Here is an 86,047-nt window from a genome sequence, read left to right as displayed (position 1 = left end):
GCATGTCGAAGAATCTTACGAGTAGTAAGTTCCGTATTTCGAACTTCGAATTTCGTTAAGCATAAAGCTTAAAGCATAAAATTTTAAGTAGTGAGTAATGAGTTCAGAGAAAACTTAGAACTTGTTACTCATAACTTAAAACTTATTTTAATATCCGTGTAAATTCACATTATCAGTTGGAAGTAAATCAACTTTTTTACCCATTTTTTTCTGAATGATTTTGAAATGATGCAAATCTTCTTCTGTAATCAAACTAATTGCTTTTCCATTTGCATTTGCACGACCTGTACGTCCAATTCGGTGCACATAATCTAAAGGTGAACGAGGTAATTCGTAATTAATTACAGTTGGCAAACCTTCGATATGAATTCCGCGTCCAATCAAATCTGTTGCAACCAAAACTTTAATATCACCTAGTTTAAAATCTTCCAAATTATCCATTCTAGCGCCTTGGGATTTTTTACTGTGAATCGCCATTGCAGAGATTTTATTCTTTTTTAATTTTTCGACCAAATTATCTGCAGTTCGTGTCGAAGAAACAAAAACCAAAACTTGTTCTAAGTTTTCAGATTTAATTAAATAACGTAAAAAAGGACCTTTTGTTTCGGCATCAACTTTATAAGCAACTTGTTCGATTTGTTCCAAATCAATTTCTTGTTTTTTGATTTCAACAACAATTGGATCAATACTTAATGTAGATTTTATTTCATCAATTTTATCATTCAAAGTTGCAGAAAATAGAATTGATTGTTTCTTTTTCGGAACACTTTTCAAAATTCGGTTCATCTCATCTCCAAATCCTAATTGGAACATTTTGTCTGCTTCGTCAATCACCAAATATTGCAATTGATCCAATGATAACGCATTATGATCCATTAAATCCAATAAACGACCAGGAGTTGCAATCAAAATTTCTGTTCCATACAAATTTTTCATCTGTGGATTAATCGAAGTTCCTCCATACACCGCTTGCGTTTGTACCTCACGGCGTAAAGCAGTTCGCAATCCTGCAAAAGTTTGTTCAATCTGAACCGCTAGTTCACGTGTTGGAACTAAAATTAACGCTTTTATGTTACGAGATTTTTCGTACGATTGATGTTGAATTTTTTGTAGCAAAGGCGCAACAAAACACAAGGTTTTTCCAGAACCAGTTTTTGCAATTCCCATCACATCTTTTCCTTTTAAAATAGATGGAATTGTTTCGGTCTGAATTTCAAAAGGTTTTAAAAATCCAAGTTTTGTAATTGCTTTTGATAAATATGGTGATAATCCTAAATTTTCGAATGACATAAATTGATATAAGACTGCAAAGGTAGAGATTAAATTTGAATGATATTTTAGGAATAATTACTCGTTTAATCATTTTTAATCGTGATGAAAATGAAAGTTTTAAAATCGTTTCTGAAATATTTCTAAAAATCTTTTTAGAAACAGTCAAATTATCGAAACAACGATTGAAAACAGAAATAATTTCGGTTTAAAACTTTATTAAAAGCTTTTTGCTTAATAAAACTATCGTTAACTTTGATTCTTATGAAAAAAGATCAGTCTAAGATAATTCGTGAGCAAGCGCCAAGATCTGCTACTCGCGAGCATTCGGTTCCATTATATTTAACATCAAGTTTTATTTTTGATAGCGCAGAGCAAGGACGTGCAATTTTTGCAGAAGAAGAGCAAGGTATGGTTTATTCACGTTATGCAAATCCAAATACAACAGAGTTTATTAATCGCGTTTGTGCTTTGGAAAAAGCAGATGCAGGTTTAGCTTTTGCTTCGGGAATGGCTGCTGTTTTTGCATCTTTTGCTTCGTATATAAAAAGTGGAGATCATATTGTATCGAGTCGTGCAATTTTTGGTTCTACACATCAATTAATTACGCAATTATTTCCGCGTTGGGGCGTAACTTATACATATGTAGAAACGCCAAATATCGAGGATTGGGAAAAAGCAATTCAATCAAATACAAAAATTGTTTTCTTAGAATCGCCTTCAAATCCTGGATTAGAATTATTTGATTTAGAAGCTTTGGCAAAATTGAAAGAAAAACATCCGAATGTTATTTTTGCAATTGACAATTGTTTCGCAACGCCATATTTACAACAACCTTTGCAATTTGGATTTGATTTATCTATTCATTCTGCAACAAAATATATGGACGGACAAGGTCGAGTTTTGGGTGGAGTAGTTGTAGGAAAAGAAGAATTAATCAATGAAATGATGTTTTTTATTCGTCATACAGGTCCGGCGATGTCGGCTTTTAATGCGTGGACAATTTCTAAAAGTTTAGAAACGTTGCCACTTCGTATGGATCGTCATTGCGAAAATGCGTTGGCGTTGGCAGAAGCTTTGGAAAATCATGCTGAAATTGCAGATGTGAAATATCCATTTTTACCATCGCATCCGCAATATGAGTTGGCGAAAAAACAAATGAAAGGCGGGGGTGGAATCGTAACATTTGAAGTGAAAGGAGGAAAAGAACGTGCTTTCAGATTTATTGATGCATTAGAAATGATTTTATATACGTCTAATTTAGGGGATTCGAGATCGATTGCAACGCATCCAGCAACTACAACTCACGCAAAATTATCAGATGCAGAACGTGCAGATTTGGGAATTATGCCAGGCTCTATTCGTTTATCAGTCGGTTTGGAGGATAAAGTGGATATTATCGAAGATATTTTGCAAGCGTTAGAAAAAACTAAGGTTTAATTAATTGATTAGTTGTTGATTAAATATAAATTTTAATAATTTATTCATTTCAGCACGGACTTTGCTTATTCTAAACGAAAGTTTAGAATATGAAGAAGTTTTTAATTTTTGGTTTTGCGTTGTTTACAATGTCAAGTTATGCGCAAAATAGACCAAATGATGGAAATAATAGAAATGTCGATGTTTTAATTGAAAGATCTGATTATTACGGAATATCAAGTAGTCAAAAAAATAAAATAATTGCTTAAAAAAAACAAGCAAGTAAAGATTTCGAAAGAGTTGGAAGAGATCGTAATTTATCTGGTTACGAAAAAGGTAGAAGAAAAAGAGAGATTTCTTACAATTTACAACGTGATATTGATAAAATCTTAAACGATAATCAACGTTATAAATGGTCAAATTCTCATCGTGACGATTATTACAAAGACCGAATTGATGATCGATTAGAGCGTTTAGAAGACGAATACGAAAGAGATATCAAGCGAATAGAACGTAATTATTCTCACGATAAAAATTTGATGAAACGTAAAAAAGAAATCAGAAAAGCAGAATATAAACGCGCGAAAGAGCGTTTGAAAAATGTGAAAGATTATTATTAAAATAAAAGGATCCAATAATTTATGGATCCTTTTATTTTTTATATTGATTTGATAAAATTTTCTACTTGTTCCTCTGGTGTTGTCCAAGAAGTGACTAATCTAATTGCAGAATTTTGTTCATCAATTTTTTGCCAAATATAAAACTCAAAATCTTGTTGTAGTTTTTCGATAATTGAATTTGGTAAAATAGGGAAAATTTGATTGGAAGATGGTTCTGTCAAAAAGTTGTGACCTTTTGCTGAAATAGCATTTGCTAATTTTTCTCCCATTTGATTGGCGTGTTTTCCCATCTCGAAAAATAAATCATCTCGAAACATTTCCGAAAATTGAATTCCTATCAAACGTCCTTTCGCTAACATTCCGCCTTTTTGCTTAATATGATAACGAAAATCTTCGTCCAATTTTAAATTATTTATCACAATTGCTTCACCTAAAAGTGCACCATTTTTAGTTCCACCAATGTAAAAAACATCTGCAAAATTTGCCATATCTTCTAAGTTTAAATCACATTTAGAAGAAGTTAAAGCAGAAGCTAAACGTGCGCCATCAACAAAAAGGTATAAATTATTTTCTTGGCAAAAATGATAAAGCTTTTGCAATTCCTTTTTTGAATAAACACTTCCAACTTCCGTAGAATTAGAAATATAAACCAATTTTGGCTTTACCATATGCTCGTCCGTATGTGTGGCAAGAATAATCGAAATTTGCTCAGGAGTTATTTTTCCATTATCCGTCGCAATGGTATTTATTTTATGTCCTGTTGCTTCTATCGCGCCCGTTTCGTGAACGGCAATATGCCCGCTTTCGGCTGCAACTACAGATTCGTGTGGTTTTAGAATAGAAGAAATTACAATTAAATTGGCTTGTGTTCCACCAGAAACAAAATGAATTGCTGAATCTTTTTTCAGTCTTTTTTTGATGAACTCTCTTGCTTCATTGCAAAATTCGTCTTCGCCGTAACCAATTGTTTGTTCTAAATTTGTATCGATTAATCGTTGCAAAATTGCTGGGTGAGCACCTTCGCTATAATCATTTTTAAAGCTATATTTTTTCAAAATTGAAATCTTAAATTTTGAGAATAAAAGTAGGAGTTTTCCTAATTCTTTCCTATTTTACTATCTATTTTTACCAATTATTTAAACTGAAGTTATGAAGATTTTAGTCGTAGAAGATGAAATAAAATTGCAAGAAACAATTGTTGAGTTTTTAGAAAAGGAAAAGATGATTGTCGAAACAGCAGATAATTATCAGCAAGCTTTGGATAAAATAATTTCGTTCGATTATGATTGCATTTTATTGGATATGATGTTACCAGACGGTGATGGAATGTCTTTGTTGAAGGAATTGAAGAATCTTCATAAAGAAACTTCGGTGATTATTTTGTCGGCGAAAGATTCGGTTGATGATAAAGTAGAAGGATTATTGGTTGGCGCGGATGATTATTTAGCGAAACCATTTCATTTTGCTGAATTATTGGCTCGAATTAAAGTTGCTTTGCGCAAAAATCTACAAAAAGGAGAGGATGTTTTGAGTTATAAAAATATTCAAATTTTTCCCGAAGATCGTTTGGTAAAAGTAAATAATATCGAACTGAAATTAAACAGAAAGGAATATGATTTGCTGTATTATTTTATGTTGAGACCCGAACGTGTTTTTCAGAAAACAACTTTAGCAGAAAGTGTTTGGGGAGATCATATTGAGCTATCTGATAATTTAGATTTTATTTATTCGCAAATAAAAAATCTAAGAAAAAAAATGAAAGAAGCAAATTCTGAAGCCGATTTACAAGCGGTTTATGGGATTGGTTATAAGTTGATTTAACATGAAAATATCACTAAAAAATTATACATTTCGTTACCTCACATTTTGGTTGCTTATCGTTATTGCGATTTGGGCATTTCTTTTTCATTCCTTGATTTTGGATGAAGTTTATGACAATGTAGATGACGGATTAAAGAATCAAAAAATTGAAATTATTCGAGAAGCTTATCGCGATCCGAATTTATTAAATACAACCGAATTTGGATTAAGTCAATTCAAAATTTCCAAAGTTGATCCAAGTAAATATGATGAAAGAAATCACTTTTCGAATGAGTTGGTTTACATGGGATACGATGATGATATGGAACCTTATCGTATATTGAGAACTGGTTTTTATGACAAAGAAAATCATCCGTATTCATTAGAAATAAGAACCTCAACAGTCGAAGAAGATGAATTGATTTATGATTTATCGATTTCTTTGATTGCGTTGTATGTTTTTATTTTGATTAGTATTTTATTGATTAATCATTTTGGATTGAAAAAAGCCTTCAAACCTTTTGGGCAAATTATTTCTCAATTAAGAAAATATGAAGTAGGAAATAACGAAAAACCAAAACTTGTCGAAACGAATGTGAAAGAATTTTCTTATTTGCAAAAAGAAATTGAGCGAATGATTAATCGAAATGATGAGGTTTTTAATTCACAAAAATTGTTCATCGAAAATGCTTCCCACGAATTGCAAACACCTTTGACAATTGCGCTAAACAAACTTGATTTGCTAATAGAAAATTCAGATTTAAAAGAAAAAGAGGTGATGAGTTTGGTAGAAACCAAGCAAACACTTTGGCGAATGGTGAATCTTAATAAATCGTTGTTAATGTTATCTCGAATCGAGAATAATCAATACAAAAATAATGTTGAAGTTAATTTTACAGCTTTGACAAAAGATTTGATCGAAGATTATGAAGAAATTTTAGAAGCAGAAGAAATTAAATTAGAAACGAATTTTAAGGCAGATTTTATTCTTGATTTTAATATCGATTTAGCGCGAATTTTAATTTCAAATTTGATTCGAAATGCGATCAAACATAATAATGATGAGAAAATTATTAAGATAGAAAGTGATTCAAATCAATTTATAATTTCGAATACAGGGAAAAACGCAACATTGGATTCGAATCTTATTTTTAGTCGTTTTTATAAACAAGGAACAAGTGATGGAAATAATGGCTTGGGGCTTTCGATTGTGGACACGATTATCAAAAATCAACAAAATTTGACGTTACGTTACAATTATGAGTTTCCTTTTCATCAATTTATTTTGAAAAAATAAATTATTCCCAAATCTTTCCTAATTCACTTTGCAACTTTGTCTTAATAATTATAAAATCAAACAAAATGAAAAAGTTTTTAAGTGTTATCATGTTAAGTGCAACGTTGATTTCTTTTGCTCAAGATAAAGCAATAAAATATAACCAAGTTCCAAAAATGGGACAGCAATTTATCAACAAATATTTTGGTGTAAAACAAGTTGGTTCTGTGATGTTGGACGACGATTATTTTTCGAAAGAATATAAAGTGTATTTGGCAAATGGAACAAAAGTAGAATTTGATGGAGACGGAGCTTGGAAAGAAGTCGATGGAAAACGAAATGCTATTCCAACAGGATTTATTCCAGCTAAAATTTCGAATTATGTGAAAAGAAGTTTTCCGAATACTACAATAACAAAAATTGAAAGAGACCGAAAAGAAATTGAAGTGAAATTGAACAATGGACTTGAATTAAAATTTGATAAAAACGGAAATTTTAAGAAAATTGATGATTAATAAATAAAATAAAAAACTCCAACTAAACTTTAGTTGGAGTTTTTTATTCTATTTATCTCGACTTTCTAACATTGGCACAAATTTGAAATCACCAAATTCGTAATGTTCAAATTGATCTTCTGATAATCTCATAATGACAATCATTCGTTGCGATTGTTCACCAACTGGAATCACCATTATTCCTCCAATATTCAATTGTTTTTTTAATTCTTCTGGAATTTCTGGCGCACCAGCCGTTACAATAATTTTATCAAAAGGAGCAAAAGAAGGTAAACCTTTGTAACCATCTCCATACGTTTGATAACGTGGCTCGAAATTGATTTTTTTCAACATGATTTTCGAGAAATCAAACAAATCTTTTTGTCTTTCAATCGTAAAAACTTCAACACCCAAAGCAACCAAAACAGCAGTTTGATAACCAGAACCAGTTCCGATTTCTAAGACTTTTTCATTAGGCTGAATGTCTAATAATTGTGTCTGAAAAGCAACTGTAAACGGATGCGAAATCGTTTGTCCAGCAGCAATCGGAAAAGCTTCGTCGCGATATGCGAATTCCGTAAATGCGCTGTCTAAAAATAAATGTCGTGGCACTAAATTAATAGCTTCCAATACGTTTTCATCTTCAATTCCTTTCGAGCGCAACAAATCAACCAACATTTTGCGTCGTCCTCTGTGTTTAAAATCGTCTACAGACATATTCCAAAATTTTTACAAAAATGCATTAAATACAACTTATTCTCATTAATTTTAACGGCAAAATCTACCAAATGTTAAAAGTAGGAGTGATCGGTGCTGGGCACCTTGGAAAAATCCATTTAAAGTTATTAAATCAATCGGAAAGATACGAATTAATTGGCTTCTTTGATTCTTTTGAAGAAAATGGAAAAAAAGTTGAAGCTGAATTTGGGTATAAATATTTTAGTTCGATGGACGAATTGATTGATGCTGTTGATGTTGTCGATATTGTGACACCAACGTTATCACATTATGAAGTGGCATTGAAAGTGATCGAAAAAAATAAACATTTTTTCATCGAAAAACCAGTTACGCATACCTTAGAAGAGGCAGATCATTTGTTGAAATTGACAAATGAAAAAGGTTTGAAAGCGCAAGTTGGACACGTAGAGCGTTTCAATCCTGCATTTACAGCGGCTGCACCTTTTATCGAAGAACCATTGTTTATTGAAACGCATCGTTTGGCAGAATTTAATCCGCGCGGTACAGATGTTCCTGTAGTTTTAGATTTGATGATTCATGATTTAGATGTGATTTTATCGATTGTAAAATCAGAAATTAAATCAATTCATTCGTCTGGAGTTTCGGTAATTAGTGATACACCTGATATTGCAAATGCTCGAATTGAGTTTGAAAATGGTTGTGTGGTGAATGTTTCGACAAGTAGAATGTCAATGAAAAATATGCGAAAAATGCGTGTTTTTCAACGAAATGCGTATATTTCAATTGATTTCTTGACGAAAAAGACTGAAATTATTAAAATGCACAAAGCGCCAGAAAATCCAAGTGAATTTGCGATGATTTTGGAAAACGATAAAGGAGATCGTAGAGAAATTTGTTTTGAACATCCAGAAATTTTACCAAATAATGCAATTTTGGATGAATTAGAAAGCTTTGCAGATTCTATTGTTAATAATTCACCAATTAAAGTTTCGTTACAAGATGGACGAAATGCATTGAAAGTTGCATTGGAGATTATTGCTTATTTTGAAAAAGAACAGCAAGTCATCAAAAATCAAACAATCGAGAAAGAATAAATCGATGTTAGATTTTAGAAGTTCGAATTTCGCTAAACGCATGAATATGATGTGATTTTGAAACAAGTTCAGAATGACGAAAATTTGTCAAGCTGAATTCATTTCAGCTTCTCATTCTGAAAAATCAAATTTCGCTAAACGCATTTCGAACTTCGAATCTCGAAAAAAAATAAATAATAAAAACAAACATACAAAAAGATGAAAAACATTACAGTTATTGGAGCTGGAACGATGGGTAACGGAATTGCTCACGTTTTCGCACAATCAGGATTTACAGTGAATTTGGTTGACGTTTCTCAAGATAGTTTGGAGCGTGGATTGAAAACAATCGCTGGAAATTTGGAGCGCATGATTGCCAAAGAAAAAATTACAGAAGCTGACAAAACAGCAACTTTAAATAATATTACAACATTTACAGATACTGCGGAAGCGGTAAAAAATGCGGATTTAGTTGTAGAAGCTGCAACAGAAAATTTAGATTTGAAATTGAAAATCTTCAAACAAATTGATGAAGCTGCGCCAGCAAATGCAATTTTAGCGTCTAATACTTCTTCTATTTCGATTACAAAAATTGCGTCTGTTACAAGTCGTCCAAAACAAGTGATTGGAATGCATTTCATGAATCCAGTTCCGATGATGAAATTGGTTGAAATTATTCGTGGTTACGATACAACAGACGAAGTAACGAAAGCGATTATGGAAATGTCAGAAAAATTAGGAAAAGTTCCAGTTGAAGTGAATGATTATCCAGGTTTTATCGCCAATCGTATTTTAATGCCAATGATTAACGAAGCAATTTATTCTTTATATGAAGGAGTTGCGGGCGTGAAAGAAATTGACGAAGTAATGAAATTAGGTATGGCTCATCCAATGGGACCATTACAATTAGCAGATTTTATCGGTTTAGACGTTTGTTTATCAATCTTAGAAGTGTTGTACGATGGTTTCAAAAATCCTAAATATGCACCTTGTCCATTGTTAGTTAACATGGTAACTGCTGGTAAAAAAGGAGTAAAATCTGGAGAAGGATTCTATGATTATTCAGAATCTAAAAAAGCAGAAAAATTAGCTGCTCAGTTTGCGAAGTAGTTTATCTTACACAAAATAGTCAAAACAAAAAGCGTTACTTTTCGGGTAACGCTTTTTATTTTGAAAACTATTTTGATTACTTAATTGCTGCTAAAGCATGCGTGTAATCTGGTTCTTGTCCAATTTCAGGAACTTGCTCTGTATAAGCAACCTCTCCATTTGGATTAATTACCACAACTGCACGAGAAAATAATCCATTTAACGGTCCATCAACCATTTTTACACCATAAGCATTTGCAAACTCTTCATTTTTGAAATCAGATAAAGTGACTACATTATCCAAACCTTCGGCAGCACAAAAACGAGATAAAGCGAAAGGTAAATCTTTCGAAATACATAACACAACTGTATTTGCAGCAGAAGAAACTTCTTTGTTAAAAGTTCGTACAGATTGCGCACAAACACCAGTGTCAACACTTGGAAAAATATTTAAAACAACATTTTTTCCAGCATAATCAGCCAATGTTTTGTCGCTTAAATCTCCTGCTGTTAAAGCAAAAATCGGCGCTTTTTCACCAATTATAGGTAAATCTCCGCCTGTATGAATAGGATTTCCTTTGAATGTAATTTCAGCCATAATTTTTTATTTTATTCTTAGATTTTTAATGATTAAAAGTAACAAAATTCTACGGAGAAAAAAGTATCTTCGCAATAATAAATTGTTACATTACAAATAACACACAAATATTATGCAACTTTCAAAGCGTTTACAGAATTTGAAACCATCTGCAACTATTGCAATGTCTGCGAAAGCAAGAGAATTAAAATCACAAGGAATCGATGTGATTAGTTTAAGTATTGGAGAACCAGATTTCAATACACCAGATTTTATCAAGGAGGCAGCTAAAAAAGCTATCGACGAAAATTATTCAGGATATCCTCCAATTGCAGGGTATGCAGATTTGAAGGAAACAATTTGTAAGAAGTTTAAACGTGATAACAATATTGAATATACAGCAAATCAAGTTGTTGTTTCTACTGGAGCAAAACAATCTATTTATAATGTTTTACAAGCAATTGTAGACGAAGGAACTGAAGTAATTATTCCAACACCTTATTGGGTTTCTTATTCAGATATCGTAGAATTATCAGGAGGAACGCCAGTTTTTGTGGAAGGAACTTTAGAAGCTGATTTCAAAATTACACCAGCACAGTTAGAAGCTGCAATTACAGATAAAACTCGTGCTATTATTTATTCATCTCCTTGTAATCCGTCAGGATCAGTTTACACAAGAGAAGAATTGAAAGGTTTGGCTGAGGTTTTAGCAAAATATCCAGATGTGATTATTATTTCGGACGAAATTTATGAGCACATTGTTTACGGAGAAAAAAATGTTTCGATTGCATCTTTCCCAGAAGTTTATAATCAAACAGTAACTGTAAATGGTTTAGCAAAAGCTTTCGCAATGACAGGTTGGAGAATTGGTTTCATTGGAGCGCCAGCTTGGTTAGCAAAAGCATGCGAAACGTTACAAGGACAAGTGACTTCGGGAGCAACGTCTATCGCTCAACGAGCGGCAATTACGGCTTTAGAAGCAGATCCAAGCTCAGTTCAATACATGGTTGATGCGTTTGCAGAACGTCGTGAATTGATGTTAGGTTGGGCAAGAGAAATTCCAACGTTCAAAGTTAACGAACCAAAAGGAGCTTTCTATTTATTCCCAGACGTTACGGCAACTTTCGGAAATACGTACAATGGTGTTACAATTAACAATGCAGATGATTTGGCTTTATATTTATTAGAACATGCTCAAGTTGCGGTTGTTTCTGGTTCGGCTTTCGGATCTAAAAATTGTATTCGTATCTCGTATGCGGCGTCTGTAGAGGAGTTGAAAGAAGCAATGACACGTATCAAAAATGCTTTAGCATAAGTAGAAAAGCAGATAAAATATCAAAATCCTCAAGTTTTGCTTGAGGATTTTTTTGTAGATGATATTTTCTTCAAAAAAATGTGATTTTAATTTTAATGAATTTCAATTGATTAGCCTATTTAAGCGACTTTTTATTGAAAATATTTCAAAAAAGATTTGTTTTAATCGAAAATAACCTCTTATATTTGCACCACTAAAAACAAGGCGAGGTAGCTCAGATGGTTAGAGCGCAGGATTCATAACCCTGAGGTCGGCAGTTCGATTCTGCTCTTCGCTACAAATTCAAAAGACAAATTCATTATTGAATTTGTCTTTTTTATTATCAATAAATATTATTAGACTTCTGATGATAATCATCGATTAATCCTTTCAAATTCATTAAATTTGCATTCAATTTAGTAACGTTCTAAATAAAATTCAAAAAAATGATTCAAACAGATATAGTTATAATCGGAGCTGGACCAACTGGTCTTTTTGCCGTTTTCGAAGCTGGTTTATTAAAAATGAGATGTCATATTATTGATGCACTTCCTCAACCAGGAGGGCAATTGACAGAATTGTATCCAAAAAAACCAATTTTTGATATTCCTGGTTATCCTTCTGTTGGTGCAGGTGAATTGATTGATAACTTAATGGAGCAAATCAAACAATTTGAGCCAGGTTTTACATTGAACGAACAAGCTGCAACAATCGATAAGCAAGAAGACGGAACTTTTATTGTAACAACAAATAAAGGAACGCAAGTGCAAGGAAAAGCGGTTGCGATTGCAGGTGGTCTTGGATCTTTTGAGCCTCGTAAGCCAATTATCGAAAACATCGAAGCGTATGAAGAAAACGGAGTGGAGTATTTTGTAAAAAATCCTGAACTGTTCCGTGATAAAAAAATCGTAATTGCTGGTGGTGGAGATTCTGCTTTGGATTGGTCGATTTTCTTGGCTGATGTGGCTGCGGAAGTTACGTTGGTACACAGAAGAAATGAGTTCCGTGGAGCGTTAGATTCTGTTGATAAAGTAATTGAATTGAAAAAAGCTGGAAAAATTAATTTGGTTACTCCAGCTGAAATTACTGGAATCAAAGGTGAAGGAAAAGTGGAAAGTTTGGTAATTGAAAAAGAAGGTGAAACTTTTGAACTTGAAACAGATTATTTTATTCCATTGTTTGGTCTTTCTCCAAAACTAGGTCCTATTGCAAATTGGGGATTGGAGATTGAGAAAAATGCAATCAAGGTAAATAATGCGTTAGATTATCAAACAAATATCGAAGGAATTTACGCGATTGGAGACGTAAATACTTATCCAGGAAAATTGAAATTGATTTTATGTGGTTTCCATGAAGCAACGTTAATGTGTCAGTCTGTTTACAATAGAATGAATCCTGGGAAAAAATTTGTCTTGAAATACACAACTGTTTCTGGTGTTGATGGTTTCGACGGGACAAGAAAAGAAGCCGAAAAAGCGGTTGTCAAAGCTATTGACTAATTTTAACAAAATAAATAGAAATATTTTTTAAACCTTTTGCGTTTTGCGTAAAAGGTTTTTTTATTCACATTCACAAGGTTCTCTACTTCGTCTTTTGGCTTCATTATCCCAAAAAGGGTAAAATTTTAATCCAAAATAAAAGTTTGCAGAAGTTAATTTTTTCTGTTTGAAAACGATTGGAATTGCATTATCACTGCCCAAAATCAGAGGGCCAATTCTTACATAACCACCAAACGTTACATTTTCATAATCATAGATAGAAAGGGAAGGTCCAATTCCAAATCCATCTTTTTGGATAGTATAAGACGTTTGTAGCACATTGATACGTTTCAAACTATTTTCAAAAACTGGAATTCGTTGCATCCAATTGAAATTTAAGTAATGATTTTCGATAATTTTTTTACTTAGATTAAGATGTAAACTGGTTGGTAAACCGATTGAAAAATTATTTCCCGTTTTAGATTTTGTCTCATCTCCATAAACTTCTTTGCTCAAAAGTCCTAAATATTGATCAACACTTTCAAATTCAACTCCATCTAAATTTGGATTATTACGAAGTTGAATTCTTTGTGAAGGATTGTAGAAATGATGGTTATCGCCTCTGAATTTCACTAATCCAACATCTAATAAATTTGCCGAAAATTTGAAATCATATAATTCATCATTCGCTCTTCTGTTCACAAAAGAAATTCCTAAATCTATTCCAACTCCATTTCCTCTATTTCGAAAAACATATTTATCTCGATCAAAATCATAATTGGTAGAATATCCTGCTTCTATATCATAATTTGAGGCATAAATATCTAGTTTGGAATGATCAAATGTACCTGATAAGCTTGGTTCTGCTTCTAATTTTATCGCGTTTTTACTTTTGATATATGCCCCATCTAAACCCAAAAGATATTTAATATTTGCACCAATAATTACTTCAGAAGTATTAGTTATGTACAAATTTGTTGCAACGTTTAAGCCTAATTCAGCCCAATTCATTGCATTTGTCTTTGTTGGTTCAAACGCATAATTTTTTGGTTCTATTTCATTTTGATTACTAAAACGAAAATAATTATCTAAATCTTTAATAGAACCTTGTGTACGAAGTCGGGTAAAAATTCCAAGACGATAAGTTTGATTATTAATTTTCTTTTTAAAAGAAACGGAAGGTCCCATAAGATCATTTTCCAAATGATAAGAAATCGTATTTTTAGTTGTGAAATCTATAATATTAGAATGCGTTTCACCTCTTATGCCAGCTTTTATATTTGCTGATTTTGTTTCACCTTTTATTAAGCCTAATACGTTTTGATCGGATATATAGACGTAATCATTTCTGAATAAAATATCCTCAGAAATAATATTTACATCCCATTTATTCGGATTAAATATGGAGTTGTCGGAGAAAAAACACTACCGTTAATCCCGCTATATTGATCATTACTAAAAGATAAAATATTTTGTCCAAAAGTAAATCCTGAACAAAAAATAACGGTTAATAGAAGTTTTTTCAAATGATGAAATTTTTATTAAAAATAAGAAAAATCAATCGAAATAAATTACGGTTTTCCGTATAAAAATAAAAAAGTTTCAATTTGAAACTCTTTTTTATTAAATTAAATTTTAATCACCATCAATTAATCTTCCTAAACCTCCTAAAATAGAACCTTCTCCTTGAGAAGAACCACCCGCAGAAGGTGCATGAGCAATAATGCGATCAGCCAATCGGCTAAAAGGTAAAGACTGAATATACACAACTCCTGGACCTCTCAAAGTAGCAAAGAAAACACCTTCTCCTCCGAAAAATGTATTTTTAATTCCGCCTATAAATTCGATGTCGTAATGAACAGATTGTTCGAAACCAACAATGCAACCTGTATCAACTTTTAAGACTTCGCCAGCTTGTAAAACTCGACGATGCAATGTTCCACCAGCATGAATAAAAGCCATTCCATCGCCTTCTAATTTTTGCATAATGAAACCTTCTCCTCCAAAAAGTCCAGTGCCTAATTTTCGATTAAATTCAATTCCAACCGAAACTCCTTTTGCAGCACAAAGAAAAGCATCTTTCTGACAAATAAATTTTCCGTTCACTTCTGGTAAATCAATCGGAACAATTTTTCCTGGATATGGAGCAGCAAAAGAAGCTTTCTTTTTTCCTTGCCCGTAATTTGTGTACGAAGTCATAAACAAACCTTCACCTGTTAACATTCGTTTTCCAGCATTTAATAATTTTCCGAAAAGTCCACCGCTTTGTTGAGAACCATCGCCAAAAATCGTTTCCATTTTTATACCATCATCCATCATCATAAAACTTCCTGCTTCTGCTACAACAGTTTCTTGTGGATCTAATTCAATTTCGACAAATTGCATTTCTTCTCCGTAAATTTTATAATCTATTTCGTGTGCATTCATTTTTTAATTTTACCAATTAGTAGACAAAATTCGTAATTCGTAACAGTTCTTATTTAAAATTAGTATTAAATATAATCCAATGAGGCATATTCTTTTTTTGAAAGTAAACAATCCGTATTTTTGTGTAACTTGAAAAAGTGTTATGGCAGATATTAAAATTACAATTATAGATAGAGAAGGTGTTTCGCACGAAGTTGATGCACCTACTGACATGAATATGAATATCATGGAGCTTGTGCGTGCATACGAATTAGCACCAGAAGGAACCATTGGTATTTGTGGTGGAATGGCGATGTGTGCCTCTTGTCAATGTTATGTATTGACACCAGAAATTCAATTACCAGAAATGACGCCTGATGAAGATGCAATGTTAGCAGAGGCTTTTAATGTGAAAGATAATTCTCGTTTAGGTTGTCAGTTACATCTTTCGGATGAAATGGATGGATTGGTTGTTGAATTAGCGCCAGAATATTAAAATAAACGTATTGCGGTTAGCGATTTGTGAGAATTTTCGCTTTACGCTCATCGCTTTTCGCATAACGAAAATCATATGAATCAATTAGATAAAAGACTTTTTTTGTTAGATGCGTATGCCTTAATTTTTAGAGGATATTATGCATTTATCAAAAACCCACGAATCAACTCAAAAGGATTCAATACATCGGCAATTATGGGATTTACAAATTCCTTGTTGGATGTTATTCGCCGTGAACAACCAACGCATTTAGCAGTTGTTTTTGATGTTGGTCAAGCAACAGTTCGTACGGTAGATTTTCCTGAATATAAAGCAAATCGTGATGAAACGCCAGAAGCGATTCGTCAAGGTGTTCCGTATATTCAAGATATTTTACGTGCGTTAAAAATTCCAGTGCTTTTTGCCGAAGGTTATGAAGCAGATGATGTGATTGGAACTTTGGCTCAAAAAGCTGAAAAAGCTGGTTATACAACCTATATGGTAACGCCTGATAAGGATTTTGCGCAATTGGTAACGGACAAAATAAAGATGTATCGTCCTGCTGCAAACGGAAAAGGTGTTGAGATTTGGGGAATTGAAGAAGTCAAAGAAAAATTTGAAATCGATGATCCAATTCAGGTGATAGATTATCTTGGAATGATGGGTGACGCTGTCGACAATATTCCAGGTTTACCAGGTGTTGGAGCGAAAACGGCGAGTAAATATTTAAAAGAATTTGGTTCGATGGAAGGACTTTTAGCGAATACAGATAAGCTGAAAGGTAAAGCCAAAGAAAAGATTGAAGAGAATAAAGAGCTTGGAATTCTTTCGAAAAAATTAGCCACAATTATTACAGATGCGCCAGTTGAATTTGATGAAGAAGATTTAACGGTTTGTCCACCGGATATTGAAAAAGTAACTGAACTTTTCACGGAGTTAGAGTTCCGTAGAATGTTAGAAACGGTTTACAGAATTTATGGTTTGGATGCTTCTGGAATTATCAAAGAAGCGCAAGAAGAAATTTCTGCGGCAAGTCAGATTTCTTCGAATCAAACGCAAACATCTCAACAATCTTTGTTTGATTTTACGTCAGATGAAGAGATTATTCCTCAAAATTCTGTATTTTCAGATATTTCATCAACGAATCATTTATATCAATTAATCGATACAAAAAAAGGTCGTGAAGTTTTATTACGAAATATTCTAAAACAAAAAGAAGTGACGTTCGATACGGAAACAACTTCTTTGGACGCTTTAGAAGCTGAATTGGTTGGAATTTCATTTTCTTGGGAAAAAGGAAAAGGTTATTATGTTCCTTTTTCAGCAGATTTCGATGAAACAAAAGCAATTATCAACGAATTTAAACCATTTTTTGAAGATGAATCAATTTCTAAAATTGGTCAAAATTTAAAATATGATATCAAAGTTTTAAACAAATATGACATTGTTGTATTAGGTCAAAATTTTGATACGATGATTGCTCATTATTTGATTAATCCAGATATGCGTCACAATATGGACGTATTGTCGGAAACTTATTTGAGTTATCAACCCGTTTCAATCGAAAGTTTAATTGGAAAAAAAGGAAAAAATCAAAAGAATTTCCGTGATGTTCCGTTAATGGAGCAAACCGAATATGGAGTAGAAGATTCTGATATTACAAATCAGTTGAAAAATCTTTTCGAACCAGAATTAATCAAAGCAAATACGCACAAATTATTCACTGATCTTGAAATGCCTTTGATGCAGGTTTTGGCTGATATGGAATTGGAAGGTGTTAATTTGGATGTTCCGTTTCTGAAAGAACTTTCAGTAAAACACGAAGCGAAATTAAGAGAATTAGAAGCAAAAATTCAAGAAGATGCTGGCGAAGAATTCAATCTTAATTCGCCAAAACAATTGGGAGAAATCTTGTTTGATAAATTACAATTAGATCCAAAAGCGAAGAAAACCAAAACTGGACAATACGCAACAGGAGAAGAAATTTTATCGAAATTGAAAGATAAACATCCAATTATCAATGATATTTTAGAGTACCGTCAATTACAAAAATTAAAATCGACTTATATTGATGCGTTGCCAGAATTGGTGAATCCAAAAACTGGTCGCGTGCATACAACATACGCGCAAACGGTTGCTGCAACGGGACGTTTGTCTTCTGTAAATCCGAATTTACAAAACATTCCGATTCGTTCAGAAGAAGGTCAGCAGATTCGTAAAGCCTTTGTTGCACGAGATGAAAATCATGTGATTATTTCTGCCGATTATTCGCAAATTGAATTGCGTTTGATTGCGCAAATGTCACAAGATCCTGCAATGGTAGAGGCTTTCAAACATGGAGAAGATATTCATGCTTCTACTGCCGCAAAAGTTTTTAATGTGGCGTTGGATGAGGTGACGCGTGAACAACGTAGTCAGGCAAAAACGGTGAATTTCGGAATTATTTATGGTGTTTCGGCTTTCGGTTTGGCAGATCAAGCGAATATTTCTCGTAAAGAAGCCAAAGCATTGATTGATGCGTATTATGAAACTTACCCAACGTTGAAAGCGTATATCGAAAAACAAGTTGAGGTGGCTCGTGACCAAGGTTTTGTAGAAACGTTAATGGGACGTCGCCGTTATTTGAAAGATATCAATTCGAGAAATGCAGTAGTGCGTTCGCATGCTGAGCGAAATGCTGTAAATGCACCAATACAAGGAACTGCGGCTGATATCGTGAAAATGGCAATGATTCAAATTCAGAAAGAATTGAAGAAAAATTATAAAACCAAAATGATTTTACAAGTGCATGATGAGTTAATTTTTGATGCACCAAAAGATGAGGTTGAAAAAGTTTCTGAATTAATCAAATCGACTATGGAAGCTGCAATGCAAATGGATGTTCCGTTGATTGCAGAAGTCGGAGTAGGAGCGAATTGGTTAGAAGCTCATTAGAAAAATATTATTTACAATAATTATAAAGCGTTACTTTTTAGTAGCGTTTTTTTTTGTTAAAATATCTATAAAATATTCTGATTAACAAATTCTTAACGAGATTAAAATATATCTTTAATTCATTATTGATTTTAAATTATATGAATAAAATATTTTACTTATTTACATTGTTTACGATTTGCTTAAATGCGCAAATTGTAAATTTAAAAATATTAGATCTTTCTGATAATTTTCCATTGGACGATGCCGATGTATATTTCAAAAATTCAACAAAGAATTTTATTTCGGATATGGAAGGAAAAGCTATTGTTGATTTGAGTAATGTTTCGCAAACAGATGAATTAATCGTGTCGAAAAAAGATTACCAAGATGCAGTAATCAAAGTTTCAGATTTGAAATCAGATATGGTCGTTAAACTTGAGAAAGTATCCGAAGTTGAGTTAAAAGAAGCTTTTGTAACGAACCTGAAAACTGAAGATATTTTGAAAAAAGTTTACGATAATTATGACAAAAATTTTAAGGTTGATGAATATTATTTCTTAGTCAATTTTCAACAAAATTTATTATTTAACAATATCTATCAAGATTTTATTGATACAAATTTACAATTCAAATTCAAACGTGGTGATTTGAAAATCAAGTCGAACGGAATTGTGAATAATGAAATAAAAAGTGGTTGGCAACCAAATGCAAATATAAAATTATCAGAATATTTGAAGAGCTATTATTTGAAAGATGTTTATATTCAGTTATTTGTGAATAAACTAAATGATAAGTCTTTATTAGAAAATAATTTAACTATAACAAAATATGCTGATTCTTTTGTTTATGAAATTCACTTGAAAACGAGTTCAACTGATTATTATTTAATTATTGATAAGAAAACATTTGCAGTGATAGAATTTTCTTTAATATCTTATAATCGTGATAAAGAAGTTTCTCCCAATAATTTTTTGCGTGAAGGAAAAGTTTTTTATAAATATCGTCCTCATAAAGGGAATTGGGTTTTGAAGGAAACTTCTGCAATTTGGAATGTGACTTATGAAAAAGAAAATGAAAAAACCGATTTAGACATGAATTTTAGTATAATTGTGAATGATTATAGTTTAAAACCTTTTCCTGAATTCAACAAATCGGTGAATGAGAAAATGGACATTCGTAGAAGTTTTAAATAATCGATTTATGAAGAAGATATTTTACTTATTTACATTGTTTACGATTTGTTTAAATGCGCAAATTGTAAATCTAAAAATATTAGACCTTTCTGATAATTTACCACTTGATGATGCCGATGTATATTTCAAAAATTCAACAAAGAATTTTATTTCGGATATGGAAGGAAAAGCTATTGTTGATTTGAGTAATGTTTCGCAAACAGATGAATTAATCGTGTCGAAAAAAGATTACCAAGATGCGATCATCAACGTTTCTGATTTGAAATCTGAATTAACAATTAAACTTGAAAAAGTATCCGAAGTTGAATTAAAAGAAGCTTTTGTAACGAATTTAAAATCTGAGGATATTTTGAAAAAAGTAATTGAGAATTATGATAAAAACTTTAATACAGAACAGCATTTTTATAAAGTAAACTTTGTACTTGATGCAATAATGGATTCTGTTAATAGAGATATGATTGATGTTGATTTACAGTTCCGTTTCAAAAAAAATAATTTAAAAATACATTCAAATAATGTTGTGAATAGAAGAATTGTTGGAGAAGGAAGGCAATTAACATCATTGTATCATATGAATGAATATTTTAACCATATTTCTTTGTTGGAATTTGTCAAGAAAATGCAAGAAAGAACATCTGAAAATAAATATGACGAAAAAGTTATCATTTCTAAATATGCAGATAAGTACATGTATGAGATAGAATTGAAAAATCCAAAAGTTAATTTTGTTTGTAATTTTCTGATTGATAAAGAATCGTTTGCAATTGTAGAAAGTTTTACGAAAAGAGAAAATGAACATTCTGAGAAATTTGGATATACAATCCATAATAATGAGGTGATGTATAAATACAGACCCTATCAAAATAAATGGATTTTAAAGGAGAGTTTTAGAAATTGGAATTCAACTTTCTTGGAGAAAGATAAAAGTCAACATACAAATGACATGAAAATAAAGCTCGAAGTCAAAGATTTTAGCATACAACCATTTCCTGAATTCAACAAATCGGTGAACGAAAAAATGGATATTCGTAGAAGCTTTAAATAAAAAAAATCCAAGAAAATTATTTCTTGGATTTTATATTTTATTCAGTCTTTGGTTTGCGAACCACAGGTAAAATTTCACCTTTTTCTAAGCAATATTTTTGAACATCTTCCGACGGAATTTGTTTTGTGTAATCTACTTTTTCGACGATAAAACCTACATCTTCCAAACGTCTGTAATAATCTAAACCATAGACACGAACGTGATCGTATTGTCCAAATTTTTCTTTACGTTCTTCTTTTGTTGTAACCGTTGGATCTTCGTACGTTACATCACGTTGATACGAAATCGGAACTTGCAGAATTCCCCAACCTCCTGGTTTCATGACACGAAATAATTCGCTCATCGCTTTGTGATCGTCAGGAATATGTTCCAAAACGTGATTACAAAAAATGATATCAAATGTATCATCACCAAAAGGTAAATCGCAGATATCTGCTTTTACATCTGCCAAAGGCGATTCTATATCACTTGTGATGTATTCTAAATTCTTCATCGCACGAAAACGTTTGATAAAAGATTGCTCTGGAGCAATGTGCAAAACTTTTGCTTTTTCAGTAAAGAAAGACGTTTCATTTTTTAGGTACAACCACATCAAGCGATGTCTTTCTAATGAAAAAGTTCCGGGTGAAAGTACATTATCACGCTGTTTTTCGTAACCATAAGGCAACAAACTATAATAACCTTGTCCATCAATTGGGTCTACGAAGCGATTTCCTTTCATAAACCAAACTAAAACAGGACGAATAATATAACTACCTTGTATTAATAAAGGACGAGGTAGAATATTCATAATTTTTTTTAAAAGCTTTTTCACAAAAGTTTTCTTAAGGTTTGAATAAAAATGGTTTTTCTTCGTCAGATACGATTCCTAAAGCATCGTAAATAAACTGATAAGTTGACAATAATTTTGGTTCGCCATCTACCACACAAACATCGTGTTCGAAGTGAGCCGAATATTTATCATCGCGCGTTGTAACCGTCCAGCCATCTGGATGAAAGAAGACTTTTTCAGTTCCCATATTTACCATTGGTTCAATAGCTAACACCATTCCTTCTTCAATTTTTTTACCAGATCCACGACGTCCATAATTAGGAACTTGCGGTTCTTCGTGCATTTTACGACCTAATCCGTGTCCAACTAATTCACGAACGATTCCGTAACCTTCTTTTTCACAATATTGTTGAATTGCAAAACCGATATCACCTACGCGATTACCTTTTTTCATTTGTTCTATTCCTTTGAACATAGATTCTTTTGTAATGCGTAATAATTTTTCAGTTTCAGCATCTACTTCACCAACTGCAAATGTATAAGCGTGATCTCCGTAAAAATCATTCATATAAACACCACAATCTACCGAAACAATATCTCCTTCGTTAAGTGGTTCATCGTTTGGAATTCCATGAACAACTTGTTGATTTGGAGAAATACAAAGGTTTTTAGGGAAATCGTACATTCCTAAAAATGCGGGATACCCACCATTGTCGCGAATAAATTCGCCTCCTAATTTATCTAAATGATTGGTTGTAACACCAGGCATTACTTCTTTGGCTAACATACCCAAGGTTTTTGAAACCAATTGAGCGCTTAGGTACATTAGTTCTAATTCTTCTTTACTTTTTAAATGTATCATAATCCGAAAAATCCTCTTTTCTTTTTCTTCTCAGGAGCTTTTTGTCCGTTTGCGTGAACACTTAATTCAATCTTTTTTGTAATGATTTGATAAACGTCACTCCAACCTGGGAAACCTCCTAAATTTCTATCGTCGATAAAGATATCGGCATTTATTTTTCGACTTTGCGTATTTTTATCAAAATCCTCTCCGTCAAAACTATTGTTGATGGCATAAAACTCAATTCCATTTTTTTTACAGAATTCTACAGCCTCATCTAAGTATTTACCACTACGATAAGTCCATAAAGTAAGGCGATATCCGTCGTTTTGTAATTGTTTCAATGTTTCGAAAGCGAAGATTTTAGCTTTTCCAATTTCTGGATATTTATCATCTACCACAGTTCCATCAAAGTCAACAGCAATAATTTTATTAATCATGTTTGTAAGTATTTAAAGTTATTTAGGTTATTTTTTTTGAACAATAATGTTTCCGGTCATTTCAGTTGGAATTTCAATTCCCATCAAAGTTAAGATAGTTGGTGCAATATCTCCAAGTTTACCATGCTCAACATTCCATTCTATATTTTTCTGAGCCAAAATAAATGGAACAGGATTCGTTGTATGTTGCGTATTTGGCGATCCGTCTTCGTTTATCATAAAATCTGAATTTCCGTGATCGGCTAAAATTACCACATTGTAACCATGTTCTAAAGCTGCATTTACAATTTTTTCCGCACAAGAATCTACTACTTCGGCAGCTTTTATTGCTGCAGACATTACACCTGTATGACCAACCATATCTGTATTAGCGAAGTTAAGACAAATGAAATCCGCTGATTCTTTTTCGATTTCTGGTACAATTGCATTTGTAATATCATATGCTGCCATTTCTGGTTTCAAATCGTAAGTCGCAACATCTCTTGGCGAAGCACATAAAATACGAGATTCACCAACGAAAGGTTCTTCGCGACCACCATTGAAAAAGAAAGTTACGTGTGGATATTTTTCAGTTTCAGCAATACGAATTTGCTTACGACCAACATTCGCAATAACTTCTCCTAACGTATTTACAATATTTTTCTCGTCAAAAATTACCGCAACTCCAGTATATGTAGCATCATATTCTGTGAGAGTGATATATTTTAGATTTAATTTATGCATTCCAAATTCTGGAAAATCATGTTGCGTTAAAACTTCTGTGATTTCACGTCCACGATCAGTTCTAAAATTGAAACAAATCACTACATCATCATTCTCGATTTTAGCTTTTGGCTGATCATTTTCATCCGTTACAATAATCGGTTTGATGAATTCATCTGTCACGCCTTCATTATAAGATGCACGAATTGCTTCTAATGGATTTGTTGTTGTTTCACCAACTGCATTTACCATTGCATCGTATGCTAATTTCACGCGTTCCCAACGTTTATCACGATCCATTGCATAATAACGACCAGTAATCGAAGCGATTTCTCCTGTTGATTTTGTCATGTGGTTCATCAATTCTGTGATAAATCCTTCGCCAGATTTTGGATCGGTATCACGACCATCTGTGAAAGCATGTACAAAAACATTTTGTTGTAAACCTGATTGATTTGCTGCATCTAACAAACCTTTCAAATGATTGATATGTGAGTGTACACCACCATCAGAAACTAAACCGATGAAATGTACTTTTTTGTTATTCTCTAAAGCATATTGAAAAGCATCTTTTAAGATAGGTTCGTTTTGTAACGTTCCGTTTTCAGCCGCCATATTGATTCGAACTAAGTTTTGGAAAACTACGCGTCCAGCACCCAAGTTCATATGTCCAACTTCCGAATTACCCATTTGTCCTTCTGGTAAACCAACGGCTAAACCAAACGTATCCAACGTAGAATGTGGAAATTTCTCGAAACAGCTATCTATAAAAGGTGTATTTGCTTGCGCGATTGCAGAAACAGCAGGGTTTGGTCCAATTCCCCATCCGTCCAAAATCATTAATATTGCTTTATTGTTCATTTTTCTTGTAATAATTAAGCCCAAAGATAAGCATTCCTTGGGCTGAAAGTTTATTTTTTGTATGGTTTAATTTGCGACTTCACTGATGAATTTGATACGCATCAAACGTAATTCTTCTTCATCATAATCGTCACCAAATTCATCTAACAATGATGACATTGAGTCAGAATCTGCGTCCATCAAGAATTCATAAATTTCCTCTTGTTGATCTTCGTCCAAAACTTCGTCAATGTAATAATTGATATTTAATTTTGTTCCTTGATAAACGATACTTTCCATTTCTGAAAGCAAATCGCTCATCGTCATATTTTTTGCTTCCGCAACATCTTCAAGATTTAACTTTCTGTCTGTCGATTGAATGATATAAACTTTGTGACTCGATTTGTCAGCAACTTGTTTAATCACCATATCTTCAGGTCGAATAATGTCGTTGTCTTTAACATATTGCGCAATAAAATCTACAAATTCTTTCCCGAATTTCTGAGCTTTTCCTTCTCCAACACCAAATACATTTGTTAACTCCTTAACTGTTGTTGGATATTGCATTGTCATATCATCTAAACTCGAATCTTGGAAAACTGCAAAAGGTGGAATTTGATGTTTTTTAGAGATTTTTTTACGTAAATCTTTCAATTGTTTCAATAAAACATCATCAAAAGCAATAGGTGCAGAAGATGTTTCTTCTTTTTCAAAGCTACCTTCTGATAATAATTTTTTGAAATCAATATCTTCGGCAATTTCAAAAGAAGTTGGCTTACTAATGAAATCTTTTCCAGATTTGGTAATTTTTAAAATACCATATGATTCGATTTCTTTCTCTAATAAATTACGTACAATTAATTGGCGTAAAATAGATTTCCAATAATAATCTTCTTTTGCTTTTCCAATTCCGAAGAAATCTTCAGAGCTCAAATTATATGATTTTGTAATAGAAGTTTCTTTACCAACTATAACATTTACAACATCATTTAATTTTAATTTTTGATTTGTTTTCTGAACAACATCTAATGCAATTACTGCATCAACTTTTGCCTCAATCATTTTTTTAGGATTGCGCATATTGTCGTCCATATTTGCCCCTTCGCCGTTTTTGTCGTCGAATTCTTCTCCAAAATAATGTAACAAAAATTTACGACGCGACATCGAAGTTTCGGCATATGCTACAACCTCAGAAAGTAATTGCATTCCAACTTCGCGTTCTGCAACAGGTTTACTTGCTAAGAATTTTTCTAACTTTTCGATATCTTTATAATCATAGAAAGCAATACAAACACCTTCACCACCATCGCGACCTGCACGACCAGTTTCTTGGTAATAACTTTCTAACGATTTTGGCATATCGTAATGCATTACAAAACGTACATCTGGCTTGTCAATTCCCATTCCGAAAGCAATTGTAGCGACAACGACACTTGCATCTTCCATCAAAAACATATCTTGATGTTTGCTACGTGTTTTGGCATCTAAACCTGCGTGATAAGGAATAGCATTGATTCCGTTTACTTGTAAAAGTTGCGTAATTTCTTCAACTTTTTTACGACTCAAGCAATAAATGACACCAGATTTACCATCGTTTTGTTTGATAAATTTGATGATTTGTTTGTCTTGATCAACCTTTGGGCGGATTTCGTAAAATAAATTCGTACGATTAAAAGAATCTTTAAAAACTTTAGCGCTTTGCATTCCCAAAGTTTTCTGAATATCTTCTTGTACTTTTGGTGTTGCTGTTGCAGTTAAAGCAATAATTGGCGCATCACCAATTTTGTTGATAATCGCTTTTAGATTACGATATTCTGGTCGAAAATCGTGTCCCCATTCAGAAATACAGTGCGCTTCATCAATAGCAAAAAAAGAAATTTTTACCGATTTAAAGAAATCGATGTATTCTTCTTTTGTCAAAGATTCGGGTGCAACGTACAACATTTTAGTTACCCCATCTTTAATATCTGTCATAACTGTTTTCGTTTCTGACTTGTTTAAAGATGAGTTTAATACGTGGGCAATTCCATCATTTTCAGAAATTCCACGTATAGCGTCTACTTGATTCTTCATCAGCGCGATTAAAGGGGACACAATAATCGCGACTCCATCTGACATTAATGCCGGTAATTGATAACATAAAGACTTACCTCCTCCAGTTGGCATCAAAACAAATACATCTTCTTTATTTAGTAAGCTTGTAATGATTTCGTGCTGCTGTCCTTTAAATTGGTCGAAACCAAAATATTTTTTTAGGTAAGATGTTAAGTTTTTCGAAGTGGCTTCCATCTACACAAAAGACTAAAATTAATATTATAAATTAAATAGTTCCTATATTTGATAACTCTTAAATATACACATAAATTTTATATGATTTATATATAATTGAGTGTAAATAAAAAAGGAGAGTAAAAGTACGAAAAATTTTAAAAATAGACAATAGAAATTTTATTGTGGAAAATTCAGAATTAATACAAATAGCGCAAGGGGTATTTCGAGAAGAAATTCAAGCGCTGGAAGCAATAGCTTCTCGTATTAGCGAGTCTTTTGTTGATGCGGTAAATGCGATATATAACACGAAAGGAAAGTTGGTAGTTGTTGGAGTAGGAAAGAGTGCACACATTGCAAATAAAATTGTAGCAACCTTAAATTCTACCGGAACTCCAAGTCAATTTTTACATGCGACGGAAGCTATTCATGGCGATTTGGGTCTTGTACGACCAGAAGATGTGGTGATTTGTATTTCGAAAAGTGGAAATACGCCAGAGATTACATATTTGGCTCCGATTCTTAAACAATATGCTTCGGTTTTGATTGGATTGACATCAAATTTGAAATCAGAATTAGCAAAAAATTCAGACATTGTTTTGGATGTTAATATTGATAAAGAAGCTTGTCCCGTAAATTTGGCACCAACAACTTCTACAACGGCTCAATTGGTAATGGGTGATGCATTGGCGGTAGCTTTGATGAAATTGAGAGCGTTTACACAAAACGATTTTGCAAAATATCATCCAGGTGGAGCTTTAGGAAAACGATTATTGTGGACAGTAGAAAATATTGTTGATCCAGAAAGAAAACCTTTTGTGTATCCAGATTCTTCGATTACAGAAGTCATTAATTCATTAACATCAGGTCGTCATGGAATTACAGTTGTGATTGATAATGATAAAATTGTTGGTGTGATAACAGATGGAGATTTGCGCCGAATGTTATTAAATAATGAAACTTTTGCACATTTAACTGCGAAAGATATTGCTTCAATGAATCCGAAAACAATCAAAAAAGCTGAAAAAGCAAGAGAAGCTTTAGCGATTCTTCGTCACAACAGTATTGGACAATTGGTGGTGGTTGATGAAGAAAATCATTATTATGGAATTTTGGATATTCACTCAATTTTAAACGAAGGAATCGAATAAGCGTATGGCAGATAATACAAAATCGAGTATGTCATTTTTGGCTCATATTGGTGAGTTGAGAGGACATTTGGTTCGTTCTATTTTATCAATTGTGATTACATCTATTGCAGTCGCTATTTATTGGGACGAATTGGTGGAACATGTGATTATGGCTCCATTAAAATCAACTTTTCCAACGTTTGATATTTTTAATCAATTTGGTGAATTAACAGGTTTCGGAAAAATTTATACCGAATCATTTGATATTTCGAAAGAATTGACCAATCTTAATCCATCAGGACAGATCACTTCACAATTTTTTGCAGTAATTGTGTGTGGTGTAATTATCGCAATTCCTTATATTATTTTTGAAATTTGGCGATTTGTAAAACCAGCATTAAAAGAAGCTGAACGAAAATATGCAGGATTTACCATTTTCGCTGTTTCGTTTTTCTTTGTAACAGGAGTCTTATTTAGTTACTATATGTTGCTACCATTGTGTACACAATTTTTATTCACTTACGATCCTTTTGGTGTAGGAAATACATGGACGTTGCCAAGTTATATCGATTTATTTGTTCAATTATTATTATCGATGGGAGTTATGTTTTTGATGCCTGTTTTCGTTTACTTCTTAACGAGTATTGGAATCTTAACACCAAAATTTTTGAAAGAATACCGTAAACACGCATTTATTGTTGTATTAGTGATTGCAGCTGCAATTACACCAAACGATGTGTACAGTATGATTTTAGTTACAATTCCTCTTTGGTTATTGTACGAACTAAGTGTATTGGTTTCAAATTCAGTTTATAAAAAACAATTGAAAGCGAAAAGTAACGACTTAGTAAAGAATTAACAATGTTATGCTTGCATAATAAAATAAATTAGTTATTTTTACATAAAAGAAAAAGTAAACACAAAATTATGAAGATATTAGTTTGTATTAGTAGTGTACCAGATACTACAGCAAAAATCAACTTCACAGCTGACGGAAAATCATTTGATAAAAATGGTGTTCAGTTCGTTATTAACCCGCACGACGAATTTAGTTTAAATAAAGCAGTAGAGTTACAAGAAAAACAAGGAGCTACTGTTACAATTTTAACTGTTGGAGATGCAACTGTAGATCCAGTTATGCGTAAAGCTTTAGCGATTGGTGCGAATGATGGAATTCGTATTGATGCTGATGCTCGCGATGATTTCTTTGTTGCTACACAAATCGCAAAAGCTGCTAAAGATGGTGGTTTTGATTTAGTATTGACAGGAAAAGAATCAATTGATTATAATGGAGGTTCTGTACCAGGATTAGTTGCTGCAATGTTAGATTATGGTTTTGTAAACGGATGTATCGGTCTTGATGTAGAAGGTTCTTCTGCAAAAGCTGTTCGTGAAATTGACGGAGGAAAAGAAACTGTAGAAGTTACTTTACCAGCTGTTATCGCAGGACAAAAAGGATTGGTTGACGAGGCTGCATTAAGAATTCCTAATATGCGTGGAATTATGCAAGCGCGTACAAAACAAATCGCAGTTGTTGCACCAGAAGCGACAGAAACTAAAGTTGAAGTTGTTGGTTATGTAAAACCTGCTGAAAGAGGTAATGTAACATTAATCGACAAAGACAATGTAGCAGAATTGGTAAGATTATTACACGAAGAAGCTAAAGTAATCTAATTATTCACCTAAAAAGAAATTAAAAAATGGCAATTTTTGTATACGCAGAGTCACACGACGGAAAATATAAAAAAGCAGGATTAGAAGCAGTTTCTTACGCAAAAGCTACAGCTGATGTTGCTGGAGATACTGTTACAGCAATCGTTTTTGGAAATGCTACTGCTGACGAATTATATAAATATGGAGCATCTAAAGTAGTTAAAGTTGATAATGCAGCTTTAGCAAAATTTGATGCAAATTCTTACGCAAAAGCTTTGGCTGAAGTTGCTCAAGGAGATGTTGTGGTTTTACCATCAACAAACGAAGGAGCGACTATAGCACCAGTTTTAGCATACAAAACAGGAGCATCTTTAGTAACAAATGTAGAAAAATCTCCAACAGCAGTTTCTCCATTCACAGTTGCACGTAAAGCATTCTCTGGAAAAGGAGTAGAAACTGTTGCAGTTTCAGGAAAAGTTGTAGTTACAGTTCTACAAAACGCATTCGGAGCAAAAGAAAATGCAGTTTCAGGTTCAGAAGAATCAGCTTCAGTATCAGTTTCTGATGCAGATGCAAAAGTAAAAGTTGTTTCAACAGAAATGGCTTCTTCTGATAAAATCGATTTGAAAGAAGCGGATATTGTTGTTTCTGCAGGTCGTGGAATGAAAGGTCCTGAAAACTGGGGAATGATCGAAGATTTAGCAAAAGTTTTAGGAGCTGCTACAGCATCATCTAAACCAGTTGCTGATATTGGTTGGAGACCGCATGCTGAGCACGTAGGACAAACAGGAAAAGCAATTGCGCCAAATTTATATATCGCAGTTGGTATTTCAGGAGCTATTCAGCACTTAGCTGGAGTTAATGGATCTAAAACAATTGTTGTCATCAACAATGATCCAGAAGCGCCTTTCTTCAAAGCAGCAGATTACGGAATCGTAGGAGATGCTTTTGAGATTGTTCCTAAATTAACTGAAGAGTTAAAAAAATATAAAGGTCAAGCTTAATCATTTTAAGCTTATAAATTCAATCCGAATCATTTAGGTGGTTCGGATTTTTTTTATTCATTAAAAAAAGATTAAATATTCATCAGTTTTTCATAGATTTACGCCCAAATGGACAATTTAATTAGATTAAATATTAAAGGAATATCTTACAGTCAAACTCAGACTGGCGCATATGCGTTGATTCTAGAGGAAAATGTAGGAGGAAGAAAGTTGCCAATTATTATTGGGAGCTTTGAGGCACAATCAATCGCATTAGCTTTAGAGAAAGATATTAATCCACCTCGTCCATTAACACACGATTTGTTTATTTCATTAGGAAAAGAATTTCAATTGAATGTTGATTCTATTTATATTTATAAATTAGAAGATGGCGTTTTCTATTCGAATATTATTTTTGTAAATAATGATGGACAACGTGCCGAAATTGATTCGAGAACTTCTGATGCAATTGCGTTGGCTGTTCGTTTCAATGCACCTATCTATGCCTATGATAATGTTGTAGAAAAAGCTGGAATTCATTTGGACGTTATTGAAGAAGAAGAAAATATACGTCGCGCAGCAAATAACTTTGAAGATGATTTGGATATCTTGGCTGGTTTGGAAAATGATTTGTCTGATATCAATGAATATGAAGGTTGGACAAAATCTGAACTTGAAACTGAGATGGAAAAAGCTGTGAAGAATGAAGATTACGAATTGGCAGCTCGCCTTCGTGATCAAATCGATAACATGGGAAACTAATAACTATTTCAAATAATTATGTCTGTAAAGCTTAGACTTACAATCATGAGTTTCCTTGAGTTTGCGGTATGGGGAGCATACCTAACCTCTATGGGAAATTACTTAGGATCAGTTGGCTTAGGTCCAAAAATTGGTCTTTTTTACGCGATGCAAGGTATTGTGTCGATTTTTATGCCCGCGATAATGGGTATTGTAGCGGATAGATGGATTCCTGTACAACGTTTGTTGGGATTGAATCATTTATTAGCTGCACTTTTTATGTTTGCAGCAGGTTATTATGGAATGACAGCTGGAAACAATGTAGATTTTACAATAATCTTCGCACTTTATTCGGTTAGTGTGGCGTTCTTTATGCCAACAATAGCCCTTTCTAACTCAACAGCCTACACAATTTTAAAACAAAATAATTTAGACACAATCAAAGCTTTTCCTCCAATCAGAACGTTTGGAACAGTTGGTTTTATTGTAGCGATGTTATTTGTTAATTTCTCTGGATTTAAAGATGGTGTTTTTGGATTTAACTTTTCAAGTGATCCAACATTCGTAAGTTTTCAATCCAATTATTATCAGTTCTTTGTATCTGGATTTTTAGGAGTTATATTGTTTTTATACAGTTTCTTATTACCTAATTGCCCAGTTAACAAAAGTTCTGAAAAACAATCTATTTCTGATGCATTTGGTTTAAAAGCTTTTGCATTATTTAAAGATAGAAAAATGGCAATTTTCTTTATCTTTTCAATGCTTTTAGGCGTTTCTTTGCAAATTACAAATGGATATGCAAATCCATTTATCACAACGTTTAAGGATATTCCAGATTATGCCAATACGTGGGGAGCAAGTAATGCAAATGCTTTAATTTCGTTGTCTCAAGTTTCTGAAACATTGTGTATTTTATTAATTCCTTTCGTGCTAAAACGATTCGGAATCAAAATCGTGATGTTGATGGCAATGGTAGGTTGGGTCTTACGTTTCGGATTATTTGGATTAGGAGATCCAGGATCTGGTGTTTGGATGTTTATCTTATCAATGATTGTTTACGGAATCGCTTTCGATTTTTTCAATGTATCAGGTTCGTTGTATGTAGACAAAGAAACAAACGAAGAAATTCGTTCTTCTGCACAAGGAGTTTTTATGATGATGACCAATGGTTTTGGAGCAACAATCGGAATGTTAATTGCACAATACATCGTGAATCATTTAGTGTATAGTCAAACTGATTTGACATTGCAGCTAGAAGGATGGAGACATTCTTGGTTTATTTTCGCAGGCTACGCATTAGTTGTTACGGTATTGTTCGCAATTGTGTTCAAATACAAACACAATCCAGACGAAGTACAAGATGTAAAACATTAAGGTGTAAAAAATATAAAAGCAAGAATCAAAATTCTTGCTTTTTTTATGCACGAAAGTTTCTAATCTATTCTTTTATACGTCACAAACGAGTAAGCATATGGATGTTTTTCATCTTTTTTGAAATCTTCTCGTTCTACTTCTTCCCATTCGTCCAAGTCTATTTCTGGGAAATAAGTGTCTCCATCAAATTCGTGATGAACTTCTGTGATGTACAAAATATCAGTAAATTCCATCGCTTGTTTGTAAATATTTCCACCACCGATAATGTAAATATCATCGTCAATTTTTTTCGCAACTTCTATTGCTTTTGGTAAAGAAGACGCAATTTCGATACCTTCTGTATTCCAATTCTGATCTCTTGTCACAACAATATTGGTACGATTTGGTAAAGGTCTACCCAATGATTCGAACGTTTTTCGTCCCATAATAATAGGATGCCCAGAAGTTATACTTTTGAAATGTTTCAGATCATTTGGTAAATGCCAAATCAAATCATTTTTTGCACCAATTACGTTGTTGCTTGCTTTTGCTACTACAATGTTTATCATAAGTTATAAGGTAAAAAAAGCTATCCTCTTGCAAGGATAGCTTAACAAATATAATAATTTTAGTGAATTATTTCATTTTATTTATAGCATCTTGTAATTGCTCCACTTGTTTTGCAATAGTTGCTGATTTAATTGTTTTTGCAGCATTCGTTTTTACTTGCAATGCTTTTTCAGCCATCATTTTCACAGCTTGTCCTGCTTGTGGATTTTGTTCATTCAAATATGGATAATAACGCGAATATGTTTTAGCAATTTCAGCCGTTGCATCTGGCGTATCATTATTCATAATCCAATTGAAAGCTTGTTCAGCAATTTTTCCTTTTTCTGGATCTTGGAATTTTACGAATTCATACATCGCAGCAGATTCAGAAATTAAAGCAGCTTTATCCAATTGATTATTTTTAATCCAAGTCGGAACTAATGCCATTGCTAAATCTGGCGAACCTTTAATTACTTCATTATCAAGATTAGTTGTTAAATCATTAATTTTTGAAGGATTATTTTTTAAGATTCCTGTTAATGAGGCTCCTTGAACACTAAATGAAGGGCTTTTTGAAGCTTTCTCGAAAATTGCTACATCATAAATATTGGCATCATTCAAAGCACTTAAAGCAGCCGCTTGAACCAATGTTTTAGGATCATTAGAAGCCAATTGTTTTAATTTTGATGAAGCTTTATCAACAATCGTTTTTGATTTTGTGTCCAATTTATGAATCGCATAAATTCTTAATCCATCAAATGAATCATCTAAAGCATTAACCAAGGCATCAGCCGCTTTTGGATTAGTTGCTTGCGCATTTGCCATTGCTTCAATCGCTAATAAACGTGTCGTGTAATTTCCTTTTCCAGCTTTGTATTGCGCAATAAAATCTTCAACAGGTTTTTTATCGTCGATATCTGCTAATAAAACTTGATCCGCATTTGGAATAACGACATCAGGTTTTTGGTTTGCTGCAAATTCGAAAACAGTTTCGGCTTGTTTTGGAACCCAAACTTGTTGACGCGTTGTTTTTCCATTTTCGACAATATCAATCGCAAAAGGAAATTCAAATAATTTTGAAGCATCTTGACGAACAACAACTTTTATTTTTTTATTTGCTGAAGAATAATCTGAAACAACTGTTAATTTTGGATGACCATTTTCGTAATACCATTGATTGAAAAACCAATTTAAGTCACGACCAGAAACTTCTTCCAAAGCTAAGCGTAATTGTGCAGATTCAGCTTTTCCGTATTCATTATCTTTCAAATATTTGTTCAAACCTTTGAAGAAAGCATCATCTCCTAAGAAGTTTCTCAACATATGTAAGATAATTCCACCTTTGTTGTACGAAACACCATCAAACATATCTTCGCGAGAATTGTAATGAACTCGAACCAAATTTTTCGTTGGTCCATCGCCTTGTTTATAACCAAACATTTCGTTGTAACGATGCTCATCCGCTTTCTCTTTTCCGTATTTATATTCAAACCATAAATATTCAGAATAATTAGCAAACGATTCATTCACTGTTAAATTTCCCCAACTTTCAGCCGTAACTAAATCTCCAAACCAATGGTGAAATAATTCGTGCGCAATAACATATTCAGCAGTGTTTTCATCGACTAATTGACCAGCTTTTTGCTGAACACCATCATGAAATAAAGAAGCTGTTGTATTTTCCATAGCTCCAGAAACATATTCGCGAGCCGTCATTTGTGCATATTTATCCCAAGGATAAGGATAGTTTAATCTATCAGAAAAGAACTGAATCATTTCTGGTGTATTACCAAAAATTTGCTTTGCAACATCTTTATATTCTGGTTCTACGTAATAATCAACATTGATATTTTTCCATTTATCATTGATGACTGCGTAATCTCCAATCCCGAAAAAGAATAAATATGGCGCATGTTTTTTATCAAATTTCCAATAATCAGTTTTTGTTCCGTCCGAATTTTTCTTCGAAGATTTCATTGTTCCATTTGATAATGAAACATATTTATCAGGATATGTTAACGTGATTTCTTGTGAAGTTTTTTGATTCGTTTTATCAATTGTCGGGAACCAACAAGAAGAAGATTCAGTTTCGCCTTGTGTCCAAATTTGAGTTGGATAATTTGGTCGTTCACCTTTTGCATTGATAAAATAAACACCTTTTGCATCGTTTATGGCCGCACTTCCTTCTTGTTTTACTTCGTTTGGACGCGCTGTATACTTGATGTAAAGTGTATATTCTTGATCTTTTTTGTATTCTTTATCCAAATCGATGACTAATTGTAAATCATCGTATTTATAATTTAATTTTTTTTTTGTAGCACCATTTACCAAAGCGACTTCGCTAATCAACATTGCTTTTGCGTCTAATGTAACTTTGTTTGTAGCATAGAAATGTGGTTTCAATGTTACCCAAGCTTCACCTAAAACGTGCTCTTTTGCATAATCAAATTTAAGATCCAATTTGGTATGAACAAGATTATTAATTCGTTCTGCTTCTGCACGATAAATATCTAATTTGTTCGTTTGGTTTTCGTTATAACTCGGCGGTGGCGTCATTACTTGCGCATAAGTAAGACTTGATATAATAAAGGCTGATGAAAGCCAAAGGATTCGTTTTTTCATCGTAAAAATTTATTTCTATTGGTTGATAATTTTCTCGAAAAGTTACAAAAAAAGCCTCCAATTTGGAGACTTTAAGTGTTTTTTTATGATTAAACTGCTACAATTCCTTTGATGTGAGGATGAGCTTGATAATTTTCTAATTCGAAATCTTCGTATGTAAAATCAAAAATATCCTTTACATTCGGATTGATTTTCATTGTTGGAAGAGGAAAAGGTTCGCGTGTTAATTGTAGTTCAACTTGTTCAAAATGATTTTTGTAAATATGTGCATCTCCAAAAGTATGCACAAAATCGCCGACTTCTAAATCACAAACTTGTGCAACCATCATTTGTAATAACGCATATGACGCAATATTGAATGGAACACCTAAGAAAATATCTGCACTACGTTGATACAATTGCAACGATAATTTTCCATCATTCACATAAAACTGAAAAAATGCATGACATGGAGCTAAAGCCATTTGATCTAATTCTCCAACATTCCAAGCAGAAACTATAATTCTACGTGAATCAGGATTATTTTTTATTTGATCAATCGCAACTTTAATTTGGTCAACAACTTCTCCATTTGGTTTCCCCCATGAACGCCATTGATGACCATAAATAGGACCTAAATCACCATTTTCGTCAGCCCATTCGTTCCATATTCTTACACCATTATCTGTTAAATATTTGATATTCGTATCACCTTTCAAAAACCACAACAATTCGTAGATAATCGATTTTAAATGTAATTTTTTAGTCGTCACCAAAGGGAAACCTTTCGACAAATCGAAACGCATTTGGTAACCAAAAATACTTTTAGTTCCTGTTCCCGTTCTGTCTTCTTTAAAAGCGCCTTCTGCTAAAACCTTTTTACATAAATCGTGATATTGTTGCATTTTGAGTATATTTAACCTTTCAAATTTAGTGATTTTTTTTAGAATGAAAATTAGTTTAATTTTTACAATTTTAGTGCTTTTTATGTTTTTTGCTTCGTATAGCAAATCAGATTTTGGACGAAAAATTGCGCAACATTTTTATTTCCAAACTTTATTTAATGTTGTTTTGGTGGTTGTTTTTGTGTCAAAAATTGTTCATATCAAACTAAATTTAATCTCAATGATTTCGCTAATTGTTATTGGTTGCATGTTGTATATGAGCTTTCCAAATTATTTACAACAATTGAAGAGAAGGATAGGTAAATAGTTACGTATAATTTTTTATCTTTGCACTTATGAAAAACGAAGCGGGAATTTTTGGTTTAAGACCAGTAATAGAAGCGATTGAAGCAGGGAAAACAATCGACAAAATTTTTATTCAAAAAGGTTTACAAGGTGAAATTTTTTCTGAATTGAGAAAATTAATCACTGAATATGAAATTCCTGTAAGTTATGTACCTGTAGAAAAACTAAATCGTTTTACAGGAAAAAATCACCAAGGAGTCTATGCATTTATTTCGCCAATCGAATTTGATTCAATCGAAAATGTATTACCTCAAATTTGGGAACAAGGAAAAACACCTTTTATCTTGATTTTAGATCGTGTTTCTGATGTTCGTAATTTTGGTGCAATCGCTCGTACAGCAGAATGTGTTGGTGTTGATGCAATTATTATTCCAGCAAAAGGTTCGGCTTCTGTAAATGCAGATGCGATCAAAACTTCGACAGGGGCGTTGTATAATATTCCGGTTTGTAAAGAAGGAAATTTAGTGAATGTTATTAAATATTTACAATCGGCTGGAATCTCAATTTTTAGTGCTTCTGAAAAATCAGCAGAATTTATTTATGATGCAGATTTCTCTGTTCCTGCAGCTATTGTGATGGGAAGTGAGGAAGATGGTGTTTCGGATTCTATTATTAAAATTTCGGATAAAATTATTAAATTGCCTATGGCTGGACAAACTGCTTCATTGAATGTTTCGGTTGCGGCTGGAGCGATTTTGTACGAAGCTGTTCGCCAAAGAATGTTACAAGATTTATTTTAAAAACATATAACGATGACCTATTCTACTTTTATTGGATTTTTGTTGATTGCGATTAGCGTTGCAATGTACTATTTTACAAATTTAGATATCTCAAGATTATTTGCGGACAAAGAATTTTTAGTCGGAATAACAGGAGGTGCTGGAGTTGGATTTATACTTGGTGGATTCTTAGGTTGGTTGTACAAATACAAAGCAGTGAACAAAGCGAATGCAGAAATTGCAAACGAAGAAAAACGTAAAGTTGCAGAACAAAAAGCACAAGAAGCAGCTGCAAAAGAGCAAGCAAAGTTAGATGCGCAACAAGAAAAAGAAGAATCAGGTTTATTGTAAAATATAAATTAGATAAAATAAAAACGGTCGAAAATTAATTTTCGACCGTTTTTTTATGTTGTATTTCTTGGTAATAAAAACAAGGAACTAAAATTAATAAAAACATGGGCTGAATGAGAAATCTTCTCACATAAAATAAAACCATTTCGCCTGATGAAAAATGTGTTGAAATCAAATAATTATAGATTGGTAAAAGAACGATTAATCCGATAATCATAATAATGATAGAGAATTTAACGTAACTTTTTTTCCAGAAAATAAACCAAACAATTAATACCGTTAATAATGTATTAATTAGATAGCGAACCATCAGACTTGCGTTTAATTTTGGTAAATCAATTTCAGGAAATTTTGAATGTCCAACAAAATGAAAGTATTCTAAGAAAGGATCATAAAATAAAATATCTTCAAATTTTCGGACTAATATTAATCCAAAAACAAGTAAAACTGCAATTGCATAACGTAAATATTTATTTAGCATTTTGCTTATTGTATTTTGTTACAAAAAATTTGATCCAAACAATCCAAAGAATCACGATTGAACCATAAATAATTGCAGGGAATAGATAATCGTGCGCCATTTTACCATATTCTGCGTGGTATCTAAAAATATAATTTAACAACATAATTCTCGAAATATTCATCACAAAAAGAATTGCTAAACCAGACAAAATAAACAAAAAAGTTTGTTTGAAATTCGTGTAAAAAGCAACGATAAACGCTATGAAAATTATCAAAATAGAAATCGCATTACAACCTTCATTTACAATAGACGCGACTTGTCCGTCCATTACCAAACGCATCCAAGGTTGGTTTTCTGCAATATTAGAAAAAGTAAAAAAACCACATTTGTTCAAACCAAAAGCTGTTACATCAGATGTTAATTTTGTAAATGGATCAGGGGTATTGTGCGGTAAATATTGATCCAAATACAATTTATAAGCTAAACTTAAAATAATGTAAGTTCCTAAAAAACGTGCAAGGAATAACAATAAAGGTTTAAATTCTTTCATTTGGTTAAAAAATCTTGAACAAATATAAATGAAAAACGTCAACTTTTGATTAAGTTATGATTAATCAATAAATTTGCTTTTTTAGAAGTAACAAAATGCAAGATTTACATAAACGCGTGGATGTCATAATTGATAGCGCAATTTCTACGGAAGATAGATTACAAAAGATTTGTCAATTGTTGAGTGACGAAGTTGAATACTATAATTGGGTGGGATTTTATTTCAAGAATGGAGATAAAAATGAACTAAAACTTGGACCTTATGTTGGTGCAGCTACCGATCATACAATAATTCCTTATGGTAAAGGAATTTGTGGGCAAGTGGCAGAATCTAACGAAACTTTTGTTGTGCCAGACGTTTATGCACAAGATAATTATTTGGCTTGTTCAATAGAAACGAAAGCTGAAATTGTTGTTCCAATTTTCAAAAATGGAGAAAATATTGGTCAAATTGATATCGATTCGCACAAAATTAATCCGTTTACAGAAGACGATACAAAGTTGTTAGATTACGTTTGTCAGCGAGTTTCAGAAATTATTTAAGCAATGATTGATTTAATTTTAAAATATTTTCCTGATTTAACGGAAAAACAAATCGAACAATTTTCGAAAGTTGGTGATTTGTACAAAGAATGGAACGATCAAATCAATGTTGTTTCTCGAAAAGATATTGATGAAATTTATACGAACCATATTTTACATTCTTTAGCGATTGCAAAAGTGATGGAGTTTGCAGACGGTTCTTCTGTTCTTGATGTAGGAACTGGGGGAGGTTTACCAGGAATTCCGTTGGCAATTTTGTTTCCGAATGTTCAGTTTTATTTGGTAGATTCTATCGGGAAAAAAATCAAGGTTGTAAAAGGTGTGGCTGATGGTTTAGGTTTGACGAATGTAAAAGCTGAACAGAAGCGTGCCGAAGAGTTGACAGATAAATATGATTTTGTTGTTTCTCGTGCGGTAACAGCAATGCCAAGATTTGCGGAATGGATTCGCGGGAAATTCAAAAAAGAAGCGATTAATCCTTTTCCTAATGGCTTATTATATCTAAAAGGAGGTGATTTGACAGAAGAATTAGCAGGTTTTCCAAATGCTGTTTTGTTTGATATTCAAAACTTTTTTGACGAAGATTTCTTCGAAACGAAAAAAGTCGTTTATTTAGAAAAGAAAGATATTTAAATAATTGAAAAATAAGTTGATAATATTTATTAAATCTTTTTATTAGTGAAAAAATATTTTAAAATTATAGTATCAATTTTCATTTTATTTATTTTAAATAGTTGTAGTTATGTGTCGTTTTTCTTCGTTCAGAACTATAAAAATGAGGATGTAAAAATTGATATTAAATTCGATCATATTATTGATGAGAATATATCTAAAAATATGCCTATACTTTTTACGAGTAATGTTAAAAATGTGAAAGATTTTAATAATGATGTCAATAAAATAAAGTTAGAATATACAAAAATTGACGAAAGCACGATTTCTGTTATTCTACCTAAAAATTCAATTACGAAAATTGATAATGCTATTAATAAAAAAACGAATGTCAAAGAAATTGTGTTTTTCTCTAATAATCAATTGATTAAGTTGGGTGAAAATGAAATTTTGAAGAATTCTAAATCTAATAAATGGGGTATTGTATACCATTTAAAATAAATATTGTACAATGTAATGTTTAGAAAAGAAAGATATTTAATTTATAGAAATTATATACTTGAAAACCGAAGTCAATTCGATTTCGGTTTTTTATTTTAACAATTATTGAATTAATCCAAAAAATGAATCTTTAAAACGTTATTTTATCCAATACTTTAAGTTCTTTTTAAGAGGTTTTCTCGTCAAAATTCACTATATTTGTTTGTTTTAAAAAGTTAGAGACATATTATGAGTAATAACACATATACGGCGGATAATATCCAAGCGTTAGAAGGAATGGAGCACGTACGTCTTCGTCCATCGATGTACATTGGTGACGTCGGAGTTAGAGGATTACACCACTTAGTTTACGAGGTTGTTGATAACTCTATTGATGAAGCTTTAGCAGGATACTGTGATACAATCAAGGTAACAATTTTAGAAGGAAACTCGATTCGTGTAGAAGATAACGGACGTGGTATTCCTGTCGACTTACATAAAAAAGAAGGAAAATCTGCATTAGAAGTTGTAATGACGAAAATTGGTGCAGGTGGTAAGTTTGATAAAGATACGTACAAAGTTTCTGGAGGTTTGCACGGTGTTGGAGTTTCGTGTGTTAATGCACTTTCTAACCATTTATCGGCAGAAGTTTTCAAGAACGGAAAACAATATATTCAGGAATATTCGAAAGGGAAACCTTTGTACGATGTAAAAGAAGTTGGAACGACTGATAAAAGTGGTACAACAGTAACTTTTACGCCAGATGATACAATTTTCCAAGAAGTACAAACATATAACTATTCTACTTTAGCAAATCGTTTGCGTGAGTTAGCTTTCTTGAACAAAGGAATCAATATTGTATTGGTTGATGAACGCGAAAAAGATGCTGAAGGAAATCCTGTTACAGAAACTTTTCATTCTGAAGAAGGATTAAAAGAATTTGTTGAGTTTATTGATGGTAGCCGCGAATCTATCATGGACAAAGTAATCTTTATGGAAGGAGAACGTGATGGAATTCCAGTTGAGGTTGCAATGCGATACAATACATCGTATAACGAAAATGTACATTCGTATGTAAATAATATCAATACACATGAAGGTGGAACACATTTATCTGGTTTCCGTCGTGCGTTGACACGTACATTGAAAAAATATGCAGAAGAAAACTTTAATCTTGCAAAAGAAAAAGTTGAAATCGTTGGTGATGATTTCCGTGAAGGATTAACAGCGGTAATTTCGGTAAAAGTAATGGAGCCTCAATTTGAAGGACAAACGAAAACGAAATTAGGAAACTCTGAAGTTTCTCCTGCGGTTGATAAAATCGTAGCAGAAATGTTAACGAATTTCTTAGAAGAAAATCCAACAGAAGCAAAACAAATTGTTGATAAAGTAATTTTAGCAGCAAAAGCTCGTCAGGCAGCGAAGAAAGCTCGTGAAATGGTACAACGCAAAAACCCAATGGGAGGAAGTGGATTGCCAGGAAAATTAGCGGATTGTTCTTCTCGTAAACCAGAAGAGTCTGAGTTATTCTTAGTCGAGGGAGATTCTGCCGGAGGAACGGCAAAACAAGGTCGTGATCGTCATTTTCAAGCAATTTTACCATTACGTGGTAAAATCTTAAATGTTGAAAAAGCGATGGCGCACAAAGTTTTGGATAACGAAGAGATTAAAAATATATATACAGCTTTAGGTGTAACAATTGGAACTGAAGAAGATTCGAAAGCACTTAATATTGCAAAATTACGTTATCATAAGGTTGTAATTATGACCGATGCCGATGTCGACGGTTCTCACATCGCGACATTAATTTTAACATTCTTCTTCCGTTACATGAAAGAATTGATTGAGCAAGGACATATTTACATTGCAACGCCACCTTTATATTTAATCAAAAAAGGTGCGAAAGCAGAATATGCTTGGGACGAAAAAGATCGTGAACGTTTAACTGCAGAATTCTCTACAGATGGTTCTGGTAAAGGAGTTACAATTCAACGATACAAAGGTCTTGGGGAAATGAACGCGGAGCAATTATGGGATACAACACTTAATCCAGAGCACAGAACGTTGCGTAAAGTAACGATTGACAATGCGACAGAAGCAGATCGCGTGTTCTCTATGTTGATGGGTGATGATGTACCGCCTCGTCGTGAGTTTATCGAGAAAAATGCACACTATGCAAAAATTGATGTTTAATCAGTTTTAGAAATTTATAATAACAAAAAATCCAGCTTTTCAGCTGGATTTTTTTTGTTGTATTTTATTTTATCCCAAATTGTTGAACCATCCAATGCTCAGAATGATTTTTAACTAAGTCATTTTTTATTTTCTCATCTTTTGATGATAAGTATTTATAGACTTTTAAAGGTATAGAATTTGGAAAACTTTTAAGACTTGATTCAATTAAATTTGCAGATTCTTTTGATTGGTTATCTAAGCTTAAAGCTTCAATATTATAAATTAATACAATAACAGGAATGTCACTATAGGTGTTTTTAATTTCTTCTTGTAAATCATTTATTAACTCTAATTGAAATTTTGAATCAGGTATACTTCCATTAGCAACAGCATCACTTATATTATTTTGATATGCTATAAACATATCCAAAATTTGTTTGTTCTTTGAATCTTTATTCGCATAAAAATCGGTAATTTTCTTAAGTGTTTCAGGCTTTATACCACCTGCGTCAGATTGTAGCATCTCGTCATAAAAGTTGTTGAGAAGATTGTAAACAGTTTTATCATTCTTATCGATTTTAGAATCCTTTTTTAATTCTTTAATAAAACTATTATATGCTTCAGTTTTTTGTGCAATTAAATTTGATGATATAATTATAAAGAAAATGATAACTATTTTTTTCATGTTTAGTTAAATTTTCAACAAATATATATTCTACTCCGAAATAATCAAAGTTGTTGGAACATTGGAAATCCAAATGCTTTTTGTTTCGATAAGGTTTTTCCAACTTTCCATACTAATCATCATCAAATCCATTTCATCCAAAAACTCTTTATCCAGTTGTTGTTTGTACGAAAGACTAATATGATTTGGAGCAATATTTTCGATACTACGAATAATTTCTTTTACTTCTGAATGACGTTTTGTGTAACCGCTCACGTCTACAATAATAATTTGAGATTCGCTATTCGAGATTAAACGTTGTGCATATTTCAGTAAATCGGCATCTTTATTCCCGAAAAGTGGAAGAAAAACTTTTTCTGCTTTTGTGAAATTTTTGTCCAAAACAATTCCAACAGGAACGGTTGATTTGTTCAATAATTGTTTCGTTCTTTCATTGAAAATTGAATGATCAAACATGTTTTCTTTTCCAGTAACTTGACCAATTAAAATATCTGGATCAATAATTTTAGTTGTAAATCCTAAAATATTTCCTAACAACGAACCCGAATAAATAGAATTTCTTACACCCATCAACATCAAATCGTAATCACCTTTTTGCGCAACATCAACGGTGTCGAAAACCATATCAGTAGACACTTTGAACATGGTTGTTACATCTTGGTGTAACTCTTCGGAAACCTCAATAATCGGTTCGAAAATTTCTGCTTCTCTATCCTCAAGATTGAAATGTTGCACTTCGCTACTTTTCATCACATGAATTGCAGAAACAAGTGAATTTTCGTCTTGTTTTTTGATAAAGCTATTAGCTATTCGCAATAATTCAGCACCTTTTTCGGGTGTTTGAAAATCAATTAAAATTTTATATTTCTGACTTTGACTAATTTCAGAAAGTTCATTTTCTGTTTTTTGTTTGCGGAAAATCCAATTGATTAAATCCAAAGCTGGACCTGTCATAAAAGTTGTGACCAAAGCCATTATCACCATCATAGCGAAAACTTCTGGTGTTAAAACCCCTAAATCATATCCAATGTTTAGCACGACTAATTCCATCAAACCTCGTGTATTCATCAAAGCACCGATAGTCAAACTATCTTTCCAGTTTTGTCCAACAAATTTAGCGGCGACCGCACTTCCGACAAATTTTCCTGTTACAGCTACCAAGATAATCAATCCAGCTGTTTGCCATAAATGTGGACTATCTAATAATCCAATTTGTGTTCTTAAACCTGTAAAAACAAAGAACAGCGGAAGTAATAAAACTAATGAAACATCTTCTATTTTTTCGATGAATAAATTTCTGAATTTTACATTTTCAGGCATAATTGTTCCAGCTAAAAAAGCTCCAAATAATGCATGAATTCCAATGATTTCGCTTAAATATGAAGAAATAATTAAGACCAAGAAAAAGATTCCTATGATAGGTTTTGTAAGCGTTGTTTTGCTCGAATGTACGTCTGCAATGCGCTTTAAAAAAGGGCGAACGAAACGAACCATTGCGATAACGTAAACAATTGCCAGTAAAATAACATATAATGAACTGACGAATGAACCAGCTTTTACGATGGCGATAACCGCAGCTAATAAACACCAAGCCGTGATATCGTCGGCAGCAGCACAAGTAATTACAATAGAGCCTAAACGAGTTTTGCTAATTCCGCGTTCTTGTACAATTCGTGCTAATACGGGAAAAGCTGTAATACTCATCGAAATACCAATAAACAGAGCGAATGATAAAAAGTTGATTCCTTCTGGTGCGAATTCCATATAAATTAATCCAGCCAAAGCTAAACCAAGTGTAAATGGAATAATGATACTTGCGTGACTAATAACTATGGCGTCTTGTGCATTTTTCTTTAGCACTTTCAGGTCTAACTCCATTCCGATGACATACATGAATAGAATCAAACCTATCTGACTGATAAATTCTAAGTTTCCTAACGATTCTTTTGGGAAAAGACCTCCGAAAAACTCTGGGAAATGCATTCCAATAAAAGAAGGACCAAGGAAAATACCTGCAATAATTTCTCCAATTACAGTTGGTTGTCCAATTTTATTAAAAATCCATCCAAAAACCCTTGCGGTAAATATAATGGTCACAATTTGTGCTAATAAAATAGCAAGCGGATGTCCAATATTATGTGTTATACTGTTGATAAAGTCATTGAAGTAATTGCTTCCGTTTGCAGCGTGAACAACATGTTTTCCAGCTTCCATTTCTTCTGCTCTTATCACAATAAAATACATCATGATTGAACAAAGTAGAATGGTTACGATATAAAAAATTGAATTTCTTGTCGATTTTTTCATGGCGTTAATTTTCAACAAAAGTCAGAAATTAATTTACAGAAAAATATCAATATTTTTTAAACTCGAGTAAAATGTAATGAAATGGATTTTTTTTGTAATCAAATTGAAATTTGAGCAATAAAATTAGCTTTGTAAACTTCGCTTAATACCAAATTGATTTCTTTATTCTCTTTTGATAATACATCTAAAGTGACGTTGTCTGAGTGGAAATATTTGATATGATGTAAGCTAATTATTTCTCGTTTATTGATGCGAACAAAATCTTTTTCGGGTAACATTTCTGATAATGCATCGAGTGTGATATTTTTCAAAATCAAGAACGATAAATCTTGATAATAAACCATTTTATCACGGCTGTCAACGGTAGAAGTTGTAATGTACAAAATTTGATTAAACTGCAACAAAATTTTTCCTTTGTCTGAATTTAATTGTACAAAATTATTTTGTGTCGAAAAATTATTTTGTAAACGTTTTTTTACTTTGTCAACAGCTTGTTGTAAACGCTCTTTTTTGATTGGTTTTTGAATATAATCTGTCGCATCTAAATCAAAAGCATCAACAGCATATTCCTTATAAGCAGTGGAAAAAATAAACGGTTTTTCTTTTAATAAATTAGCGATTTGTAAACCATTAATTTTAGGCATTTCGATATCTAAAATACAAAAGTCAAAATCAAGATTTTCGATTTCGTTAATGAATAATTCAGGATCAACATAAGCTTTCACAACTTCGATGTCTTCCATTTGTTCACACAACATTTTCAGGTACTTTAACCCAAGAATTTCGTCGTCAATTAGTATGCATTTTAGTGTAAAACTCATGTAGATTTATTTTTAAGTTGGCTACAAAAATATCTTGTTCAATTGTTTTAGAAAGTGAGAAATCGTCGTCGTAAACCATTTTCAAGCGGTGTTCTAATGATTGACTTCCATGTCCGCCAGTTTCTTTTTTCAAACTATTTTTTGGAGAAATTTTATTCATTACCTGAATTTGAAATGATTTATTATTCAGTTCAAGCATAATTTTTATAAATGAATTGGCTTGTTGAAAATCGGTATGTTTGAAAGCATTTTCAATAAAATCAATACTTAATAAAGGTAAAATAATTTTTTCTTGATAGTAAGGTGAAGTTTCATCAATTTTCGTTTTAACTTGAAAATCAAACAAAGGCGAAACTTTTACTTTATTAATTTCAATAAAGTTTTTAGTGAAATCTATTTCATCTTTTATCGTCACAAAATTGTCTTTGCTTTCGTACAAAATATAATCCAACACATTTGCTAATTTATCAATAGTATAATAGGTTTGGTACGCATTGGATTGAATCGAATTGAGAATATTTTTGAACAAATGTGGATTCAATTTTGCTTCGTAAGATTCTAATTTTAACTCGTCAACTTTTGTAGATAAATTGTCTAAACGCTGCGTTTGTTCATGACTTATTTTTTTCTCAGATTTTAATGAATTGATCAAATATGTAATCATAATGATTAGAAAAATAATCAATGCAATAATGAGATAAAGTAATATGGTAGGAAGTTGAATCATGCGAAAAATTCTAACTCAAAGATAGAATAATTTATGAATAAAAAAATCCAGAAAGTAGAACCTTCTGGATTTTTAGAAATATGGTGAAAGAAATTATTAAGCGTAATATTTTGCTTTTAATTCTTTTACTTTTGGATCATCTAAGAATTCATCATACGTCATATAACGATCGATGATTCCGTTTGGAGTTAACTCGATAATACGGTTACAAGTTGTTTGAATCAATTCGTGGTCATGAGAACCCATTAAAATTGTTCCTTTGAAATTAACCAAAGAATTATTCAATGCTGTAATCGATTCTAAGTCTAAGTGACCTGTTGGCTCGTCTAACAATAATACGTTTGCACGTAATAACATCATGCGAGAGAACATACAACGCATTTTTTCACCTCCTGATAAAACAGAAGATTTTTTAAGAGCTTCGTCTCCAGAGAATAACATTTTCCCTAAGAAACCACGCATAAATTCTTCGTGACGTTCATCGTCTGATTCTGTATATTGACGTAACCAATCAACCAAGTTGATATCTTCTTTGAAGAAATCTGTATTATCTAAAGGTAAATACGCTTGTGTTGTTGTAATTCCCCAAGTAAAATCTCCAGAATCTGGCTGAGCTTTTCCTGAAAGAATTTCGAAAAATTGAGAAACTGCTTTCGAGTTACGAGAGAAAATACCAATTTTATCACCTTTTTTCAAGTTGATGTTCGCATCTTTAAATAAAACTTCTCCATCTACAGAAGCAGATAAATTGTTTACTTCTAAGATTTGATCACCAGCCTCACGCGATTGTTCCCAGATAAGTGCTGGATATCGACGAGAAGAAGGTTTGATATCTTCGATATTTAATTTCTCGATCATTTTTTTACGAGAAGTCGTTTGTTTTGCCTTAGCAACGTTAGAAGAGAAACGAGCAATGAAATCTTGTAATTCCTTTTTCTTTTCTTCAGCTTTTTTGTTTTGTTGCGCACGTTGTTTTGCAGCTAACTGAGAAGACTCGTACCAGAATGTATAGTTACCAGAATATAGGTTTAATTTAGAGAAATCTAAATCACAAATATGCGTACAAACTGCGTCTAAGAAGTGACGGTCGTGCGATACAACGATTACAGTATTCTCGAAATTACCTAAGAAATCCTCTAACCATTGAATTGTATTAACGTCCAATTCGTTGGTAGGCTCATCTAAGATTAACACGTCAGGATTTCCAAATAAAGCTTGCGCAATCAAAATACGAACTTTTGCTTTATTATCTAAATCTCCCATTAACGTATAATGCATATCCGAATCGATTCCTACATTAGATAATAATGTAGCAGCATCAGATTCTGCATTCCATCCGTTCATTTCTTCATAAACGACACCTAATTCTCCTGCTTTGATACCATCTTCTTCAGAAAAATCTGGTTTAGCATATAAAGCATCCATACGTTCTTTAATATCGTATAATACTTTATTTCCACGTAAAACAGTATCCAATACTGTATATTCGTCATATTTGAAGTGATTCTGTTCTAAGACAGACATACGTTTTCCTTTTTCAAGACTAACTTGTCCTGAAGTTGGATCGATTTCACCTGATAATATTTTTAAGAAAGTAGATTTTCCTGCTCCATTGGCACCAATTATCCCGTAACAGTTGCCATTTGTAAATTTTATATTAACTTCGTCGAAAAGTACACGCTTGCCGAATTGAAGCGATAAATTAGAAACATTTAACATAATTTTTGGTATGATGTTTGTTTGACCTTCCGGCAAAGTTACAAATTTTAATTGGAATAAAATAAAGTGCAGAAAGAAGTTACGATTAAGAATAAACGTGCAAGGTTTGAGTATGAATTATTAGATTCTTACGAAGCCGGCATCCAATTATTTGGGACTGAAATAAAATCTATCCGAATGGGAAAAGCTTCGATTACTGAAAGTTTTTGTCAAATGAAGGATGGAGAACTCTATATTGTTAATATGTTTATTGACGAATATGATTGGGGAACATACTTTAATCATAAAACGAGACGAGACAGAAAACTTTTATTACAAAAATCTGAGTTGCGAAAATTGGAACGCAAAACGAAAGAGACAGGATTGACAATTGTAGCAACCACGCTGTTTATAAACAATAAAGGGTTGGCAAAATTGAAGATATATTTGGCAAAAGGGAAGAAACTTTTTGACAAAAGAAACACAATAAAAGGAAAAGATTTGAAAAGAGATTTGGATAGAATGATAAAGAATTCTTAAATTTGTCTTATAATTGTATAAAAATTAAGTAAAATTTAATATATTTAAAACGCTAAATGTTTGATAATGAAAAAGTTTAATCTATTATTATCTGCAGTAGTATTATTCCTAGCGGGTAATTCTTTTGTAGATGCTCAGAATTCTAAGAATCCTTGGGCAATTACAGTTGGTGCTCACGCAGTTGATCACAACTCAGTGACTGGACCATTCAACCAGTATTTCAAAACAGATAATTGGGATATCGTTCCTCCTTTATCTAAATTATCTATCATCCGTAACTTAAACAGATCTTTTGATGTTGATTTAACTGCTTCAGTAGGTGAAGTTGATAACAACAGATTACGTATCAAAGATGAATTATTCATCAATGCTGGTTTAGGTTTACGTTATAAGTTAGCTAATGGTTATATCTTAAAAGAAGATTCTTGGTTTGATCCATATATCCGTGTAGGTGCTGGTTACCACAGATACGACTACACAGGATTACAATTTCCATTAACAGCTTACTATGGTAATGGTGATGGAAATGAAACTTACCAATTAACAGAAGTTGAAGATTTAGAGAAAAATCACTTTGTAGCTTCTTTAGGTGCTGGATTTAACTTATGGTTTACTAAAAACTTCGGTTTAAACGTTGCTTCTGATTATAACTGGTTACCAGCTTACGGAGGAAACAATTATTTCGATTTCTTCCAACACACAGTAGGTGTTACTTTCCGTTTCGGAAGACCAGATAGAGATAAAGATGGTATTCCAGATGACGTAGATGCTTGTCCAGATGTACCAGGTTTAGCAGAATTTAACGGATGTCCAGATACAGACGGTGATGGTATTCCAGATCCAGACGATGCTTGTCCAACTGTACCAGGTTTAGCTGAATTCCAAGGTTGTCCAGATACAGACGGTGATGGTATTCCAGATAACTTAGACGAATGTCCAGAAGTTGCAGGACCAGTAGAAAATAATGGTTGTCCTTGGCCAGATAGAGATGGTGACGGTATTCCTGATAAAGATGATGCTTGTCCAGATGTACCAGGTTTACCTCAATTCCAAGGTTGTCCAGATACAGATGGTGATGGTATTCCAGATCCAGATGATGCTTGTCCAACTGTACCAGGACCAAAAGAAAATAACGGATGTCCATGGACTGAAGTTCACGTAGCAAAACGTTTATCTAATATTTTATTCGAATACAACTCTGATAAAATTGTTCCTTCTTCTTACGAAGATGTACGTGTAGCTGCTCAAATTTTAAATTCTGATGATTTAAAAGAGAAAAGCTTCTACATTGACGGACATGCTGACCAAAGAGGTAAAGATGCTTACAACAAAACATTATCTTTAAAACGTGCTCAAGCATTAGTTAATATTTTAGCTGAAAGAGGTGGAGTTGATAAGTCTCGTTTAACTGCTCGTGGATTAGGAAAATCTCAATTGTTATGTACTGAAAACACTGAAGAGTGTTACCAAAGAAACAGACGTGTTGAGGTATTACCTAGAACAGCTGTAGTAACTGAAACAAAAGTTATCAAAAAAACAGCTACAAAAAAGAAATAATAATTCTTTGAATAGCTTACAATAGAAATAGCCACCTCATTGAGGTGGCTATTTTATTTTTATTAATTTTAATTTTATTATTTCTTTCTAAAAACTAATATAATAATACATCCAGCTGTAAAGATAGATAATAAATAACCAATCCAAGAAAGTAGTGGCATGTCTAGAATCACAGGACGAACAGTTGTATTAGCTAACATACTTGCTCCAATTCCAAAAGCTAAAGTAAGTATCGCTAAAACCAGTTTATTAATGCTGTCTTTTATTAATTTCTGAATATTACCTATTTGATCAATCTTAAAGTTTAAAGCCAATTTATCATTGTTTACTTTTTCGATTAATTTCAAGGTATCTTCTGGTAAATCGTTGATTAAATCCTGAATATCTTTAAAATTATCAATTGCTTTTTTACTCAAATATTTAGGATGAAATTTTTGTCGAGCCAATTTTACTGCATAAGGGCGCATCGAACGTTGCACATTAAGATCAGCGTGTAATTGTTGTCCAATTCCTTCTATAAGCGCAATTCCGCGTAGTAAAATGTAAACATATTCGGGTAATAAAACATGATTTCGCTGTAGAATATTATTGAATTTTTTGATGATGATTTGAACTTCTATCGTATCAACGGTATTGTATTCTAAGTAATCAAAAATATCTGCAATATCACGTTCTAATTGTTTTTCGTTTTCGATATAATGTTTAATTGCCATTTTTTTGAGTGAACGAACAATACGTTTCGGATTTTTTAATCCAAAATCAATTACAACATTTTCTAAAGCCTCTTTTTCGTTGATGGCTAAAATTCCCATCGAACCAAAATCTATAAAAGCAAGTCGTCCATCTTTTAAAATAAAAATATTTCCGGGATGTGGATCGGCATGAAAAAAACCGTCATCAAGTAATTGTTTCAAATAAATATCAAAACCTTTCTGTACGATTTTTTTAGGATCAAGTCCCAAAGCTTCTAATTGCTCAACATCGTTTACCTTGAAGCCTTCGATGAATTCCATGCAAAGAAAATTATTGTTCGAATAATCTTCATATGTTTTCGGAACATAAACATCTTTACTATTCTCAAAGTTTTTTCTGAAACGTTCGATGTTCTGAAATTCATTGGTTAATGAAAGTTCTTTCAGAATTGAATTTTCAAATGATTTTTCGATTTCAGAAATGAATAGTTTTTGAAGTTTTTCGTATTTCTTTTCTAAAAAATGAACAATATCTCGAATCAATGCTAAATCTGATTCAATTATTTTCTGAATATTAGATCGTTTTACTTTGAAAACAACTTTTTCTCCATTCAACAAAGTGGCACGATAAACTTGCGAAATACTTGCAGCAGCAAAAGGTTGTTCTTCTATAAAAAGAAAATGTTCGTCTGGTTCTATTCCAAATTCATCTCTAATTTTTTGTTTGATGTCAATTTCTTCTGGCGGAACATTATCTTGTAATTTTTTTAATTCTTCTACCAAAGATTCAGGAACCAAATCTTTACGATTACTCAATAATTGTCCAAATTTTATATAGGTCGGACCAAGTTCTTCCAAAGCCATTCGGAAACGTTGATTGAAAGAACTGTTGAAAAATTCGGTATTTTGATCAGAATGAAATAAATCGTTTCCACGAGAAAGAATTTCTTCAAAACCATATTTTGAAACGACTTTTACGATTTTTGAGAATCGTTTTATTTTCTTTAAACTATCCATAAAGTTGAGATTCGATTACAAGTTACGAATAAACAAGAGTGTAATTCGTTTATAAAATCTTAAATTTCTTTGAGTTGAATCTAAAATTATTCCAAATATTAAAATATAATTGTTTATCTTTGCACTCGCTAAAATGGTTTAGGAATCAAGCGATTAATTATTAAGTTAAACATCTCTCGGTCATTTATTTGCATTTGAAGATTCCGAAATAAAATAGATTGAGATACAAATTTTTAGAATTATGTCTAAAGAAACAAAACAAGAGGAGGTACAAGAAGTTGTATTAAACACTCCAGTATTAGATGCGTCTGCTAATGCAAACGTAGCGCCAGAATCATTTGATTGGGAATCTTTCGAATCAGGATTAAACGAAGAAGATCGTAAAGAAAAAGCTGAATTAGAGCAAATGTACGATACAACTTTAGAAGACTTACATGAGAATGAAGTATTCAAAGGACAAGTTGTACGTATTACAGATAAAGAAGCTATCGTTGACATCAACTTCAAATCAGAAGGTGTTATTTCATTAAACGAATTCCGTTACAACTCAGACTTGAAAGTTGGGGATATCGTTGAAGTAATGGTTGATCAACGTGAAGATAAAAATGGTCAATTAATTTTATCTCACAAAAAAGCTCGTACATTAAATGCATGGGATGCTGTTAATAAAGCACACGATTCTCAAGAAATCGTTAACGGTTACATCAAAGCTCGTACTAAAGGTGGTATGATCGTTGACGTATTCGGAATTGAAGCTTTCTTACCAGGTTCTCAAATCGATGTTAAACCAATCCGTGATTACGAACAATTCGTAGGAAAAACTATGGAGTTCAAAGTTGTTAAAATCAACCCAGAATTCAAAAACGTAGTAGTTTCTCACAAAGCGTTAATCGAGGCTGATATCGAGGTTCAGAAAAAAGAAATCGTTGCTCAATTAGAGAAAGGACAAGTATTAGAAGGTGAAGTTAAAAACATCACATCTTACGGTGTATTCGTAGACTTAGGAGGTGTTGACGGTTTAATCCACATTACTGACTTATCTTGGTCTCGTATCAACCACCCATCTGAAATCTTAGAAGATGGACAAAAAATCAACGTTGTAATCTTAGATTTCGACGAAGATAAATCTCGTATCCAATTAGGTATTAAACAATTAGAAGCTCATCCATGGGATGCTTTAGATGCTGATATCAAAGTTGGTGATAAAGTTAAAGGAAAAGTAGTTGTTTTAGCTGACTACGGTGCATTCGTTGAGGTTGCTCCAGGTGTAGAAGGTTTAATCCACGTTTCTGAAATGTCATGGTCTACTCACTTACGTTCTGCTCAAGATTTCGTAAAAGTAGGTGATGAGGTTGAAGCAGTAGTTTTAACTTTAGATAGAGAAGAAAGAAAAATGTCTTTAGGTATCAAACAATTAACTCCAGATCCTTGGACAGATATTACAACTAAATACCCAGTAGGTTCTACTCACAAAGGTAAAGTTCGTAACTTCACTAACTTCGGTGTATTCGTAGAATTAGAAGAAGGTGTTGACGGATTAATCTACATCTCTGACTTATCTTGGACTAAGAAAATCAAACACCCATCAGAATTCTGTGCAGTTGATGATATTTTAGACGTAGTAGTTTTAGAATTAGACGTAGAAGCTCGTCGTTTATCTTTAGGTCACAAACAATTAACTGAAAACCCATGGGATCAGTACGAAGCTAAATATGCAGTAGGTACAGTTCACACAGGTAAAGCAGTTGACGTATTTGACAAAGGTGCTACAGTACAATTCGAAGATGCTGACGTTGAAGCTTTCGCTCCAGCTCGTACATTAGAGAAAGAAGACGGATCTCGTATCAAAAAAGGTGAAGAAACATCTTTCAAAGTTATCGAGTTCAACAAAGAATTCCGTCGTGTAGTAGTTTCTCACACAGCAACTTTCCGTGAGGAAGAAGTTAAAGCTGAGAGATCATCTAACAACAATAACAACAACAATTCATCTAATACAATCGAAACTTCTACTTTAGGAGATATCGATTCATTAGCAGAATTGAAAAAGAAAATGGAAGAAGGAGGAAACTAATTCTCTAACTGAAATTTTTAAATAACATAAGCTGTCCAGTAATGGGCAGCTTTTTTTATGAATAATGATTAAATTTATTTAGTATAAAATGAATTTAATTTATGGTTTAAAATCATATCAAGAATAACATACAATTTTTGATATATTTTTTGAATATTATTCAAAATAGTCTTAATTTTGCAGTCGAAATGGAAAAGATAGAATTTAATTTAGATGCTACTGATTTGAAAATCATGCGATTAATGCAAGATAATGCACGTATTAACAATGCGGATATCGCAAGAGAATTGGGAATGGCACCTTCTGGAATATTAGAACGTGTGAAAAAGCTTGAAAATAAACAAGTTATTTTGGCTTATCACGCAAAAATAAATCCAGTGGCAGTTGGACAAAAATTACTTTCGTACATGTTCATCAAAACCGTAGATATTATCGGTGATGAAACAGTAGGAAGACAACTTGCCGAAATTCCAGAAGTTTTAGAGGTTCATGATATTGCTGGAGAAGATGGTTATCTAATCAAAGTGAGAACTTCTGATAACGAAGGTTTGGTGGAATTGATGCGCAAACATTTGAGTAAAATTGGCGGAATCACTTCTACGCGTACAACTATAGTTTTACAAACAATAAAAGAAGAACAAAATATCGTTATACCAACGATTTAAAAAAATATAGATTGAATGAAAGGGAATCAACCAAGTAAGTGGCTGATTATTGCAGCGTATTTCGTGGTTTATGTAGTTTGGGGATCAACTTATTTTTTTATAGATAAGGCTTTGCATGGTTTTAGTCCGTTTATTTTGGGTTCGTTTCGCTTTATTGTGGCGAGCTCAATGTTGATGGGATATTGTAAACTGAAAGGTTACAAGCTGTGGGATAAACAAATTGTGAAACAATGTATGTTTACAGGGTTTATGTTGTTGTTTATTGATATGGCTGGGATTATTTGGTCCGAACAATTTTTACCAAGTGGAATTGTTGCAATTATGGCAGCATCGGCAGCAATTTGGTTTATTGTGTTAGATAAACCGAAATGGAAACAAAATTTTTCAAGTATTCCTACTATTTTAGGTGTTCTGTTAGGTTTTGTTGGCGTTTTGATGTTGTTCTATGAACAAACAACCACTGTGCATGCAGATGCAGATCAACAATTCTTAAATATGATTGGGTTGATTGTTCTTATCTTTTGTTCGATTGCTTGGACGTTAGGTTCTTTGTATTCAAAATATGTAACAGAAAAGCAGAAAAAAGAAGTTACGAAACCAAAAGAAGATTTGAACATCATGGTCAAAACGGCTTGGCAAATGATTACTGCTGGAGTTTTGTTTAATACAGTTGCAATCTTCAATGGAGAATATGCTAATTTTAATTTTGCGAATGTAGCGACAGAAGATTGGATGGCAATGGCTTATTTAACAACTTTTGGCTCTATTCTTGCTTTCGGATCATATGTTTGGTTGTTGCAATACCGACCAGCTGTGGAAGTTTCTACTTATGCATATGTAAACCCTATTGTAGCCGTTGCATTGAGTTATTTTTTTACAGATGATGTCGTAACTCATTTGCAGATTTATGGTTTGGCAGTAATTTTGTTCAGTGTTTTATTAATGAACTGGAATCTTTATAAAAACACAAAATTAGTTCAGAAAATTCTGTATTTTGTTTCTCGTAAACATTATGCGCATTAAATATTATGATGATTATTAATAAGAAAGCTTCTCGATCGCGAGAAGCTTTTTTTGTATTATTAAGTTTTAAAATTAATAATTAATTCATTGTTGTCTAATTTTAATGGGTAGCCATCTTCTGATTTGAAACCATTTGAAATTACAAATTCATATTCTTTAGTTGGAGTTAATTCCATAGTTATTACGAATGTAGTGTTATCATTAGAGAAATTGATTTTTGTAAACTTAGGACTATACTCTTTTCCTTTTTTTGAGAATCTTATTGAATATTCTTTTGGATTCATTGGTTTAGAAAATATAATTTTAAATTCTTTGATAGATGAATCTATATTTGTTGAACCATTTTCGAAAGGCTCAATTTTTATGATATAAGGTTGTTTTTTTTCGTATTCTTTTATTAATTGATCTTTATCAAAACCTTCTTCGTAAAAACCAGATTTTCTTAGAAAATTTTCAACTTCTTTTTCATCTTGATAATTCAGTTCAATAATATCTTTTATCGCTTGTTTTTTATTTTTAGCTTGATTGTAATATGATTTACATATTTCATATCCAATAAAATATCCCAGATCAGCAGCTTCACCCTTTTGTCCTCCATTGTATAACCAATTTGAAAAATCATCTATAAACATCTCTTCTTTAAATTGTTTTTTCAAATCATCGAAGTGCTGTTTTCCATAAAAAATATATTGTTTTTCAATTGGTTCTCCTAAAACAAGCTCTGTAATAAAATCGCACGAACCTTCTTTTAGGGTATGGTGTAATAATGAGTTGTTTTCATTTGGTTTTTGTTGTGTGTGTACATATTCATGAATATTTAGTGAAATAATATTATCAAGTGATTGCTTCGCAAAAACATTTTTTAGCCAATCATTTTCAAATTCTGAAACATCTGTTTTTGGAATTCCTGTAGCGATTTCAGCACCAACTAAAACCATATTTTCATATAAAGTTCCACCTGAACGCAAGCCACCAATTGTAAAATACATTTCTCCTTCTTTTAGCTCAGGATATAGTTTTTTTAGTTTTTTTACAGCTTTAGTTAATTCTTTTGTTTTATTTTTTATGGTAAGTGTATTAGGTCTAATAGAATTCCAAAACTTAGGATAATTATCAATAAGTTTAATATAAAGAGTATCATTATAATCTCTTACTTTCATAAAGGATTTTAAACCTTTTGTCCCTTTATCAATGTATAAAGTATTAATGAATTTTATTTTTTGTGAATAATTATTTGTAGTTTGAATACTATCAAAAGCTATCCAGAAATTATCTATATCAGAAGTGTAAATTTTATTAGCTATTGAATTTTGTCCAAATGAAATACTCGTAAGAATAAAAAATATTAAAGCTAAAGTTTTATTTTGCATATTGTGTTTTTATATGAGATGTCAATTTAATCAAAAAGTTACAAAATGATTCAAAAAAAAAAGCAGCTCTTCTCAGAACTGCTTTTGTATATTGTGATGAATTATTTCTTACAATTTAGTACATTTTACAATTTCCAAACCGTATTGCGTCGTATGTGGTTCTTCTAAAGTGCGTGTAATCAAATTCATTTTTTGGATGCCTAAATCTTTGATGATTTGAGAGCCAATTCCGTGATCTTTTTCATCGGCTGGTAAAACACCTGATTTAGATTTTCCTTCAGAAAAACTTTTGAAAATCTCTAATTTTTGTTCAATCAACTCAGAACTTTGAATGTTATTAATAAAAATTACAACACCTTTTTCTTCTTCATTGATGATGTTCATTGTTTTTTCTAACAATGGTGTTTCGCCGTTTTGTAAAGCGCTAAACAAATCATAGTAGCTATTTGTTGATTTTACACGAACTGGAACTACATCATCTTTTGTCCATTTTCCTTTTTTCAAAGCGAAGTGAACTTGATTATTTGTTGTTTGTTGATAAGCGATTAATTCATATTCTCCGAATCTTGTTTTTGCAGGAAATTGCTCGATACGTTTTACCAAGGATTCATTTTCTAATCGGTAAGCAATCAAATCTTCAATCGAAACAATTTTAAGATCAAATTTCTTCGCAATCTCTAACAATTCTGGCAAACGAGCCATTTCTCCATCTTCTTTCAAGATTTCGACAATACATCCAGCAGGATAATGTCCCGCCATGCGAGCTAAGTCAACAGCAGCTTCTGTATGTCCCATGCGAACCAAAACTCCACCATCTTTTGCTATAAGAGGGAAAATATGTCCTGGTTTTCCTAAATCATCTGGATTTGTATTTTCGTCAATTAAAGCTTGAATAGTTTTAGAACGATCCGAAGCCGAAATTCCTGTCGTACATCCGTGACCTTGTAAATCCACAGAAACCGTAAAATTAGTTTCGTAAATTGCAGTATTGTGTCCAACCATAAGATCTAAACCTAATGCTTTACATCTTTGTTGTGTAAGTGGTGTACAAACCAATCCGCGTCCGTGTGTAACCATAAAGTTGATGACTTCTGGCGTTGCAAATTCGGCGATACATAGGAAATCTCCTTCATTTTCACGATCTTCATCGTCAACTACAATGATAACTTTTCCTTGTTTTAAATCTTCTAAAGCTTCTTCAATTGTGTTTAATTGAGATGATCTATTTTCCATTGTTTTATGTTATTGATAACGAGAATGCTCCTCGTTTTTGTTTGTTTTCTTAAACTTATTAAAGTATTTTACAATTGGATCAACGTAAATACTGATGTCAAATAATCCAGAATCTTGATTGGCTTTGTAACTAAACAAAATAGAGAATGGAAGCGCAATAATATTCGCTGCCCAAGCGGCAAAAGTAGGATCTAATTTTCCGTTTTTAGCCATATTTTCTGCTGAGAAATTAAGGATAAAATAAATAACGAAAATGATAATTGAGATGACAACTGGCATTCCGATTCCTCCTTTTTTTACGATTGCACCTAATGATGATCCAATCAAAAAGAAAATAATACAAGTTACCGCATACGAGAAATTTCGTTGGTAATGAATATTTACTTTTGAATATAATTTTTCTCTGTTTACAATTTCTTGTTCAGAAAACGTCATATTTTCTTGATCACGATTTACCATTTGTACAGCTTGATTAAGAACTTGATCTTGTTCTTGACGATTTCGCTCTTTCAAGTCAAAAATCATATTTGTATTTACCGTATCAATATCTTTTACTTTGATTGAATAGAAATAGTTTTGATTAAACATATTCGTTTTCAAATCTTTATAATACTTCTTGTAATCTGTGTTTAATGAATCGATAAGATGTCTTAAACCTTTTCCGTCCAAGTATTTGTAAGAGTTTCCTGGATCTTCGTCTTTACCAGAATTTAAAATATCTGAAATGTCAATATAATAGTTTAATGTATCAAATTTTGTATATTGATTTTCTTGACGTTTGCGTTGATCAAAGTTTTTATTTTTGATGTTATCGGTATAAGCAATTCCATCAAAAAGTTCCATTTTTAGATAATGATTGTCATTTTTGTCTGGTGCAAGATTTCCCTTTTTCGCAATAATTGTCATCGTATTTTCGCCAAAAGGTGCATTTTGATGCACAAAAACGTCTTCTAATTTTTCTGAATTTTCGCCCGAAACTTTATTAATTTTCATCTGAAAACCAGGAACCGTTTCAATAAAAACACCTTCTTTCATATTTACAGTAGGTTTTGTCTGTAAAATACTATAGAGCATTGTTCTTGCTTTTCGTTGAGAATAAGGCATTACTTTGTCTCCAAAATAATACAACCCTATTGACATTAACATAATTAATCCAAAAAGTGGGGCAAGAATTCTTGTTAAAGAGATTCCAGACGCTTTCATTGCTGCCAACTCGTAACGCTCACCAAATCCTCCCATTGTCATGATAGACCCCAAAAGAATGGTAAGTGGCAGTACAAGTTGCACCACGTTAATACCAAAATAAAAAAGTAATTCCGCTATAGTGTACCATTCTAAACCTTTTCCAATAAATTTTTCCATTTCTTGCCATGCAAACTGCACAATAAAGATGAAAAACAGAACACTAAAAATGAAAAAAAATGGACCTAAAAAGGTCTTAATTAAATACCAGTCAAGCTTTTTTAACATTGATTATAATTGTGTAATAATATAGCCTTGCGACTTATATTTCTTTTGGTCAAAGTTAAAGTAACTTTTGTGAATAAGTAAATTTTGAACGTAATCTTTTACAATGATTGATGTTGTATCACCATTTTTACCATATTCCTTGTAATCGTAGATTTCATTATTCGCTGTATTGACTCCTAAAACCGAATATTTGATTGTTGAAGTTTTAGTTGGCGTTAATTTTATATACTGAATTGTTTTTCCTCCAACGGTTTTTTTATCTGTTAAAGCGTAGCTGAAATCAGTACGATATGTGTTTAAAACTTTAGTTGGTGTTAAGAAATCATCTGTGTTAGATGCATCAGAAATAGTTACTTCTTTGTCATCTTTTGCAATTGTATATAATTTAGTTCCTGTGAAAATTTGGTTGATATCGCCTACATTCAAGTTAAATTTTTGTTTCATTGCAAAAACTTCTCCCGAACGACTTGTTGATTTTCCATTTGCATTATGGCTAAAATCAAATTTGATGTAATACGAGTTTGCGTTGGTATATTTAGCGTAAACTTTGTCTAAGATTTGTTTTGCTGATTGAGCGTTTAATGTTCCAACCCCTACTAATAAGAGTATGAAAGAATAGATAATCTTTTTCATACAATTTAATTTTCTATCTGTTTTTAATAAATTTTAGTTCAAATTATTCAACAACTGTTCCAAACTCATGTCATCTTGTATCAATACCTGTCTTGCTTTACTTCCTTCGAAAGGACCAACAATTCCAGCAGCTTCCAATTGATCAATTAATCGTCCAGCACGGTTATATCCTAATTTTAATTTTCGTTGTAATAAAGACGCGGAACCTTGTTGATTCATTACAATTAATCGTGCAGCATCTTCAAAAAGTACATCACGATCAGATAAATCAATATCTAAATTAGATCCACCTTCTTCACCAACATATTCTGGTAAATGCATTGCATCTGGATAACCACGTTGTTCACCAATAAATTCGGTGATTTTATCGACTTCTGGTGTATCAACAAACGCACATTGTAAGCGAATTAATTCGTTTCCAGTAGTGTACAACATATCACCTTTACCAATTAATTGATCAGCTCCTTGCGAATCTAAAATCGTTCTCGAATCGATCTTTGACGTTACACGGAAAGCGACACGACCAGGGAAATTGGCTTTAATTGTTCCTGTAATCACATTTACAGACGGACGTTGAGTTGCAACAATCAAGTGAATACCAACAGCACGAGCTAATTGAGCCAAACGAGCAATAGGTAATTCAACTTCTTTACCAGCAGTCATAATCAAATCTGCAAACTCATCTACGATTAATACTATATATGGTAAGAATCTATGACCTGCTTCTGGATTTAACTTACGTTGTTTAAATTTCGCGTTATATTCTTTGATATTTCGAACGAAAGCATTTTTCAATAATTCGTAACGATCATCCATTTCAATACAAAGTGAATTTAATGTGTTAATTACTTTTGTATTATCTGTGATAATTGCTTCTTCCGAATCTGGTAATTTTGCTAAATAGTGACGCTCTATTTTAGAATATAAAGTAAGCTCAACTTTCTTCGGATCGACCATCACAAATTTTAATTCAGATGGATGTTTTTTATAGATTAACGAAGCGATAATTGCATTCAAACCGACCGATTTACCTTGTCCAGTTGCACCAGCCATCAACAAGTGAGGCATTTTTGCTAAATCGGCAACAAAGGTTTCGTTCGTAATTGTTTTCCCGAAAGCAATTGGCAATTCCATATCAGCATTTTGGAACTTTTGCGAAGCAATTACCGAATGCATGGAAACCATCGAAGGATTAGAATTTGGAACCTCAATACCAATTGTTCCTTTTCCAGGAATCGGCGCAATAATACGAATACCAAGCGCAGCCAAACTTAAGGCAATATCGTCCTCAAGATTTTTGATTTTAGAAATACGAACACCAGCTTTTGGTACAATTTCGTACAATGTAACTGTAGGACCGATTGTTGCTGAAATTTCATCGATTCCGATTCCATAGTTTCCTAAGGTTTCGACAATTCTATTTTTGTTCGTTTCTAATTCTTTTTGATCAATTAACGTATTTCCGTTGTCATATTTTTTTAACAATGAAATAGGAGGAAATTGATAATTTGGTAAATCTAAACGTTGATTGTACTCACCTTGTTCTTGTACCAATCGAGCAGAAGTCGCTTCAAATTCTTCTTCCTCATCAACGTGTTGAACTTTTAATTCTAATCCATTTTCAGAAGAATTTTGAGTTGGTTGAATTTCTGTTTCGAAATTTTCTTCATCATTAATTGATAAAAAATCTACTTGATTATTTTCTTCCTCATCATCTGCCAAATCTTCAACCACTAATTCTGTAATATTAAGTGGAGTTTCTTCGATTGTTTCTTCCTCTTTTGGTTGATTAATTTTAAATTCTTGATGAAATGCTTCGTTTGGATTTACCTTATGAGATTGAATTGCTTCTTTCTCTTGTTGTTCTATCAATTCTAATTCTTGCGATAAACTATCTTCTTGTTGTTTTTCAGCATCTTGATTGAATTTATTTATCTTTTCTTGTTCTTCTTTTTCCTTACGTTTTCTTAATTCAAGCTGTTCTCTCTTGATTTTTTCTTGCTCTTTTTCTATGCGCTCAATTTCCTTTTGTTTCGCACGTTCTTCCATTTTTTCTTGGATAGATTGATACGTCATTCGGAAATGAATCACACAATAAATCAATAAACTAACGAAAAGCAATAAAATTACACCCCATTTACCAATAAAGCTATTTAGGAAATCATTAATTTCAAATCCCATTACGCCAGAAAGCATGTGTTGAGTTGGTAAAATACAACCAAAAAATATTGGTAACCAAATCATGAAGAAAATGCTTTGATAAAGCGTTGTGAAAGGCTTAATTTTTTTCCAATTTGTAGCCACTTTAACTCCTAAGAGAATAAAGAAGACTGGGACAAAAAATGAAACAATTCCGATTCCTTGCAAAATGAATGTTTCACCTAATAATGCGCCAAACTTCCCGAAAATATTTTCAGCGGTTTGACTTTTATCTAATAAATCAGAGATTTGGCTCTGATCCATAAAACCATTAAAAAAATAAGAAATAAACGAAGCTAATAGTAATAAACCGATTACTAAAAACAGTATACCTACAATTGTTTTGACGATTTGTTTTTTAGGAGTTTTTGGTGCTTCCTGCGTGTTTTTTATAGCCATTTTAAGGTTGAGTATAATTGAAGCAAAAATAATAAATCTTTGACAGACGAATCTAACGAAAAGTATTTAAATTTACTAAAATCGTAATCAATTTTAACTCAATTTGCTATCTATTATTGATTATTATTAGAAATGATTTATAAAAAATAAAAAACTGAGTTAGATATTGTATCTAACTCAGTTTTGAATATTTGATTATTTAGTCCGTTTTTTTTGCTTAATCATTTTTGAAATGATCCATTTGACGCTTGGCTTCTGCACGAATTAGATTTAATTCTATTTCAGATTCTTTCTTAATTTTTTCAAGACTTTCTTCCATCGATTGTTTCAAGGCATCAATATCTTTTTTGAGTTCTAATGATTTTCTCTTGTTAAAACGCTCCAAATAATAACCTGCAGCAGCAATTACAACCGAAACAATAATTCCCATTACAACTAATAAATAGTTTAAAGTTCGATGAAATTCCTCCATTCCTTCTTTATGAAAATTGATAATATCAGCGACATTTTGTTTGCTTAATTCTAAATTATCTTCTTTCAAATCAAGTTCTCTTAGCTTGGAATCTATCTTATTTTCATACAATTCTATCTTAGCATCTATAACCTCACTTTTCGAAACAGTTTGTTGTCCGTAGCTATTTATTGTTAGTAGTAAAATAAAAACTATAAAAGTAGACTTCATCTTAATCGTGTTTAAAAATTAATCAATGTACTAATATAGTAAAATATAATGATGGTTTCTATTTGATTAATTTTTCCAAACTAAATTTCCATTGTGAGCTAAAGCTAAAACAGGCGACATTCTCGCAACTGCTTCGGCAGAACAACTAGCGTCAATCAAAACGATATCTGCATTATCACCAGTTTTTGGCCATTGTTGATTTCCTTTCTTGTCTAATGGCGTAATGTTTTTTGTTGCAAAACCTAAATTTCTCGATAAATCATATTCAGTTTCTAAACCATACAATTCTGAAATCAAATTTGCTTTTTGCAACATATTTCCAGTTCCAAACGTGCTCCAATAATCTTGCACATTATCATTTCCAATTAAAACTTCAACATCATTTTTTACCAAAGTAGGAATTGGCATGGCGACTTTATTGCGGAAAGGTACAGAAGAAACAATTCCAACTTTTGCTTCGGCTAATTTTTCTGAGATTGCTTGTTCTTCACTTTTCGATAAATGTGCTAAAGCAAAAGCATGACTTACATATGTTTTTCCTTTTAATTGCGGATTTTTTATCGTTAATTCAGCTAAATATTCAATTGTACGCATTCCTTCTTTTCCTGTGTCGTGTAAATGAATATCGATTCCTTTATTATTATCCAAAGCCAATTGAACCGTAAAATCGATTGCTTTTTCGATGTTTTTATCAATACTGAAAGGATCTAAACCTCCAACAAAAGCAACACTTTTTAATTGCGCAGCTTCTTTCATCAACGAAGCAGAATCGGTATAGTACAAACCGTGTTGAGGAAAAGCAACCAATTCGGCACTGAATGTTTCCTTCTTATTTTCTAAGGCTTTTTCTAAATTTTCTAAAGACTTCAACCCAGATGTTGTATCAACATTGAAATGTGTGCGTGCGAAAGTAGTTCCGTAATGTTGCAATAAATTGATTAATTGCTCGCCACGCTCAATTGAAGTTTTCAACAATTCTGGAATAATTTCTTGTTCATAAGCAATCATATCCGCAACAGTTCGGTGTTTTGGCGAAAGCGCTTGCCAAGGTAAACAGTACAATGTTTTGTCCAAATGCACGTGCATATCTTTGAAAGCTGGTAACATTAACAATCCTTTTGCATCAATAGCATTTGTTAATTGTGGATTGTTTACACTTACTTTTGCAATTTTACCATCTTTTATTTTGACAGAAAATAAATCGGTTTTTGTTCCAATAATTCCAGATTCATCCTCAATAAAACCTGTTTCTAATCGTACATTTTTTAAGGTGTAATTTCCTTTTGCGGTTGCTTTATAATTTGTTTGCATGCTGATTTATGATTTAATAATGGCTACAATTTCTTTATAACCTCTTTGTTGCGCATGTTGCAAAGGCGTTACTCCATCAGAATCTGGAATATCCATTTTTGCACCTGCATCTTTTAATATCTGAACAATTTGTTGATATTTTTTGCTTCCGTCACCCAAAACAATGGCTTCCATTAGTCCTGTCCAACCCAAACGATTCACATGATCTACAGGATAATTTTTGGTATTGGCTAATAATCGTACCGTTTCTACATGTCCGCGCTCACAAGCAGGTATCAATGCAGAACCATTGTAGCGATTAAATATATCAAAACGAGCACCATGATCTAAAAATAATTGAACCAATTCTGTTTGTCCGCTTGCGCCTGCATACAAAAAAGCACTGTCTTGATTATCGGCTTGCTGATTCACATCAGCACCATTTTTTACCAATAATTTTGCGATTTCGATATTCGAATTATTAGTTGCAATTAATAATAATGAACGTTTACTATTATCAGTCGAATTAACATCTGCGCCATTTTCTAACGCTTTTGTAACTGCTTGAATATCGTTGTTTTTGACTGCTTTTATAATATCTTTTTCATTCATAATTTCTGTATTAGAATCTTCTGTTGGAGTTGAATGACATGCTGTAACCGTTGTCATCATAAACATTAAAATTAAAACTGATTTCATAATGATTTATAGTTTGAATGAGTTGAAATGACGAAGTTTTGAATTTAATACACAATATTTCCTTTTACGATTAATGAACGCACTGGCGACATTCTCGAAACCGCTTCTGCAGAACAACTTGCATCAATCAAGATAATATTAGCATCGTCGCCTTCTTTTGGCCATTGTTGCGCACCTTTATCATTCAACGGAATTGGTCCTGCTGTAGCTAATTTCAACATTCTTGATAATCCAAATTCAGAACTTTGTCCGTATAATTGTGCTGCAAGATTTGCTTTCTGTAAAACACTTCCTGTTCCAAATGTGTTCCAATAATCCACAATGCTATCGTTTCCTGTTAGTACGGTTACATTATGTTTTAATAAAGTTGGAATTGGCATAACTAAACTACCAAAAGGAATAGTAGATACAATTCCAATTTTCGCTGCGCCCAATTGTTCAGCAATGGCTTCTTGTTTTGATTTGTCTAAAGTTGCTAATGCAAAAGAATGACTGACGAATGTTTTTCCTCTTAATTGAGGATTTTCGTTTACTTTTTTAATTAAATAATTAATTGTATCATGACCAGATTTCCCTGATTCGTGCAAGTGAATATCGATTCCTTTGTTATGATCTACCGCTAATTGAATTGTTGCATCCATTGTTTTTTCGATTGATCCGTCCACGTTTGTTGGATCTAAACCTCCAATAAAATCGATGTTCATTTTAGCAGCTTCTTTCATATACGGCATCGAATCAGTGTAGAATAAACCGTGCTGAGGAAAAGCAACCAATTCAGCTCCAAACGAATCTTTTTTGTTCGCCAAAGCAATTTCTAAATTCTTCAATGAATCTAATTTAGAAGTTGGTTCTATGTTCACATGACTACGCGCGAAACCAGTTCCGTACGATTGTAATAATTCAATCAATTTTTCGGCTTTGTATGTCGATTTTTTCAACATTTCTGGCAAAACTTTTTGCTCTAATTCAATCATACCTTTGATTCCTCCAGAACGACGAACTGCGCGCCATCTATCGGCGTACAAGGTTTTGTCTAAGTGAATGTGCATATCTTTGAAAGACGGTAACATCAACAAACCTTTCGCATCGATTGCTTTTGCATTCGGTTGATTTGGACTAATTTTTTTGATTTTTCCATTCGAAATTTCAATAGTAAAAAGATCTGTTTTTGTGCCAATGATTTCATCATGTTCATATTCAAAACCTGTTTCTAAACGAACGTTTTTCAAAGTGAAATTTCCTGATTTTGTCACATTCGTTTTATCTATTTCAAAATCTGGTGCTGCTTGTAAAAATCCTGGTAAGAAAGAAAATCCTGCTAATCCTAAAGCTGAATTTTTAAGAAAATCTTTACGAGATATGTTATTATTCATTGTGTTTAAATTTATTGTAGCTAAATTACAATGAATCAAAACAAATGGTTAGTATAATAACTTCTAAAACTTGTAAGATTTATATGTCATTAAGGGTTTCTAAATTCTGATGGAGTAAGATCGGTTTGCGCTTTAAAAAAGTTCGAAAAATAGGCGTGGTCAGTAAAACCTAACTCGAAAGCTATTTCTTTGATGGATAAATCTCCTGATTTTAAAAGTCGTTTTGCTTCGATAATAATTCGTTGTTGAATAAGTTGTGTAGCAGAAACTTTCAGATGTTTTTTGCATAAGATATTCAGGTAATTAGCCGAAATATGTAATTTCTCTGCATAAAAAACAACCGATTTTTCTTCCTTGTAAAATTCATCAATTAACATATTAAATTTCGCTAATCTTGGATTGGATTGATAAACTTTAAATTCTGTAAAAATTTGTTCTGCTTCTTTACTCACAATTGCCGCAATAACCGCTGCACGAGCATTAATCAAATGAACCAAAGAATTCTCAGACTTTAATTCTTCTTTTATGGCATTGAATTCATACATCAATTTAGAAAAAGCTTCGTCCGATAATTTTATAACTGGATGATTTTGATAATTGGTAAATGAAAAGCGAAAATATGGTGCAAATTGCTCGAAAAATGAGCGTTCTGTCATCAATTGATAACCAATTGTTCCATCGTTTATTTGCCATTTATGCATCTGTCCAGGAAACAAAATATGAATTTCTTTGTTATCGATTGGATAATCTTTCGAATCAATATTATGCGTTCCAGAAGCTTTGTCAAAAAGAATAATTACAAAAAAATCGTGCTTGTGTGGTTTATCTATATGTCGTTCGCCATGCAATTCATTAAACAGCAATTCATCGCGACCAGCTAGTTGTCCTTTTCGAAAACTTTTTATGCTGATAATAGGTATTGAATCTTGGTTTTCTGAATCTTGCATAAGATAAAAATTAGTTTAATAATCAAATGAATTGTTAGAAATTTTACTTTTTTGACTTGTGTAATTTATAAATAAAAATAGAATTAATTGATGAGCTTTGAAAGAATTTTTATTAGAAACTTAAAACTATTATATTTGCATTTGTATGGAAAATTTTGTTGTTTCAGCCAGAAAATATCGCCCGCTAAATTTTGAAGATGTAGTTGGACAAGCGTCTATTACAAATACTTTGGAGCAAGCGATAAAGTCAAATCAATTGCCGCAAGCTCTTTTATTTTGTGGACCAAGAGGTGTTGGAAAAACAACATGTGCTCGAATTTTAGCACGTAAAATCAACGAAGAAAATGGAGTAGAAGGCGATCAAGATTTTGCTTTCAATATTTTTGAGTTGGATGCGGCATCAAATAATTCGGTTGACGATATCAGAAATTTAATCGATCAAGTGCGTATAGTTCCTCAAATTGGGAAATATCGTGTCTACATTATTGATGAGGTTCATATGTTGTCAACAGCGGCTTTTAATGCATTTCTGAAAACGTTAGAAGAGCCACCAGCGCACGCTATTTTTATTTTGGCAACTACAGAAAAACACAAAATTATTCCTACTATTCTTTCTCGTTGTCAGATTTATGATTTCAAACGAATTGGAGTTGAAGACATCAAAGGGCATTTGAAAAATGTTGCTGAAAAAGAACAAGTAACTTTTGAAGATGATGCATTGCATTTGATTGCTCAAAAAGCTGATGGTGCATTACGTGATTCATTGTCAATCTTTGATAGAATGTCAACTTTTACCAATAAAAATTTGACCTATTCTTCTGTTGCAGAAAACTTGAATGTATTAGATTACGATTACTATTTCAAGATGACAGATGCGTGTTTGGAAAATGATATTCCGCAAGCGATGTTGCAATTGAATGATATTTTGAACAAAGGTTTTGATGCACATTTATTTATTTGTGGTTTGGGTGCTCATTTTCGTGATTTATTAATGGCGAAAACAGCTAATACAGTAAGTTTATTGGAAGTAGGAGAGCGTATAAAAGCAAAATATTTGGAGCATGCGCAAAAATGTTCAGCAACGTTTTTATTTGGAGCAATTGAAATTTGTAATGAGGCAGATTTAAACTACAAATCGAGTAAAAATCCACGTTTAACAGTTGAAATTGCATTGATGCAATTGGCTTCGTTAACGGCAGAAGAAAACGGGCTTAAAAAAAAAAGTATAGGATAGTTCCGCCAACGTTTTATTTTTCTGAACAACAAACTTCTAAAATTGAAGTTCCTCAAATTCAGCAAAATAATTCTATTCCTCAAAATGGGCAAACTTCACAACAGGTAAATACGCAACACGTTAAAACTTCGATTTCGGAAGAAGTCAAAGAATATACACGTGCTTCAAAACCGATCAGAACAAATGGTAATTCGTCGTTTAGTCTTAAGATGGCTTTGCCTGGAGCAAAAGTTGAAGAACATCAGGAAGAGATTTTACGAAATGATTTGCCTCGAGAAAAGTTTACATTGGGTCAAGTAAAAGAAGGTTGGAAAAGATTTTTGGATCGATTAAAAATTGAACATAATATTCCGTCATATAATGCTTTGATGACAACAGAGCTTGGTTTGGAAGGTGATGAAATTATTTTTGAATTTACTTCTCATTCATCAGAACAAGAATTTGAGGAATACCGTGATCGAATCAGAAATAGTTTGAGAGCATTCCTTAAGAATCACTATTTTAGCATTCAAATTAAGTTTTCTGAGAAGGAAGCAACGAATCATATCTTATCAAACAAAGAGAAATTTGAGAAATTATCAGATAAAAACCCGGTTTTGTTAAAATTAAAAGAAGAATTTGGTTTAGATTTGTATGATTAATGAAAGTTTCTTATTAAACTTGCAATAAATTTTTATAAATAATGAAAAAAGTTCTTTTAGGGATTTTTGTTGTTGCGTCGTTAGTGTCTTGTAACAAAGGAAAATCTGTAGACAAATTAGAAAGCGAAGATCAAAAAGCTTCTTATGCTTTCGGAACTGGTCTTGGTGAGCAAATCAAAGGTCTTGGAGGACGTTTAGTTGAAACTGATAGTATCAACTACGATCAATTAGAAAAAGGGATCCGCGATTACTTAAAAGCAGGTAAAGAAGGTAGAGAATCTTACGCGATTGGTCAACAAGTTGGTCAGCAAATTGAGACGGTTATTAACCAACAACAATTAGATCAAATGGACAAGGATATTATTGTTCAAGGGATTATGGATGTTGTACGTCACAAAAAATTGTTGATTACACAAGAAGCGGGAATGGGAATTTTAGATACGTATGCAAAAAATCACCAACAAAACTTGGTTAAGAAAAATGCAGACGAGTCTAAAAAATTAGTAGACGAGAAGAAAAAAACTTCTGGTGCTAAAACAACTGCTTCTGGATTAGTTTATGTTGTAGAAAAAGAAGGAACAGGTGCTAAACCAAACATTAATAGTATTGTTAAAGTAAAATATACTGGTAAAATTTTAGCTACTGGTAAAACTTTTGACAGTACAGATAAAAACCCTGAAGCTAAAGGAGGTGTAGAATTTCCTTTGAACCAAGTTATTCCAGGATGGTCAGAAGGTTTACAATTAATGTCTAAAGGATCTAAATACAAATTCTATATTCCAGCTAACTTAGGTTACGGTGAAATGGGAGCTCCTGGAGGACAAATTGGACCAAACCAAGCATTAGAGTTCGAAGTAGAATTAGTAGACTTTAAAGAAGGTCAACCAGCTCCACAAGGACAACCAGGTGCGCAAGGAGGACAAGGTTTATCTGAAGAGCAAATTAAAGAATTACAAAAACAATTCGAAGCTCAAGCACAACAAGGTAAATAATCATCGATTAGATATAACAAAAAATCCACTCAATTGAGTGGATTTTTTTTATGGATTAATTTTTAAATTATTTCAAATATTTAAAAATTTGATTTGCTTCTACAGAACCTTTTTTGATTGTAACAAGATTTTTATCCTTGTCGAATAAATAAAATGTAGGAATAGAAGTTGGTTGAAATGTTGGACCAAATTCGTAATTAGAATCATATAATAATTCTACATTTTTATTGTTTACAAAATTAGATGCGTGCTCTTTTAGGAAAGGGATAGCGTCTTTTGCTTCGTATTCAGAAACCAAAATAATCTGAGTGTTTTTTAAATGTTCTTCGTAATTATTGCTGAAATGATTCAAGGCTAATTGGCAGTGAATACATGTTGGCGAGTATAAAACGATTAACATTTGTTTTCCTTTTTTGATATCTTTTGAACTGAAAATTCCTTCGGATTGCATTTTAACGAAAGAAAATTCTGGAATAGATTTTAGCGTATTTTCTGTTTGTGCAAATGTAAAAATCGAACAAAAGAATATAAATAAAGCAGTAATTTTTGTTTTCATGTTTTTAAGAAAAATTTTGACGGAAGTTAGTCAATTCTATCCAAAATAAAAACGACAGTTTATAAAACTGTCGTTTTCCTATTAAATAAATGCTAAAAATATGTTTAACTCTGAGAAAATTAGAATTTGAAATTTACTTGTGCTGCCATATTAAATGGATCGATTTGGTTGATGTAACCTCCACGGAAGTAAGAATTGTATCCTAACTGATCTGTAATGTTATTGAAGAATAAACGGAAGTCAAATCTTTTCATAGAATATCCAACTTGCGCATTCAATGTATAATAATCTGGCAATAAGAAAGGTTTACTTCCTCCATAGAAATTACCATGTGCATCACGATCTAAACTTTGTTCGTTAGATGGTCTTGATCCTACATAGTAAACACCAGCAGAAACAGTGAAACCATTCAAGAAATTATTTTCAATAAACTTATATTGAACCCAAGCATTTGCTGTGTTGTAAGGCGCATTAGATGGTCTTGAACCTTCTACATATTGAGGAGAATCGTGGTAACCAGCATCTAAGTATGCGTATCCTAACATTACTTGTAAGTTTGGTAATGGACGACCTGCAACTTCAAACTCGATACCTTTACGTCTCAAATTACCAGCTTTTTCGTATAAACCAGTTGCTGTTTGATTTTCGTATGTTTCGTATGTTAAGTTATCGTTGTTCATGTTGAAGTAAACTACGTTTGCACGTAAACGGTCGTTGAACCATTGTGTTTTAACACCAACTTCTACTTGATCTGTAACAGAAGGTCCAGCTTTGCTTCCATCAGTCATAATGTTTAAAGCAGAGCGTAAACTTGTGTTTGTTGCATAAGTAATGTAAGCATTTACATTTCTCCAAGGAGAAACAACTAAACCAACAACAGGATCTACAACACCATCGTGGTTATCGATTAAATAGCTATAACGTAAACCTCCAACAAATGTGATTAAATCTTTATAAGAGAAATGATGTTGTGTCATAAATCCGTAAGAATAACCTCTTGATAGATTTGTTTTGTCTTTGTTCCAAGCTAATTTAGCTTCTTGCTCAGGAGTTAAGTTGATCGAATGGTTAATATCTTTGAAAACATCAATTTGATCAATAGTTCCGATACCATCTGCAGTTCTTGTTTCTAAACGGTTGATTGTATAATCATATCCAGCTTGCCAATTCCATTTGAAATCACCAAATCTCATATCTTTACCAATCAAGTCAATTTGTAAAGTCGAGTTTCTATCATCTCTAAAAGAACGACCTAATCCACGATTACGAATGTTATATTCTGTACTTCCTTTTGGTAAAGCTAACGTTGCTCCTAATTGGTCACTGTTGTAGAAGTTACTAAAGTAAGCAACTCTAGCACTAATATTATTTGTTAACTGTCTTGTAATACGAGCAGCGTAAGAATAGTTTTTGATTTCGGTATTATCGATATCATATCCCATAAATTTATCACCGATATCGTATAAAGCTTCAGTAAAATTATCTCCTAAATTGATAGTTCCACGATCTGGCGTTTTATCTCCTTTGTAATAATCAAACTCAGCAACAAATTCAGTTTTATCATCAATTTTCCAAGCCATAGATGGATTTACATAGAAAGAATTACTGTTAATAACATCTCTATAACTATCTCCATTGTTATATGAACCTGTTAAACGGAAAGCTAAATTTTTATCTTCTGTAACTGTTCGTTGAATATCATATGTAGAACGGAAAGTATTCCAGCTTCCATATTGAGCAGAAATATGTCCTTGGTTGATGTAACGTGGCGTTTTTGTTGTAACGTTAATTACACCTCCAGCAGAACCTAATCCATTTCCAATTCCTTGTGTAACCGCAGCAGAACCACGAATAACTTGAATAGATTCTACACCAGCCATATCAATAACAGCAGATCCTGTACGGAAATCAGAGTCCATACGAACACCATTTTTTAAGACAGGAACTCCTCTATATCCACGAATAGACATCGACTCGCGAATACCTCCATAATTTCCAAATAACGTAACACCTGGTACATTACGAGTAGCATCTGTAATTGTTTGTGCACCTTGTTCTTCAATTAACTTTTCAGAAATAATTGAAATAGATTGAACTTGATCTTGAGGATTTGCAGGAAAACGTGTAATTGTTTCTAAACCTCTTTGATTCTTGTTACGATCTCCAAAAATTTCAACTTCTTGTAGATTGCTAATTGAATCTTTTTTTTCTTTCGTTGTTTCTTGTGCGAACGCAGTAGAAAAACTTAGTATAGTAAGTGTAGCTAGTAAAAGTTTATTCCTTTTCATATGTTATGTATATTTATTCTAAATAAAATTAATGCTGCAAATTTAATTAGACTTAGTATAAATAAAAAAAAGAAATCGACTGATAGATATCATCTATCAGTCGATTTTGTTAAATATTTTAAGAAAATGGATGTTTACTCGAAAAAAGAGAAGTGTACGTTTCCGTATTTTTTGTGTTGTACAAAGTTTGGATGCTCTTCAAAAGAAATGCTTGATGGGTGTTCTAAAACAAAATTTCCACCTTCTTCTAACCATTGATTATCGATAACCAAATTTGGGATTTTTTTGTAAGTTTCTACATCCAAATCGTAAGGAGGATCAGCAAAAATAATATCAAACTTTTTGATAGGTTGTTTGTCCAAATATTTAATGACATCACTTTTTACAGTTGTAATGATTTCATCTAATTTTAATTGTTTCGCTGTTTCGTCCAAAAATTTTACACAACCGTAGAAATTATCAACCGAAGTTACTTTTTTTGCTCCACGCGAAGCAAACTCTAATGAAATACTTCCTATTCCAGAGAATAAATCTAAAACGGTAATTTCGTCGAAATACCATTCGTTGTTTAAGATATTAAATAAAGCTTCTTTCGCGAAGTCTGTTGTTGGGCGCACCGGCAAGTTAGTTGGTGCTGTGATTCTTTTTCCTTTTAATGTTCCTGAAATGATTCGCATTCGAATAATTTATATAATGTAAAATATTGCCCAAGTTGTTTGTCTGCTTCGTTAAACGAAATATGACGCACATATTTTTGTAAAGTTTCGTAAAAATCTGGCGAATTTAAGATATCACCAAAAGCATATAACGAAACGGTATTTGGACTAATATTTAATTGATTTAATGTATACAAAATGTAAAACAAAAAGTCTTCTTTCGTTTTTGTTTCAAATAGATTATAAAAAATAAATTCTCCATTGCTTAACACACAAACTTCTAATTTTTGATGCATTAAATTGATATAAATTTCATCGTTTTTAGAATTAATCATTCCATAATCTACCAAGAATTTGCCCGAATGATACAAACGTGCATTTTGCAAATTCGGTAACGAAAGCAAAATATCTTTTAGCGGATAATGAATATTGTAGATAATTGAAGCATCTACATTTTCCAAAGGACAATCGATTGCTAATTTTACAGGACTATAGTTAGAAAGTGATAACAATTCCTCGAAAGGTTTGTGCGCAAAGAGATTTGGAACAACATTTACAGTTGTCGACAAAAAACAAATATGCACATAATCATATTCTTGTAGCAAAGTCAAATTAGAACGCAATTCATGTTCAATCTCAATTTCCGTTTTGTTAAGATTTGTAAAATCTACCGAATAGTCATACACATCCGAGTACGAAGTGGTTTCCCCGTCGGTTGTTTTGGTAATATAACTAAGCATATCGTGAGATAGTAAAATCGCTAACGAACGTTGAGTTGTTTTTGACATAAATTTTTCTTTATCCTTGAATTTTTAACTCGCTGATTAAGATGTATATTAATCCTAATGAAATCAAAAATAACAAAATTTTGAAAGCAATCTTCATACAGAAAATTTATTTTAGCAAAGATACTATAATTATTTTGTTGATTAAAGAAGCATTTCAGCCGAATCTATTTTAAATTTACAGAAATTTGAAATTAAAAATAGTGAAAAAAATAGCCGTAATTCCAGCTCGTTATGCAGCAACACGTTTTCCAGGTAAATTAATGCAACAATTGGGCGATAAAACTGTGATAAGAATGACGTACGAAAATGTTGTTGCAACTGATTTGTTTGACGATGTTTTTGTGGTGACAGATTCTGATTTAATTTTTGATGAAATTGTTTCGCACAATGGAAAAGCAATTATGAGTATCAAAGATCACGAAACAGGAAGTGATAGAATTGCTGAAGCTATACAAGATATAGAATGCGATATTATCCTAAATGTGCAAGGCGATGAACCATTTGTGAACGAAAAAGCTTTGGCAGATATTTTATCCTCTTTTGATGGAGAATTAGGAAAAACTGTAGATGTGGCGACTTTAAAAGAATCCATTACAAAAGAAGAAGATATTAACAATCCTAATTTTGTAAAAGTGGTCACTGATATCAATGATTTTGCGCTTTATTTTTCTCGTTCAGCAATTCCATTTGCACGTGAAACTAATTTTACACCAAATTATTTTCGTCATTTAGGGATTTATGCATTTAGAAAAGAAGCTTTGTTGAAGTTTTCAACACTTGAAATGCGTCAAAATGAGCGTGCAGAAAAATTAGAACAATTACGTTATTTGGAATACGGAATGAAGATTAAAGTGATTGAAACCGAATCGATAGGAGTAGGAATTGATACACCAGAAGATTTAGAGCGTGCAAAAAAGTACTTATCCACTATTGTTAAAAAATAATCTTTAAACTTTTTATGATTTATATTTGCCCTAAAATCAGCTATACTTGACGTGGAAATGAAATAATTAAGTTAATTAATACTTAAAAAAATATTTCGGTATGAATGTTGTTGTAAAATGGAGTAAATAAGTAAAATAGTGATTATGAGTGATTCATGGAAAGAATACGAAGCAGAAGGATTAATTGAAAAAAGATCCTTTTTAGTTTCAAAAGATGGTCTTGTAAAAAAATTATACACAGGACAAGATAAATACAAAATCTTAGAAGGAGCGATTAACAATGGTTATCGTGCGATTTGGGTAACAAAAGCAGACGGAAAACGTACAGCTAAATATGTACATAAAATGGTTGCCGAAACTTTTTTACCAAATAAAGACAATAAAGAATATGTAGTGCATTTGGATCATAACAAATTAAACAACGCAATGGATAATTTGAAATGGGCAACATTGGACGAATGGAAAGAGCACAACAAGGATTTATTTAGAATGATGAAAGGACGTTCTCGTTTAGACAGTATTCCAAATAGTAAGTTGACAGAAGCACAAGTTATTCGTCTGAAAAAGAAATTAATTGATCCAAATAGAAAAACAAAAATTTCTACACTAGCAAAACAATTTAATATTTCTCAAGGTCAGGTTTACCGTATTTTAAGAGGTGAAAATTGGGCTCATATAGAAGTTAAAAAAGACTAAAAGACAATATTTCTTTACAGAACTTTAAATTAGTTTTTATATCTTGTTCGACAGATTGTTAAAAATTAAAAAAGTTCTTATGTCGAAATTGACGTTTAGCGCGCTTATGATTTCATTATTTTCTGTGACTACATTTGCACAAAATGCAGAGAAAATAATCGAAACTCATATTCAAAAAACAGGAGGTGAAGCAGCTTGGAATAATTTGAACAGTATTATCCTAAAAGGAGAAGCCATTATAAATGTTGGAGATTCTTATCCAATGATTGTTTATCATCAACGCCCTTACAACAAAAAAGTAGTGTTTGTGATGAATGGAAAAGAAATCTTGAACGAAGGATATGATGGTAGAATGGGATGGACATACAGTGAAGTTGCTAAGAAAAATGTAGCTGTAAAAGATTATAAACCAGACTCTTTTGATTCGGATATTTTGAAATATAAACAAAAAGGATTTAAAGTAAAATACTTAGGTGTAGATAAATACGATCAAAATAATAGCTGTTACAAAATAGAATTAACAAAAAATACAAATTCTACAATATATTGTTTTGATAAAAATTCGTACGAAATTGTAATGGAAAAAAATAAAGACGAAACACTTTATTACTCTAATTTCAAGACGTATAACGGATTATCTTTTGCCACAAAAGTGGTAGGAAAACCAGTTGATGGAGGAGAATATGTGATTAAATTTAATGACATAAAAATCAACCCAGCAATAGATAAGAAAAATTTTAAATTCTAAATATATAAAAAGTGGTTCATCAAGAATCACTTTTTTATTTCTGTTGATTTATACTGCTTAGGTAGTATAAGTTTTTTACTTTTGTACTCTGAATGAAGAAATTAAAATATGGCTTTAGACTCTATATTTGATCAAAATAAAAAATACGAGAAGAGCTTTTTTCTAAGATTATTAGAGAAAGCAAGAAAAGATTATCCAGATTCAATTTCTTTTATAGATGATCTAATTTCTAAACTTCAAAATAACCCTACATATCGATTAATTTTTCGCGAAGAACTTCAAAATACATTCGGGAAAATCAATTTCGTTAGCTATTTAGTAGATAGTGGAATTCATCTGGAAGATAATTTATTATCCATTTTTCGAAAGAAAATAATGGATTCTCTTTTACCAGATATCGAAGATAATAATGAATTAACTTCTGTGGTAAATGAGATTTTTTATAATTCGAAAAACTTATCAGCAATCCGAATTATTCCAAGAGATCGTTGGCGAAAATTTTTCGAAGTATTGTATCAAGATATCGAACCAGATAATTTTAAAGGAAACGTTAACAATATTCAGAATCAGCTTTTACAAGCAATTTCTATTTTGACGGTTCGTATTACTGGAGGATTTTCGGATAAAGAAATGATGCGTTACAGTAACGAGGTTAATTATCTTGATAATCCATTCTCTAAACTTTCGATGCAGATTAGTAACATTATCGAAAATCCACAAGCTGGCTTTGATATGTTAGAAATCAAAGAAAGTATTTCGAAATGTAAACATTTGTTAAATGATATTTTAACACAAAAAGATTACAAAGGAATTTCATTGAAAGTTGCATCAAAAATCAATCGTTTGCAACAACAATTAGTTCGTTTGCAAACAATTTTAAACAGTTATAATGAACTAAGATTACACGGAATAATTTCTTTCTATAGTCTTGCAACAAAGAAATGGGTTGAATTTTATGCCCCGAAAAACTTTATGAGTAATCAGTTAGGTTCTACGGTTTATTTAATCACTTTCTTAGTGACTTATCATAATGGTAAAACGGGAGAAAAATATATCACGCAAACAGCCAAAGAGTACAACAAAATGTTTTGGACAGCTTGTGGAGGTGGTTTTATCGTTTCATTTTTGTGTTTTATCAAAACCGGAATTGGAAATATACATGATACATCGCCACTGTTTAAAGCGTTTTTCTTTAGTATTAATTACGCTGTTGGTTTCTGTACGATTTATTTGACACATATGACACTTGCTACAAAACAGCCTTCTATGACAGCGGCTCGTTTAGCTCGTTCGCTTGTACCGACTTCAGGTTCTGAACTGAATGTGAAAGATTTTACAACTTTATTTGCGCAATTAGTAAGAAGCCAAATGATTGCTTTTTTAGGAAATGTTGTTGCTGGTTTTGTTGTTTCATTAGGAATTTTTTATTTACTGAACGAAATCTTAGGATTAGAAGTTTTAAAATATTCTAAAGCTTATCATTATTGGGAAGAAGTGGTGACAATGGATTGGCATATTTTTTACTTTGGAGCAATTGCTGGAGTCTTCTTATTCCTTTCAGGATTAATTTCGGGAATTACAATTAATAATCAACGTTTTCATAATATTCCAGAACGTATTTATAATCATCCCATTTTGAAGAAATCATTTTCAGAACGTAGAAGAAGAAGAATTTCGAATTGGTTTGAGAAAAATATGGGAGGAGTTGTCGGTAATGTTGCATTCGGTTTTATGATGGGATGTGCCTTTTTGATTGGCGATTTTACAGGTCAACCTTTCGATATTCGACACATTACTTTCGTTTCAGGAAACTTCGCGATTGGTATTGGAGGAATGGGCTATCATTTTGATATTGGACCAATGATTATTGGTTTTATTGCAATTTTTATGGTAGGTTGGAGCAACTTCTTAGTTAGTTTTATCTTATCATTATTAATGGCAATGAGATCTAATAATATTCCTTTTTATAAGATTTTTACAATGATTTCACATACATTAAAAGCATTTTTCCGAAATCCATTACCATTTTTTATTCCGCCTTTATGGACAAAAAACAAAGAAGAAGCTTAGTTAGAAATGGAAACGAACTTAGAAAAACAATTACGTTACGATAAAGCTTATCTTAAAATGGCTTTTGAATGGGCAAATCTATCCTATTGCGAACGCAAAAAAGTTGGTGCAATTATTGTTAAAAATCGAATGATTATTTCTGATGGTTACAATGGTACGCCAAGTGGTTTTGAGAATAAATGCGAGGATGAAGAGGGGAATACAAAATGGCATGTTTTGCACGCCGAAGCAAATGCAATTCTAAAATGTGCAACTTCTACACAATCTGCAGAAGGAGCGACATTGTATATCACACTTTCGCCTTGTACAGATTGTAGCAAACTTATTTTACAAGCAGGTATAAAGCGCATCGTTTACATTCAACAATACAAAGATCTTTCTGGGTTAGAGTTTTTAGAAAAATCAGGAATTACAATTAGACAAATTACAGAAGAAGAATTATACAGTTAACATTTCAATGAGAAGTTTTTTCAAGGTTATTAATATCGTATTAGTTGTGATAATTATTTTCTTAATCGGTTTTATGGTTGGGAAAAAATACGACTTTGCGTTCGATGAAAACAAGGATGTTGTAGGTTTGCAATATTCGGATAACGAACAAAAAATTCGTCGATTAGTTTCTTTGATTGACAATGAATATGTGAACGATGTTAATTCGGATAGTTTGGTTGATGATGCGATTCATTATATGGTTGCCAAGCTAGATCCACATAGTACATATATCGACAAAGCTTCTGTACAAAAGGCAGAGGAGCAATTGAAAGGTGAATTTGTTGGAATTGGAATTCAATTTCGCACAATGAATGACACCATTGTTGTTGAACGTACTTTACCTGGAACGAAAAATTATGGCAAACTAGAATTTGGAGATCAATTAATTGCTGCAGATAATCAATCTTTGGTTGCAAAAGATAATAAAACAATAGAAGGTTTATTGAAGGGGAAGAAAGGATCGGAAGTTAAACTATCTGTTATTCGCGATCAAAAACCAATTTCTGTTACGCTAAATCGTACTATTGTACCAATTCCTACGGTTACTGGAAAACATATGTTAACGAAAGATATTGGTTATCTTAAATTGACTCGTTTTTCTGAAAATTCTGCAAATGAAGTTCACGAAGGTTTACAAAATTTATTGGATCAAGGAATGAAAACTTTGGTTTTTGATTTACGTGGAAATCCAGGTGGAATCATGCATATTGCCGAAGAAATAGCCGATGAATTTTTAACAAAAAATGAATTAATTGTTTACACACAAGACAAACAAAAACGTAAAAAATATATTTACGCTACAAATAAAGGTCTTTTCGAACAAGGAAAAATTTACGTCTTAATGGACGAAAATTCTGCTTCCTCGAGTGAGATTGTTGCGGGAGCGTTACAAGATTATGGACGCGGAATTATCGTTGGTCGTCGTTCGTTTGGTAAAGGTTTGGTACAGCGCGAAATTAATTTGGGCGATGATACCAAAGTTCGTTTAACAGTTGCGAATTATTACACACCTTCTGGACGATCTATTCAAAAACCATTTGATAAAAAAACTGCAAAATACAGTGACGATTTATACAAACGATTAAAATCGGGTGAATTATATAGTAAAGATTCAATTAAAATTAATAAAGACTTAGAGTTTACGGCGCCTTCAGGTAAAAAAGTGTACGGTGGTGGTGGAATTATTCCTGATGAGTTTGTTGCATTAGATACAAATTCGGTTTCGAACTGGTTGTATTATAATCAAGATGCAAATTATTTTAATGACTTTTTATTCAAGAAAATTTATTCAATTCACGATTTTTTCATGTTTCATAACGAAGCAATTTATTTGAAATATTTCAGTGCTGGAATGTATAGAAATGAGTTTTTAGGTGTTTTAGGAATTCCTTCAAATGAGTTTAACCCTGTCTTTTCAACAACTGTTGATAACTACATGAAAGCCACAATTGCTGGAACTTTATATGGTTCTCGAGCATTTTATCAAGTTTGGATGCCCGAAGATGAAATGATAAAGCGTATTTTTGAACTTGAAAAAATAACGAAGTAAATGCTGTGGAAAGATGCTTTGTATGACTATCAAATGTATCTGAAATTAGAAAAAAGAGTTTCTGCCAATACAATTGAAGGTTATCTACGCGATATTCAAAAATTAATTAATTATTCTGATAAACAACCTTTAGATTATTCACAAGATGATTTGAGGGATTTTGTACACGATTTTGCATCGAGCGAATATAGCGTGCGTTCGCAAGCGCGTGTTATTTCTGGCTTGAAAAGCTTTTTTGGGTACTTACAACTCGAAGATTTTAGAGAAGATAATCCAACTTCTTTGCTCGAAACTCCAAAAATTGGGATGAAACTTCCTGATGTACTTTCTGAAAAAGAAATTGATAAAATGATTGAAGTAATTGATTTATCAAAACCAGAAGGACAGCGCAATCGTGCGATTATAGAAGTGCTTTATGGTTGTGGTTTGCGTGTTTCGGAATTGATAAATCTCAAAATTTCTGATCTTTTTTTTGATGATGGTTTTATTCGTGTTATTGGGAAAGGAAACAAACAAAGACTTGTTCCGATTAGCGATTATACGATAAAATATATTAACTTGTACAAAGAAAGTATTCGTATTCATCTTCCTATACAAGTTGGATTTGAAGATTTTTTGTTCTTAAATAGACGAGGTAAAAACCTTACACGAGTAATGATTTTTACAATCGTGAAAGAATTATCGATAATTGCTGGAGTTAAAAAAACAATTAGTCCGCATACATTTCGTCATTCTTTTGCGACTCATTTATTGAAAAATGGAGCAGATCTTCGTGCAATTCAGTTAATGTTGGGACACGAAAGTATTACGACGACTGAAATTTATACGCATGTTGATCAAGAATTTATTCGAGATGCGATTATCAAATTTCACCCGAGAAATAAATAGTTTAATCATCCTGAATCTGTTTCAGATTTTACATTAAAATAGAAAAGAAATGATAAAATCGTTTAAATTTTGTCCAAATTGTGGACATTCTATCGATCATTTTGATTTTAGAAAAATGTCGTGTAACAATTGTGATTTGGTTTATTATCAAAATGTGGCAGCTGCTGTGGCGGTTATTCTAAAAAAAGAAGATAAAATTCTTTTTACAGTTCGAAATAGAGAGCCAAAGAAAGGAATGTTAGATTTAGCTGGAGGTTTTACAGATCCAAATGAATCGGCAGAAAGAACGTGTCAACGAGAGATTGAGGAAGAATTAGGAATTAAAATTCCATTAGAGAATTTCAACTATTTTTTATCTCAACCTAATACATACGAGTACAAAGAAGTTCCATATAAAACGTGTGATTTAGCGTTTATTGCTGATTTTCCTGACGAAGAAATTACGCTTGAAAAAGATGAAATAGCAGAAGTAAAGTGGGTTTCTATCAACGAAATTAATTTAGATGAAATAGGTTTTGATTCGTTGAGAAAAGTAGTGGAAATTTATATTAATTCTTTGAAATAACTAATGTGATGCGATGTTGAAACGAGTTCAATATGACCTGTATGTCAACCTGAACTTGTTTCAGGTTCTCATCTTAAAAATTAAAACAATGAAAAAAATACTTTTACTAAGCGCGTTATTTTTAACAATTGTTTCATGTAGCACGCAAAATATAGCGGTAGATTATGACCGAGATTTTGATTTTGAAACAAATAGAACGTATTCTTTTACGCAAACAGGAAACTTAGGTTTGAATGATTTAGATTCTGTCAGATTATATTCGTCGATCGAAAAAGGAATGTTGTACAGAGGTTTTCAGAAATCGAATGATGGAGTTTTAACGCTAGATGTGAAACCTGAAGAGTTTGTTTCGAAACAACAAAATTCAAATGTAGGAATTGGAATGGGAACGGGTGGTTATGGTTTTGGAGGTGGAGTTTCGGTTGGAATTCCGATTATGTCTCAAAAACTAAATCAAAATTATACGATTTCTATGAAGGATGAAGGAAGATTAGTTTGGGAAGGAACCTTGAAAATTCAAATGCCCTTGAAAGCTTCGCCAGAAGTTCGTGCAGCAAATATTCAGAAAGGTGTAACGAAATTGCTACAAAAATTTCCACCTAAAAAGAAATAATAATTAAAAAATCCCTCGAAAACTAAAATTACGAGGGATTTATATTTTGTCCGATTTGGATATGCCGTTTCAACGGCAGAATGCGCCTTTCAGAGGTTTTTCAAACCTAAAATCATTTATCCAAAACGGCACTTACACAATATCAGTGTTTTAACCTAAAAAATATTGGTATATAATTTCGATTATGTTAAGTAGGATATTTTCATTTAATGTTATATATTTTATTGTATTTTCGTTTTTAATTAAGATCAAAATTTATGAAAAAGACTCTTTCAATAATAACCTTTTTATTTTTTATATCAGTATTTTGTCAAGAAAAATTAGAAATAGAATATGAATTCAGAAATGAATATGATATATCTAATCTAAAAGATTCTAAAATGATAGAAGTTTATAAAAACAGTAATAAAAATAGATTATATTTTAAACTTTTAAGCTCAGAAAAAGAATCTATTTTTAATAGACTAGAAAAAATAGATAATTCTCAAGGAAAAACAGGTGTGTCAATTTCTTTTACAAGTGGTCCTGGTGGATTATTTTACAAAAATTTAGAACATAGACTATCTATTTCAGAAATAAATTACAATGGAAGAAAATTACTAATTAATGATTCTATCAAAACAAAAAAATGGATTTTATACAAAGAAAAATATGATATTTTAGGATTTGAAGTCAAAAAAGCTACTCTGAAAGAGTCTAATAATTCTTATGTAGAAGCTTGGTATGCTCCAAGTTTAAAGATTAAAAATGGTCCCTCGAATTATGAAGGTTTACCAGGTGTTATTTTGAAATTAATTATTAATAATGAAGATAATAATCAGATAAATAAACAAGTATACTTAGCTACAGAAGTAAAATTAAATAATAAAATCAAAATAATAAAACCTACAAAAGGAAAACAAATGCAACAATCAGATTTTGATGCATTAATTGAGGAGGATAATAAAAAATTTAAAGAAAATTTTATGTTACCAATTGATAAAGAGTAGTCAAGTGTTAAGCGTTAAATTTAAAAATGAAGCTATATGAAGGGTTTGGTATAATTTTTTCTTTGGCTACGTAAACAAAAAAGCAGTAAAATTTTTTTACTG

80 protein-coding genes and 1 tRNA gene are annotated in these 86,047 nt (G+C 32.2%); 45 read left to right on the top strand and 36 right to left on the bottom strand.

Annotated elements, in window-relative coordinates; translation table 11 throughout:
• Positions 1 to 147: 147 nt before the first annotated feature.
• The gene (locus N5D03_RS07530; protein ID WP_114997763.1) at positions 148 to 1,290 is read right to left on the bottom strand and encodes a DEAD/DEAH box helicase; all 1,143 of its coding nucleotides are present in this window, start codon (positions 1,288 to 1,290) and stop codon (positions 148 to 150) included.
• A gap of 243 nt (positions 1,291 to 1,533) precedes the next feature.
• Here N5D03_RS07530 and N5D03_RS07525 point away from each other — a divergent pair, with 243 nt between their 5' ends.
• Both N5D03_RS07525 and N5D03_RS07520 read left to right on the top strand, forming a co-directional pair.
• Positions 1,534 to 2,709 (top strand): aminotransferase class I/II-fold pyridoxal phosphate-dependent enzyme, encoded by a 1,176-nt coding sequence (locus N5D03_RS07525; protein ID WP_114997760.1) that lies wholly within the window; start codon positions 1,534 to 1,536, stop codon positions 2,707 to 2,709.
• A gap of 89 nt (positions 2,710 to 2,798) precedes the next feature.
• Positions 2,799 to 2,957, top strand: a complete 159-nt coding sequence (locus tag N5D03_RS07520) for a hypothetical protein (RefSeq protein ID WP_280051294.1) — start codon at positions 2,799 to 2,801, stop codon at positions 2,955 to 2,957.
• 389 nt (positions 2,958 to 3,346) lie between these two features.
• On the opposite strand, the gene N5D03_RS07515 is transcribed toward N5D03_RS07520, so the two are convergent.
• Entirely contained in the window at positions 3,347 to 4,363 is a 1,017-nt protein-coding gene (locus N5D03_RS07515) for an aminotransferase class I/II-fold pyridoxal phosphate-dependent enzyme (RefSeq protein WP_280036984.1), read from the bottom strand.
• Positions 4,364 to 4,457: 94 nt separating this feature from the next.
• On the opposite strand from N5D03_RS07515, the gene N5D03_RS07510 reads away from it, so the two are divergent.
• The 3 genes from N5D03_RS07510 (at position 4,458) to N5D03_RS07500 (ending at position 6,899) form a co-directional block, all read left to right on the top strand.
• Positions 4,458 to 5,129, top strand: coding sequence for a response regulator transcription factor (locus tag N5D03_RS07510; RefSeq protein ID WP_221854497.1), 672 nt, complete (start codon positions 4,458 to 4,460; stop codon positions 5,127 to 5,129).
• A gap of 1 nt (position 5,130) precedes the next feature.
• Positions 5,131 to 6,405 (top strand): HAMP domain-containing sensor histidine kinase, encoded by a 1,275-nt coding sequence (locus N5D03_RS07505; protein WP_221854498.1) that lies wholly within the window; start codon positions 5,131 to 5,133, stop codon positions 6,403 to 6,405.
• A 65-nt stretch (positions 6,406 to 6,470) separates the two neighbouring features.
• The gene (locus N5D03_RS07500) at positions 6,471 to 6,899 is read left to right on the top strand and encodes a PepSY-like domain-containing protein (RefSeq protein WP_114997745.1); all 429 of its coding nucleotides are present in this window, start codon (positions 6,471 to 6,473) and stop codon (positions 6,897 to 6,899) included.
• A gap of 48 nt (positions 6,900 to 6,947) precedes the next feature.
• On the opposite strand, the gene N5D03_RS07495 is transcribed toward N5D03_RS07500, so the two are convergent.
• Positions 6,948 to 7,595: a protein-L-isoaspartate(D-aspartate) O-methyltransferase gene (locus N5D03_RS07495; protein ID WP_038332579.1), complete on the bottom strand. Its 648-nt coding sequence runs from the start codon at positions 7,593 to 7,595 to the stop codon at positions 6,948 to 6,950.
• Positions 7,596 to 7,666: 71 nt separating this feature from the next.
• On the opposite strand from N5D03_RS07495, the gene N5D03_RS07490 reads away from it, so the two are divergent.
• Positions 7,667 to 8,671 (top strand): Gfo/Idh/MocA family oxidoreductase, encoded by a 1,005-nt coding sequence (locus N5D03_RS07490; protein WP_114997742.1) that lies wholly within the window; start codon positions 7,667 to 7,669, stop codon positions 8,669 to 8,671.
• A gap of 198 nt (positions 8,672 to 8,869) precedes the next feature.
• Positions 8,870 to 9,760 (top strand): 3-hydroxybutyryl-CoA dehydrogenase, encoded by an 891-nt coding sequence (locus N5D03_RS07485; RefSeq protein WP_219034882.1) that lies wholly within the window; start codon positions 8,870 to 8,872, stop codon positions 9,758 to 9,760.
• A gap of 76 nt (positions 9,761 to 9,836) precedes the next feature.
• Here N5D03_RS07485 and tpx read toward each other — a convergent pair whose 3' ends face one another.
• Positions 9,837 to 10,337, bottom strand: coding sequence for a thiol peroxidase (gene tpx, locus N5D03_RS07480; protein WP_280051293.1), 501 nt, complete (start codon positions 10,335 to 10,337; stop codon positions 9,837 to 9,839).
• Between the two features lie 112 nt (positions 10,338 to 10,449).
• Between tpx and N5D03_RS07475 the strand changes: the two genes are divergently transcribed.
• The 3 genes from N5D03_RS07475 to N5D03_RS07465 all read left to right on the top strand — a co-directional run bounded on the left by N5D03_RS07475 (position 10,450) and on the right by N5D03_RS07465 (position 13,109).
• On the top strand, positions 10,450 to 11,631 hold the full coding sequence (locus tag N5D03_RS07475; protein ID WP_219034881.1) for a pyridoxal phosphate-dependent aminotransferase: 1,182 nt from the start codon (positions 10,450 to 10,452) through the stop codon (positions 11,629 to 11,631).
• Between the two features lie 203 nt (positions 11,632 to 11,834).
• A tRNA-Met gene (locus tag N5D03_RS07470) sits at positions 11,835 to 11,908 on the top strand.
• Between the two features lie 148 nt (positions 11,909 to 12,056).
• The gene (locus tag N5D03_RS07465) at positions 12,057 to 13,109 is read left to right on the top strand and encodes an NAD(P)/FAD-dependent oxidoreductase (RefSeq protein ID WP_115001902.1); all 1,053 of its coding nucleotides are present in this window, start codon (positions 12,057 to 12,059) and stop codon (positions 13,107 to 13,109) included.
• Between the two features lie 60 nt (positions 13,110 to 13,169).
• Here N5D03_RS07465 and N5D03_RS07460 read toward each other — a convergent pair whose 3' ends face one another.
• On the bottom strand, positions 13,170 to 14,327 hold the full coding sequence (locus N5D03_RS07460; protein WP_347880916.1) for a DUF5723 family protein: 1,158 nt from the start codon (positions 14,325 to 14,327) through the stop codon (positions 13,170 to 13,172).
• A 396-nt stretch (positions 14,328 to 14,723) separates the two neighbouring features.
• Entirely contained in the window at positions 14,724 to 15,515 is a 792-nt protein-coding gene (locus N5D03_RS07455; RefSeq protein ID WP_180905219.1) for a TIGR00266 family protein, read from the bottom strand.
• Between the two features lie 142 nt (positions 15,516 to 15,657).
• On the opposite strand from N5D03_RS07455, the gene N5D03_RS07450 reads away from it, so the two are divergent.
• The 4 genes from N5D03_RS07450 (at position 15,658) to N5D03_RS07435 (ending at position 21,123) form a co-directional block, all read left to right on the top strand.
• A complete protein-coding gene (locus tag N5D03_RS07450; protein ID WP_180905218.1) occupies positions 15,658 to 15,990 on the top strand; it encodes a 2Fe-2S iron-sulfur cluster-binding protein in 333 nt (110 codons plus the stop codon).
• A 75-nt stretch (positions 15,991 to 16,065) separates the two neighbouring features.
• Positions 16,066 to 18,903 carry a DNA polymerase I gene (gene polA, locus N5D03_RS07445; RefSeq protein WP_280051291.1) on the top strand — a complete coding sequence of 946 codons (2,838 nt, stop codon included), beginning with the start codon at positions 16,066 to 16,068 and terminating at the stop codon, positions 18,901 to 18,903.
• A gap of 140 nt (positions 18,904 to 19,043) precedes the next feature.
• Positions 19,044 to 20,078 carry a hypothetical protein gene (locus tag N5D03_RS07440; RefSeq protein ID WP_115001891.1) on the top strand — a complete coding sequence of 345 codons (1,035 nt, stop codon included), beginning with the start codon at positions 19,044 to 19,046 and terminating at the stop codon, positions 20,076 to 20,078.
• 7 nt (positions 20,079 to 20,085) lie between these two features.
• Positions 20,086 to 21,123, top strand: coding sequence for a hypothetical protein (locus tag N5D03_RS07435; protein WP_125349799.1), 1,038 nt, complete (start codon positions 20,086 to 20,088; stop codon positions 21,121 to 21,123).
• Between the two features lie 37 nt (positions 21,124 to 21,160).
• Here N5D03_RS07435 and N5D03_RS07430 read toward each other — a convergent pair whose 3' ends face one another.
• The 5 genes from N5D03_RS07430 to recQ form a co-directional block, all read right to left on the bottom strand.
• Positions 21,161 to 21,913 carry a class I SAM-dependent methyltransferase gene (locus N5D03_RS07430; RefSeq protein WP_115001888.1) on the bottom strand — a complete coding sequence of 251 codons (753 nt, stop codon included), beginning with the start codon at positions 21,911 to 21,913 and terminating at the stop codon, positions 21,161 to 21,163.
• A gap of 34 nt (positions 21,914 to 21,947) precedes the next feature.
• On the bottom strand, positions 21,948 to 22,757 hold the full coding sequence (gene map / locus N5D03_RS07425) for a type I methionyl aminopeptidase (RefSeq protein WP_125349798.1): 810 nt from the start codon (positions 22,755 to 22,757) through the stop codon (positions 21,948 to 21,950).
• Positions 22,754 to 23,176, bottom strand: a complete 423-nt coding sequence (locus tag N5D03_RS07420; RefSeq protein WP_115001885.1) for a hydrolase — start codon at positions 23,174 to 23,176, stop codon at positions 22,754 to 22,756. Before N5D03_RS07420 ends, map begins: the two co-directional genes overlap by 4 nt.
• A 27-nt stretch (positions 23,177 to 23,203) precedes the next feature.
• Positions 23,204 to 24,739: a 2,3-bisphosphoglycerate-independent phosphoglycerate mutase gene (gene gpmI / locus N5D03_RS07415; protein WP_280051290.1), complete on the bottom strand. Its 1,536-nt coding sequence runs from the start codon at positions 24,737 to 24,739 to the stop codon at positions 23,204 to 23,206.
• Between the two features lie 66 nt (positions 24,740 to 24,805).
• Positions 24,806 to 27,007, bottom strand: coding sequence for a DNA helicase RecQ (gene recQ / locus N5D03_RS07410; RefSeq protein ID WP_180905211.1), 2,202 nt, complete (start codon positions 27,005 to 27,007; stop codon positions 24,806 to 24,808).
• Between the two features lie 164 nt (positions 27,008 to 27,171).
• Between recQ and N5D03_RS07405 the strand changes: the two genes are divergently transcribed.
• The 6 genes from N5D03_RS07405 (at position 27,172) to N5D03_RS07380 (ending at position 32,867) form a co-directional block, all read left to right on the top strand.
• Positions 27,172 to 28,137, top strand: a complete 966-nt coding sequence (locus N5D03_RS07405) for a KpsF/GutQ family sugar-phosphate isomerase (protein ID WP_221854509.1) — start codon at positions 27,172 to 27,174, stop codon at positions 28,135 to 28,137.
• Positions 28,138 to 28,141: 4 nt separating this feature from the next.
• On the top strand, positions 28,142 to 28,975 hold the full coding sequence (gene tatC, locus N5D03_RS07400) for a twin-arginine translocase subunit TatC (protein ID WP_115001876.1): 834 nt from the start codon (positions 28,142 to 28,144) through the stop codon (positions 28,973 to 28,975).
• 68 nt (positions 28,976 to 29,043) lie between these two features.
• Positions 29,044 to 29,790, top strand: coding sequence for an electron transfer flavoprotein subunit beta/FixA family protein (locus N5D03_RS07395; RefSeq protein WP_115001874.1), 747 nt, complete (start codon positions 29,044 to 29,046; stop codon positions 29,788 to 29,790).
• Between the two features lie 26 nt (positions 29,791 to 29,816).
• Positions 29,817 to 30,773, top strand: coding sequence for an electron transfer flavoprotein subunit alpha/FixB family protein (locus tag N5D03_RS07390; protein ID WP_115001872.1), 957 nt, complete (start codon positions 29,817 to 29,819; stop codon positions 30,771 to 30,773).
• 108 nt (positions 30,774 to 30,881) lie between these two features.
• Positions 30,882 to 31,514, top strand: a complete 633-nt coding sequence (locus N5D03_RS07385) for a bifunctional nuclease family protein (protein ID WP_115001870.1) — start codon at positions 30,882 to 30,884, stop codon at positions 31,512 to 31,514.
• 18 nt (positions 31,515 to 31,532) lie between these two features.
• A complete protein-coding gene (locus N5D03_RS07380) occupies positions 31,533 to 32,867 on the top strand; it encodes an MFS transporter (protein ID WP_219034415.1) in 1,335 nt (444 codons plus the stop codon).
• A 59-nt stretch (positions 32,868 to 32,926) separates the two neighbouring features.
• Here N5D03_RS07380 and N5D03_RS07375 read toward each other — a convergent pair whose 3' ends face one another.
• The 3 genes from N5D03_RS07375 to N5D03_RS07365 form a co-directional block, all read right to left on the bottom strand.
• Positions 32,927 to 33,415: a dihydrofolate reductase gene (locus tag N5D03_RS07375; RefSeq protein ID WP_115001867.1), complete on the bottom strand. Its 489-nt coding sequence runs from the start codon at positions 33,413 to 33,415 to the stop codon at positions 32,927 to 32,929.
• Between the two features lie 67 nt (positions 33,416 to 33,482).
• Positions 33,483 to 36,017, bottom strand: a complete 2,535-nt coding sequence (locus N5D03_RS07370) for a M1 family metallopeptidase (RefSeq protein ID WP_125349791.1) — start codon at positions 36,015 to 36,017, stop codon at positions 33,483 to 33,485.
• Between the two features lie 89 nt (positions 36,018 to 36,106).
• Complete coding sequence (locus N5D03_RS07365; protein WP_180905207.1) at positions 36,107 to 36,901, bottom strand: thymidylate synthase; 795 nt, start codon at positions 36,899 to 36,901, stop codon at positions 36,107 to 36,109.
• Between the two features lie 43 nt (positions 36,902 to 36,944).
• On the opposite strand from N5D03_RS07365, the gene N5D03_RS07360 reads away from it, so the two are divergent.
• Genes N5D03_RS07360 through N5D03_RS07350 form a run of 3 tightly spaced genes read left to right on the top strand, consistent with a single transcriptional unit; the run spans position 36,945 to position 38,316 of the window.
• On the top strand, positions 36,945 to 37,208 hold the full coding sequence (locus N5D03_RS07360) for a hypothetical protein (RefSeq protein WP_221854513.1): 264 nt from the start codon (positions 36,945 to 36,947) through the stop codon (positions 37,206 to 37,208).
• Positions 37,209 to 37,236: 28 nt separating this feature from the next.
• Positions 37,237 to 37,986 carry a 23S rRNA (guanosine(2251)-2'-O)-methyltransferase RlmB gene (rlmB, locus tag N5D03_RS07355; RefSeq protein ID WP_219034413.1) on the top strand — a complete coding sequence of 250 codons (750 nt, stop codon included), beginning with the start codon at positions 37,237 to 37,239 and terminating at the stop codon, positions 37,984 to 37,986.
• A 12-nt stretch (positions 37,987 to 37,998) separates the two neighbouring features.
• The gene (locus N5D03_RS07350) at positions 37,999 to 38,316 is read left to right on the top strand and encodes a hypothetical protein (protein WP_125349789.1); all 318 of its coding nucleotides are present in this window, start codon (positions 37,999 to 38,001) and stop codon (positions 38,314 to 38,316) included.
• 34 nt (positions 38,317 to 38,350) lie between these two features.
• On the opposite strand, the gene N5D03_RS07345 is transcribed toward N5D03_RS07350, so the two are convergent.
• Positions 38,351 to 38,797, bottom strand: a complete 447-nt coding sequence (locus N5D03_RS07345) for an exosortase F system-associated protein (protein ID WP_125349788.1) — start codon at positions 38,795 to 38,797, stop codon at positions 38,351 to 38,353.
• Positions 38,787 to 39,329 (bottom strand): exosortase family protein XrtF, encoded by a 543-nt coding sequence (gene xrtF / locus N5D03_RS07340; protein WP_180905205.1) that lies wholly within the window; start codon positions 39,327 to 39,329, stop codon positions 38,787 to 38,789. Before xrtF ends, N5D03_RS07345 begins: the two co-directional genes overlap by 11 nt.
• 95 nt (positions 39,330 to 39,424) lie before the next feature.
• Here xrtF and N5D03_RS07335 point away from each other — a divergent pair, with 95 nt between their 5' ends.
• From N5D03_RS07335 to gyrB, 4 genes are all read left to right on the top strand, one after another.
• Positions 39,425 to 39,871, top strand: coding sequence for a GAF domain-containing protein (locus N5D03_RS07335; protein WP_038332644.1), 447 nt, complete (start codon positions 39,425 to 39,427; stop codon positions 39,869 to 39,871).
• Between the two features lie 6 nt (positions 39,872 to 39,877).
• Positions 39,878 to 40,504 carry a 16S rRNA (guanine(527)-N(7))-methyltransferase RsmG gene (rsmG, locus tag N5D03_RS07330; RefSeq protein WP_280051295.1) on the top strand — a complete coding sequence of 209 codons (627 nt, stop codon included), beginning with the start codon at positions 39,878 to 39,880 and terminating at the stop codon, positions 40,502 to 40,504.
• 45 nt (positions 40,505 to 40,549) lie between these two features.
• Positions 40,550 to 40,984: a hypothetical protein gene (locus N5D03_RS07325; protein ID WP_152606099.1), complete on the top strand. Its 435-nt coding sequence runs from the start codon at positions 40,550 to 40,552 to the stop codon at positions 40,982 to 40,984.
• A gap of 228 nt (positions 40,985 to 41,212) precedes the next feature.
• Positions 41,213 to 43,156, top strand: coding sequence for a DNA topoisomerase (ATP-hydrolyzing) subunit B (gene gyrB, locus N5D03_RS07320; protein ID WP_280051289.1), 1,944 nt, complete (start codon positions 41,213 to 41,215; stop codon positions 43,154 to 43,156).
• Between the two features lie 64 nt (positions 43,157 to 43,220).
• Here gyrB and N5D03_RS07315 read toward each other — a convergent pair whose 3' ends face one another.
• From N5D03_RS07315 to N5D03_RS07295, 5 genes are all read right to left on the bottom strand, one after another.
• Positions 43,221 to 43,823 (bottom strand): hypothetical protein, encoded by a 603-nt coding sequence (locus N5D03_RS07315; protein ID WP_280051288.1) that lies wholly within the window; start codon positions 43,821 to 43,823, stop codon positions 43,221 to 43,223.
• Between the two features lie 30 nt (positions 43,824 to 43,853).
• Positions 43,854 to 46,130 carry a cation:proton antiporter gene (locus N5D03_RS07310; protein WP_280051287.1) on the bottom strand — a complete coding sequence of 759 codons (2,277 nt, stop codon included), beginning with the start codon at positions 46,128 to 46,130 and terminating at the stop codon, positions 43,854 to 43,856.
• Between the two features lie 98 nt (positions 46,131 to 46,228).
• Positions 46,229 to 46,888 carry a response regulator gene (locus tag N5D03_RS07305; RefSeq protein ID WP_280051286.1) on the bottom strand — a complete coding sequence of 220 codons (660 nt, stop codon included), beginning with the start codon at positions 46,886 to 46,888 and terminating at the stop codon, positions 46,229 to 46,231.
• A gap of 31 nt (positions 46,889 to 46,919) precedes the next feature.
• Positions 46,920 to 47,678 (bottom strand): sensor histidine kinase, encoded by a 759-nt coding sequence (locus tag N5D03_RS07300; protein WP_260392501.1) that lies wholly within the window; start codon positions 47,676 to 47,678, stop codon positions 46,920 to 46,922.
• Between the two features lie 96 nt (positions 47,679 to 47,774).
• Positions 47,775 to 49,397 (bottom strand): ATP-binding cassette domain-containing protein, encoded by a 1,623-nt coding sequence (locus N5D03_RS07295; protein WP_038332655.1) that lies wholly within the window; start codon positions 49,395 to 49,397, stop codon positions 47,775 to 47,777.
• A gap of 66 nt (positions 49,398 to 49,463) precedes the next feature.
• On the opposite strand from N5D03_RS07295, the gene smpB reads away from it, so the two are divergent.
• Positions 49,464 to 49,916 carry an SsrA-binding protein SmpB gene (gene smpB / locus N5D03_RS07290; RefSeq protein ID WP_038332657.1) on the top strand — a complete coding sequence of 151 codons (453 nt, stop codon included), beginning with the start codon at positions 49,464 to 49,466 and terminating at the stop codon, positions 49,914 to 49,916.
• Between the two features lie 66 nt (positions 49,917 to 49,982).
• Positions 49,983 to 51,473, top strand: a complete 1,491-nt coding sequence (locus tag N5D03_RS07285; protein ID WP_280051285.1) for an OmpA family protein — start codon at positions 49,983 to 49,985, stop codon at positions 51,471 to 51,473.
• 77 nt (positions 51,474 to 51,550) lie between these two features.
• On the opposite strand, the gene N5D03_RS07280 is transcribed toward N5D03_RS07285, so the two are convergent.
• Complete coding sequence (locus N5D03_RS07280; protein WP_280051284.1) at positions 51,551 to 53,182, bottom strand: AarF/UbiB family protein; 1,632 nt, start codon at positions 53,180 to 53,182, stop codon at positions 51,551 to 51,553.
• Between the two features lie 241 nt (positions 53,183 to 53,423).
• Here N5D03_RS07280 and rpsA point away from each other — a divergent pair, with 241 nt between their 5' ends.
• From rpsA to N5D03_RS07265, 3 genes are all read left to right on the top strand, one after another.
• Positions 53,424 to 55,253 carry a 30S ribosomal protein S1 gene (rpsA, locus tag N5D03_RS07275; RefSeq protein WP_038332663.1) on the top strand — a complete coding sequence of 610 codons (1,830 nt, stop codon included), beginning with the start codon at positions 53,424 to 53,426 and terminating at the stop codon, positions 55,251 to 55,253.
• Between the two features lie 188 nt (positions 55,254 to 55,441).
• The gene (locus N5D03_RS07270; protein ID WP_038332665.1) at positions 55,442 to 55,918 is read left to right on the top strand and encodes an Lrp/AsnC family transcriptional regulator; all 477 of its coding nucleotides are present in this window, start codon (positions 55,442 to 55,444) and stop codon (positions 55,916 to 55,918) included.
• A 15-nt stretch (positions 55,919 to 55,933) separates the two neighbouring features.
• The gene (locus N5D03_RS07265) at positions 55,934 to 56,941 is read left to right on the top strand and encodes an EamA family transporter (protein ID WP_280051283.1); all 1,008 of its coding nucleotides are present in this window, start codon (positions 55,934 to 55,936) and stop codon (positions 56,939 to 56,941) included.
• 59 nt (positions 56,942 to 57,000) lie between these two features.
• Here N5D03_RS07265 and N5D03_RS07260 read toward each other — a convergent pair whose 3' ends face one another.
• The 10 genes from N5D03_RS07260 to N5D03_RS07215 all read right to left on the bottom strand — a co-directional run bounded on the left by N5D03_RS07260 (position 57,001) and on the right by N5D03_RS07215 (position 69,236).
• A complete protein-coding gene (locus N5D03_RS07260; RefSeq protein ID WP_280051282.1) occupies positions 57,001 to 58,311 on the bottom strand; it encodes an Ig-like domain-containing protein in 1,311 nt (436 codons plus the stop codon).
• 108 nt (positions 58,312 to 58,419) lie between these two features.
• Positions 58,420 to 59,544, bottom strand: coding sequence for a 3,4-dihydroxy-2-butanone-4-phosphate synthase (gene ribB / locus N5D03_RS07255; RefSeq protein WP_115001841.1), 1,125 nt, complete (start codon positions 59,542 to 59,544; stop codon positions 58,420 to 58,422).
• Positions 59,545 to 59,553: 9 nt separating this feature from the next.
• Positions 59,554 to 61,014: an LptF/LptG family permease gene (locus N5D03_RS07250; RefSeq protein ID WP_280051281.1), complete on the bottom strand. Its 1,461-nt coding sequence runs from the start codon at positions 61,012 to 61,014 to the stop codon at positions 59,554 to 59,556.
• A 3-nt stretch (positions 61,015 to 61,017) separates the two neighbouring features.
• Positions 61,018 to 61,647, bottom strand: a complete 630-nt coding sequence (locus tag N5D03_RS07245; protein ID WP_280051280.1) for an outer membrane lipoprotein carrier protein LolA — start codon at positions 61,645 to 61,647, stop codon at positions 61,018 to 61,020.
• Positions 61,648 to 61,680: 33 nt separating this feature from the next.
• A complete protein-coding gene (locus N5D03_RS07240; RefSeq protein ID WP_280051279.1) occupies positions 61,681 to 64,245 on the bottom strand; it encodes a DNA translocase FtsK in 2,565 nt (854 codons plus the stop codon).
• A 217-nt stretch (positions 64,246 to 64,462) separates the two neighbouring features.
• Positions 64,463 to 64,927, bottom strand: a complete 465-nt coding sequence (locus N5D03_RS07235) for a hypothetical protein (RefSeq protein WP_280051278.1) — start codon at positions 64,925 to 64,927, stop codon at positions 64,463 to 64,465.
• 66 nt (positions 64,928 to 64,993) lie between these two features.
• On the bottom strand, positions 64,994 to 66,238 hold the full coding sequence (locus N5D03_RS07230) for an amidohydrolase (RefSeq protein WP_280051277.1): 1,245 nt from the start codon (positions 66,236 to 66,238) through the stop codon (positions 64,994 to 64,996).
• Positions 66,239 to 66,244: 6 nt separating this feature from the next.
• A complete protein-coding gene (locus N5D03_RS07225) occupies positions 66,245 to 66,916 on the bottom strand; it encodes an ankyrin repeat domain-containing protein (RefSeq protein ID WP_280035464.1) in 672 nt (223 codons plus the stop codon).
• 44 nt (positions 66,917 to 66,960) lie between these two features.
• Entirely contained in the window at positions 66,961 to 68,289 is a 1,329-nt protein-coding gene (locus tag N5D03_RS07220) for an amidohydrolase (protein WP_280051275.1), read from the bottom strand.
• A gap of 89 nt (positions 68,290 to 68,378) precedes the next feature.
• Entirely contained in the window at positions 68,379 to 69,236 is an 858-nt protein-coding gene (locus tag N5D03_RS07215; protein ID WP_280049623.1) for a helix-turn-helix transcriptional regulator, read from the bottom strand.
• Between the two features lie 145 nt (positions 69,237 to 69,381).
• On the opposite strand from N5D03_RS07215, the gene dnaX reads away from it, so the two are divergent.
• The 3 genes from dnaX (at position 69,382) to N5D03_RS07200 (ending at position 72,103) form a co-directional block, all read left to right on the top strand.
• Entirely contained in the window at positions 69,382 to 70,470 is a 1,089-nt protein-coding gene (dnaX, locus tag N5D03_RS07210; protein WP_115001827.1) for a DNA polymerase III subunit gamma/tau, read from the top strand.
• Between the two features lie 209 nt (positions 70,471 to 70,679).
• Positions 70,680 to 71,111: a hypothetical protein gene (locus N5D03_RS07205; protein ID WP_280051273.1), complete on the top strand. Its 432-nt coding sequence runs from the start codon at positions 70,680 to 70,682 to the stop codon at positions 71,109 to 71,111.
• Positions 71,112 to 71,152: 41 nt separating this feature from the next.
• On the top strand, positions 71,153 to 72,103 hold the full coding sequence (locus N5D03_RS07200) for an FKBP-type peptidyl-prolyl cis-trans isomerase (protein WP_125349774.1): 951 nt from the start codon (positions 71,153 to 71,155) through the stop codon (positions 72,101 to 72,103).
• A 67-nt stretch (positions 72,104 to 72,170) separates the two neighbouring features.
• On the opposite strand, the gene N5D03_RS07195 is transcribed toward N5D03_RS07200, so the two are convergent.
• The 4 genes from N5D03_RS07195 to N5D03_RS07180 all read right to left on the bottom strand — a co-directional run bounded on the left by N5D03_RS07195 (position 72,171) and on the right by N5D03_RS07180 (position 76,391).
• Complete coding sequence (locus N5D03_RS07195; protein ID WP_280051271.1) at positions 72,171 to 72,659, bottom strand: thioredoxin fold domain-containing protein; 489 nt, start codon at positions 72,657 to 72,659, stop codon at positions 72,171 to 72,173.
• 119 nt (positions 72,660 to 72,778) lie between these two features.
• Positions 72,779 to 74,947 (bottom strand): TonB-dependent receptor, encoded by a 2,169-nt coding sequence (locus tag N5D03_RS07190; RefSeq protein WP_280051269.1) that lies wholly within the window; start codon positions 74,945 to 74,947, stop codon positions 72,779 to 72,781.
• A 134-nt stretch (positions 74,948 to 75,081) separates the two neighbouring features.
• Entirely contained in the window at positions 75,082 to 75,624 is a 543-nt protein-coding gene (locus tag N5D03_RS07185; RefSeq protein WP_125349771.1) for an RsmD family RNA methyltransferase, read from the bottom strand.
• The gene (locus N5D03_RS07180; protein ID WP_280035455.1) at positions 75,600 to 76,391 is read right to left on the bottom strand and encodes a DUF3822 family protein; all 792 of its coding nucleotides are present in this window, start codon (positions 76,389 to 76,391) and stop codon (positions 75,600 to 75,602) included. The genes N5D03_RS07185 and N5D03_RS07180 overlap by 25 nt, the downstream gene beginning before the upstream one ends.
• Before the next feature lie 200 nt (positions 76,392 to 76,591).
• Here N5D03_RS07180 and kdsB point away from each other — a divergent pair, with 200 nt between their 5' ends.
• The 10 genes from kdsB to N5D03_RS07130 all read left to right on the top strand — a co-directional run bounded on the left by kdsB (position 76,592) and on the right by N5D03_RS07130 (position 85,945).
• The gene (gene kdsB, locus N5D03_RS07175; RefSeq protein WP_125349769.1) at positions 76,592 to 77,335 is read left to right on the top strand and encodes a 3-deoxy-manno-octulosonate cytidylyltransferase; all 744 of its coding nucleotides are present in this window, start codon (positions 76,592 to 76,594) and stop codon (positions 77,333 to 77,335) included.
• Between the two features lie 144 nt (positions 77,336 to 77,479).
• Positions 77,480 to 78,031, top strand: a complete 552-nt coding sequence (locus N5D03_RS07170; protein WP_038332702.1) for an HNH endonuclease — start codon at positions 77,480 to 77,482, stop codon at positions 78,029 to 78,031.
• A 79-nt stretch (positions 78,032 to 78,110) separates the two neighbouring features.
• Entirely contained in the window at positions 78,111 to 78,779 is a 669-nt protein-coding gene (locus tag N5D03_RS07165; protein ID WP_221627915.1) for an outer membrane lipoprotein-sorting protein, read from the top strand.
• A 108-nt stretch (positions 78,780 to 78,887) separates the two neighbouring features.
• Entirely contained in the window at positions 78,888 to 80,849 is a 1,962-nt protein-coding gene (locus N5D03_RS07160; RefSeq protein ID WP_280035452.1) for a site-specific recombinase Gcr, read from the top strand.
• 6 nt (positions 80,850 to 80,855) lie between these two features.
• Positions 80,856 to 81,299 carry a dCMP deaminase family protein gene (locus N5D03_RS07155; protein WP_125349767.1) on the top strand — a complete coding sequence of 148 codons (444 nt, stop codon included), beginning with the start codon at positions 80,856 to 80,858 and terminating at the stop codon, positions 81,297 to 81,299.
• 7 nt (positions 81,300 to 81,306) lie between these two features.
• The gene (locus N5D03_RS07150; RefSeq protein WP_125349766.1) at positions 81,307 to 82,890 is read left to right on the top strand and encodes a S41 family peptidase; all 1,584 of its coding nucleotides are present in this window, start codon (positions 81,307 to 81,309) and stop codon (positions 82,888 to 82,890) included.
• Complete coding sequence (gene xerD, locus N5D03_RS07145) at positions 82,891 to 83,778, top strand: site-specific tyrosine recombinase XerD (RefSeq protein WP_038332712.1); 888 nt, start codon at positions 82,891 to 82,893, stop codon at positions 83,776 to 83,778. It begins immediately after the preceding gene.
• A 49-nt stretch (positions 83,779 to 83,827) separates the two neighbouring features.
• The gene (locus N5D03_RS07140; protein WP_280051268.1) at positions 83,828 to 84,343 is read left to right on the top strand and encodes an NUDIX domain-containing protein; all 516 of its coding nucleotides are present in this window, start codon (positions 83,828 to 83,830) and stop codon (positions 84,341 to 84,343) included.
• An 88-nt stretch (positions 84,344 to 84,431) separates the two neighbouring features.
• On the top strand, positions 84,432 to 84,956 hold the full coding sequence (locus tag N5D03_RS07135; RefSeq protein ID WP_185144177.1) for a DUF4136 domain-containing protein: 525 nt from the start codon (positions 84,432 to 84,434) through the stop codon (positions 84,954 to 84,956).
• A gap of 257 nt (positions 84,957 to 85,213) precedes the next feature.
• A complete protein-coding gene (locus N5D03_RS07130; protein WP_280051267.1) occupies positions 85,214 to 85,945 on the top strand; it encodes a GLPGLI family protein in 732 nt (243 codons plus the stop codon).
• Positions 85,946 to 86,047 lie beyond the last annotated feature (102 nt).

The organism is Empedobacter sp. GD03861 (genome assembly GCF_029840885.1).
Lineage (GTDB): Bacteria > Bacteroidota > Bacteroidia > Flavobacteriales > Weeksellaceae > Empedobacter > Empedobacter falsenii_B.
Note: the sequence above shows the minus strand (reverse complement) of the source record. Positions and strands in the feature narration are given on the sequence as shown.

Excerpts from the sequence above, each read along its gene's own strand:
- N5D03_RS07530 (WP_114997763.1), bottom strand. The coding sequence starts at position 1,290 with ATGTCATTCGAAAATTTAGGATTATCACCATATTTATCAAAAGCAATT.
- N5D03_RS07525 (WP_114997760.1), top strand. The coding sequence starts at position 1,534 with ATGAAAAAAGATCAGTCTAAGATAATTCGTGAGCAAGCGCCAAGATCT.
- N5D03_RS07520 (WP_280051294.1), top strand. The coding sequence starts at position 2,799 with ATGAAGAAGTTTTTAATTTTTGGTTTTGCGTTGTTTACAATGTCAAGT.
- N5D03_RS07510 (WP_221854497.1), top strand. The coding sequence starts at position 4,458 with ATGAAGATTTTAGTCGTAGAAGATGAAATAAAATTGCAAGAAACAATT.
- N5D03_RS07505 (WP_221854498.1), top strand. The coding sequence starts at position 5,131 with ATGAAAATATCACTAAAAAATTATACATTTCGTTACCTCACATTTTGG.
- N5D03_RS07500 (WP_114997745.1), top strand. The coding sequence starts at position 6,471 with ATGAAAAAGTTTTTAAGTGTTATCATGTTAAGTGCAACGTTGATTTCT.
- N5D03_RS07495 (WP_038332579.1), bottom strand. The coding sequence starts at position 7,595 with ATGTCTGTAGACGATTTTAAACACAGAGGACGACGCAAAATGTTGGTT.
- N5D03_RS07490 (WP_114997742.1), top strand. The coding sequence starts at position 7,667 with ATGTTAAAAGTAGGAGTGATCGGTGCTGGGCACCTTGGAAAAATCCAT.
- N5D03_RS07485 (WP_219034882.1), top strand. The coding sequence starts at position 8,870 with ATGAAAAACATTACAGTTATTGGAGCTGGAACGATGGGTAACGGAATT.
- tpx (WP_280051293.1), bottom strand. The coding sequence starts at position 10,337 with ATGGCTGAAATTACATTCAAAGGAAATCCTATTCATACAGGCGGAGAT.
- N5D03_RS07475 (WP_219034881.1), top strand. The coding sequence starts at position 10,450 with ATGCAACTTTCAAAGCGTTTACAGAATTTGAAACCATCTGCAACTATT.
- N5D03_RS07465 (WP_115001902.1), top strand. The coding sequence starts at position 12,057 with ATGATTCAAACAGATATAGTTATAATCGGAGCTGGACCAACTGGTCTT.
- N5D03_RS07455 (WP_180905219.1), bottom strand. The coding sequence starts at position 15,515 with ATGAATGCACACGAAATAGATTATAAAATTTACGGAGAAGAAATGCAA.
- N5D03_RS07450 (WP_180905218.1), top strand. The coding sequence starts at position 15,658 with ATGGCAGATATTAAAATTACAATTATAGATAGAGAAGGTGTTTCGCAC.
- polA (WP_280051291.1), top strand. The coding sequence starts at position 16,066 with ATGAATCAATTAGATAAAAGACTTTTTTTGTTAGATGCGTATGCCTTA.
- N5D03_RS07440 (WP_115001891.1), top strand. The coding sequence starts at position 19,044 with ATGAATAAAATATTTTACTTATTTACATTGTTTACGATTTGCTTAAAT.
- N5D03_RS07435 (WP_125349799.1), top strand. The coding sequence starts at position 20,086 with ATGAAGAAGATATTTTACTTATTTACATTGTTTACGATTTGTTTAAAT.
- N5D03_RS07430 (WP_115001888.1), bottom strand. The coding sequence starts at position 21,913 with ATGAATATTCTACCTCGTCCTTTATTAATACAAGGTAGTTATATTATT.
- map (WP_125349798.1), bottom strand. The coding sequence starts at position 22,757 with ATGATACATTTAAAAAGTAAAGAAGAATTAGAACTAATGTACCTAAGC.
- N5D03_RS07420 (WP_115001885.1), bottom strand. The coding sequence starts at position 23,176 with ATGATTAATAAAATTATTGCTGTTGACTTTGATGGAACTGTGGTAGAT.
- gpmI (WP_280051290.1), bottom strand. The coding sequence starts at position 24,739 with ATGAACAATAAAGCAATATTAATGATTTTGGACGGATGGGGAATTGGA.
- recQ (WP_180905211.1), bottom strand. The coding sequence starts at position 27,007 with ATGGAAGCCACTTCGAAAAACTTAACATCTTACCTAAAAAAATATTTT.
- tatC (WP_115001876.1), top strand. The coding sequence starts at position 28,142 with ATGGCAGATAATACAAAATCGAGTATGTCATTTTTGGCTCATATTGGT.
- N5D03_RS07395 (WP_115001874.1), top strand. The coding sequence starts at position 29,044 with ATGAAGATATTAGTTTGTATTAGTAGTGTACCAGATACTACAGCAAAA.
- N5D03_RS07390 (WP_115001872.1), top strand. The coding sequence starts at position 29,817 with ATGGCAATTTTTGTATACGCAGAGTCACACGACGGAAAATATAAAAAA.
- N5D03_RS07385 (WP_115001870.1), top strand. The coding sequence starts at position 30,882 with ATGGACAATTTAATTAGATTAAATATTAAAGGAATATCTTACAGTCAA.
- N5D03_RS07380 (WP_219034415.1), top strand. The coding sequence starts at position 31,533 with ATGTCTGTAAAGCTTAGACTTACAATCATGAGTTTCCTTGAGTTTGCG.
- N5D03_RS07375 (WP_115001867.1), bottom strand. The coding sequence starts at position 33,415 with ATGATAAACATTGTAGTAGCAAAAGCAAGCAACAACGTAATTGGTGCA.
- N5D03_RS07370 (WP_125349791.1), bottom strand. The coding sequence starts at position 36,017 with ATGAAAAAACGAATCCTTTGGCTTTCATCAGCCTTTATTATATCAAGT.
- N5D03_RS07365 (WP_180905207.1), bottom strand. The coding sequence starts at position 36,901 with ATGCAACAATATCACGATTTATGTAAAAAGGTTTTAGCAGAAGGCGCT.
- N5D03_RS07360 (WP_221854513.1), top strand. The coding sequence starts at position 36,945 with ATGAAAATTAGTTTAATTTTTACAATTTTAGTGCTTTTTATGTTTTTT.
- rlmB (WP_219034413.1), top strand. The coding sequence starts at position 37,237 with ATGAAAAACGAAGCGGGAATTTTTGGTTTAAGACCAGTAATAGAAGCG.
- N5D03_RS07350 (WP_125349789.1), top strand. The coding sequence starts at position 37,999 with ATGACCTATTCTACTTTTATTGGATTTTTGTTGATTGCGATTAGCGTT.
- N5D03_RS07345 (WP_125349788.1), bottom strand. The coding sequence starts at position 38,797 with ATGCTAAATAAATATTTACGTTATGCAATTGCAGTTTTACTTGTTTTT.
- xrtF (WP_180905205.1), bottom strand. The coding sequence starts at position 39,329 with ATGAAAGAATTTAAACCTTTATTGTTATTCCTTGCACGTTTTTTAGGA.
- N5D03_RS07335 (WP_038332644.1), top strand. The coding sequence starts at position 39,425 with ATGCAAGATTTACATAAACGCGTGGATGTCATAATTGATAGCGCAATT.
- gyrB (WP_280051289.1), top strand. The coding sequence starts at position 41,213 with ATGAGTAATAACACATATACGGCGGATAATATCCAAGCGTTAGAAGGA.
- N5D03_RS07315 (WP_280051288.1), bottom strand. The coding sequence starts at position 43,823 with ATGAAAAAAATAGTTATCATTTTCTTTATAATTATATCATCAAATTTA.
- N5D03_RS07310 (WP_280051287.1), bottom strand. The coding sequence starts at position 46,130 with ATGAAAAAATCGACAAGAAATTCAATTTTTTATATCGTAACCATTCTA.
- N5D03_RS07305 (WP_280051286.1), bottom strand. The coding sequence starts at position 46,888 with ATGTTGTGTGAACAAATGGAAGACATCGAAGTTGTGAAAGCTTATGTT.
- N5D03_RS07300 (WP_260392501.1), bottom strand. The coding sequence starts at position 47,678 with ATGATTCAACTTCCTACCATATTACTTTATCTCATTATTGCATTGATT.
- N5D03_RS07295 (WP_038332655.1), bottom strand. The coding sequence starts at position 49,397 with ATGTTAAATGTTTCTAATTTATCGCTTCAATTCGGCAAGCGTGTACTT.
- N5D03_RS07285 (WP_280051285.1), top strand. The coding sequence starts at position 49,983 with ATGAAAAAGTTTAATCTATTATTATCTGCAGTAGTATTATTCCTAGCG.
- N5D03_RS07280 (WP_280051284.1), bottom strand. The coding sequence starts at position 53,182 with ATGGATAGTTTAAAGAAAATAAAACGATTCTCAAAAATCGTAAAAGTC.
- rpsA (WP_038332663.1), top strand. The coding sequence starts at position 53,424 with ATGTCTAAAGAAACAAAACAAGAGGAGGTACAAGAAGTTGTATTAAAC.
- N5D03_RS07270 (WP_038332665.1), top strand. The coding sequence starts at position 55,442 with ATGGAAAAGATAGAATTTAATTTAGATGCTACTGATTTGAAAATCATG.
- N5D03_RS07265 (WP_280051283.1), top strand. The coding sequence starts at position 55,934 with ATGAAAGGGAATCAACCAAGTAAGTGGCTGATTATTGCAGCGTATTTC.
- N5D03_RS07260 (WP_280051282.1), bottom strand. The coding sequence starts at position 58,311 with ATGCAAAATAAAACTTTAGCTTTAATATTTTTTATTCTTACGAGTATT.
- ribB (WP_115001841.1), bottom strand. The coding sequence starts at position 59,544 with ATGGAAAATAGATCATCTCAATTAAACACAATTGAAGAAGCTTTAGAA.
- N5D03_RS07250 (WP_280051281.1), bottom strand. The coding sequence starts at position 61,014 with ATGTTAAAAAAGCTTGACTGGTATTTAATTAAGACCTTTTTAGGTCCA.
- N5D03_RS07245 (WP_280051280.1), bottom strand. The coding sequence starts at position 61,647 with ATGAAAAAGATTATCTATTCTTTCATACTCTTATTAGTAGGGGTTGGA.
- N5D03_RS07240 (WP_280051279.1), bottom strand. The coding sequence starts at position 64,245 with ATGGCTATAAAAAACACGCAGGAAGCACCAAAAACTCCTAAAAAACAA.
- N5D03_RS07235 (WP_280051278.1), bottom strand. The coding sequence starts at position 64,927 with ATGAAGTCTACTTTTATAGTTTTTATTTTACTACTAACAATAAATAGC.
- N5D03_RS07230 (WP_280051277.1), bottom strand. The coding sequence starts at position 66,238 with ATGCAAACAAATTATAAAGCAACCGCAAAAGGAAATTACACCTTAAAA.
- N5D03_RS07225 (WP_280035464.1), bottom strand. The coding sequence starts at position 66,916 with ATGAAATCAGTTTTAATTTTAATGTTTATGATGACAACGGTTACAGCA.
- N5D03_RS07220 (WP_280051275.1), bottom strand. The coding sequence starts at position 68,289 with ATGAATAATAACATATCTCGTAAAGATTTTCTTAAAAATTCAGCTTTA.
- N5D03_RS07215 (WP_280049623.1), bottom strand. The coding sequence starts at position 69,236 with ATGCAAGATTCAGAAAACCAAGATTCAATACCTATTATCAGCATAAAA.
- dnaX (WP_115001827.1), top strand. The coding sequence starts at position 69,382 with ATGGAAAATTTTGTTGTTTCAGCCAGAAAATATCGCCCGCTAAATTTT.
- N5D03_RS07205 (WP_280051273.1), top strand. The coding sequence starts at position 70,680 with ATGGCTTTGCCTGGAGCAAAAGTTGAAGAACATCAGGAAGAGATTTTA.
- N5D03_RS07200 (WP_125349774.1), top strand. The coding sequence starts at position 71,153 with ATGAAAAAAGTTCTTTTAGGGATTTTTGTTGTTGCGTCGTTAGTGTCT.
- N5D03_RS07195 (WP_280051271.1), bottom strand. The coding sequence starts at position 72,659 with ATGAAAACAAAAATTACTGCTTTATTTATATTCTTTTGTTCGATTTTT.
- N5D03_RS07190 (WP_280051269.1), bottom strand. The coding sequence starts at position 74,947 with ATGAAAAGGAATAAACTTTTACTAGCTACACTTACTATACTAAGTTTT.
- N5D03_RS07185 (WP_125349771.1), bottom strand. The coding sequence starts at position 75,624 with ATGCGAATCATTTCAGGAACATTAAAAGGAAAAAGAATCACAGCACCA.
- N5D03_RS07180 (WP_280035455.1), bottom strand. The coding sequence starts at position 76,391 with ATGTCAAAAACAACTCAACGTTCGTTAGCGATTTTACTATCTCACGAT.
- N5D03_RS07170 (WP_038332702.1), top strand. The coding sequence starts at position 77,480 with ATGAGTGATTCATGGAAAGAATACGAAGCAGAAGGATTAATTGAAAAA.
- N5D03_RS07165 (WP_221627915.1), top strand. The coding sequence starts at position 78,111 with ATGTCGAAATTGACGTTTAGCGCGCTTATGATTTCATTATTTTCTGTG.
- N5D03_RS07160 (WP_280035452.1), top strand. The coding sequence starts at position 78,888 with ATGGCTTTAGACTCTATATTTGATCAAAATAAAAAATACGAGAAGAGC.
- N5D03_RS07155 (WP_125349767.1), top strand. The coding sequence starts at position 80,856 with ATGGAAACGAACTTAGAAAAACAATTACGTTACGATAAAGCTTATCTT.
- N5D03_RS07150 (WP_125349766.1), top strand. The coding sequence starts at position 81,307 with ATGAGAAGTTTTTTCAAGGTTATTAATATCGTATTAGTTGTGATAATT.
- xerD (WP_038332712.1), top strand. The coding sequence starts at position 82,891 with ATGCTGTGGAAAGATGCTTTGTATGACTATCAAATGTATCTGAAATTA.
- N5D03_RS07140 (WP_280051268.1), top strand. The coding sequence starts at position 83,828 with ATGATAAAATCGTTTAAATTTTGTCCAAATTGTGGACATTCTATCGAT.
- N5D03_RS07135 (WP_185144177.1), top strand. The coding sequence starts at position 84,432 with ATGAAAAAAATACTTTTACTAAGCGCGTTATTTTTAACAATTGTTTCA.
- N5D03_RS07130 (WP_280051267.1), top strand. The coding sequence starts at position 85,214 with ATGAAAAAGACTCTTTCAATAATAACCTTTTTATTTTTTATATCAGTA.